Below are 115,343 nucleotides of genomic sequence, written 5' to 3'. Positions count from 1 at the left end.
ATTACAAGGTGAAACAGGAACATCTGTAGCGTTACATCCGATAACTGGTGAAGTGTTATCGCTAGTCAGTAGTCCAGCATATGATCCAAATGATTTTGTCTTAGGAATTTCCTCGCAAAAGTGGCAGGAGTTAAATGAAGACGAGGCAAAGCCATTCCTTAATCGTTTTACACAAACGTTCACACCTGGTTCAACAATCAAACCGATTACTGCTGCGATTGCGATTGATAACGGTCTAGATAAAACAGAAAAAAGAGTGATCAATGGCTTGTCTTGGGGTAAGGATACGACATGGGGAGGTTATCGTGTTAGTCGTGTTACCGATCCAAACCATGATGTAGATCTCAGGGATGCTCTTGTGTATTCAGATAACATTTATTTTGCACAGATCGCAATTGAGCTTGGAAAAGATAAACTTGAATCTGGCTTAAAAAACTTTGGCTTTGAGGAAAGAATTCCGTTTGAATACGGGATGGCGGTTTCGAAAGTAGCAAACGAGACGATCAACTCAGAAATTCAACTAGCAGATACTGGATATGGGCAAGGTGAATTGCAAATATCACCATTACACCTAGCGCTGTTATATACAGCTTTTGTAAATGAAGGAAGTATTCCAACGCCGACGTTATTCACTAATCGGACTGAAGTACTATGGAAAGAAAACTTAGTAGATGCTGAGAATGCCTCCTATATTTTGAGTGCGCTTTTAGATGTGATAGAAGATCCACAGGGAACAGCGACAAAAGCGAAGATTACTGGTCTGCCCTTAGCAGGGAAAACAGGGACGACAGAACACAAAATGTCTCAAAATGATGCCGGTAAAGAAACGGGCTGGTTTGTAGCGATGAATACAGATGCGCCTAAGCTTTTAGTCTTAATGATGATTGATGACGTTCAAGATCGTGGTGGTAGTGGGATGGTCGTACCAAAAGTTAAAAAAGTATTTTCGGAGACATTTCCAAGGTAACAACATAATGAAATAAGAAAGAAGCACCGCTTTGGGTGCTTCTTTCTTATTCTTTCAAAAATGTTACTGAAATCTCTTTCGTACCATTTTTGGTGGTAATTGGTAGTTATTTCTCGTATCTTATTATATAATTAGGTACAAAGTCTTTTATTACCATAGTTTAGTAGCGTAAGAATACATAATAAGGAAGCGGGAATTTTGAAAAGTAGAAACATCAAGTGTATTTTATATTATTGGCTGCCTCCGATTGTTTGGGCGGCTGCTATTTTTATGGCTTCATCACAACCATATGAGCAACAAGACTTAAGGCCGACGCTACTTGAGAACTTTGATTTAGAGTTCGTTGAAGAATTAGCAAGCGGTGTTAGGATTACCTACGCTGGTTCTGAAATTAGTATTGAGTCAAGTGGAGTAGAGGGGCTTGTCGAATTTTTCATTAGAAAAGCGGCTCATTTTTTTGTCTATTTCATCCTTGGTATTTTAATCTACCGACTACTGCATTTTCTAGGAATAAGGAAGTATATAATCAGCTTCTCGCTCCTTAGTGTTGTCGTTTATGCAGCGTCCGATGAGATCCATCAGTATTTTACTCCTAATCGAACAGCACTAGTAGAAGATGTTATTTTAGATAGTGTAGGTGGTTTAATAGGGATCTTACTGGTTCATTTCATATTTTACCGAAAAGTCAGGAGAGAACGATGAAAAAATTTATTTTTACAGTCATGATGATTTTTGTCTTTGTAGCTATGCTGTTGTATGGTAAATACGAGTATGATCAAAAGTTGAAAGCGACCTCTCAACTTGCTCAAGCAGAGATACAACAATATCAAGTGAAGCTTGAGGAAGAAAGAAAGCTTGAGGCAGAACAACAACGACAACGGGTAGAAAAGTTGGTAAGAAATCTACAAATGCCTTTAAAAGATAAGGTGATAGCTTCTCTAGAGAACAAGGAGCCCCTCCAAGTTGTTGCAATGGGTTCGCGCGCTTTGACAGGTGTAGACGATATTAGTCCGTGGCCCGAGCTTTTCCAAGATCTTGTTAATGACGCTTATGGTCAAAAGCTTTTTCAAGTAACAACGTTAGCTTATGGAACGTCAAATACGTTCGATATTGTTCCGAACAAAAAGCATATGGAGGCCGCACAACTAAAACCTGATATAATCATTCTTGAACCTTTTATTTGGAATAATAACGGTTTTGCGCGAATTGAGGATACGCTTTATCATATTGGTGTAATGGTTCGAGATCTAAAGCGTGAAAATGAAGATATGGCTATTTTTATTCAACCGCCTAATCCTATTTTTGGAGCTAGCTTTTATGGAGAACAAGTGGAGACGGTAAAGCAATACTGTCTGGAGAATAACTTGGTTTTCCATGATCATTGGCAAACCTGGCCAGACTTAAATGATGTGAAATTAAAACAATATTTACTTGCTGATGATAATATCCCTAATCAGGAAGGTCACAACCTTTGGGCTACTAGTCTTGTAAAAACATTTGCCGCTAACTAGTGAAAAACTACGAAGGTGTTAAAGGGATCACTTAGATCGTCTTGCCAAAACAGCCCCTTGTGCAGCTAAATAACAGCGCAGCGAGTGTTGCTACTACTAAATGGAGTTGGTTAGCTAACTTCAGAGTGTACTCTTCACATTCCGGTAATTCTACATTATACTAGAATTGAATATAGGTCAGGACATGGAGGTAACTATGCTATTAAAATGGTTAACGAGATTATTTCTTATTGCAGGCCTTAGTATTGTCGCTTATAGTGGCTATATGATTTGGGATGGTAACAAACAAGTATCCGATACGCTAACAGAAGCGAAAGATCTTGTTAGCGAACCAAGTACCCCTAGTAAATTTAATCCTAAATTAAATGATGTCATTGGCATAATTAGTATACCGAAATTAGATAAAGATCTTCCTATTTTAATTGGAACAGAGGATGAGCAATTAAATAGAGGAGTAGGGCACTATGTGGGCACAAAGTTTCCCGGTGAAAACGGACAAATTCTCTTGTCAGGACACAGGGATACAGTATTTAGAGGCTTAGGCGATCTCCTTCATGGTGACGAAATCAAATTAGATGTAGAGTATGGTTCTTTTTCATATGAAATCGTTAATACGTATATTGTTGATGCAGACGACACTTCAGTCATTGATTTTAATCTTGATGAAGAAGTTCTAGTTTTATCAACTTGCTATCCTTTTTCATATGTCGGTAATGCACCGCAGCGTTATATTATTGAAGCGAAACCAACTAAACAATAAATCTAAAAAACACCAATCTTTCTGAGTGTAACTGTCCGTATAAATGGGCGAGTTTCATAGAGGTTGGTGTTTTTTTGTTGCTAATGACTTTTAGATCACTTCCTAAGAATACAAGTACGGAAGAAAGGCGTTTTGCTATTCACGAATACGATCGATAAGTTCGAGAACCTCGCTTGCCTTTAAGTTGAATCTTAGCTTTGCTATCGCTCGTTTTCGCCAAGTTTTGACGGTATCGATAGAAACGTTGTATTGCTGGGCAATTTCCTTTGGACCTTTGCCATGCTCATAATATTCACTGAGCCAAATTCGTTCAGTTTTTGAGAGTAGTGGAAGCACTCGACTAAAAGGAAAACTTACTTCAATTTTGTAGTCGTGTGCTGGAATGTTTTCAAATATCTCTTGTTCGATAGTAAAATTACGCAGATAATACTTATGTTCAGCATTAATGTGATTAAGTAATTTCCCTCTAACATACATTTTGGCAAAGGCTGAAAACTGGCCTTTTTTTGAATTATACTGAGTTCTCGCCTCCCATAAAGCAATTAAGCTAATTTGGTAGAGTTCATCGTATAATTCAGGCCTTTGTAGTTGTTTAATCTGACTCTTAATTAATGGTGTAAATGTTTCAACTAGTTCCTCAAAGGATAGTAGATTAACATTCATTTTTTTGACAACTCCGGCGGAAAGCGCGCCTTCCAATATTCCGCGGTTGACTCTATTATCTTGATGATTAAGGTGATTGTCATATTAGCAAAAATGAAGTTATGTGTCTTAAAAAAGGCTAAACTTTAAGTTTCACTTGCTCAAATTTCAAGTTTGAGAGGTCAAACTTAAAGTTTGGTCTAATTTTCGTGTGGTACCTTCTCCAGAGGTGCCTGGCACCCTTTGTGGACAAACTTAGGTGAAATTCCACACCAGGAGGACACTTTTAAACCGTTTGATGACTAGGGGTTATTCTCTTGGTATAATCTAGGGGACTTATTAATGAGAAGGAGTGTCGGGATGCAACCTATCTTTTTACAGCCAATCTTTAAAGAACGAATTTGGGGTGGAACAAAGCTTCAGGAAGAGTTTGGCTTTGCCATTCCTTCTGATCAAACCGGAGAGTGTTGGGGAGTTTCAGCACATCCTAATGGTCAAAGTATCGTGAAATTAGGCTCTTATCAAGGATTGACATTAGGCGAGCTCTGGGAAAAAGAACGAGGGTTATTCGGAAACATTGATGGCAAAACATTTCCACTTTTGACAAAGATTTTAGATGCTAGAACTGACCTTTCTGTTCAAGTTCATCCGGATGATGAGTATGGCAAACAGTACGAAAATGGTGAGCTAGGAAAAACAGAATGCTGGTATGTGATTGATTGTGAGCAAGATGCTGAAATTATCTTTGGTCATCATGCCAAAACAAAGGAGCAATTTGTCGAGATGATCGAGTCAGGTCAATGGGGTCAACTTCTACGCAAGGTCAAAGTTTCTCCTGGTGACTTCTTCTATGTTCCAAGTGGAACGATCCATGCGATAGGAGCGGGTGTCTTAATCCTTGAAACACAACAAAGCTCGGACACGACATACCGTGTTTATGACTTTGATCGAGTCGATTCAGATGGCAATCAGAGGGAGTTGCATATTGATAGAGCAATCGCAGTCTCAACAATTCCACACGAAGATCATGTAGCGACTCCAAGGATCACCGACCTACCAGGTGCGTCTATAGTAAGTTTCGTAGAGGAACAGTATTTTTCAGTCTTTAAATGGGAGGTTCGTCAGTCTCTTACTACGAATGTAAAAGATAAATTTCTCATTTGTAGTGTCATTGAAGGTGGAGGCGATCTAAAAATCGGACCATCGACATCCTCGATTGTTAAAGGTGACCACTTTATCTTACCGGCTAATTTAGGTGATGTTATCATCGAAGGCGAAGTAAGTTTAATTGTATCGCATCCATAGGTGATTAACTTTTGGTGCCAGGCACCCGAGGTGTGTGACATCCTATTTACAGTTTTATGGGTGGGCTCACTGTCTTACTCTTGATGTCTTTTCTTTTTCCATATAGGGTCAGGTTCATAAGAATTATGAGGGGCCTTTCATAGGAAATAGTAAACGTTTCAAAGTAAACATATGGGATTGCTGATTAAAGGTTTTGCCTTTTTCTCGGCAAAGCTAGTGAAAGAACATTTAGATTAGTCGAATATAGCAATGGGGAGTAAATTTTAATCGATGTAACACCTGTAAAAGTTGGTAGTGACTATAAAATCCAAGATGTGATTGTTGTTCCAGCAGAGATGAAACACTTATTTAGAACGAACTAATCAAAAAAACTGTCTCAAAGGTAAAGTATCAGTAACTCATCTACTTTAGATTGTGTAGAAACAACACTGCTCTAAAGTAGTATGGCGAGGTGAGCTGCCGCTTATGGGACAGTTTTTTTTCGTATTATACAGTGGAATTGTCTTGTAAATTAACTTGGCTATAGGTTGTGTACGCGTTGAATTAATGTTATTCCATTGGTGTTAGACACAGCTGAAGATTACTATTAACGAATTCTTCACCGAAATATGAACATAAACACTAGGAGGCGACATTTAGGACAATTTAACTAATTTTGGAGTGATAATTCAATATAATTTATTATGGAGTTAATATTCACCCTAAAGAACTAATTCGGAATATTATTTCACTTATACCATAAACTGTGCTAAGATAACTACAAATCGAGCTAAGTTTAATAGTTTGGTAATTTTTTTCGAAGGAGGGTGTGTATCAATCTCACTTTTTGTAAGCGTTTTCTAAAGTTCTTGATCTTCAAAAATGATGATGTAGGAGGAATGACTTTTGGTTAATCGGAAATGTAAAAAAGTACTTAGTATCTTAATCATTTTTGTGATGATGCTAGGTTATTTACCAGCCAATTTTGTAGTTGCGAATACGGATGAGCAAGAAGAAAATGAGACGATTAAAGCTAATGTATATAACGCGGATGGTGAAACAATCGATTTTTCCCTAGAGATTGATTTAGTAAATCCAGAAACGCGAGATGCTGGAAAATATACGATGTATACATGGGAAAAAGGCTTATACACAAATACTGGGGGCTATGGAGTCGCAATTGCGATTGAAAACGGTGTAGTCACACAGGTCATCGATGGTCGAAATGTTGTTCAAGATAGCATGCTCATTCCTGGCGACGGCTATGTCCTTTATGCATGGGAGCCTTCAACAAGTGGAGACAACCCGAGAGCTGTGCTTAAAGATAATTTTCAGGTCGGAAAAAAAGTTAGTCTAGTTGGGTACGAGATTCCTATTCTTCCAGAAAAAGCAGTAGTCGCTAGTAATAATGAAGTGATTACGGTAAATACAGTCAACGAGCAACGGACGTCGGAAAACACGGTTGTTTATACACGTGATTATGGAGCAACAACAGGAACTGGTGACTGGGGCATTGAAGTTGTTGTCTCAAAAAACAAAGTCATTGAGATCGTTAATGGCATTAACCAGCAATTTAACAATGCGACAATACCAGTTGACGGCTATGTACTTTCAGTGAGAAATCCAGATTTACGAACGAAGTTATTAGCGAATTTTAAAGTTGGTGATGTAGTTCGTCTTCACGGTGTAACCATCCCTGAAGTGAAAGACGAAAAAGGTGTTCTTTTAGAAAATGGGATGTTTATTGAAGTCGGACAAATAAATGGAACAAGACCTGCAGGTACCGTTGTTCTTTATGATGCTAAGCAAGGGAGAACAACAGGAACTGGTGACTGGGGAGTTGAGGTAGTTGTTGCAAATGGCGTTGTGAAAGAAGTCATAAATGCCTTAACAAACAACGAAAGTCGTAAAAATAACGCTGAAATCCCGATTAACGGTTATGTTTTATCCGCTATTGATCCATCAGGTTCTACTGTCTTAAGAAACAAATTGGCTCAAAATTTTAAAGTAGGCGACAAAGTTGAGCTGTTAAACATTGAATTACCAAAGCCATATGGAGTTGTTGCTCCAAATAACAAGCGACTTTTATTATCAGGTGTGAATGCTAATCGTGACGCTGATACGTTAATTTTGTACACAGCTGCCTTTGGAATGACAACGAAAACAGGAAACTGGGGCGTTGAAGTAATCGTTCAAGATGGAGTTGTCACTGAAATTGTTAATGGTGCGACAAGTGAAGGGAATAAAAACAATTCCGCAATCCCGATTAACGGCTTTGTTTTATCTGCCCATGGAAATCAGCGAGCAGCTTTGACAGATAACTTCAAGGTCGGTGACGAAGTTATCGTCGAGGGAATTACGTTACCACCAAGTGTGGCAGCTATTTCTAATGGAGAGCATCGAGTCATTATTACTGATAATAACCGTAACCGTAATGCCGATGAACTAATTTTATACACTTCAGATTTTGGTCTTACAACAGGAACTGGCCCTTGGGGTGTTGAGGTAGTTATTGATGGTGGTGAAGTTGTCCAAGTCATCAACGGTCTTACAGGCGATAACAGCAATAACTCCGTCATTCCAATGAATGGCTATGTCCTATCTGCGATTGATCGTTCAGGTTCAATGGTGCTTCGAAATCAGTTGCTTAACCACTTTAAGGTTGGGGATAAAGTAGAATTAGAAGGTTTCGTTTATGATCCTCGCACCGAATTAACAAAGGTAGCGGATGCAATCGATCCAACTCGAGAATCAAATCCAGGTGGAGCCATTTATGACGGATTCCGTGGACCAGATCAACTGATTGTCTACACGCCACAGTATCCAAAAGCAACAACAGGAACCAATATTTACGGAACAGAAATTGTTGTCGTTGATGGGTATATCGTTGAAAAAGGTGGCTATAACAAAGAAATTCCAGAAAATGGTTTTGTTGTCTCAGGTCATGGTGTCGCAAGAGATTGGCTAAACCAAAATACAGTTGTTGGCGCAAAAATAGAATTTGATCGTCAGTCAAAAGAAGTGAAAATCATTGTTGATGGCGACGTTTACTTACGTATTGCAGAAATTGCCTATAAAGAAGCAGAGGCAAGCTTGGAGAACGCGATCAATGGATTTTTTGATATTGAAGAAGATATAGCACGACGAGCATTAGCGGTAGTAAAAGAAAAGCTAGATGATGCGAAGGTAGCAACAGATGAACTTTCTAGTATTAATCTAGCAAGAGAAGCAAACTTATTAGCACAAAAAGCGTATTACTTAACAATCGAGTCTGTTCCTGTTGAGGGCCGAGGTGTCTGGCACCGACCAACAGAGAAAACACTCGAACAGGTTCAAAAAACATTAGATAGCTTTGCTCGTGCAAATATTAACTTAGTATACTTAGAAGCTTTCTATCATGGCTATGTCATTTATCCTAGTGATGTCGCTGAGCAGCGCCCTGAATTTGCAGGGGGCGACATCTTACAAATGTTCATTGATGAAGCGAAAAAACGTGACATTGAGATTCATCTTTGGGTTGAAAATTTCTATGTCGGTCATACTTCATTTAATCCGAACTCACCCATTTTAGCGAAAAACCCTCACTGGGAAGCATTAAATAATAACTTAGAGCGTCCATCAACAAGGGAAGTTGGTTATATCTTTATGAATCCAGCCCATCCCGAGGTTCGCGATTTTTTATCAGAGTTATATAAAGAAATGGTGACGAATTACGATGTTGCAGGTATTCAGTTAGATTACATTCGATATCCTAATGGTGGTTTTGGTAACGATTATAGCTACGATGACTATAGCCGTAACGTATTTAAAGAACTATACGGAATGGATCCATTAGATATCCCTTCTCGTGACCATGAGATGAAGAAAAAATGGGATCTATGGCGCCAAAATAATATTACAACGTTTGTCGAACGTATTCATCAAGAAGTAAAAGAGATTAATTCAAAGATTACGTTATCGACAGCGATTTTCCCCCAAGTAAGTGATGCTATAAATGGAAAGATGCAGGATTGGCCGTTATGGGTTGAAGAAGGCTACTTAGATGTGATTGCTCCGATGGCCTATTACACGAGTCCACAGCAAGTGAAAGATGACGTAACCTTCATGCATAACCTAATGGATAACAAAACAGTTAATTATGCAGGGATCGCTCCGTATTTAAAGCTGTCACCGAAAGATATTGTGCAACAGGTCATTGGTGTTAGAGAAGCAGGAGCGCATGGCGTTGTCATGTTTGACTCAAAGAGCTTCTTTGATGACATGCTAAATGCACTTAGTGAAGGACCATTTAGCAAGCCAGCACTCGTTCCAGATGCTGATATTAAAAAATCGGTGGAACGGATGTTAGAAAATATCAACCATAAAATGGAACATATTTATTTACAAAAAGGCGGAATGACTACTGCTGAAAAAAGGGTTGTTGAAGTGCAGTTAGCAACAGTTTTAAGGAAGGCTGACTTTACAGCTGAAAAAGATGTTCAAAAAGTAGAAAAAACGATGGAGAACATCATGAAACGAATTGACAAACTCGTAAAAAATCAAGTAGTAGCAGAACGGATCTATGAAGACTTAGAGTATACGAAATATCTTGTGACGTATAAATTATGGAATGAGTTTGGGCTAGAGCCTACAGGACGGTAGTGATGTTAGCTAGTGGAACACAACAATGAACCGCTCGTTCTTTGTCACAGGAAAAGACGATTCCAAATTTTAGAGCTTTTAACGGACGCGAAAATTAGATAAAGTAGATTACTGAGTACCATTCCTTATTAGGTTGAAGGAATGGTACTCTCTTTTGGAGTTTTATTTCATCAATTAAAAAAATTTTGGAGAAACTATTCACAAAAGCACTTACATGTGTTAGTATTAGACTCATAGAAAGATAGCTTACTTGAAAGGAGCGTCTGTCTCCTTGGAACTTAAATTAACGAAATTCATACTTCAAAGCGAAATGTTGAATCGAGTACAGTCTTACTATTTATTAGAAAAGAAAGATCAGGGGCAAGATGTTGATTTACTATTTGTGCAAGATGGTGACGATTATTTGCAGCTTGGTCAGTTACAAGACGCTTTTCGGAAACTTAAGGATGAAAATAGGGGTGCCTTGATTTTAATTCCGCCAGGCACGTCGCTTGAGCGCTATCACTTTTATCATCCAAATGGTAACTCTCATCAAGCTTACCTATCATTCTTCTACGAAGAACTCATTCCACAAGTGGAAAAAATTTTTTCTGAGAAAAGAAAGCGTATTCACAAAATAGGACTTCTTGGTGACTCGCTTGCAGGTGCGGTAAATCTCGCGATTGCTGCCAAAAAGCCGAAGCGATGGACACATCTTTTACTTCAGTCAGCTGCGTTTTCAAACGAGAGTTATGAGCAAGTAAAGCAAGTATCGAATAATTGGAAGGTTTATCAAATGGTTGGTCAAAAAGAGGATGAATTTGTCTCGCCAATTACGGGTGAAGCATTGATGATCCTTACTAGAAATCGTTTGATGAAAGAAACCCTCGAAAACTTTGGAGCAACGATTACATATTTTGAACAACCAACAGATCATTTATGGGATGTATGGCGACAGGATTTACCTAGAGCCTTATCATATTTTTTTCAAAATTAAAAAGGGGAAGGATGAAACAATAATGTTAAAGACAAAGAAGTTTTTACTTGCTTGTGTAGTCATGATGTTAATGGTATTTGCAGCTGCTTGTAGTAGCAATGATGCCAACACAGAAAAAGAACCTGAACAAAACAATACGGAAGAACCAGCAAAAACAGATGAGGTTGCAGAAACAAAAGATCCAATTGAAATTGAGTTCTGGACAATGCAATTATCACCAACGTTTGATGATTATATTAATGGCGTAATCGCTGACTTTGAAGCGCAAAATGATCATATTAAAGTAAAGTGGGTTGACGTTCCTTGGGGCGACATGGAGACGAAAATTCTAGCATCTGTCGCTTCAAAAACAGCTCCAGACGTAGCGAACTTAAATCCACAGTTTGCGTCAAAGCTTGCTGAATTAGACGCACTTGTAAACATGGATGAAATGGTTCCAGCTGACATTCGTGCTCAATATTTCGAAGGTGTTTGGAATTCTAACAAGTTTGATGGTAAAACATTCGGTATTCCATGGTATTTATCTTCACAAGTAACAATGTACAACACAGCTATTTTTGAAGAAGCAGGCTTAGATACTGAAAAGCCTCCATTAACATTTGAAGAGTTAGCTGAAGTTGCGAAAACAATTAAAGAAAAAACGGGTAAGTTCGCGTTCTTCCCAGCGTTAGATGGAAGTCACTTCCTTGAGACATTAGTGATGAAAGGTGTAGACTTAACAAATGCTGACCAAACTCAAGCGGCATTTAATTCACCTGAAGGTATTGCGGCATTCCAATATTATGTTGACCTATACACAAATGGGTTAATCCCGCGTGAAGTATTAACAGAAGGTCATGGTAAAGCTGTTGATATGTATCAAGCAGGACAAATCGCGATTTTAGCATCTGGTCCGCAATTTTTAAACATTGTTGCTGAAAATGCACCAGATATTTTAGAAGCAACAAAAACGTCTACACAAATTACAGGTAAGACAAATAAGAAGAATACGGCTGCGATGAACTTAGTCGTACCAAAACAAAGTGAACATCAAGAAGCGGCTGTTCTATTCTCAATTTTTATCACAAATGCGGAGAACCAAGTTACGTTTGATAAAATTGTGCCAATCTTACCATCGATTGAAACAGCTTTGGACGATCCGTTCTTTAACGAGCTCCCTGCTGATCCAACACCAATTGACAAAGCGCGTTTAGTATCTGCTAGTCAATTACGTGATAGTGAAGTGTTAATTCCGCCAATGGCTAACTTTGAGGAGTTACGCACAGCTATGAACGAAGCGTTACACGGTGCGATGCTTGGACAATTGACAGCTGAAGAAGCGGTTAAACAAGCTGAGGAAAAGTGGAACAATATTTTATCGAAATAAAAAAAGAGTTGAATAGGAGAAAGGGGTTTTCTCCCTTTCTCCTTTCCTTTACAAAAGATGCTTAAATAGAAATGGTGGTGTTTTCGTTGAGAAGTGGGGATGATTTTTTTCGGAAAATAGAAGGTAAATTAATAGTTTCTTCGCAAGCGTTGAAAGATGAGCCCCTTTATGGACCGGAAATTATGGCTAAGATGGCTCGTGCTGCTGCAATTGGTGGAGCGGTTGCGATCCGTGCAAATGGCGCAAGTGATATCCGGGCAATCAAAAAGGAAGTTGACCTTCCGATCATTGGTTTGGTAAAAAGGGATTATCCAGATAGTGACGTTTATATTACAGCAACGAAAAAAGAAATTGATGAGTTACTGGCAGTTGGAGTATCGATGATAGCACTAGACGCAACATTTCAAACACGTCCTAATGGAGAAAGTTTAGAAACGCTTATTCGTTATCTAAAGGAAAAAGGACAGCGGATAATGGCTGATATTTCAACGCTTGAAGAAGGAAAGTTAGCTGCTCGAATAGGAGTAGATTGTGTTTCAACAACTTTATCAGGTTATACCTCGTACTCGAGACAACTTGATGAACCAGATTTTCAATTAATTGAAGAATTATCGCAACAAGTGAAGATCCCTGTCATTGCCGAGGGGAGAGTGTCAACACCTGAACAAGCGAAAAAAGCGTTGGAGTGTGGTGCTTACGCAGTTGTTGTTGGCTCAGCCATAACAAGACCACAACTGATAACGGAGAGTTTTGTTAAACAGATCGCAAAAATAGAAAGAAGGGTTTAGGATGTCTAATACGCAAGCACAATCAAATAGTAAATTAAGTGGGTTAATTAGTAGTTATTATCCGTCATTAACGAAATCCGAGCAAAAGGTCGCAAGCATTGTCCTTCAACAAATGGAGAAGGTCATTTACTACTCTGTCACTGATCTTGCTGATGCAGCAGAGGTTGGTGATGCAACTGTATTGCGCTTTTGCCGCAAAATTGGTTTGAAAGGCTATCAGGAATTTAAGTTGGCAATTGCTAAAGATTTGACCATAGTTTCTCAGGAAGAAGAGAACGGCAATGGCAAGCCTCAGAGCTTAACGATGTCAATTGCCCAATATACGAAAAATGCAATTGATGAAACAATCCATCTACTAGAAGAAGCGACATTACGAGAGACGATTACGATACTTGATCAAGCAAAGTCGATTCATTTCTTTGGGGTTGGAACATCAGGTATTACCGCTCTTGATGCAAAAAATCGCTTTTTACGAATTGGTCGCAGAACAGATGCGATTATTGATCCACATATTCAGGCGATGACAGCGGCAACGCTAGGACAAGGTGATGTTGTTGTCGGACTTAGTGTATCAGGTAGTACCAAGGATACAATTGATTCGCTTGAACTAGCAAAGGAAAACGGTGCAACAGTTGTTGCAATGACATTTTACGCACGTTCGCCAATTACGAAGACGGCAGATCTCGTCTTACTAAGTGGCGGCAAGGAATCCCCGCTAGAAGGTGGCTCATTAGCGGCTAAAATCTCGCAGTTGTTTATTATTGATATCTTATGTACAGGTCTTGCCTTAAAGGATAAAAACTACTCGCTTGATATGAAGCAAAAAACTGCTCAAGCGGTAGTCGGAAAGATTTACTAGTTGTGGTGCCAGGCACCAAACTTTACTTCGAGTGGTGCCTGGCACCACAACAGGAGGATCAATAGTATGAAGAAAGTAATTGGGATTGATGTCGGTGGTACGGGAGTCAAGGGAAGTCTTGTCCTTGAAAATGGCGAAGTCCTAAAGGCGTATAAAGTGGCCACAGATATAACATTAGGAAGGCAAGGGATTTTAACATCGATATTTGCAGTCGTTGATTATCTCATCGAGAGCGAAGAGATTATCGGAATTGGCATAGGGACCGCTGGAAGAGTCAATGTTACGACGGGCGAAGTCGTCTTTGCTACTGCTAACTTGCCAGGGTGGCAAGGGGTCAGCCTTAGCAATGTGCTAGCAGAACGCTATCAACATCCTTGTGTTGTCGAAAACGATGCGAATGCAGCTTTACTTGGTGAGCTATGGCAAGGGGCAGCAACAGATCCAGCTTTGACATCTGTTACGATGTTAACTCTTGGTACAGGTGTCGGTGGGGCGAACGCAATTGGTCGAAAAATCATCCATGGTGGCCATTTTCAAGGTGGAGAGTGGGGGCATGTTGTCTTTGTACCTGATGGTAGATCGTGTAATTGCGGGATGAATGGTTGTTTAGAGCAGTATTTATCGGGTACTGCGCTAGTCTCGATGACAAATGAAGCGACGGGAATGGAGTTCCAACATGGTCAAGACATCTTTGCAACTTATCAAGCTGGAAATGAGACAGTCGCAAAAATCGTAGATATTTATATTGACCATCTCGCTTTGGCCATCTATAACATCTCGATTACCCTTGATCCAAAGGCTGTCATCATCGGTGGTGGAGTCATTGATTCAAAAGCGATTTGGTGGCCGTTACTTATTGAAAAACTAGCAAACTATCAGGTGTTAATGAAGGTATTTCCTGCTCAGTTAGGAAACCGTGCTGGAATGTTAGGAGCTGCAAAGCTCGCGATCGATTATGTAAGAGAAGGAGGGAACTAAGATGCGAAGAGGTCCATTAACGCCATTCTTATTTTTACTACCTGGGTGTGTAATCTTAGGGGCATTTATTTTTTATCCAATGCTACAAGCCATTTGGTTGAGCTTTACTGACTATAATATGATCCAAGATGCCAACTTTATCGGCATTGATAACTATACGAAATTATTTAATGATGATTTGTTTTGGAAAGTTCTAGGTCAAACTTTTTTATATTTAATTTTCGTTGTTCCTGCCCTCGTCATCATTCCTATTTTCATCGCAATTTTAGTTAATCAACCGTTAAAAGGGATTTCATTTTTCCGCTCAGCCTATTACGTACCTGTTGTTACTTCAATGGTTGTTGTTGGGATTATGTGGAAGTGGGTTTATGCTGATACAGGAGTTTTAAATTACTTACTAGAATCTGCAGGAATTATTAATAGCCCTGTGTACTGGTTAACTTCGACCTCAACATCTATTTTTGCAGTCATGGCTGTGACGGTTTGGAAGGGACTTGGCTACTACATGGTCATTTATTTAGCAGGTCTTCAATCCATTCCATCACATTTATATGAAGCGGCAAAAATTGACGGTGCTAACAAGTGGAAACAAATCATCCATATCACCATTCCACTGTTAATGCCTTCAATTATGATTGTAACGATCATGTCTTCAATTTCTGCCATGAAGGTATTTGAAGAGATTTATGTCATGACAGGTGGGGGACCACTAAACAGCTCAAAAACTCTAGTGTTTTATATTTATCAAGAAGCTTTTGAGAAGTTGCAAATGGGTTATGCTAGTGCAGCTGGTGTTGTCCTGTTCCTCATTACGTTAGTTCTCTCGATCATTAACATAAAGTTCATGAGTAAAAAAGAAGATGCGGTGAAGGGGTGATACGATGATGAACATAGTTCAAACAGTAAACAAACAAAAAACAACGATACCCATCAAACCACGAAAAAAATGGAGTGGCAAAGAAATTTTCAAAAAGATTTGTATTTACACCGTTTTAATATTCATTACCTTCATTACGATTGGACCGTTTTTATGGCTGCTTTCGACATCGTTAAAATCAGGTAGCGAAAACATTTTTCAATATCCACCTGTATTTATCCCTGAAAATCCTACGTTAAGTAACTATACGGCAGTCATGGAGTTCTTTCCATTCTGGAAATATTTATTTAACAGTGTTGTAGTTTCAGTATTAACGGTACTTTTAAATATCCTATTTTGTTCATTGGCAGCCTATCCGTTGGCCAGAATGCAGTTCAAAGGAAAAAATATCGTCTTTATTTTAATCATTAGTACGATGATGATTCCATTCCAACTATTAATGATTCCAATCTATATTATGGCGTTAAACCTTGGCTTACAAAACACGTATGCAGGGCTAGTATTACCACATGCGACAACAGCGTTTGGAATTTTCCTGATGCGCCAAGCTTTCATTACCATACCTTACGAATTGGATGAATCAGCGCGGATGGATGGAGCAAGCTCATTTCGGATTTGGTGGCAAATTCTTATGCCACTAGTGAAACCAGCGACAGTTACGTTAGCGATTTTTACATTTATGATGGCGTGGGGAGATTTCTTATGGCCGCTAATCATCTTAAATGATACGAGTATGTACACGTTACCACTTGGGGTTAATGCGTTAGCAGGAAGCTTTACGTCAAACTGGCGTTACATTGCCGCTGGTTCAGTGCTTTCAGTGCTACCAATTATTATTTTCTTCATCTTTATGCAACGTTACTTTATTGATGGAGCGATGAAAGGGGCAGTCAAAGGATGACGAAAAAACGTTACACATGCCATGTCGTCTTTCAAACTCATTGGGACCGGGAGTGGTACTTCCCGTTTGAGGTGTTTCGTCATCGCTTAGTTCAAGTCATGAAACGGATTGTCACAGGCTTAGAAAAGGGCGAAATCAAACAGTTCGTTCTAGACGGGCAAATGGCAGCTTTAGAAGATTACTTAGAAGTCTGTGAGCCGAGTATGGCTCGGCGCGTCAAAAAACTGATTATTGATGAAAAAATTGTGATTGGACCGTGGTATGTGTTGGCTGATGAGTTTCTCGTTAGTGGGGAATCGCTCGTTCGAAATCTCGAGATTGGCTTAAAACAAACGAAACGATTTGGAAAATCACAAATGGTCGGCTATTTGCCAGACACTTTTGGTCATGTTAGTCAGATGCCGCAGTTATTGCAGGGGTTTGACATTGATAATGCTGTGCTCTGGCGCGGTTTAAAGTCTGAGCAGTCTGAGCTCTATTGGCAAGCACCAAATGGCTCAAAGGTATTCACTGTCTTTTTACCGGAAGGCTATTATCAGCCAGTGTTAGATAGTGAAAATCCTAATGAAGCAATTGCGAGCTATGTTGAAAAGGTGAAACCTTATGCAACAACGACGCAGCTACTGTTAACAAATGGGGGCGATCATTTAATGCCTCGTTATGGAGATAAAACCGGACAAATTAACGAGTTCAACGTTGACGATGTCGATTTTATCGAAAGTACGTATGAACAATTCATTCATGAGTTGCAGACTCATGCAACGAGCGACTTACCGACTCATTATGGAGAAATGCGTTCCAATGAGCATGCCTATATTTTACCGAACGTTCTTTCAACAAGAACTTATTTAAAAGAGCAAAACCAACGAATCGAAGACGAACTTACAGGTTATACAGAACCACTACTAGCATTATGTACGATTGGAACAGCTGATTATCCCGAGCGGTATTTAGAAGAGACATGGAAGCTCCTCATCAAAAACCACCCTCACGATAGTATTTGCGGCTGTAGTGTTGATGAGGTTCACCGTGAAATGGAAACGCGGACAATGAAGCTTGGGCAAAGGGTTGAGGCGCTACAAAACGAGGCGTTAACGACTGCCCTTGTTGTTGATCCTTCGGTAAGTGGTGAAGGTGCTTGGAAGCCGTTTGCTGATGACTCAACTTTTACTGTTTTTAATCCCCATCCAAGAAGTTTTAAGGGCTGGGTTAAGGGAACCATTTGGCTTGAAAGAGGGAAAGAAACAAGTTTTATCCTAAAGGATGTTCATGGAAAGTTATATGAACCAACGATTATCAACGTAACTGAATCGAGATATTTTGAATCGCCATTAGACGGTTTTCCAGAATTTCGCGACGCTACGTATGTCGAGCTTGCCTTTTATGTTGAGGGCCTAGCAGCTACTTCGTTAACATCATTTGAAGTTGTTAGTGGTGAGGCACTCCAGTTACAAAAGCAGCTGACAAACTCCATAGAAAATGAGTTTCTAGCCATTGAGCTTGAAAAAGATGGGACGTTAACGGTTACGAATAAGCTAACTGGTAAAACAGTGAGTGGGCTCCAACAGTTTTACAGCTCTTTAGATGCCGGAGATGAATATAATTATTCGCCACCTCTAAACGATGTTGTTACCTATGCGATATTAGTTGATGAGCCAGTTGTCGTGAAGAGTGAGCGAGTCGAGCAATTGAGCTACCAATTAGAGTTAGTGCTACCTAGTGGCTTAAATGAGGAACGAACCGGTGCTGTGGCTACCTATGTAAAAAATTGTATTGATGTAACCGTTACTTTATTTGCTGGAGAGCGCCAAGCCGAAGGGAAGCTGAACGTAACAAACAAAGCGAAAGATCAGCGGTTGCGTCTGAAGTACCCACTTGGAGCAGTCGTTGAGCAGACGTATAGTGACTCAGCGTTTGACATTGTTGAACGTCCTGCAGTGAAAAACGAACAGTTTGACGCAGCGAAGCAGAAGGAAGTCGCTGTCGTTGTTGAACCTGCACTATCGTTTATCCGTGCGAGTGATTTTGCCTTTTTCCACCGTGGCTTACAAGAGTATCAAGTTGTTGGCGGTGTTGAGCAAGATACACTTGAAGTTACTGTGCTTCGTAGTGTCGGCTGGCTCTCTAGAGATGATTTACGCACAAGAGGTGGCGGTGCTGGTCCCCATTTGGCAACGCCTGAGGGGCAATGTATTGGTAGGTATACCTTTGAGTTTGCGATTGGATATGTTGCAAGTGAGGATACGAACGCGAAGCTCGCCAGCAGGGCCCAAAAGTTTCGTCTACCGCCAAGAATATACCGTGGTAAAAATCAGTCCACTCAATATGAACGGATGATCGAGATTGATAATGAAACGCTGCAGTGGAGTGCAATGTATCGTAGTGGCAATGGAATTTTGTTAAGACTATGGAATCCTGCTGCTGACTGTCAGGAGTTCACCTTAAATAGTAGTCGTCATATTGCCGGTATTACGAAGGTGAAATTATCTGGTGAAGCGACATGCTGTGATGATACATTCAGCCTTGCACCGAAAGAGATTGCGACGTATATCATTGAGTTTCAGGAGGGGTTGAAAGCATGAACAAGAAACTAGCCCTTATTCCCGTAGATGCGAGACCTGTCACTCGTGAACTGCCAACACAAATCGCGGCGATAGCTGACTGGGAGGTTCTTGTGCCTGATAAAGATCAGTTAGGATTTTTAAAGGAACCAGGGAAGACTAGTGAACTAGCAACGTGGTTGTTAGCTGTTGCCGAGGAGGTTGATGGCTTTGTCATTTCAACGGATATGCTTGGCTATGGGGGTCTCGTTCCCTCACGAATTAATCAAGACAATGAAGCTGTTATAAGGGAACGTATCGAAATTTTACAAGAGCTTAATAGGAAGTTTCCTCATAAAAAAATCATGGCATTTAGTGCGACAATGCGAATTTCTAATAATTATGTAAATGAGGAAGAAAAGGAATATTGGAGTGAGTACGGTGAGGAGCTTTGGTCATATTCGTACCATTCTCATCGCTATGAAAAAACGAATTGTACTGATTCAAAGGATAAGGTTGCAGCGTTAGTCGCAGTCATTCCAAACTCAATTTTACAAGATTACAAGGCAACGCGTGAAAAGAATTTCAACGTCAATCTTTCCATGTTTGATTTGGTTGAGAGCGGTGTGATTGATGTTTTGATTTTCCCGCAAGATGATACGTCAGAATACGGGCTGAATATTCGTGAACAAGAAAGCTTAGTTCGTGAAGTAGCCAAACGTTCGTTGTTTTCGAAGGTATTTATTTACCCAGGCGCAGACGAAGTAGCTAGTGTTTTAATTGCGAGAATGATATATGCGCTTGAGAATGTTACGCCACCAGTCTTTTTCCCGGTATTTAGTGGTGAAAAAGGCGCTCTATCAACGGCAATGTATGAGGATCGCCCCCTTGTTGAATCGGTGAAGGGCCAAATCTATGCTTTTGGTAGCTATATATTAGAGAGTAGTGTTGATGCAGACATCGTTTTAGGTGTCAATGTACCTGGTAAGCGCCAGGGTGACCTTGCGTTGCAGAAATTTTTGGAAGAGGTTGATACTCAGGATCGAAATATAGGTGAGTGGATCCTTCGCTTACAGCATTACTTGAAGAAAGGGAAGGCCGTAGCTATTGCAGACGTTGCGTATGCAAACGGGGCAGATGGTGCGTTAATCCCAAGGTTACTAGAGTCAATGAATATCGGAGCGTTGTGCGGCTTTGCGGCGTGGAATACAGCCGGAAATACGCTAGGTACAGTCGTTGCCCAAGCTGCGATGGTGCATCTACAGCAGGTTAAGGGTGACGAGTTTCAATCAAGATTACTCGAACAGCTGACATTACGATTGCTAGATGATTATCTCTACCAAACGGTCGTCCGTCAAGAAGTGAGAACCGTCGTGAACGATCAAGATCCAGCACTAGCTTCAATAGTATCAGCGGTGTTTAACAAACGCGCAAATGAATTTCTACAGAAACTAGAAGTAAACTACGAAATTCACAATCTCTACCTACCATGGAACCGCACATTCGAAATCGGTATCGAATTAAAATAGGTGCCAGGCACCCTAGATAGACATTTTTGCCGAAATGTCCATCTAGGGTGGACAGTAATGCCATTTCCATAAGATGTACACGTAGGATGGAAATTAACGTGGATTTGTCTTTTTATGGTGCCTGGCACCAATAACTTGGCACTAATCAACTATATAGAGGGGGAGCATTATGACGAAGGTGATGAGGGCAGAGGTCATTGTCATTGGTGGTGGCATTGGTGGTTGTACTGCAGCATTAGCAGCCGCCAAGCTTGGTAGACATGTGATCATGACTGAGGAAACGAAATGGATTGGTGGTCAATTAACGAGCCAGGCTGTTCCGCCAGATGAGCATAAATGGATCGAACAATTTGGTTGTACGAGTACATATCGCGATTTTCGTGACCGGGTGAGAGCCTATTATCGTGACAATTATCCATTAAAGGAAGAAGCTAAAAATAATCCGATCTTAAATCCTGGCAATGGCTGGGTGAGTCGGATCGCCCACGAACCACGTGTCGCCCTGACTATTCTGTATGATATGCTTATGCCTTATCTAAGCAGCGGCAAAGTAGCAATCCTCCTAGAAACGAAACCAGTGGCGGCTTCGGTCGAAGATGATACCGTAAACAGCGTGACGGTGGAACGGTTTGATCGCCATGAGCGGATCACCCTTATCGGTCACTATTTTCTAGATGCAACAGAATGCGGTGATTTATTACCGCTAACGGGCGTTGAGTATGTGACAGGTGCCGAATCAAAGAGTGACACTGGAGAATATCATGCTCCTAATGAAGCTAATCCACAAGACATGCAGTCAATCACTCATGTGTTCGCTGTTGAGTATTTAGATGGCGAAGATCACACGATTGAAAAACCTGCGCAGTATGAATTTTGGAAAGCGTATCAAGCGCCGTTTTTACAACATAAGCAGTTAAGTTGGTATGCTCCTGATGCTGCGACAGGTGGTTCAAAGCCATTTGAAATGTTTCATCATGAAGATTTATGGGGGTTATGGGATTATCGTCGCATCATTGATCGTTCAATCTATGAAGATGGATTTTATGATGGTGATATTTCCTTAATTAACTGGCCACAAAATGACTATTGGTTAGGTTCAATCCTTGATGTCAGTGAAGAAGAACGGAAGAAGCATCTAGAAGGGGCAAAACAACTAAGCTTATCTGTTCTCTACTGGCTGCAAACAGAGGCACCTCGCCCTGATGGCGGTAAAGGGTATCCTGGTTTACGCCTGCGCCCAGATGTATTGGGGACCGAAGACGGCTTTGCGATGCATCCATACATTCGGGAATCGCGACGGATAAAGGCACTGTTTACGATCGTTGAGGAATATATCAATGCTGACGCCCGTGGTGCTCTAGGGATTAAGGAATACGATGATTCAGTCGGTGTCGGCTCTTATCACATCGATTTACACCCGACTACTGTTACGGGACAGTTTTTTTATACGAACAGTTATCCATTTGAAATTCCGTTAGGTAGTCTGATCCCAATTCGAGTGAAAAATCTACTCCCGGCTTGTAAAAATATTGGCGCAACCCATATTACCAACGGTTGTATTCGCGTCCATCCAGTAGAATGGAATATTGGAGAGTCAGTTGGCTATTTGGCAGGATTTTCGATCCAGAAAAATGTTTTACCACGCCAAGTGAGAGAAAATAAACAATTACTAAAAGAGTTCCAAAGCTTATTAGTAGAACAAGGGATTGAATTACACTGGGACCCATCAGTGAACGAATCGCTAATTGGGAAAGGGTGAAACGAATGAAAAAGCTCCTTTTGCGAAAAGCCAGTGTTTATGAGGAAACTTTACTAATAGAAAATGGAACGGTTGTCATTGAGGGTGAAAAAATAACGTTTGTTGGTTCTAACTATGATACCAATGAACCATATGAGGAAATCGTTCTTCCAGCTTCGTACAACATCATTCCTGGTATGATTGATATTCATATTCACGGAGCGGGTGGTGCGGACATGATGGATGCGACCCCTGAGTCTCTAGAAAAGATCGCTACGCTTTTACCTAGAGAAGGGACGACTAGTTTCTTGGCGACAACAATCACCCAGTCTGACGCCGCAATCGAAAAAGCGCTTGAAAATATTGCTTCCTACTCAAATAAAGATAATGCCGAGGTATTAGGTATTCATCTTGAGGGGCCATTTATTAATCAAGAGATGGCCGGAGCGCAACCGAAACAGTATATTTCAAGGATAGATTTGGAAAAATTTAAACGTTGGCAACGGCGTTCTGGTAATCAGATCAAACTGGTTACTTTTGCCCCGGAACTTGAAGGCAGCAGGGAGTTCGTCCAATTTTTAGCAGCCGAAGGTATTGTTGCCTCGGTTGGTCACTCTAATGCTGTCTTTACAGACGTGAAAGAGTTAACAGATATCGGTCTCACGCATGCGACCCATTTATTTAATCAAATGCGTGGGTTGCATCATCGTGAACCTGGAGTTGTTGGCGCTGCCTTTTTACTCGGAAATGTTACGGCGGAACTCATTGTTGATGGACTACATGTCTGTCAGGAAACTGTTCAACTTGCTTATCAAGTAATCGGAAAAGAACGATTAATATTAATAACTGATGCGATGCGCGCCAAAGGGATGGGAAACGGTGTCTTCGATCTAGGTGGTCAAGCAGTGAAAGTTTCTGCGGGAAAAGCAGTCTTAGAAGATGGCACACTCGCTGGTAGTGTTTTGAAAATGAACGATGCTCTGAAAAATATGATGAACTACACTGGCTGTTGTTTACGTGACATTACCGTAATGACCGCTGTAAATCCAGCCAAAAAAATAGATGTTTTCGATCGCAAAGGTAGTATAGCGGTTGGAAAAGATGCTGATTTGGTTGTTTTAAACGAAAGCAATGAAGTAGTGATGACGTTTTGTCGTGGCAAGCTTGTATGGTGCCAGGCAACAATGAATACAAATTAGGTGCCTGGCACCAATGAAAGTTCACTTTCGCCAATACGGATATAAATGTGTCCGACACACAAGCATCCAATCGAAGAAAGTGAACTTTCCTGTAGAGCCTATTTACAGGGTAGGCACAAATCAGTTTTCAAGGGGGATCTCCATGAAAATCAATATCGTGAAAAATATCGATGAATTAAGTTTACTTGCAGCGAGAAAGATCATTGAAAGAGTAAGAAAACAGCCGACAACAGTTCTAGGTCTTGCTACAGGTTCGACACCGCTTGGGACTTATTATAAACTAGTTCAAGATTATCGAGATAATAAAACGTCATATAAACATGTGACGACATTCAATCTTGATGAATATGTTGGCTTAACTTCTGCTGACCAAAATAGTTACAATTATTATATGAGAGAACACTTATTTAAGAGCATTAATATTAACCCGAATCAGACGTTCTTACCAAATGGGGTAGGGATTGATCCTGCTATAGAATGCGATAAGTATGAAGCCAAGATTAGCGAAAGTGGCGGTATCGATTTACAAATACTTGGATTAGGGGAGAATGGTCATATTGGTTTTAATGAGCCAGGCACTTCGTTTTCAAGTAGAACTCATGTTGTTTCATTAGCTGAATCAACGAGAGAAGCAAATTCCCGTTACTTTAATAGTTTATCAGATGTTCCAACGAAAGCGATCACCATGGGAATTGAAACGATTATGGAAGCCAGAGAGGTTCTCCTGCTTGTGTCTGGTGAAAGAAAAGCAAAGGTGCTTCGTGAAGTCCTAGAAGGGACAATTACTGAAAAAGTTCCAGCAACCGTATTAAGAAATCACTCGAATATTACCATTATTGCTGATGAAGCTGCTGTCAAATGTTTAACAAAACATTGTCAAATATCATCATAAGTCAATATCTTGAAAAAATTGCTTGATGAAAGGAAAGCGTCGTGTGCGTTCCTCAGGAGTGAGATGAATGCACTCCTTTTTTGACTTAGACAAAGAAAGGAATGGTAGCCATGTTTAAGCATACCATTGGTGTCGATTTAGGTGGTACAAATCTTCGTGTCGCCTTAGTTTCTGAAAGCGGTAGGATTATAAAAGAATTATCACGGAAAACTGAGGCAAATAAAGGTCCGGATTTTGTCCTTGCCAATTTGGTTGAAATGATTAAAACGACTCAAGGAGATAATGAAGTTGGGTCAATTGGAATTGGTTGTCCCGGTCCACTTGATCCTTATCATGGCGTGATCCTAAGCCCACCTAACTTGCCGGGTTGGGATGAGGTTCCTCTTGTCCAAATGCTTGAACAGCATTTTTCTGTTCCTATTGTTCTTGATAATGATGCCAATGCTGCAGCCCTTGCCGAAGCAAAATTAGGAGCTGGCGTGGGTCATCAAAGTGTGTACTATATTACATGGAGTACAGGAATTGGTGGTGGTTTTGTTATTGATGGGAAATTGTTCAAGGGTGCTCAAGGTTATGCCGGAGAAATCGGCAACATGATCATTCAGCCGAAGGGATACCAACACGCTAACCTAAATGCAGGTGCGTTAGAAGCAGTAGCAAGTGGAACTGCAATTGGCAGAATTGGGAAGCTTAAACTAGGAATTTCAGGTGGGGCAGAGGAAGTATTTCGGTTGGCCGAACAGGGACAGATAGAAGCTATTGCAATATTAGAAGAAGCTGTTGACTACTTAGCGATGGGAATGGCAAATATCGTTCATTGCATAAACCCTGAAGTTTTTATCTTAGGTGGTGGCGTGATGCAGTCGAAAGAGTTAGTCTTTGAGAAACTTCTCGATACAGTAAGAGGGTATGTTTACCCAACATTGCAAGACCAAATTCTAATAAAGCCTGCAGCCTTAGAAACAAAGGCTGGTATTATTGGGGCAGCTTTGCTTCGATAAATTTAATGCGTAAAATAGCCACCGTCTCTCGTAAGAAGATGGCTATTTTTATTTGTTCTGGATAATGAGGTCGGTCTACTTCAACAATCTTGAATAGCCCCAGATGGCATCATATTCTCCTAAGTAATGACCTAATCTTTTAAAGTTAGTTTGAATTTCTAGTGCGGTTTTTTCATTAATTATAGTTTCAGGAATAGTTAGATTTTCTTGTTCAGATGGTGGTAGATTTGGTTGCTTTTTTGGTGGTGGAGTAGTGGTATTGACTAATTTGGATGGAGGATTTCGTAACGTTTTGATTGTTTGAGCACCGACAAGTCCGTCTACAGTTAAGCCGTGCTCATGTTGGAACGTTAGAACAGCCAGCTCAGTAGCTTCATCAAAGCTGCCGCTATCACCAGGGCTATATCCAAGAATGGCAAGTGCGTTTTGTAAATCTATTACTTGTTCGCCATGGCTACCAAGCTGTAAAACTGTATGTCTACCTATTGTTGGTGCAGAACCCATCGTTGTTTCAATAATCTCATTACCATAAGTTTTGGCAATCGCGTCAAAGGAGCTTGTCGAAGTAGTGATGATAACCTGGGTGTTTTCTGCTACAATATCAAACAGCCAGATTACTTCATCATTATGCATGCGAATACAGCCTTTGCTCACATAATTTCCGATCGAAGCAGAGTTACTATTGCCATGAATCGCATAAGTAGTTCCCCATGTCCCTCGTGCGTTTAGGCCAAGCCAACGAGGTCCAAGTGGATTCGTTGGATCGCCTCCTGGAATATTATCTTTATAATAAGGCCTATTGACGATCTTATTGACAATCTTAAAGTTTCCTTCGGGTGTTAAAGTAGGGCTTTTTCCAGTTGCTACTTGAAATATCCGATTAAGCTGATTATTTTCATAATAGGCCAATTCGTTACTTGCTTTGTTAATAATAATGAATTGTCCTCCCTGTGCGGATGTTGATGCAGGAATTAAAAAAGAAAAGAAAAAGCATAAAATAAACGAATAGATTAATAGTCTCTTCATAATAAAACCTCCCGGCTGCTAAGCTGCTAGTTAATGTGTATTCTGTATAGCCTGTAATGGTTACGGTTAAAATCCGTCGATTTTTTAAAAAATAGCTTCAGCAATGTCTAGAATGGTCAGAGCCTCCTCCTTAGAGAATTGTTAGTATCTAATCCAATAGACGTCAAATAATGGAAAAAGTTACAAACAATTTTACTAGGTGCCTGGCACCTAATATGGACAAAAGACTAAAATGTTCACCCTACGTGTACAAAAACAAAGGTACCTGACAGAGTAGCTGATTTAGCGTTGTTGCATGTGGCAACTTACGGAATAGGTCTTCCTAAAATCGTTAGGCATGAAAAATAAGAGACATACATATATCATAAGGGAATCACTTCTTGTTATTAGTGAAGGAGGAAATCCCAGTGAAGGTAGTAGAGTATAGCGTTATTATTAATAAACCAGTTAATGAAGTCTTTTCTTTTATCGAGGATTTGAGGAACAGATCGAAGTGGGAACACGGTGTGATTGCAGTGGAAGTACTTTCGGGGAAATACGAGGAACGAGGCGCAGTAATTCAAATTACGAATCAAGTGTTAGGCAAAAAAATGGAGACCATTGCTGAGGTAGTGGAATATGAGGAAAACAAACGTGTCGTTTGTCGAGCCGAGAAGCCATTCATGCATGAAATTGCTAACATTTATGAGGATATGAATGGGAAAACGAAATTCACCCGCAGAGCCACTGCTAACGTAGATAGTCACAGCAGTTTAACAAAATTTACTTCAGCATTATTAGTCAAAAAGATAGAAAGTGTCTTTCAGAAAACCGTTCAAAATGCAAAAGTCGAAGTTGAAAAAGCTACATAACAAATTAATCAACAAAGAGAGGTTACCCTTAAAACAAAGTAACAGTCACCTCGGACGATTCGAGGCGAATAGAAAGTGAGATCTAACCGACGCTATGGACTTTTTACTAGATATAACTTTTTAGGTGTGTAATAGGTAGTGCTTCTCAGAAATAGTAATTGGGTTTTAATAAAAACTAAAAAACTTTAATACCTTTATCCTATTTTTTTATTTAATCGTTGTAGTATACTAATCATATGCAAAATCCGACATCAACCGACGATATTTGAGGTAAAGGAGTTAGGGAAATGCTTTTAGGTTTATTGCTTCAAAGAGAAACTTTAAAAAAAGCGTCTTATGCGACATGTCCAAGTTGCCTGAAAAAAAGTGAAGTAGATTTGTGGGATAAGCAAACTAGGGCGTTCCTTGGCGATGACATTCCTAGTATTAAGAATGCTAAAAAAACAAAGATCCCGTATCAATGTCCAGAGTGTTATTCTGGTCATTTGTCAAAGAGTATAAAAATAACTTAATTAAAAATGGAAGATATAACAGCTTAACCTATTACTATAAATTAAGATAATAGAAATAGGACAATAGAGAAGAGGTAGCCTTGTGCTGCCTTCTTCTTTTTTTATTCAGTTTTTTTAAGATGAAAGTTTCCTTCCTTGAATTTACCGTTAGTTGTTTATTTGATCGATCTTTTGGTGATGATAATTGTATATTTTCCCGAAGGAAGTTACTATATGACACAAATTGCATTGACCGACCTACTAAAAGTAATAAACTCATGGAGCTATACTGGCATCCAATCAAATTCAAAACTAATAGAGGAAGGAAATATATTTGTTGCTATTGATGGGACGGCTGTTGACGGTCATAAGTATATTGAGGATGCCATAAAAAGTGGAGCAATAGCTGTTGTTGGACAGAAGGATGTAAGAGGTCTTTCTGTACCATATTTCCAAGTTAGCGACACTCGTCTGGCGATTGGTTTATTGGCTGCTAATTTATATGAGTATCCGTCAACAAAGCATACAATTATTGCAATAACTGGTACAAATGGAAAAACAACGACAGCTTATTTAATTAGACATATTCTAGAGTATGCAGGTGAGAGTTGTTCATTATTTGGAACTGTTGAACACGCAATTAATGGCAAGAAAATTCCTGCCATAAACACAACACCTGACGCAAACTTGTTGCAAAGGTTACTATCTGAAAGTAATGATCGTTATGTTGTCATGGAGGCTTCCTCACATGGAATTGTCCAGCATCGGCTAGAAGGCACGAAAATCGACTATGGGTTATTTACAAATTTGAGCCATGATCATTTAGATTATCATGGGAATTTTGAGAATTACTTTCAAGCTAAAGCACAACTTTTTAATAAACTAAAAAATGATGGTGAAGCGATCATAGGTAGTTATACACCGTGGGGGCTTAAGTTAAAAAAACAATTGCGAGCACAGAGAAAAATTGTTTCAACTTTTGGTGAAAGAGACGAAGATGACCTCCACTTACTTTCAGTTGATAGTTCTAAAAGAACCAGTTTTCAAATAAGGGAAGGCTTTCGAAAAATTGAACTAAATGCACCACTTCCAGGTATACATAATATCTGGAATACAATGCAAGCCTACTTAGTATGTAGAAGAATTGGTTTAGAAACGCCTGAAATTGTCGAAGCATTGAGAACTTTTACTGGAGTGCCTGGACGGTTCGAACAATTTTCTTTTCCAAGGAGAGCAAAGTTTATTGTCGATTATGCTCATAGCCCCGATGCAATCGCACATAGTTTAACAACGTCAAGACATATGACAAAAGGAAGGCTTGTTCATATTTTTGGGTTTCGTGGAAAACGTGATCGCCAAAAAAGAGCAACAATGGTAGAGACATCAGCACAATTTAGTGATGAAGTCATCCTTACCTTAGATGATTTAAATGGCGAAGAATTAGAAGAGATGATAAAGGAAATGAATAGTATCATCTCAAAAGTCGGTCAAGGTAAAACGAAAGTGATCCTAGATCGAACAGAAGCCATCAAATATGCGTGGGAAACGACTAAATTTAGCGATACGGTGATCATAACAGGAAAAGGTCCAGAAAAATATAAACAGCGCTTTTTAATGCCGAGCAATTCTGATCAAGAAACGATATCTTACTTAGAACACTTAAATTAGAAAAAAGAACAAGAGCATCTTGCTTTTGTTCTTTTGAGCGTCAGTTCCAGATATTAAAAATCGCTTTCTACATATGCTAATAGATCTATCTCTATTTTTAAAAAAACTCACTTTGAAATAATTGACACTGTTTCAGTTTCAAGCACATCAATTTCCTGTTTGAAAGTAAACCAACCATATAAAAAGTGAATTGGGATGAACATTCTCGCGCGATGAAATTGCAAATCTTTGATCATTGGTAAACCAATGTCACTAGAAGCTTTTGCGTGCACTGTTGCTCGATTAATTTGTTCAAAAATTTGTCGGACAACGTCTTCTGTTATATATAAATCGTTATTAAATTCTATTAACGAATTTTCGGTACTTAGTTGTTCATTACCAATTGTTATTTTGAGAGTGCTTGGAAAAATTAAAAGTTTATCGAGATACTTTTTGTTATATTTCTCCCTTTCTGCAAAAGCTCGCTCAAACAACTTTCCGGCATCTAAATAGCGTTCGTTAGGTTGCCCATATAAAATTACCGAAATATAATCATAGCCATCTTTATTGGCAAAGCTTACTAACGTATATCTGGCTGGAGTTGTAAATCCTGTTTTCCCACCAGTAATCTCTGGCGTGTATAACGGACTATTTGGTTGAAGATGTTGATTGGTTGATTTCCAGTTTCTTATCGATTCCTCGCCATCTTCACGAGTGAAGGTAGCCCTATATCTAGCGGTACTAATGAGTGGGGTAAATCCGTTTATTTTTGTAGCTGCGTAACCTATTTTGGCCAAATCTTCTGCGGTTGTATATTGATCAGGATCATGGTAGCCATGAGGATTCGTAAATTGTGTGTTAGTTGCTCCTAATTCAATGGCTTTTTGATTCATTAACTCAACAAAAGCTTCTTCGGACCCGGCTATATGAACTGCTATGGCAACGGCCGCATCATTTCCAGACGGAAGCATTAATGCGTATAAAAGTTGTTCAAGAGTAAGCCTATCTCCTGGGCGGATGTGAGCTTTGGAACTGTCGTAAGGAATATTTTCAATCTCACTTGAGACGGTCACGTCTTCGTTTAGATCTCCCAGTTCTAAGGCAAGTAAAGCAGTCATGATTTTTGTTGTGCTAGCAGGGTAAAGACGCTCGCTACTATTCTTTGAAAACATAACACTACCTGTTGTTGTATCAACAATAATAGCTGCTTTAGCTTCGACTTCTTCCCAAAACGTGAGCGGTGGTAATTTTATTTCATTTATAAATAGCTTATCAAGTCCGTAAAGACTTTGTTTACGGAGCATAGGAGGTGTCGTTATTGAAAGTTGATCACCGCTTGTAATTACGTTACCTTGAAAAGAATGAACAATTTCCATAAGTGGAAAATAGCTTTTCCCCTCAAAACTGAGCATTGATTTTTGGGACACCTTTTCTTCGTTATTTATTTCAATCGAAAAGGAATTTGACTTGGCATAGATGGTTTCCGTTTCTAGCTTTTCTCCATAACTAATTCCAGTAGCCAAGAAAAAGTAGGCGAAGAAAAAGGCGAAACAGTTGATAAGATTTTTAATCACACTAGATGCCTCCTATAATGATCTCACTTTAGTTTAATACATAATATGAGGAAGAGGTAGAACATATTTTTAGAAAAATAAGGACATTTTTTGCTCAGCTTCGTTTATCGTTTTTTAACCTAGGATAATATGAAACTCTATTTTTGAGAAGCTATAGTAATCTTACTCTACAAAGAAATAGATAAGAAAATATTATAATTTATATAGTAGAAATCATGTCACATATTGTAAAATGGTAGTAGTATATGCTAAAGGTGGTAAGAAAATGAATCAAAAACCAAATGGAATAAAAACTGCTACCGTAACTGCATCAATTGCTACCGGAATAAGTTTGTTTATGTTATCGCCCCATGGAGTTGAAGCGGCACTTGGAGATCAACCATTAAAGCCTAATATGAGGCATCAGGATGTCAAAGAACTTCAAGATGTGTTGAAACAAAAGGGTTTTTTCACGTATCATACATCAACAGGTTTTTATGGAGAGATTACCAAAACGGCTGTTGAACAATTTCAACAGGCGAATAATCTACCGAAAACTGGAACTGCAGATCAAAAGACACTAGATTTATTAACCTCAAAAGCAACTAATCAAACTTCAAAAGCTACTAGTCAATCAACGAGTAGTCAAACCTTGAAAGTTGGCTCTAGGGGACAAGCTGTTACAAGTTTGCAAGATAGCCTAAGGGCAATTGGTGTTTTTCAACATAAGTCAACAGGCTATTTTGGATCAATAACAGAAACGGCGGTCAAACAAGTTCAGACTAGAAATGGGCTGAAAGTAACTGGAGTGGCTGATCAAGGAACATTGCAAGCGATTGAAAAAATGACCAATACTCAGCAGGAGCCAAGTAGGAGTGCAACAGTTTCAAAGACGTTGAAAATTGGTTCTAGCGGTCAAAGTGTTTCAGAGCTGCAAACGTTATTAAAAGAAGCAAGCCTTTTTAAGCATCATACGATTACTGGATACTTCGGCGAAATTACGGCAACAGGAGTCAGAGATTTTCAGAGACTAGTAAACATTAAAGTTACCGGACAAGCTGATGCGAGTACTGTGCAAGCATTGAGAGAACATGTGCGCAAGTTAAAGGAGACCCCAGCCACACAACCTCAACCTAGCCAAAATACGAGCGCTTTTTTACTGAAAGTTGGCGTGTCAAATGATTCGGTTCGAGACTTGCAACATCAACTAAAAGCACTAGGTTACTTTAATCATAATGTGACAGGTTATTTTGGCCCGATTACAGAAACAGCTGTAAAGAAGTTTCAAACCGATCAAAAGCTTATTGCAGATGGGCTTGTTACGACGGCGACAATACAAAAAATAGTCGAAGCCTCAACGAAAAACTTACTAGATGCTATTGTCTTGCCATCTGAATTAAACAGTCAATTTAACGTTATTAATCTTGTAGCAGACGCTTCACAAATGCTAGGCACCCCATACCTATGGGGCGGTACTACATCAGCAGGCTTTGATTGCAGTGGGTTTATTCAGTACATTTTTCAAAAAAGTTCGATTTCACTACCAAGAACAATTGCACAAATGTGGAATGTAGGTACAAACGTAACTGAGTTAAAAGTTGGTGATGTTGTCTTTTTTGAGACATATATGCCTGGACCATCTCATGCCGGTATATTTATTGGCAATAACCAATTTATTCATAGTGGATCATCTACAGGAGTGACAATTAGTAGTCTATCAAATAGCTATTGGAGCAGCAGATATTTAGGAAGTAAAAGATTGCATTAATTACAATCGACGAGGTGTCAATAGAGTTAGAGTGGGCACATGGAACCTTGCCATGTGCCCTTTATGTTCGGTCGGTTTTCCTGACGGGCACATCTAGCCCTTCTATGTTATAAAAGGATTGCTAGTTTGTTGAAAACATTATATAATTTTAAGAATGGAAACGATTGCACAAATTTATATCTATAACCATATGGAATTATTTCTTTTTTTTACAATGAAAGTGCAAGCGTTTACACCATCTAAAAGGAGTGTTTCAACAAGATGAAAAAGAGCATGAATAGGTTAGTAGTATTTTTAATGTTATTTTTAATGTTTTTTTCTTTAGGGAATTTTTCTTTCTACCCTACGGGAAATGCAGAAGAGGTCACGAGCGCCATTCCGGCAAACTCAGTACGAATATATTATGAACGAACAGATAATGACTTTGAAAACTTAGGTTTATGGATTTGGGATGATGTTGCAGAACCGTCGTCAAGTTGGCCGACAGATGCAATGCCATTTCAAGTTGGTCAGAAAGATCGATTTGGGGCTTATGTTGATGTCCCACTAGCTGCTGGAGCAAACAAAATTGGCTTTTTAGTAGTAGACCGTGAATCCGGGGAAAAAGATGGTGGTGATAAGTCTTATACAATTTTATCACCTGATATGAATGAGATAGGAATTAAGCAAGGCTCAGATGAGGTATTCCCATTAGGTGCTAATGGAAATATTCTTGCTGAAAATACAGTTCGCATTCATTACGTAAGAGGAGACGCTTCCTATGATGAGTGGGGTCTTTGGATTTGGGATGATGTAGCTAATCCTTCAGAAAATTGGCCGACTGGAGCCGTACCTTTCACTGAAGGTAGCCATGGCGCTTATGTCGATATTCAATTAAAAGAAGGTGCACAGAAAATTGGCTTCCTTGTTGTAAATCGCAATGATGGACAACAAACTGGAGACATGTCTTTTACAATGGTAGACGAATTTAAGCAGTTGTGGATTCGAGAAGGGGACGAAAAAGTGTATGTAACGCCAGATTGGCAGTCACCGATCGGTCTTTTATCAGGAGAATTAATCTCTGATCAAAAAATAACGGTTAAATTTACAAGCACGAGTGAACTAGATGAGGGACAATTGCAAGAGGATTTGACGGTTGTTAACAAGGATGATGAGGAAGTCTCGATTGCGAGTGTAAGTATTATTAATGATAGTACGGTTGAAATTAATGGCGAATTTGATCTAGAAAAACTGCCGTTCAAAGTGACATTTGAAGGGAAAACGATCACAGCTAATTCTGGCTGGAGATTAATTGACGAGCTTTACGGGTACGATGGTGAGCTAGGTGCAACGCTACATGCTGATGGCACGGCAACATTAAAGTTATGGTCACCAATGGCCGAGAGTATTAATGTGATTTTGTACGATAAAAATGATCAGTTTACGATTGTCAAAGATGATATCGAAATGAAAAAAGGTGATCGTGGTGTATGGGAGGTTACTCTTAACGAAGCGACAACTGGTGTCAGAAATGTTAGAGGGTATTACTATCACTACGAAATCGAACACGGTGGTGAAAAGAAGCTAGCTCTTGATCCATATGCAAAATCAATGGCTACATGGAATAACTTCGGTGAATACCCGATTGGTAAAGCGGCAATTGTAGATCCAGCAACAATTGGTCCTGAGTTAGACTTTGCAAAAATTGTTGGATTTGAAAAAAGAGAAGATGCGATTATCTATGAAATTCACGTACGTGATTTTACCTCAGATCCGAGCATTGAAGCTGAACTTTCTGCTCAGTTTGGGACATTTGCAGCGTTTACCGATAAATTAGATTATATTGCTGATTTAGGTGTAACACATGTTCAGCTTTTACCAGTCATGAGCTACTTCTGGGGAGATGAGTGGGCTAGCTCTGAAAGAATTTTAGACTACATTTCAACAGGGACGAACTACAACTGGGGTTACGACCCACATAGTTATTTTTCGCTTTCTGGAATGTACTCTGAAAATCCAGACGATCCAGAATTGAGAATCAAGGAATTTAAAACGTTAGTCAATGAAATTCATAAGCGTGGTATGGGCGTTGTTCTCGATGTTGTTTATAACCACACTGCTAGAGTCAATATTTTTGAAGATTTAGTTCCAAATTATTATCATTTCATGGATGCAGATGGTACGCCAAGAACGAGCTTTGGTGGTGGGCGTCTAGGGACGACTCATAAAATGGCACGAAGAGTACTAGTTGATTCAATAACCTATTGGGTGAATGAGTTTAAGGTTGACGGGTTCCGCTTTGATATGATGGGTGATCACGATGCAGAAAGTATTCAGGAAGCTTATGACAAAGCAAAGGAACTAAATCCAAACATTATTATGATCGGTGAAGGCTGGAGAACGTTTGTTGGTGATGAAGGTGAAAGAGATATTATGCCAGCTGACCAAGATTGGATGCAATACACCGAAAGTGTTGGTAGTTTCTCTGATGAATTTAGAAATGAATTAAAGTCTGGATTCGGTAGTGAAGGAGAGCCAAGATTTATCACGGGTGGACCACGAAATATCAAACAAATCTTTGATAACATTAAGGCACAACCGCATAATTTTGTGGCGACACATCCTGGTGATGTTGTTCCATACATCGAAGCACATGATAATTTAACGTTACATGATGTTATCGCGCAATCGATTAAGAAAGACCCAGAATTCCACGAACAAGAAATTCACGAACGAATTCGAATTGGAAATGCAATGGTGTTAACGGCGCAAGGTAAAGCATTTATCCATGCAGGGCAAGAGTTTGGTCGTACAAAACAGTTTAGAGCAGAAACAACTGAAGCACCTTATAAGTCTACGTATATGGAAGATGAAAATGGCGTACCGTTTACGTATCCATATTTCATTCACGATTCATACGACTCGTCAGATATCATTAATATGTTTGATTGGAACAAAGCGACAAATAAAGAGGAATATCCAATTCATAATCTTACGAGAGACTACACAACAGGACTTATTGAACTGAGAAAATCAACAGATGCGTTCCGACTTGGCAGCAAAGAATTAATTGATACTAATGTTACATTAATTAATGCTCCTGAGATCCAAGCTCAGGATTTAGTCATCGGTTATCGTAACGAAGCGACAAATGGTGATGCCTATTATGTATTTGTGAATGCTGATACTGAGGCAAGAGTCTTATCGTTAGATTTGGATTTAACTAGCGGGATTGTCATCGTAGATAAAGATGAAGCAGGAGTAACGCCAGTAGCAAATCCAACTGGTTTCGAGCTTTCAAGTGAGCAAATTACAATTGAGCCATTAACGACAATCGTAGTGAAAGTAGCTTCAGAGGATGGTGCGGCTGCACCAACGCCAGAAGCTCCAGAAAATAATAACTTGATGAACTGGTTGTTTGTAGTCTTGGCGGTTTTAGTAGCGGGAGCTATTACATTTTATGTAAAAAGAAAGAAAGCGTAAGGATGAGTATCGAGAAGAAACCACAATGGCAATTTTGCTTTTTGTGGTTTTTTTATTTTTTTAAGAAACGCTAAACTGCAGCAAAGTAAACTAGTTTAATCAAACGTTTAATTAATTTTAAAATAATATTATTTCCCCCCCTAAAAATTAAAAGCTAACCGTATAGATAAGCAAGGACGGAAAACAAGTCAAAGGCAAAGCCATTGAAAGGTGGTGACGCAAAGCTAAAGGGACTAAGGGTTAGCCTATGTCAGCCAGTTGCCAGTTGATAAAAAGTGAATAAGAGGTGACTTTTATGAGTCAAAAGGCAGTACATATTTTTCTAATGATTTCTTTTCTTTTACTAGTCGGCTGTGGTAAAGCTGCCGAAGGGGTAACTGAAGACAAAAGGTTAGGAACTGATTCTGACTTTTACGACAATCCAGATCAAGGAATACGCATTAAGGCAGCAGATGGTTGGGTCATTGAGAAAGTAACTGCTAAAGGTATTAAGGTAAAAAATGAAAAATTAGTAGCTATGATTTCAGTTATCCCAAAAGGCAAAACCGTTTCAGAAATTAAAAAAGAACTTCAAAAAGCGGCAGGCAATGTAACGGTTACCGGTGAAGGGTTAAATTTTATCTCGTGGCAATCAGAGCGACAGGAAAGTATTTATACAGGGGTTTGGATCGAAGAACAGTCAAATCGCCATGTAATTGTGACGATCATGACGCCAAACGAGTTGTACGAGGAGAACAAAGCAAAGATTGAGGCATTCCGAGAGAGCATCAAATTATACTAAATGGGATTAGGGAGAGATGAAGATGATGAAGAAAGTTGTATCAACTGCAATTTTAGTAAGTGGTTTAACAATGGGTGGGGTTACTTTTGCTGAAAAAGAGGTAGAAACAGAAATTCCAACAGTGGATGAAATTTCAGTTGACGAAGAAAATGCAGTTTTTGAAGAAGAGGTTAGTGAAGATTTAGACGTAAATGAGCTTGACTCAGATCTAAGTGAACTTACCCGCGATATGAAAGAGACTGAGGCCGAGTTAACAGAGGATATCGTTGATAGTGCAATTATACAAGACGAATTAATCGAATTAATTGAAATCGAACTAGAGAATGCTATTGAGGCTGGTAATGAGGAAGCTGTAGAAGAATTACTAGAGGACTATAATCTTCATTTAGAGGAAACGGAAAAAGTTCTTGAAGAAGCTGCAGAAGCAGGTGAGGAACTTGATGAACTAGAGGAAGTAATCACAGAAATTCGCTCAAAAAGAGGCCAAAATCTATTAGCGTTATTAGAACGAGAAGATCTTCCAGAGCAAGCGAAAGCAGGGATTAGAAAAGCGCTAGCAAATCAAGAAAGAGCTATGCAAAAAGCTGCTGAAGCTCGTCTGCGTGCAAGCCTAGAGGATGCTGAAGAAGAACTGAACGAAGAAGTTGAAGAGATTGAATTAGAAGAACCAGTTCAAGAAAACGAAGAGCAAATCGAAAAAGTGGAAAAAGAGTTCAATAAAGCGGAGCGAAAAAATCAAAAAGCTGAAGCTAAGGTAGAAAAAGCCCAGGCAAAGACTACACAAAAAGTAGAAAGAGCTTCTGCAAAGGCTGAGCAAAAAGCAGAAAAAGCACAAGAAAAGGCTACTAATAAGGCAGAAAGAACTTCTACAAAGGCTGAGAAAAAAGAAGGGAAAGCTGAAGCAAAGTCCGACACTAAATCAGAAAAAGCTTCTTCGGAAAAGAACCAAAGAGGTAACGGTAACGATAAAGGGAAACAAGGTGGAAGACCTTAATTTAACATAGAAGAGACTAACTCAAATGATTATTTACTTTAATGAATTTCAATTTTATATTATCGCCATTTAGATACTATATGTAGTTGCGTAAAGTCACTCGCAACTACATATAGTTTGATATGGCTCATTTTTGGTAAATATGAAATTCATTTACTTAAGGTGACTTTAAAAATAAGCTTGCTTAAGTATAAAGGTGAGGAAGTCTCTTCATCTTTTGGTAATATCCTGTAAATGTAAAAAAAGCTTGAAATTATTCCTTTATCAAATCATAGTAGAGAATGATGTAATATCGGTAAAGGAGGCGTGGGGAATGGAAAGTGTTAATGTAATTGAAGCGACTACTAATGCCCAAAGTGGCGATGAACTTGTCCGTGAACGATTAATTCGTCATTATAAGCCCTACGTACTCAATGCTGTTGGTCATATTTGTAAAAAATATGTCAGCTGGAGTGAAGAGGAATCTAGTATTGGTTTAATTGCATTAAATAAAGCGATCGATACGTATGATGCTTCGAAAGGACGAAGCTTTGTCAATTATGTTTATTTATTAATTAAAAGAGATCTCATTGATTTTTTTAGAAAAGAGCAGCATGAGAAGCACTATACATTTAATGAACATGATGAAGAAAATTTCCAGTCTCAATATGAAGTAGAGCATTCTTTGAAGAATTACGAAAAGGAATTGCAAGCCAATAGTCTAGTAGAAGAAATATTAGAGTTAAGTGAGGCGTTAAGTCGTTTCCAGATCAAATTTGAAGACCTTGAAAAGTTTTCTCCAAAACATAAAGACACGCGTGAACGCTTATTTGAGATTGCTGATGTATTCATTGAAGATGAGGATTTTATCGATCAGCTTCTTCATAAAAAAAAATTCCCTACAACGAGCTTCGTAAAGAAAACTGATTATAATGTAAAAACAATTGAGCGTCATCGTAAATATTTGATCACGTTAGTATTGCTAAAGCTAAACCCACAATGGACGCATTTACGTGGATTTATTCAAGGAGGTGGCAGTTGATGAGCAGGAAGAGCACGGAAGGAATAGTCGTTAAGGTAACTGAAGATGTGATTGTATTGCTTTGCCCAAATGGAACGTTTAAGAATGTAGAAAGATCCTCTCAAGCAGCACCACCACTTATGGGAGAACGATATATTCATGTGGAAAAATCTATTTCGTGGTTTAAATATATGTCAATGGCGGCAGTCATGTTTTTAGCTATCGTCGCTTATCTCTTTTTCCCGTTCCAAGAAGATAATTATTTATATGTAGTAGCAATTGACATTAACCCTAGTATTGAACTCCACTTAAATGAGCAGATGAAAGTTGTCAAAACGGTTAGTTACAACGAAGAGGGGGAAGAACTACTTTCTTCTATTAACAGTACTGGTTTGACTTTCAACGAAGCATTAGAGAAGATTATCGATTATTCCTTTGATGAGGGTTATCTTATAGATGGAAGTGGATTTGTAGAAACTGCAGTGATCTCACTAAAAGAAGAAAATCAGGATCACATCGCAGAAATTGAGCATGCGTTAATATCTAGTACGGAACTAGATATTGAAGTGAAGATTTCGCAAACTAATATTGAAACATATGACGAAGCCAAAACGTTGCACGTTTCGATTAACAAGTTAAACTATTTAAAAGAGCTTAAAAACGAAGGTTTAATTGAAAATGTAGCAGAAGCAAAAGGGAAAACAGTCTCAGAATTAAGAAAAATGAAAGATGAAGACAAGAAACCGAAAGCCCCTCGTGAGAATAATGGCAAAGGTGACATCAACAAGCGAGAGTCACAGGGAAGCAATAATAAAGATAACAATCAAAAATCGCAAGAAAAGAATAATAAAGGTGAACAAAAAAAACCAGAGACCAAGGAAAAAGGTCGTAAAGGTGACTTACCTTCTAATGCCAAGCCAAATCAAAACAATAAAGGTGGGGCTAGCAACAACGATAAGAAGCCCGCTCATGCAGAAAAACAGAATCGGAATAATGGCGGAAAAGGCAATCAAGGTAAGGGAAATAAACAGGAAACATCAGTTAATGTTCATCCGTACGTAAATAAAGGTGGAAATCCAGTAAAAGAACATCGAGGTACTATTCGCTCTCAGGAAAATGGACGGCCTATGGTTGAAAATAAAAAACCTCCTGTAAAGGGAGGAAAATAAGGTGCCAGGCACCAATGAAATCATTTCATTGGTGCCTGGCACCTTCATGTTTAATACAAAAACGGAAACAAGCGGAAGCGGTGGCGACACCAACTTTGATAAATTTCTCCGTATTTTTCGGATAGTATTTGTTCTTCTAATGACATTCGATAATGCAGTATACTTCCAAACACAGGGAAAACAATTAGTAGTGCAATGATATGCCCACATATAAACAAACATAATCCTAATGTAATTAGGAAGAGTCCGACATGAAATGGGTGTCTAGCAAAACGATAAGGACCATAACTAAGCAGTGGTCGATCCTTATGTTGATGTATAGTTCTCGTAAAGTAATGTCGCATGACATAGTAAGCCCAATAACGAATAAAAATCCCCATAATTAGTAAAACAATACTAATCGTTCTTAATAATAGGCTTTCCTCGCCAGTATAAAACCTTGAAAAAGTGATGCTAACAATGACACATAGTAGGAAGCTTGCTTGTAATAAAACAAGGCTCCCATCTCTATTAGTACGGTCCTCCTTCCTAAGTTGATCCTTAAATAAGATAAATTGAATAATCCAAAGTCCAACAACGATGCCAAAAATAATTATGTCCTTTTCCATATAGTTAATATGCTATTTTTATTAGGTTTTTATCCGCAATCGCTATGGCGATTATCTGAAAATTATTTGATTGGCCCATATTATGTGAAATATAAAATCAAGCGTGTTTGGCCATAAAAAAATACCTTACCGTTTTGGTAAAGTATCGTTTATAAATTATGTAATAAATGCGTTATGAAGAATGATATTTTGTGCCTCTAGTTGGTTTTAAGGTGATGTTTGCAATGTAAGGATATTCATTTTTATGAAACTTCTCAATTAGATGTAAGAAACCACTAATTAACTGTGACTCACTGTTTTGAAAGTCATCAAAAAGAGCTTCAATTTCCATTCGTAACGTACCTTGAAAATCAAAGTTTTGCTGAACAGCTTTAAGGGCTGAATTTTTGTCTTTACTGGAGGATAAAATGCTTAAAATCATTGAGGCATATATAGTACTATCCTTCATCTATCTGACGCTCCCTTTTAAATCGTTTCCCTGCTTGTCGCCCCTAGGCAGGCGCTCTGCACTTTTCTTAACACCTTTACTATTATAACAGTAAAAAAAGGGAATTGAACAAAATTTTACAAAAAATTATATATCTTTTCTAAATTGTCGAACAAAATTTGCTGTTACAGTATCTTCGATAAAAAAACTGTAAAGCTATAATGGATTTATGGATCCGGGGTCTATGTGCGTTCTTTTATCCGTAATAGAAAAGGACTTGCGTCGATGCAAGTCCTTTTCATTTTAAGAAAGTGTGTTATTTTGGTATGGGAATTGATTTGAATACCCAGAGAACTGTTGGTAAGCTTGAGTAAGTTTTTCCTGCTGGGCAGCTTCAAACGAATACCAACCTTTTTTAAACATTAAATTGAATAACTGACGTTGGCAATCCTGTGTTTCGTTAAAAATTTGATTTAAATCTTGGTATAAGCTATCATGGCTTGCTTCGTTCATAGCAACGCTATAAGAGCTAGTCATATACTTTTCTGTTGCAAGGCAATCATTAATGAAATCACGATCACTCATTTGTGGTGTTTCTGGTGTTTGTGTTTTTGGGTTTTCAATTTTCATATTTTGGTTGCTCATTGTTTTCTTCCCCCTTATTGCAATTGGCTTTGCGAAGGCTGGTTTGGATTTTGTAAGTGGCTAATAATTTTTTCGTAATGACGTTGGTGCATTTGGCCACATTGCTCAAGTGCCGTTTTGATTTCTGGGTCCATACATTGCTGCGCAAAAAAGTGTGCTTTTTTCATCGCCAATAAATTCCAGCTTAACATATCAGAAATATAAAACTGGTCTTTACCTGTCACGATTGTTGGTGGTTGCGACATAATACCTTGTTGCCCGCTTTGGTTTTGCTGCATTTGTTGTTGCATTTTGTATACCTCCTTATGGAAAATGAAAGACATGCTTTCGCTATATTGTTTGTCATTATAAAACGAACTATCCTACCTATATTTTGTTTAAATGGAGGAGGATAAAAAGAAAAATTCAAAATAAATTAAAGTTTTCTGAAGATTTATATTGCACAATTTTGTGAAATCTTTTATAGTTAAACTGTAAACAAGAATAGGATTTTTATGTTGCGCATTGATGTGCAAAATTTTTTCTTCAAAAAATGAATGAGTATTCATTCAAAGGAGAGAAGGAGGTACTTATGATCAGAAGAATCGGTAAAGTAGCTATTTTAGGATCAGGAGTCATGGGATCTGGAATTGCCGCCCATCTAGCGAACATTGGCATTCCAACACTTTTATTAGATATCGTCCCACGTGACCTAACAGAAGAGGAAAAACAAAGAGGGCTTACATTACAAGATATGCAAGTGCGTAACCGTTTAGCTCAAAACTCCATACAAAAATTACTTAAACAAAAACCTGCTCCACTCTCAGAAAAGGGACATATTCAGTTAATTGAAGCTGGGAATATGGAAGATGACATGAAGCGCCTTAGTGAAGTTGATTGGATCGTTGAAGTGGTCGTTGAGAACTTGGAAATTAAAAAGAAAGTTTTTGCCTTAGTTGACGAAAATCGTAAGGCAGGGAGTATCGTTAGCTCCAATACTTCAGGTATTTCTATAGAAGCAATGGCTGAGGGACGATCTGAAGATTTCCGTAAACACTTTCTAGGAACGCATTTCTTTAACCCACCAAGATACTTAAAGCTTCTTGAGGTTATTCGGACGAAAGAGACAAGTGATGAAGTCTTCCAATTTATGAAACAATTTGGTGAAGATGTGCTAGGGAAGGGTGTTGTTGAAGCAAAAGACACGCCAAACTTTATCGCCAACAGAATTGGAACTTATGGATTGTTAGTGACTGTCGCTGAGATGGTCAAAGGTGGTTATTCCGTCGGAGAAGTTGACTCTGTTACGGGCCCTGCGTTAGGAAGACCAAAAAGTGCGACGTTCCGTACTTTAGATGTTGTTGGTTTAGATACATTTTTACACGTAGCAATGAATGTCTACGACCAAGTAGAAGGCACCGAAAAAGCTGTCTTTGATCCGCCACAATTTATGCGTGATATGGCAGAAAAAGGTTGGCTCGGTAGTAAGTCAGGTCAAGGGTTTTTCTTAAAGAAAAAAGGGGAAAACGGCAGTGAAATTCTTGAACTTGATTACAACACAATGGAGTATGTAGCAAGTAAGAAAATGAAAGCGCCATCAGTTCAAGCGAGTAAGCAAGCAAAAGGTAAGAGTGAAAAATTAAAAGCTCTTGTATATGCCAAGGATCGCGCTGGTGAACTTGTTTGGAATATCTTAAAACCTGTACTTCTCTACTCTGCCGAAAAAGCAACAGAAATTGCCGATGATATTTTATCGATTGACCAAGCAATGAAGTGGGGGTTTGGCTGGGAATTAGGACCATTTGAAACTTGGGATGCGATTGGTGTAGCAAAATCAGTGGAGCGAATGGAAGCTGAAGGTGAGCAAGTACCTGTTTGGGTAAAAGAAATGCTTGAAAAGGGCCATAAATCGTTCTACGAAGGACGTAACCGTTTTTACAACAATGGCGAATACAAACAAGCAGCTGAAAATCCAAAGGTTATTCATATAAAAACCCTTAAAGAAAATAACAATGTCATTAAAAAGAACTCAGGTGCATCACTCATTGATATTGGTGATGGGGTAGCATGCTTAGAATTTACCTCACCGAATAATTCCATCGGTTTAGATGTTATGCAGATGATTAATTACTCTATAGAAGAAGTTGCAAAGAACTACAAAGGTCTCGTTATCAACAATCAAGGCAAGAACTTCTGCGTTGGCGCGAACTTAATGATGATTTTAATGGAAGCTCAAGATGATAATTTCTTTGAAATTGATTTAGTAGTTCGTCAGTTCCAACAAGCGATGGCGAATATCCGCTACTCACCAAAACCTGTTATTTCAGCTCCATTTGGGATGACACTTGGTGGTGGAACTGAAATTTGTTTACCGTCTGCTCGAATTCAGGCTTCTGCTGAAACGTATATGGGCTTAGTTGAAGTCGGTGTTGGTTTAATCCCTGGTGGTGGCGGAAATAAAGAGCTTTATTTAAGACTTTTAGAAGGCCTACCAGAAGGAGCACAAATTGACTTGCAGGCAATTGCTAATCGAACGTTTGAAACAATTGCCATGGCTAAAGTATCAACTTCTGCCCATGAAGCAGCGAAACTTGGTTTCATCCGTCCACAAGATGGAATTAGTATGAACGGAGATCACCTATTGCATGATGCGAAAGAACATGTCTTGCACTTATCAAACCAAGGCTACCAACCGCCACAACGAAAGAAAATTCCTGTCGTTGGTGAAAGTGGTTATGCAACGATGTTGTTAGGAGCAAAAACGATGCAGTTTGGTGGTTTGATTTCCGACCATGACCTAAAGATTGCCCAAAAGCTAGCCTTTACGATTGCTGGTGGAAGAGTTGCAAAAGGCACTCTTGTCGATGAGCAGTACTTACTAGATATCGAACGAGAAGCATTTTTAAGTCTTGTTGGTGAACCGAAAACGCAACAGCGGATGCAATATATGCTTACAAAAGGGAAACCGTTACGTAACTAAAGTACGAATCATAAAGGAGGGAAGATATCGTGAAAGAAGCAGTGATTGTTGCAGGTGCAAGAACACCTGTCGGAAAAGCAAAAAAAGGAACATTAGCGAGTGTTCGTCCAGATGATTTAGGGGCACTTACGGTAAGAGAAACTCTCCGTCGAGCTGGGAATTTTGATCCGAGTAAAATAGATGATGTCATATTCGGTTGTGCGATGCCTGAAGCAGAACAAGGGATGAATATGGCGAGAAATATTGCCGCTTTAGCTGGGGTGCCTGACACCGTTCCAGCGATTACAATTAACCGTTATTGTTCTTCAGGATTACAAAGTATTGCTTATGGTGCAGAGCGAATTATGCTAGGTCACGCTAGTGTGATCTTAGCTGGTGGTGCAGAAACGATGACGATGATTCCAATGGGTGGTCATGTCATTGCACCAAACCCAACATTAGTTGAAACGGCTCCAGAATATTATATGGGCATGGGCTTTACTGCTGAAGAAGTGGCTCGTAAGTATGAAATCAGCCGTCAAGATCAAGATGCCTTTGCAGTTGAAAGTCACCGTAAAGCTGCAAAAGCAATTGAAGAAGGAAAGTTTGATGATGAAATTGTTCCTGTCGAAGTAACGCTTCGCTCTGTAGGGGCTAACAATAAGCTAAAAGAAAAGAAAATTTTATTTGAAAAAGATGAAGGAGTTCGTCTTGATACAACTTTAGAAGGTCTCAGTAAATTACGCCCAGCGTTCCATCCAAAAGGAACGGTCACAGCAGGTAATGCGTCACAAATGAGCGATGGAGCAGCCTCTGTACTAGTCATGGATCGTGCGATGGCAGAAGCAGAAGGGTTAACCCCTTTAGTCAAATTTCGGTCATTTGCTGTAGCAGGTGTACCACCACAAATAATGGGGATCGGTCCTGTTGAGGCAATTCCAAAGGCACTAAAGCTAGCTGGGTTGGAGCTCTCTGACATTGGATTATTTGAACTAAACGAAGCATTTGCTTCGCAATCGTTACAGGTTATTCGTCACTTAAATCTCGATATCGATAAAGTCAACGTAAACGGTGGCGCGATTGCTCTAGGTCATCCACTAGGTTGTACAGGAACGAAATTAACGTTATCACTTATTCATGAAATGAAACGTCGCGGTGAGCAATTCGGGGTCGTAACGATGTGTATCGGTGGCGGTATGGGTGCAGCTGGCGTGTTTGAATTATTGTAAAGTTTAAAGTTCATGAGGGTTTCAGAGATTTTAGATAAGGTTTTCTTTAAGATCAATAGGAATTCTTTTAGATTAATAGGTTGATAGTTTAGGTTGTTTAGGAACTGGGGAATTTGGGTTTTGCTAATTCATAACCTTATGAGGACGCAAACCATTCTCCTCGGTCCTTTCTCAACTCACTTCTCTCAGCCTTCACTAAAAAAAGGGGGTTTTATCATGGAAACGGTTGATAAAGTAATTAAAGGTGGAAGCTTTTTATTAGATGATATTACTGCGGATAAGGTGTTCACTCCAGAAGACTTTACTGATGAACAAATTATGATCGCGAAAACGACGGAAGATTTTGTAGTCGAGCAAGTAGTTCCAGAAATTGAGTATATCGAAAAGCACGAATTTGATCGTTCTGTACGATTATTAAAGGAAGCGGGAGAACTCGGACTATTAGGCGCAGATGTTCCAGAAGAATACGGTGGCATCGGCTTAGACAAGATTAGTTCATCATTAATCACTGAGAAGTTTGCATTGTCTGGGTCATTCTCATTAAGCCATGGTGCACATGTTGGGATTGGTTCATTGCCGATCGTATTTTTCGGTAACGAAGAGCAGAAGAAGAAGTATTTACCTGGACTTGCAACAGGTGAGTTACTTGCCGCTTATGCACTAACTGAGCCGAGTTCCGGTTCTGATGCATTGAGTGCTAAGGCTACTGCGAAGTTGAATGAAGCAGGAACACACTATGTCTTAAATGGTGAAAAGCAATGGATTACAAACGCAGGTTTTGCTGATGTATTCGTTGTTTATGCAAAAATTGATGGCGAGCACTTCTCTGCCTTTATTGTTGAACGGGATTATGAAGGGGTATCAACTGGTCCAGAAGAAAAGAAAATGGGAATAAAAGGCTCATCTACACGTACATTAATTTTAGAGGATGCTTTAGTTCCTAAAGAAAACCTCCTTGGAGAAATCGGCAAAGGCCATGTTATCGCCTTTAATATTTTAAATGTTGGTCGTTATAAGCTTGGGGTAGGTTGTGTCGGTGGCGCAAAACGCGGGATTGAATTATCTGTAAAATATGCGAATGAGCGTAAGCAATTTAAACAACCAATTTCACAATTTACACTAATTCAAGAAAAGCTAGGCACAATGGCAGCTGTAACATATGCGGCTGAAAGTTCAATTTACCGAACAGGTGGCTTAATTGAGGATAGCTTTAACGCATTATCAGATGAACAACAAAAAGACGGAAAAGCGGTAGCAAAAGCAATTGCGGAATATGCGATTGAATGCTCACTTAATAAAGTATTCGGATCAGAAGCACTTGATTATGTAGCTGACGAAGGAGTTCAAATTCACGGTGGTAACGGCTTTATGGCTGAATACGAAATTGAGTCAGTATACCGTAATTCTCGTATTAACCGTATTTTTGAAGGGACAAATGAAATCAATCGCATGCTTGTACCAGCAACAATTTTACGTAAAGCGATGAAAGGTGAGCTACCATTCTTAGAGAAGGCTACATCATTACAAGAAGAACTAATGATGATGATGCCACAAGAAATTGGTGATGAGCCACTAGAACAAGAAAAATATTTAGTGTCAATGGCAAAGAAGGTATTCTTAATGATCGCTGGAACAGGTGCTCAAAAATACGGTCCAGAACTTCAAAAAGAACAAGAAATTCTTTCAAGAGTTGCCGATCTTGCAAATGAAGTATTCGCAATGGAATCAGCGGTTTTAAGAACTGAAAAAGCAATCAACAAAACTGGTGTTGACGCAAATCAACAAAAGCTATTAATGACACGCGTATATTGTCAAGAAGCGTTTAATCGCATTGAAGCGGTTGCCAAGGAATCATTAGTAACAATGGAAGAAGGCGATACATTACGCACAATGCTTTCAATTTTACGTAAACTAACACGTCATACACCAACAAATGTAGTAGCTCTAAAACGCCAAATTGCGCAAAGAATAATTGAAGCTGAGCGTTACGTTGTTTAATTAATTTCGCGTGTTTAAGTGTTACCTAGCAAATTATCTCTCTTTTTTATGTTAGCAAATTTGGGGCCATCGGTTCCAAAATTAATATCCTCCTTTCTAAAGAAAGGGCATTCTCCTCTCTACTGAAAAAGTCCCGTAATGGGGCTTTTTCACTTTATTGGAATTTCCTATACCCTTAGCGGTATATTTTTAGTTTGGATAGAAAATGTCATGTTTTGGCTAGTAATTGCCTATTTTTGGATAGTAAAAAAGAAATTTGGATAGTAAACCTCAAAGTTTGGATAGTAACATAACACAATTATCAAAAAAACAGCTTTTTTAACAGAAAAAGTGAGCTCACTAGTAGCAAAGTTAACAGTTGGAAAGAAGGGAAACAATTTTTTGAAGATGAATCACAACGACACTCGATCGAAAAGTATGTTCGCACGGGTATTTTCGAATACTATCCTAGAACACGGTGAACAATTTTCACAGAAAGAGGTGTCCGATGAAGAAAGATCGCGAAAATGAGATTGTTTATGACGGCCGCTTAGAGCTAGATGATACGTTCGCAAAAGAATTTGATGGAATTGACCAAGGAGTTCAAGATGGCATCCAGGAATCGTGGAGTTCTGGTTTAGTAGAAGAAAACATTGGTGAAAAACGAGCAGAAGATGTGAAAGATCGGTTCGATTCGTAGTATGATGGCTAAGGGGGATGGGCTAAAACCTATTCCCTCATACTAGGAAGGGGAGAAAGTAATGACTTTAAAAATCTATTTATATCCTAAATGTGGGACATGCCGCAATGCGAAAAAATGGTTAGAAACAAATGGTATTGATTTTGAAGAAATACATATTGTTGAAAATCCACCAGCAAAAGCAGAACTTAAAAGCTTGTATGAAAAAAGTAACTTGGAGTTAAAGAAATTTTTAAATACAAGTGGTCAAAAATACCGTGAATTAGGGATGAAAGACAAACTAAAAGTTGCCTCAGAAGATGAAATTTTAGAATTATTAAGTTCTGAAGGAATGCTCCTAAAGCGCCCTATTGTTTCTGACGGAGAAACGGTTACTGTAGGCTTTAAAGAAGAGTTATTTGCAGAAACTTGGAAGTAGAGGCGAGTTTTAAGTATAGCTGGATAACATAAGGCTGCGGATACCAAAACTGTAACTTTAAACTGAACACTAATATAGGTATAATAGTAATTGGAAAGTTTTTCTGCCATAATGGTCTATAAGTGAAAAATTGGAGGGATTTTAAGATGAGTTTACCAAAAGAATTAAAGTATTCTGAAGAGCATGAATGGGTAAAAGTAGAAGGCAATCAGGTACGTATTGGGATTACTGATTTTGCACAATCAGAATTAGGTGACATTGTATTCGTTGAGCTTCCTGAAGTTGGAGATGAAATTGAAGCTGATGAGCCATTTGGTAGCGTTGAATCAGTAAAAACGGTTTCTGAACTTTATGCACCTCTTAGTGGTAAAGTAGTTGCTGTTAATGAAGATCTAGATGATTCCCCAGAGCTTGTTAATGAATCACCATACGAAAAAGCTTGGATGATTACAATTGAGCTAAGTGACGAATCAGAATTAGACAAGCTTATGACAGCAGAAGAATACGAAGCGATGATTAAAGAAGACTAATATAATCAAAAAGACTCTCACCAAGTGGTGAGAGTCTTTTTTCGGCCAGAAGATTTGCTAGTCGGCGCTTAGCGGGGCGCTTCAGCATTTCGTTACGTCTAGCTTCAGTGCCCAGCCCCTCGAAGCAAATAACCTGCCAATATAAAAAGTGTAAAAACCACACTTTTTAATTGTCAGAACATTTGCTAGTCGTGGCTAAGCAGGGCACTTACGCTTTTGGGTTTAACACCAGCCCATGTCACAATCGTCAACGTATTTTTTTGTGTACTCGATTGTGTCGTTTTCATGTTTATATATTTTATCTTTGTCGAATTCGAAGCCTTCAGCCATTTCATAATGATTACCTTGATCGGTCATAATGATTTGCCCTACTTTTTTTTCGTCAAGAAAAAGCCCCATCTTCCTTCCATCCTCGAGCTTTCCTTGAACTTTTGAAGTGATATCAATTTTCTTCTCCACACAAATTCCTCCTCTACGTTTTATTTATAGGATACCCATTGAAACAAAAACGTTTATAGGTATTAATTGGGAGGATAATTATAAAAAAAATTAAGCGAAAATCCTTTCAATATTTCATTATATCGACTATTATATTTAGGGACGCGAAATATGTGTTAAGAGGGAGGTGACCACGTGGGGAATTTTATTGGAGGGTGGTCTACCCAATTTAAAGGATATAACAAAAACATTCGGCTATTTTTGTTGTCATCAATTCTTGGTCATATAGGTATGGGAATTTTTATGATTATTTATAATTATTACATACGTGAGCTAGGTTTTGATGAACAAGTAAATGGAAAAGTTATTGCAATGACGGCGACTGCACAAGCAATTATGCTTTTGCCGGCAGGGATTTTGAGTGATCGCTTCGGTCGGAAAAAAATCATTTTCTGGGGTGGTCTTCTTTCGGCAATAACCCTGTTATCTAGGTCATTATTTATTGATGAATCGGTGCTTTTAACAGCAGCCTTTTTGAGCGGTATTTTTATGGCATTTATACAGGTATCAACTATACCACTTCTTGCGGAAAACTCTAATGAAAAGCAAAGGGTTCATCTATTTAGCTTTAACTTTGCGATTATGATGGTAGCAAATGTTATTGGGAATATGTTGGGTGGCGGACTCAGTGACATTTTCCAAAATATCTTTTCTTTAGACGCGGTTACAAGCATTCGTATAACGTTGGTAGTTGGTTCGGTATTCTTCTTTGCTTCACTAGTGCCCCTAGTGAAAATCCATGAACAAAAGAAAACTGCAAAACAAATAAAGGAACGAAAATCATACGTAGAGCTGATAAAGACGAATAAAAAAGGTGTAAAGATCATTCTGTTTTTTGCGATTGCTCAAATCATTATTGGTTTTGGCTCGGGATTAGTCATTCCATATTTAAATCTATATTTTACGGATCGGTTTGAAGTTAGTAAATCATTAGTTGGACTTATTTTGTCTTTAGGTCAGGCGATGACAGCGGTAGCAATGCTTATTGGCCCAGCCGTTGTAGCGCGCTTTGGTGAAGTTCGTGCCGTCGTTATTCTACAGTTGGCATCGATTCCGTTTCTGCTACTGACAGCTTTTACTGAAAACTTAACTTTTGCTGTAGTAGGCTTTTTATTCCGTCAGGCTTTAATGAATGCGGGGAACCCAATCCAAATGTCGTTAATGATGCGTAGTGTCGATGATTCAATGAAGGGGCTGGCAAACTCCGTCGGGCAAATGGTGTTTAGTTTAGGTTGGGCAGTCATGGGGCCGGTTTCGACAGGGATTGTTATGTTATACGGCGCCTATTACGGATATGCAATTGTCTTCTCGATTACCGGTGCGCTGTACGTAGTTGCTTCTGTGTATTTCTTCTTCATTTTTAGAAATGTTGATCGGCCAAAGGTTGAAGAAGTCTCGATAACGACAAAACCAGCCGGATAACGGCATTCGTTACTGATATAGGTGCTAATCTAGAAGCGCAACCGATTTTACTAGTAACAAGGTTTTTTTCATGGCTGTAGCGAATACATTAATAAAGAAATAACCTTGGGGGTGTCATTTTACATGCAGTTTGAACGAGTTCTACAAGGGTTTCAGCAACGACTAAAAGAGGCGAGTCAATTACAGGCATATTTAAGGGAAAATCCTTTTGTGATTGCAATAGAGGTTAATTCTAATATCTATACTTTGCGATTATCATCCGACCACGAGGAGTTCAGCAAAAATAGTTATAGTGATGAGAAGGTAAATCTAACGATACAAGGGAATGAGGAAGTTATTGAAAGACTTCTAAAGGGATTAGACCGCCTCCAAAAACTTGAGAGGCAGAAGGAATTAACGGTACAAGGAAACTATTCTGCTATTTTAAAAGCAGAGACGATTTTTTATTTAAATAACGCTTTAGAAAGACCATAAAATACCAATAATATTTTTCAGAAAAATAAATTGACAGTCTTAAAACACCATGTTAAGATTTGTTCTATCGAAACAAATTTAATTATGAAAACTTAATACTCTTATCAAGAGAGGTGGAGGGACTGGCCCGATGAAACCCGGCAACCGCTAAGTATTTATACTTAGGAAGGTGCCAATTCCTGCAGAGCTAGAGGCTTTGGAAGATGAGATGGATGAACCTATCTATAAACCTTTCTGTGCTTCTGTGTGCAGAAAGGTTTTTTGTGTTACGGAGCCAGGCACCAACTAACATTTGAGGTGCCTGGCACCACAAAAAGACAAATAAGATTATAAATCCATTACAGGTGGAAAAATTGGATAACTCTACCGTAGCCTTTTAACGCGTTAACCTAAGTAAACACATAAGAATAATTAGATAAAGGGGTGATCCACGATGATAACGTTAAACTCTTTAAAGAAGGTATTTCAAACAAAAGATGGAGTCGTAACTGCTGTCGATAATATAAATTTAACAATTAACGAAGGTGAGATATACGGAATTATTGGTTATAGTGGTGCAGGGAAAAGTACTTTAATTCGAATGCTGAACATGTTAGAAAGACCCACTTCAGGAACGGTGGAGGTAGCGAGGAAAAATCTATCACAGCTTTCAAACAAACAACTTCGCCTAGCGCGTCAAGAAATAAGCATGATCTTTCAGCATTTTAACTTACTTTGGTCAAGGACAGTTCGTGAAAATATCTCTTTCCCCCTTGAAATAGCGGGCGTTCCGAAAGAGAAGCGTAAAGAAAGAGTAGAAGAATTAATAAAGTTGGTTGGTTTAGAAGGAAGAGGCGAATCGTATCCATCGCAGCTGAGTGGTGGTCAGAAACAACGTGTTGGTATTGCGAGGGCACTTGCTAATAATCCAAAAGTATTACTATGCGACGAAGCAACATCTGCACTAGATCCGAAAACGACAGACTCGATTTTAGAGCTTCTCGTTGATATTAACCGTAAATTAGGGTTAACGATTGTTTTAATCACTCATGAGATGCATGTTATCCGTAAGATTTGCCACCGTGTTGCAGTGATGGAAAATGGGAACATCGTTGAAGAAGGGCCAGTACTTGAAGTATTTCGTCAGCCTACTCAAGAGATGACAAAGGAATTTGTCAAGCAAGTCACTGAGCCTGAGGAAACGGTAGAAACGGTAAAACATCTTTTGGCAGAAACAAATACAGGAAAGATTGTACAGCTTACCTTTGTCGGTGGCGATGCAGAAAAACCGTTAATCACGCAAATGATCCGAGCGTTTGATATTGATATTAATATTCTGCAAGGGAAAATTTCGCATACTCAAAATGGCCCTTATGGAGCACTGTTCGTCCATATTGATGGTGACGACACAGAAGTCGAGCGAGCTATCGAATATGTCAAGGAGAAGCAAGTAAAAGTGGAGGTGATTAGTAATGGTTAATGAGTTACTTCCAAATGTGAAATGGTCATTAGTTTGGAATGCCACACAGCAAACATTATATATGACTGGAATATCAGTAGTTGCAACGTTATTTTTAGGAATTATCCTAGGACTGTTTCTTTATTTAACTGATAAAGGTAACCTTTGGGAAAATAAAATTATCCATGCGATTACGGCTGCTTTCGTAAATATATTCCGTTCAATACCTTTCATTATTCTAATAATATTATTAATTCCGTTTACGTTATTTGTAGTTGGTACATTCCTTGGAGCAAAAGCAGCTTTACCGGCGTTAATTATCGGAGCTGCACCGTTTTATGCAAGAATGGTTGAGATTGCTCTTCGCGAAATCGATAAGGGAGTGATTGAAGCTGCAGAGTCGATGGGAGCCACTCACTTACAAATCATTTTTAAAGTATTGATACCTGAATCACTACCAGCATTAATTTCAGGGATTACGGTAACTGCAATTGCACTTGTTTCATTTACCGCTATGGCAGGTTTCGTAGGTGCTGGTGGTCTTGGAGATTTAGCTTTCTTAGACGGTTTCCAAAGAAGTCGTAATGATGTAACACTTGTAGCAACAATCGTCATTTTAATCATCGTCTTTTTCATTCAATCAATCGGTGACTTTTTAAAACATGCAACAGACAAACGTTAATTAAATTCTTCTACTCATAAAGAAGAAAGTTAAAATATAAAAACAATTATTGAGAGGGGTACAATATATTATGAAAAAATTAGCAGGAATTTTAAGCGCAGCATTATTATCACTTACATTAGTTGCATGTGGCCAAGGAGAGCAACCAGTTGCAGAACCAAAAACAGGATATGAAGAAGCACCGACTGAAACGGCAGAAGCTACTGAGGAAGTTGTAAAACTAGTTATTGGAGCTTCTAACGTACCACACGCAGAAGTATTAGAAGCAGCAGCACCACTTTTAGTAGAAGAAGGAATTGAGATTGAAGTTGTTCGTTTCCAAGATTACGTTTTGCCAAACAAAGCACTAGCTAGTGAAGAACTTGATGCGAACTATTTCCAGCACATTCCATACTTAACAAAGCAAAATGATGAAAATGGTTACGGATTTGTCAATGCAGGTGGAATTCATATTGAGCCAATCGGTGTTTACTCGCAAAAATGGGCTAGCTTAGACGAACTTCCAGAAGGTGCTGAAATTATAATGAGTAGCGCTATACCTGACCATGGTCGTATTTTAGCAATGTTAGCAGACAAAGGCTTAATTACATTAGCTGAAGGTGTAGGAATCACGGCAACTTTAGAAGACATCACTGAAAACCCAAAGAACTTTAAGTTTAATGATCGTGTTGAAGCTTCTCTTTTACCGCAAGCATACTTGAATGGTGAAGGCGATGCAGTTTTAATCAATTCTAACTTTGCCCTAGGTGCTGGACTTTCTCCAGGGAAAGATGCTATTGCTTTAGAATCATCAGATGTTACAAACCCTTACGTGAACGTAATTGCTGTTCGTGGTGGCGACGAAAACCGTCCGGAAATTCAAAAGCTAGTTGAAGTATTACAATCAGAAACGATCCGTAACTTCATCCTAGAAACGTGGGGCGGCGACGTAGTGCCAGCAGCTAAATAATAATTTAGGGTGCAAGGCACCAACGAAAGTTCACTTTCAACAACACAGATGTAAATTAAGATTGGCAAGAGTTTTCTAATTAAAGAAAGTGAACTTTCCTGGTAATACTATTTACAGGGAATACACCTAAACAAAAGGAAGTTAGCCACATGGTTAACTTCCTTTTTATAACATTGCGATAATTGTCACAAACTTACTAATGACTTTGTGTTATGTTTGATATGAATAAGTTTTAGCTGAAAAGGTTAGAAAGGGGGTAAAATTATGCCTCAAGAAACACGCGAGAAGATATTACAAGCCGCCATTGATCTCATGAGCCTAAAAGGGTACTCAGCAACAACTACAAAAGAGATCGCGCAATTAGCTGGTGTTTCGGAAATGACATTGTTTAGAAAATACAGTAATAAACAGGAAATATTAGATTGTTTAATCGAAAAATATACTTCTTCATTCCGTTCCAAGAAGATATTTACTGAAAATAAATTAGAGTATGATCTTGAGATCGATCTTGCTAATGTAAGCCGTACTTATCAAACATTTATGAATGAAAATCGTAAGGTGGTCCGGTTAGCCTACAAAGAAAGTGGCACGCACGATGAGATTTCCGAAAGACTAACAGCGAACCCTCGACTAATGAGGTCGTTTCTAATTGACTATCTAACTGAAATGAAAAACAGAGATAAAATTATCGATGTTGATATTGAGGTTACAGTACTAAGTTTTATGACAATGAACCTAGGTTTCTTCTCTTCACAATTTATTTCCGTAAAAAAAGTTGCAGTCGTACCTGTAGAAACGTTTATTGAACATAGTGTTAAAGTTTTTGCTAGAGGTTTAAAAAAGTAACAATCTAGAATAAAATCATGCTGTCTCAGTCAGGTGCCAGGCACTAATTGAGGCAGTTTTTTTGATAGGTGCCTGGCACCTAAAAGTGAGGTACATAAAAATGGACCGATAATATGACATAATTCATTTCATCGATACTCATACTAAAAGTGTTAATCACTAAATAAAAAGGGGTAGGGTAACAATGGATGAAATGAATATGAATTCTTATGAATCAGCTTTACACGATTATAAATTAGGCTTAGGGCATTTTACAGAAAAAATGCCGAATATCGCAAGTAAGTTTAATGCATTTACTGAAGCGTGTTTTGCTGAAGGGAAGTTAAGTCAAAAAGAGAAGCAACTTATTGCTTTAGGGATTAGCATCTATTCTCAAGACGAGTATTGTATTATCTACCATACAAAGGGTTGTATTGACCAGGGGTGTTCTGAAGAAGAAATATTAGAAGCGATTGGAGTCACAGGTGCATTTGGCGGTGGAGCAGCGATGAGTCAAGCTGTAACTCTAGTTCAGGACTGTATCGAAGAATTTAATCAAACGTTTAATTAAAACTAAGTATTGAGTGAGGAGAACTAGAATTAATCTAGTTCTTTTTTTGTGCAAAAAAAGTAAATTCAGAAAAATTGTTCGTCAGATTACGACATGTCTCCTTGTCTAATGTAAGAAACAACTCACTAAAACATAGTTTAACATTTACTTATGGAGACTAAGTTTAGGCTTTCATAAGTGTAGTTATGAAGAATTTCCATAAAAAACAAGTTACGAATAGAACGTAAATAATGATTAATTATGTAAATTTTTATTTAAATTCAAGTGTTGACATTGTAAAAAAAAGGGAGTATTATGAGTCTTGAGAAGTTCACTGTACTACACTTAATAGTACACGCAATACAGAAAAAAAACGAGGAAAAATGAAACTAAATTCGAATTTAAAACGTCATATATATATTAGACTGAAAAAGAACAAAAGGAGCTATTTTTATGGTTAAAAAGTTTGCTGTAAATCATTATCCTTTATTATATTTACTATCAATCCCGCTGTTACACACGATTTATAATTATTTGAATACAAATCATACAGAGGCTACCAATATATTAACACCTGTTGATCACTACATCCCATTTGTACCTCAATTTATCATCCCGTACATCGGCTGGTATTTTTTTATGTTTATTTACTTATTTTATTTTTTTCAAAAAGATAGAAAAATATATTACGAGAGTCTTATTGTGATAAATTTTGGAATGATTGTCTGTTATTTGTTTTATTTCTTTTTTCAAACGACGGTACCAAGACCTACATTAGTAGGTGATCACTTTTTTATAAACTTGGTTCGCTTTATTTATACAAATGATCAACCGTACAATTGCTTTCCGAGTATTCACGTACTTACAACCTTTATTATTATGTATGGCATGTTTAAGAGTGGCATTCAAAGTTACATTAATCGGTATTTTATTTATATTTTTGGTTGGCTGATTATTTTATCAACTGTGTTTGTAAAGCAACATTCAATTATTGATGGAATAGCATCTATTATTCTAGTCCTGGTTAGCTTTGCAATTGTTAGTAAACTAGAACTAGCTGCATTTTTTATTATGAGGGAAAAAGCTCTAAAACCAGTATTATCATCATCAGATTATTAGGACCGTTAGTAAACAGTAGAAATGTCGAGTTATACTGCAAGATAATGATTTGAGATGGTGTGAGCTAAGATGAGTCGACCATGACCGTTTAAATTAGAGGAGAGCCCTTTTGTTGTATGTGATTTACCATGTTACGATTAAAACCGTAATAAAAATTGAAAGGGTTGATTTATTATCTCTCAGATTGAAACGGACCATACAAACGAAATGGAAAAGGCAATGCAACAATCTCATGGGATGGGATATGCGGAGTACAATCGTAAACTAGAGAACCGCTTACTTGTAGAGAAAAGAAGGGAAAAAGAACACCGGAAATCATTACAAATGGTCTCAACTATTATGACAAACTTAAAGCACTATTAAAATAATAAAGACTAACGTAAAAAGAGGGTGACTCAAACAAAGTGTCAGTCACCTCAAGTGCAATATATAGAATGTGGTTATGGATCCTCTGACTATATATCGTAATAACTTGAGGTGAGCAGGTACTAATGAGTCACCCTCATTTTCTTGTTTACAAATTTTCAGGGAATTGCCTTAAAAGGGTGGACTTTTCTCAATTAATGATTAATAATTGATTATTAGTTGAAGATACCTAATTGAGAATTCCACAGTGGGAAAATTAAGGGAAGATTTTTCCTTTAACTCGTACATGTTTTTTTACAAGATTAGGTAAACTAAGATTTGCAAACGCTTAAATATTTTGTGCAAATAGGTAAATACATAGGTTTTGAGGACTTTTTAAACATAAATGTATAAAAAGTATTAAAAAATAAGTCGTAAAGCTTGAAGTAGGTTTCTATTTGTTATAAGATTAGAATGAGAATAGATTGAGAATGAGCGATTATGATACATAATCGTAAATAAACAAATGTTTAATGGAGGGAAATTACGATGACTGCACCAAACTTAACAGTTAAAGACCTTAGTGTTGCTATTGATGGTAAAGAAATCTTAAAAGGGTTCAATATTGAGGTGAAGGGTGGCGAAATCCATGCCATCATGGGTCCGAACGGAACGGGGAAATCAACACTTGCTTCTGCTTTAATGGGACACCCTAAATATGAAGTAACAGATGGTGATGTTTCTTTTAATGGAAAAGATCTATTAGAAATGGAAGTTGACGAAAGAGCTCGTGAAGGTCTATTTTTAGCGATGCAATATCCTAGTGAAATTTCAGGGATTACAACTGCTGACTTTCTACGTTCAGCTATTAACTCAAAACGTGGCGAAGGAAACGAAATTTCATTAATGAAGTTCATTCGTCAATTAGATAAAAAGATGGAAATTCTAGAAATGGATGAAAAATATTCACAACGCTACTTAAATGAAGGTTTCTCTGGTGGAGAGAAAAAGCGTAATGAAATTCTTCAATTATTAATGACTGAACCTAAGATTGCGATTTTAGATGAAATTGATTCGGGTCTTGATATTGATGCGCTTAAGGTCGTAGCAAATGGTGTAAATGCAATGCGCTCACCTGAATTTGGTTGTTTAATCATCACTCACTACCAACGTCTATTAAATTACATTACTCCTGATTTTGTTCATGTTATGATGCAAGGTCGTATCGTTAAATCTGGTGGTCCAGAATTAGCAGCACGCTTAGAAGCAGAAGGATATGACTGGATTAAAGAGGAATTAGGCATTGAAGATGAAACTGTAGGACAAAAAGCATAAGCTGAGAAAACAAGTAATAACCAATCTTAATAGTTGATGTCTAGCTGCAGCGCCCAGCCCCTTGAGGTCAAATACCTATTCCATATTAGCTGCCTCTATGGTCCAGTAGGACCTCGTGGCAAAGCTGCATGTAGTTGCTCAAGAAGTAACTCATGTTGTGAACGAGGTCAGTAGCTTTTGTCGGGGCTAAGCAGGGAAAAAGTGAAGTGCTTTTTCCTAGGTCGCTTGCGCTTTTCGTATAGGAGGGAACAAAATGTCAGTGGATACGCAACTTCAATTTGATCGTGAATACGTAACCAAGTTCTCTAAAGACGCCAATGAGCCTGAATGGTTTCTAAATCAACGTCTTTCGTCTTTAGAGTTAGTTGGAACAAAGGAATTACCTAAACCTGATAAAACAAACATTGATAAATGGAACTTCAGTCAATTTATTCATACAGTAATGCCTGCAGGAGCTGAGCTTCCTGAAGAAATTAAAGGTCTTATTTCTGAAGAAGCAGATCAAAACGTTCTTGCTCAAAGAAATGGCCAACTAGCATTTTCTAAGTTGTCTGACTCGTTAAAAGAACAAGGTGTTATTTTTACAGATTTCCAGACAGCGGTAAAAGATCATAGTGATCTAGTACAAAAGTATTTTATGAAAGAAGCGGTTACTCAAGATGAAAATCGTTTAACTGCTATGCACGGTGCATTAGTTAATGCTGGGATATTTATTTATGTGCCTAAAAATGTAGATGTGCAAATTCCACTACAAGCAATTTATGCAATTAGTGGTGGAGCTGGGTTTTTCAATCACGTATTAATTGTAGCTGATGAAAACAGTACAGTAACCTATGTTGAAAATTATGTATCTGAAGATAATGAAACTGCTGTTGCGAACATCATTGCTGAAGTTTATGCGCTTCAAGGTGCAACTGTTTCGTTTGGAGCTGTTGATAACTTAGCATCTAGTGTAACGACTTATGTTGTACGTCGTGGTCATGCAGAGCGTGATGCAAAAATTCTATGGGCCTTAGGCCAATTAAATGACGGGAACACGGTTTCTGAAAACAAAACGTTCTTAGTCGGTGATGGTTCATTCACTGATAAAAAGACGGTAACAATCGGAACGGGTGAGCAACGTCAAAACTTTACTTCTCATGTTGTTCATTATGGAAAGCATTCAGAAGGGTTAATCCTAACTCACGGAGTTATGAAAGATAGCGCAAGCTCAATTTTTAATGGTATTTCAAAAATTGAGCATGGCGCATCAAAATCAAATGGTGTGCAAACAGAACGTGTCTTAATGTTAAGTGAAAAAGCACGTGGTGATGCAAATCCAATTCTTTTAATTGATGAGGACGACGTAACAGCAGGACACGCAGCTAGTGTCGGTCGTATCGATCCACTGCAAATGTTTTACTTAATGAGCCGTGGTATTCCGAAAAAAGAAGCAGAACGCCTTGTGATTCATGGTTTCTTAGCACCAGTTGTGAAGGAAATGCCAGTTGACGCTGTAAAAACGCGTTTAATCGAGGTAATAGAAAGGAAAGTAAACTAATGAATGTTCAAGAAGTCCGTAAAATGTTCCCGATCCTTGACCAACAAGTAAATGGAAATCCCCTTGTTTATCTTGATAGTGCTGCTACTTCGCAAAAACCGATTCAGGTTATTGAGAAGTTAAATGAATATTATCGAAAGTATAACTCGAACGTTCATCGTGGGGTTCATACCCTTGGGACTATGGCTACTGACGGTTATGAAGGTGCAAGGGATAAAGTTCGCAAATTTATTAATGCAAAGTCAACGGAAGAGATTATTTTTACAAGAGGGACGACGACAGCACTTAACCTTGTTGCGTCTAGCTACGGACGGGCAAATGTAGGCCCTGGTGATGAAATTGTGATTACTCCAATGGAACACCATTCAAACATCATTCCTTGGCAGCAAGTGGCTAGAGCGACTGGGGCAACCCTGAAATATATACCATTGCAACAAGACGGCACAATTGATTTAGCTGATGTAGAAAATACTGTAACAGCTAATACGAAAATTGTATCTGTTATGCAAGTTTCCAATGTTCTTGGAGCGATCAACCCAGTGAAAGAAATTGCTGCAATTGCTCATCGTAATGGTGCAATAATGGTAGTTGATGGGGCTCAAAGTTCACCTCATATGAAAATTGACGTCCAAGATTTAGACTGTGATTTCTTTGCCTTTTCTGCCCACAAAATGTGTGGTCCAACAGGAATCGGTGCTCTTTATGGGAAGAAAGCACTTTTAAATAAAATGGAACCAATTGAGTTTGGCGGTGAAATGATTGATTTTGTTGGACTTCAAGATTCTACTTGGAAAGAGCTTCCTTGGAAATTCGAAGGTGGTACCCCAATTATTGCGGGTGCAATTGGATTTGGAGCAGCAATTGATTTCCTACAGGAGATTGGATTAGATGAAATTGAGAAGCATGAGCATAAGCTTGCTCAATATGCTTTGAACCGTCTTAGTGAAGTTGGAGGAATTTCAGTATATGGTCCGAAAACTCGTGCAGGACTAGTGACATTTAATTGTGATGATGTACATCCTCATGATGTGGCAACCGTTCTTGATACTGAAGGAATTGCTGTGAGAGCAGGACATCATTGTGCGCAACCACTCATGAAATGGTTAGATGTATCGGCAACGGCTAGAGCAAGCTTTTACCTTTACAATACAGAAGAAGAGATCGATGCTTTTGTTAAAGCATTAATAAAAACAAAGGAGTACTTCGGCAATGTCTTCAGGTAATAATTTAGATTCCCTTTATCGCCAAGTGATCATGGATCACTATAAAAATCCTCGTAACAGAGGAGAAATTGAAGGGGATTCACTGACAGTCAATATGAATAACCCAACATGCGGTGACCGTATTCAGCTACAGATGAAGGTAGAAGATGGGAAAATTGCCGATGCGAAATTTGTAGGCGAAGGCTGTTCCATAAGTCTTTCATCTGCATCGATGATGACTCAAGCTGTAAAAGGTAAAACTGTTGAAGAGGCACTGACATTGTCTGATATCTTCTCCAATATCATGCAAGGTAAAGATTACGATGAAGATCAATTTGATCTTGGTGATATAGAAGCGCTTCAAGGTGTTTGTAAGTTCCCTGCCCGTATTAAATGTGCAACATTAGCTTGGAAAGCGATGGAAAAAGGCTTAAACACTGAGGAAGAAGAATAGAATTAAGAAATATAAATTCTTCATTCAAAATTAGTTAAGTTAAAGTTGAAATGCAAACGATTATTCCCTCAACATGAGTGAAGCATATTGTTGGCAAAAACTAAAGGAGGGTTTACAGTGGCGAAAAAAATGCCTGATATAGGTGAATATCAATATGGGTTTCATGATAAAGACGTATCCATTTTCCGTTCTGCAAAAGGCTTAACAAAGGAAATTGTTGAGGAAATCTCAAGAATGAAAAAAGAGCCAGAGTGGATGCTTGACTTCCGTCTTAAGTCATTAGAGCAATTCTATAAAATGCCAATGCCTTTATGGGGTGGCGATTTAGCAGACTTACACTTTGATGATATTACGTATTATGTTAAACCTTCAGAGAAATCCGAGAAGTCTTGGGATGAAGTACCCGAAGAAATTAAAAATACGTTTGATAAACTTGGAATTCCTGAAGCTGAACAAAAGTATTTAGCAGGGGTTTCAGCTCAGTACGAAAGTGAAGTTGTTTACCACAACATGCAACAAGACTTAACTGACTTAGGAGTAATCTTTAAAGATACAGATTCAGCACTACGTGAAGATGAAGAAATCTTTAGGAAGTACTTTGGAACAGTTATTCCTCCAGCGGATAACAAGTTTGCGGCATTAAACTCAGCAGTATGGTCTGGTGGATCTTTCATATACGTTCCAAAAGGCGTAAAATGTGAAACTCCACTTCAAGCCTACTTCCGAATTAATTCTGAGAATATGGGTCAGTTTGAAAGAACGTTGATTATCGCTGACGAAGATAGCTCAGTTCACTATGTTGAAGGCTGTACAGCGCCAGTTTATTCAACAAACTCACTTCATAGTGCTGTTGTTGAAATTATCATCAACAAAGATGCTTATTGCCGTTACACAACAATCCAAAACTGGGCACCAAACATCTTTAACTTAGTTACAAAGCGTGCCGTTGCTTATGAAAATGCAACAATGGAATGGGTTGATGGTAATATCGGTTCTAAGTTAACTATGAAATATCCTGCTGTTGTTATGAAAGGTGAGGGAGCGAAAGGTACAATCCTTTCAATCGCTATTGCTGGTAAAGGGCAGCACCAAGATGCAGGAGCAAAAGTTCATCACTTAGCACCTAACTGTTCATCGACGATCGTTTCTAAATCAATTTCAAAACATGGTGGTAAAGTAACGTATCGTGGAATTTGTCACTTTGGCCGCAAATCAGATGGCTCGAAGTCGAAAATTGAGTGTGATACATTAATTATGGATAACGAGTCAACATCTGATACAATTCCGTACAACGAAATCTTTAACAACAATATTACGCTCGAGCACGAAGCTACGGTTTCTAAAGTGTCAGAAGACCAATTATTCTATCTCATGAGCCGTGGAATTACAGAGCAAGAAGCTGTTGAAATGATCGTAATGGGCTTCATTGAGCCATTTACAAAAGAATTACCGATGGAATATGCAGTTGAAATGAACCGTCTCATCAAGTTCGAGATGGAAGGTTCTATCGGGTAATATATTTAAAGAGGTAACGAATTTAATCAATTCGTTACCTCTTTTCTGCTGAACTCCCAAATTAAATGTTCTCTTGCTTTAGAGTTTCTATAATATTTTCTTTACGCACTTTGGAAGTAGAGTAGAGCATTGCTGAACCAACGATTAAAAATACGGCTACAACAACAATGATAATATTTGTCCATGGTAGTTCGAAACGGTAGGTGAAGCTATGCATCATCGAGCGATACATAAGATACATAATTCCAATACTTATTGGCAATCCGTAAAGTAAAGACTTTATACCATAGAAGATACTTTCATAATTAATCATCTTCGTAAAAGACTTTGGTGTCATTCCAACAGATTTTAACATTGCAAACTCTCGTTTACGTAATGAAATACTTGTTGAGATCGTGTTTAGAATATTTGCAAGCGATATAGCAGTGATTAGGACAATAAACCCGTAAACAAAGACGGAAAGTAAGAGTAGCACTTGCTGGTCACTTTGTCGCGCTTGGTGATAGTTAAAAATATGCATGCCTCTCGTATCCATCTCCTCTAGTTGATACTGCGTTTCTAGCGGGTTCGTACTCTTTAAGAACAGGTAGTTGTAGTAATAAGGAGTTAAATCTTTTCGAATTAGCTTATTTACAGCGTCCTCAGATACGACCAAAATTAAATCGCTAATATTGATTAGATGTTCACCTGAAGGAAGTTGATTGGTAAAGCCAATCACTTCAATTTCATTGATGAATGTTGTTTCATTGTACTCCCCGTTTTCATGGTATAGCTCAATTTTTTCTCCGATATTAGCTTGCATTGATTTAGTCTCTATCGTTTTACCTTTATCGTAGTCGGTGTACGTAAGAGTATCTATTAAAATCCCTGTCACCTTATCAGAGGAAGTCAGTTTATCATAATCAACTCCAATTTCGTTTGTATAGGCCCTTAAATTATCCGCATCTAACGCTTGGACATTGGCATGATAACGAAACTTCCCATCATCAAGGATTCCCTTATTATTCAGAACATATTCTTTTAATACATCATTAATTTTACTTTCATCAATCCAAGTAGCAAATTGCAATTCTCTTACTCTTAAGTAATCGGTGACGCCCTCTAATGCTGTCATTGCTTCTAACGTTTGTAGTTGCTCGCCAGATAAATCTTCGCCAATATAAATTTGAATGTCAAAATCTCCCCTTCCTGAAGATAATCCAGCAGCTTTTTCTAGGCTAAACGTAAAGAAGGAGACAGTTAAAAATAAAACAATACTTACGACTAGTGAAAAGACGGTTACTCTATATTTTCGTTTATTTCGCTTTAGGTTTTTTAAGCCAATTTCTGCTTCAATACCAAAAATCATTCGAACTAACTTAGAAGTTTTTACAGTTTTTTTAGTCAGCATTACATCAGTTGTTTGGCGTATCGCATCAATTGCAGATATTCTCGACGCTTTTCTAGCCGGAAGGTAGGTGGATATAAAAATGGTAATGATTGATATGAAACAAGTAAAGAGTATCGAGCTAGGCGTAACAGTCACTCGTAGTTTTTCAGAAGTACCAAGGGCTTCTGCTAAAAAAGAATTAATGAAATAGAAGGTTATTCCGATTCCAACGACACCAGCTAAGATGCCTAAAGGAATACTAATTGCACCGATAACAGCACCTTCAAAAAACACAGAGTTTCTTTTTTGATGTTTTGTAGCTCCCACACTAGAAAGCATACCTAATTGACGAGAACGCTCAGAAACAGAGATAGCAAAAGCATTATAGATTAAAGCAACAGAACCGATGATAATGACAGCAATGATAATGGCTGATAAACTGAAGACTGTTGAACGAACGCCATCATTACTGATCACACCATAATATCGCAGTAAACTGTTATTATACCTAATAGATTCAAGCGATATATCGCTTTCTTTTGCAAGCTGTTCTGCGTTTGAGTAAATATCTCGGTTAACTTTTTTTAAAATGATAGAAGCATTGATACTTTCATCGGATTGGATGGCATTTTCATCTAAAAACGTAATTACTGTATAACCAGGTGCCGAGTAGGGTTCCCAGTTAGGACGTTTTATCGTTCCTACAATTGTATACGTTTCATTTGTTAGGTTTTTCAGTTTCTCATCCATCTCGCCATTTACTCTGGTTAAAGAGTAGGTCTGATTCATTCTTTCAGCTGAAGTACTAATTGATTTCCGCTCACCAACCGCTAATGTTATCTCTTGCCCAATGTCAAAAGTAACCTTTGCGTTGTTGGCAATTTCTTCAGAGATAACAATTTCTCGCTCATTTACTGGTAAACGCCCTTCACCAAGAGTGATCGGGAAGTTACTGAAACCAGATCTATCATATTGCTTAATGAACAAATATGGCTTGGATTGATTTTCACTTCCTTCTAGGAGGGCATAACCAAGGTCTCTAGATAAAATAATTTCTTTTATATTGTCATCTAACTTAATCTTTTCTAATTGCTGCGGGTTGATATCTAAATATTGCACATGCCATTCCCCATGGTCGGCAATCGATTGTCTTTGCAACAAATCTATAAAGGAGACGGCAAGGGTAGCTACTGCAGTGATCATAGCGACGGAAATAACGGTTCCAATGATGGTTACAAGTGTACGACGTTTATTTTCCTTAAGATGTCTTAAGGTAAGCTTTTGGATGATGTTCATACACGAATCACCTCATCTTTAGCAACCTTACCATCCTCAATAGAGATAATTCTATCCGCTTGTAGGGCAATGCGCTCATCATGGGTAATGACAATAAGTGTTTGTTGATAAGTCTTATTAAACATTTTTAATAAGGCGATAATTTCACTGCTGTTTTTGCTATCTAAGTTACCTGTTGGCTCATCTGCAAGCATAATGGCTGGGTTACTAATTAAGGCCCGACCTATAGAAACGCGTTGCTGCTGACCTCCGGAAAGTTGGTTTGGCAAATGACTTAATCGATTTTCTAAGCTCAAGCTTCTTACGATATCCTCAAAATGCTTTTGATCTACTTTTTGCTGATCTAACAGAAGCGGTAAAGTAATGTTTTCCTCTACAGTTAAGATAGGGATAAGGTTGTAAAATTGATAAATCAACCCGATTTGGCGGCGACGGAAGATCGCTAGTTGTGTTTCATTTAATGAATAGATGTCTGTGTTATCTACAAAAACCTTCCCATCTGTTGGCCGATCGACCCCACCCAATAAGTGAAGTAACGTCGATTTACCTGAACCAGAGGGTCCAATAATTGCAACAAATTCTCCTTTTTTCACTGTAAAGGTTACATTATCTAACGCTTTGACAGCCGTATCACCTTTTCCATAGATTTTAGACAGATTTTCAATTCTTAAAATTTCCATAAGATTTCCCTCCATTATTCTTGATGGTTTAAATTTATCTGCCTAAGGTGACTTTCTGGTGACTGCAAAGTGACAATTTTGTCATATAAGAAGAGAGGCTGCCCTAACTATGTTACACAACGTGGGATCCAACTAACTTAAACGTACAGAAATATCATAGGTCTATATTCGGTGTCTAGCGTTGTCTTCAGGAAAGTTCACTTTCTTCGATTGTCTGTTTTGTGTCGATCATCGTTACATCCGTGTTGGTGAAAGCGAACTTTTATTGGTATCTCAATCTTTGTTTTAGGAGAGCCTCTAATTGATCAGATAATTTGTTTGTAAAACTTTAGTTGAAATGTGGTACCTTGGCCAGACATACTGTCAACTTGAATGGTGCCATTTTGACTTGTAATAATCGAATGGGCCATTGCTAGTCCAATGCCAACACTCTCTTCATTGGCATTTTTTCCTTTATAAAAGCGCTTAAAGATGTATGGTAAATCCTCTTTCGCAATCCCTTTCCCATTATCTTTGATGACAACTTCAGTAAATAGGCTGTTTTCCGAAAAATGAATACGTATTGTTCCTTTATTTGGTGTGTGTTCTAAACAATTTTTAATAATATTAATTAATGCTTCTGAGGTCCAATTTAGGTCGCCTACAAAGGATACAGTCTCATTACCTTCCAATTCTAGTGTTTGTTCTTTTATATCGATTGGAATGAGAAGAGGGTGAACAGCCTTCTGAATAAGGTCTTTTACCAAAACTTTATCCTTTTTAAATTGAATAGTTCCGGCATCAATTTTTGACAGCTTTAATAAAGATGCCACGAGCCACTCGATTCGCTCTAGCTGCACCCTAATGTTACGGTTAAACTCTGACCGTTTATCTTCAGTTAATCTGGCGTCATTCAATAAATCAGACATGACAACCATCGAAGTGATTGGTGTTTTCAATTGATGAGAGATGTCACTTATCGCATTCGTAAGTTTGATTTTATCCTTTTGTAAAAGGTCACTATGCTCGGATAGTTTTAATGTCACCTTATAAATCTCATTTTTGAGGATACTCAGTTCACCTTCTCGGTTATCCCGAACATCAAGAGTGAAATCACCACTACTTATTTGTCGTAAATAGCTAGAAAGCCTATCAATGTCACGATATCTCCAATTTGTATAGACTACTGTAACGGCAATAAGTAGAAGATTTGTGATCGTGACAATTACAGCTGCCTGTACTGAGAAATAAGAAACGAGTAAAATGGAAAGGAGACTAATACCACTCATTGTTAATAAAAGCTTGTTAAATTCTTGATTGCGGAGCATGTTAATCACCAACCTTATAGCCTAACCCACGAACGGTTTTAATGATAGTTGGTTTTTGAGGATTATCTTCTAGCTTTTCTCGAAGTCTTTTAATATACACGGTTAGCGTATTGTCATTGACAAAATCACCTGCTACGTCCCAGATTCTTTCTAGTAATTGATTACGTGTGAGGACTTGGCCGACATGATTTGCAAAAATCAGTAGTAGTCGATATTCTAACGCAGTAACATAAATTTCGTTGCTGTTTTTATAAACTTTACCTTCTAAAGTATTAATTTGAATCGTTGATAGTTCAATAATTGTATTTGTATGAGCTTGTTTATTGTAACGGCGTAAAACAGATTTTATTCGAGAGAGAAGCTCTCTAATTCGAAATGGTTTTGTGATGTAATCATCTGCTCCCATATCAAGTCCCATTACTATGTTGACTTCTTCATCCATGGCCGTTAAAAAGATTACGGGAATGTCACTTTCCTTTTTTACAAGTTTACAAAGCTCATAGCCATTTCCATCAGGCAAAGACAGATCAAATAAACATAAGTCAATACTTGAAATCTCATTTTTTATTACTGCTTTTGCAGACTCTGCATTGTAACAAAGGACCGTTACATAGTTTTCTTGCTGAAAGGAGTATTCTAGACCAGATGCAATGGTTTTATCATCTTCTACAACGAGGATTTTCATGTTTTTTCACCCTAACATGTAAAATGCTAATTTAACTAATACTATAGTACATCAAATTTTTCGTAACAGATAGGGTGAAAGATTTATGAAGGTCAAGATTATTACGTGCAGAGCAAAAATTTAACTAGAAGTTTATTTTGTTAATTATTGACATATAACCATTATTGTTTGGTATAATATCTTTAAAAATAAAAAGTTGGGGAGCGAAGAAAAACTATTTTTACATGGGCACTTGAATAGTTTGGAGCTAATAGTGCAACCGACCTAAGAAACTATTTTTGGGAGGCATTGTACGATGAGTTTGTCTTTAAGATTTATTTCAGATGAAAAACTAATGTCTGCATATTCAAAAGCAAAAGAACTAAAGTTAGATTTTGAATTCATCAAATTTCTAGAAGATGAAATTAACCGAAGAAATCTAGCTGAAATCTTCCAAACAAGTCAGATAGGTATTCCTTTAAAAGAAATATGAATTAAATAAGAGGCTATCCCATACTAAGCATAGCCATTGGGATAGCCTCTTTTTTCCTTATTTAGAGATGGGAATAAATTAGATATGGTAATCTTTTTATCTCTGGTGGCCGACTTTGAATACCAACACCGGCTTTTGCAACAATAAACTTAGGATTTTCTAATTCAAACTTTTTACATATATCATGGAGGTTGGAATTCTCATCTTCGAATAACGTAATATTGTAAAATTCCCCCATAATCTGATCAAAGACGACGAACCAATAAAAAGTATTATTCCTATTAGGATTATACTTTTTAGTTGTTTCTGAATTACTTAAATCATTATCCATGAATGAATCCAAATCCTAAAGGTTTGATTTCTTCTTGTGCAGAAGTTTCCGTCGCTTGGGAAAAACCTAAAATTAAAGCTAAAGCTAACACCCCAACTAAAAGTCTTTTCATAATTTCCAGCTCCTTTTTTAAAGAGAATTGTTATATTATAATTAGATCATGGCATATGCTGAGGATTTGTGTAAATCAGTTCTAGGTAGGTTTGATTTCAAATTTCGTCATAAAATTCGCGTTTATGGCTCGTTCTTCACTATGATATACAAATATGCATAAATAGGGGGGCGGATGATTATGTATGTTGGTGATAAAATTAAAGAGCTACGGATGCACTACAATATTTACCAGGAAGAACTTGCAGAAGGAATTTGCACCCAAGCAACAATTAGCCGCATTGAAAAAAATGAAATAGTTCCAAATTCATACATACTTTATCAAATCGCCAAACGTCTTGGTGTTGATATGGACTATTTTTATGGTTCTGGAAGTTTACTGAAAATCGAATATGTTAAAAACGTTTACCAAGATTTGGAACGGTTAGTTAGAGAAAAAAACTATAAAGAAGTCTTGAGAATTGTAAAGTTAGAGAAAATTAATCCATTGTTTCGTAGAGATGAGCTAAAACAAATTTTATTATGGCGTGAAGGGATTAGTTATTTTTATCTTAATAATAACCAGGATAAGGCGTTTGAATTACTTGATGCAGCCCTTCAATTAACTCCAACTACGAAAAAAAATACTTCAGCAACTGAAATAGATATATTGGCAAGCATTGCGGCTATTCACGGTGAAATAAGACAGTATGCAAAAGCAGCGGAAATATATCATGATATATCAATTAAAATGAAGAAATCACCTGCAAATTATGATCCAAAGCTTGCGATCCGAATTGCGTATAATTCTGCTGTTATTGCCCATTTGCTATCTAATTATCAAGAGGCCATTAGGTTTTGTGATAAAACGATTCAACTATGTCTCTCTAATTTAACTTTTTATATTTTAGGTGAAACATATTTTCAAAAGGGTGAAAGTATATTGGCATTAACGAGTAATAAGCAGGAAACGCTTCTGTGGTTAGAGAAATCGCTTAACATATTTAGAATCATTAATAATGAGCACGCAGTAAAATACGTCCTCGATGAAATAAATAAATTAAATAGTTATTAAGAGCCTCAGGGCTTTTTTTAATTTACGTTAATGATTTTCGCAATAAAAAAGCTTGCTATCAATTACTAATATTATAGTACATTCTAAATTTTACATTTCAAAACTCATCATTCATAATTGACAGTATACTTAAAAGAAAGTTGGCTTTATTCATGGAATGGATTGTTTTATTGATTATTGGGCTTGTTGCTGGAACGTTGGGGAGTTTAATGGGGCTTGGTGGCGGAATTATTGTCGTTCCAGCCTTAATGATTCTTAGTAGCTACTTAGTTATTTTAGGGGACGTTACGCCACAAGTAGCAGTTGGTACATCGTTATTAATTATGATTTTTACCGGTCTTTCGTCAACGTTAACGTATTTAAAACAAAAAACAGTTGATTTACGAAGTGCCTTTATTTTTTTTGCTGGAAGTGGCCCCGGTGCATTGGTAGGTGTCTATTTTAACAGCGGTATTGATACAAAAATATTTCTAATTATCTTTGGAGCATTTATTATTTTTATATCCTTTGTATTAATGATCCGCAAACATTTAAAGCCCTTAAAATTAACGAAAACAGGGATTAAACGAGACTATCAAAATGAAGTCGGTGATACAATCGAATATGGTTACCACCCAGTATTAGCAATCTCAATTGCATTCATTGTAGGATTATGCTCGGGATTATTTGGGATTGGTGGAGGCTCAATTATGGTACCAGCGATGATTTTATTGTTTGGTTTCCCACCACACCGAGCGGTTGCAACTTCAATGTTTATGATCTTTTTATCGGCCATTTTAAGTTCGGTCAGTCATATTGCCCTTGGTAATGTGAATTGGTTATATGCCTTAGCACTAGTCCCTGGTGCTTGGTTTGGTGGTGTACTAGGAGCGACAATTAATCAACGAATTAAAAGTGATACAGTCGTAAACATTTTACGGATTTTCTTAGTGATTATCGGAATTAGACTAATTTTTCAAGGGTTATCTTAAGGGTAATAGTTAGAAGATTTAAGATTTGGTTGTAGAGAATAGCTTATCAATTTTATATTTTAAAAAGCGGTGATTCCTATGGAAACTTCAGAATTTCATATTTTTTATACGAATGATTTACATAGTCATTTAGAGCAATGGCCAAAAATTATTTCATTATTTAAGGAAAAACGGAATTTGTACGAAGAACGCGGAGAAGATGTTTTGCTTTTTGATATTGGTGACCATGCCGATCGCTTTCATCCACTTACAGAAGCGACACTTGGAAAAGCAAATGTCCAGTTAATGAATGAAGTTGGTTACGATAGTGCAACGATCGGAAATAACGAAGGCATCACAATATCAAAAGGGGCGTTATCAGAGTTATATGAAGAAGCGAATTTCCCAGTTTTAGTTGCTAATTTATTCGAAAAGAATGGAGAACGGCCGAATTGGCTTAAACCGTTTCATTTTGTCCAACTATCAAATGGGCTAACAGTCGGAATTATCGGATTAACGATTCCGTTTCGTCCCTTCTATGAAGCGTTAGGCTGGAAAGTAGAGGATCCTTTTGAGATCTTGCCTCCGCTAGTAAAGAAAGTAAGGGAGCAAGCTGATATTGTCATTTTTTTATCGCATTTGGGTTTGAATTTTGATGAGGTAGTTGCGGATCAAATTGAGGGGATTGATATTATATTAGGTGGGCATACTCATCATGTTTTAAATGATGGATTGATAATAAAAAATACGCTCATCCATCAAGCTGGGAAGTTTGGCAATTACGTCGGTCACCTTTCAATAACCGTTAATCATCAAGAGAGACGAATTGAAAATTTTAAGGCGCGTTGTTTAGCCGTAAACGAATACGCCCCTTGTGAGGCTACGGCAGCCAGGATTCAACGCCTATCATATCAGCATCAAGCAGTTTTGAATGAAGAGATAAGCTGGTTGAAGGACTCACTAACGATATCTTGGGAAAGGCCAAGTTCGTTCGCTGCGTTATTAGCTTCGGCGATAAGAGAGTGGTGTGATGGAGAACTAGGAATGGCTAATTCAGGACTCTTGCTTGAAGGCTTACGAAGTGGTCCGGTGACAAAAGGTGATTTACATCGCATATGTCCACATCCAATCAACCCGGCGAAAATAGAGTTGACAGGACAACAATTGAAAGAAATCATTCATCATGGGCTCTCAAAAGAGATGATCGATAAAAAAATTAGAGGTTTTGGCTTTCGGGGAGAAGTGATGGGGATTATGGTTTTTGATGGTGTCACATATGAAGAAAAGAAACTAAGTGATGGCCTCACCCATGCCTACAACATTAAAGTAAACGGTCAAACGATTGAACACGACCGCATCTATACTGTTGCAACGGTCGATTTGTTTACATTCGGACACATCTACCCGTCGATTGCATCTGCGAAAATTAAGACGTTTTATATGCCAGAATTATTGAGAGATTTATTGGCTTGGAAACTACGGAGGATGTAGGGGAAGCACTATGGAAATAATTTTTTTCGTTATTCACCTTTAGAATTGGGTCAGTAACTAGCTAGCCAAAAGGCACTTTTTTTAACGTTTTTCATACTTTGATAAAGAGGACAATAGACTAAAATGTTCTCAGTATTATTAGTAACTTTAATCTTGGAAAGTGGCCTACTTTGACTGTATGCGTTGATTCCTCACAATGGCTTAATAACCATTTTCGAGGAACCCGTATTAGGGAGTTGCTGCACATTTTCCGATAGGAGTGGAGTGTGGAAGATGCTTGAAATGTCGCCAATTTTGATTGAAGGTCATCAGTTTACTGCGGTACAGATGAAACTACCGAAAACTAATTTTATGGCGGTAACTAATGAAAAAGGTTATATCATGTGCGGTGCGTTAGACGTTGCCCTTTTTAACAGCAATCAAAAGCTTAGAGAACGAAAGATCATAGCTGCAAGAGCTGTTGGGGTTCGCACGATCGAACAACTAATAGATGCCCCTTTAGAGTCGGTGACGCTTGCTGCAGAGGAATTAGGCATAAAGGTTGGCATGACCGGTCGAGATGCGTTATTAAAAATGATATAATCTTATAAAAATGAGGCTGTCCAATTAGTGTCAGCGCACCTCAAAGAAATTTGAAGGTGACTGGCACCGATACTAAGACAGCCTCATTTTTCTAGGTAAAAAGCGCCAAATATTGATGAAATTAGACAAAATTCTACGAAATATAAAGATTCTTAGTTTTATTAGTTAACAATTCGTAGTATTATAAGTTATAACTAGTTTTTCGTTTCATCTTAGTAAAGCCACTGGGGCTTATTAATTAGTTAATTCTTAGAGTAGGGGAATACATATGAGACTAGTCACAACGAGATCATTAAAAGAAAATGACACTTTAAGCAAGCCAGTCTATCATGATAATGGAAATGTTCTAATCCAAGCTGGCATACCTCTATCTCAAAGAATTATAAATAGGCTTATAAAATTAGGAATAGGCTATGTTTATATTGAAGATGAAATGACAAAAAACATTAAGGTGCAAAATATTGTCTCTGATGAAACAAGAAAAGCGGCAATAACAACAATTAGAAAAGAGTTTGAAGAAATTGCTAATCATCAGATTATCGGCAACTCATTAAATACAGCTCATCTAAGCAAAAACTTCTCTAAAGTCGTTGAAAGCATTTTAGCAGATATAAAAAAAAGCGACGATGTTATTTCGATACTATCAGACGTCTATTGCTATGATTCCTATATCTTTACACATTCATTAAATGTAACGATTTATACAATTGGACTAGCGATGGAGCTAAAGTTTACTGAAAAGCAACTATTTGAAATTGGCTTAGGAGCTATTTTGCATGATGTAGGTAAAGTTTTGGTGCCAAAGGAAATTCTTGAGAAAAACGGTCGCTTAACAAATGAAGAATTTGACATAATTAAAGAACATTCAAGAGCGGGCTATGATATGCTCCGAAATGCGCCAAATATTTCGTTATTAACAGCCCATTGTGCATTTCAGCACCATGAACGGATTAATGGCTCGGGTTATCCTCAAGGTATTACTGGTGATAAAATTCATCTATATGCAAAAATATTAGCGATTGCTGATGTTTTTGATGCAGTAACTTCAAACCGTGTCTACCGAAAGGCAATGTTACCTCATGAAGCGTTAGAGATTTTATATGCTGGGGCGGGCACTTTATTTGATAAACAAATTGTTGAATTGTTTAGTAAAACAATTGCGATCTATCCGAATGGTCTAACAGTCTACTTAAGTGATGGCCGAAAAGGTGTCGTCTCTAGGCAAAATAAGTTTTGCGGGATGAGACCGTTCGTTCTCATATTTGAACATGCTGGAGCTAAAATTTCTCCATATGAAGTTGACTTGGCTAAAGAACATCATGTAACGATCATCGAGAATGAAACAAGACTGGCAGTCGAATAGGATCGTTTCGTATAAAGTGTGCAATTTTAAATTAGTGAAGGATCTTAGGAGCTTCACTAATTTTTTACTGTCTATGCTTTTTTATAGTTTCTAAGGTGAAAATCATGTAGAATTTAGAGTATTGTTACGAAACGTAGCTAGTACTATTATCAAGTAATTGAAAGCGAAAGGATGTTATTAATGGATCGTCAATATTTAGATTTATGTAAGCATATATTAGACAATGGTACAGAGAAAACAGATCGAACGGGGACAGGGACAATTAGTGTTTTTGGCTATCAAATGCGTACGGACTTAGCCGAAGGTTTCCCGCTCTTAACGACGAAAAAGCTCTCATTAAAGGCCATTATCCATGAACTTCTTTGGTTTTTAAAGGGAGATACGAATATAAAGTATTTGCAAGAAAATAACGTCCGAATTTGGAATGAGTGGGCTGATGAAAATGGCGATTTAGGACCGGTTTATGGGAAGCAATGGCGCTCATGGACAGGTGCTAATGGCAAAACTGTTGATCAAATTTCGAATGTGATTGAAGAGATTAAACGTAATCCTGACTCTAGACGACTAATCGTCAATGCTTGGAATGTCGCTGAAATTGAAGATATGGCGTTAGCACCTTGTCATTGTATGTTCCAGTTTTACGTGAACGAAGGAAAACTCTCGTGTCAGTTGTACCAAAGAAGTGCCGACGTCTTTTTAGGTGTCCCTTTTAATATCGCCTCGTATGCTTTGTTGACGTTGATGATTGCTCAAGTTTGTGATTTAGAGCCTGGGGAATTCATCCATTCATTTGGCGATGTTCATATCTACTCAAACCACTTAGAACAAGTTAAACTACAGCTGACCCGTGAGCCGAAAGCTTTGCCGAAAATGAAGCTAAATCCTAATGTGAAATCAGTGTTTGAGTTCACTTACGACGATTTTGAATTAGTTGGTTACGACGCTCATCCACATATTAAAGGAGAAGTTTCCGTATGATTTCTTTAATTGTCGCTACAGGCGAAAATCGGGTGATCGGCTTAAATAATCAAATGCCTTGGCATTTACCAGCGGACTTAGCTTATTTTAAAAAAACCACAACAGGTCATGCTGTTGTCATGGGAAGAAAGACATTTGAGTCAATTGGACGCCCACTCCCCAATCGAACAAATATTATTTTAACAAGAGATCAAGAGTTCCAAGCGGAAGGTTGCCAAGTCATTCATTCCCTAGAGGAAGCACTACAATATAGTCAACAAGAAGATCTGTTTATTATCGGTGGTGCCCAAATTTATGAACAATTTCTCCCACATGCAAGCCGAGTCTATCTTACATTTATTGATCAAAGCTTTACCGGTGATACGTTCTTTCGAGAGCTAAATGATCAGTGGCTTCTTGTCTCGAGCGAAAAACACGATCCTGATGAAAAGAATAAATATCGTTATGAGTTTCGAGTTTATGATAAAAAATAATATCGAGATATGTCATCTCCAATTTAAATTTCATTATTTTAGTTAAGAACCAGTCCTCCTTTGCATACATATGAAGTATGTGAAGGGGGATTTTTATATGTTAAAGCGAAGAAAATACAGACCACAAAAAGGTCCGCTTCCATTTCGATATGTACTATTAATTTCATTTCTAATTTTTTGTATAATGACCGCACAAGGATTTGTCATTGTCGAGAAAGGGATCCGACCAACGTTAATTTCAATTGCAAACACTGAAACGCAGCGAATTGCGACTCTTGCAATAAATGAGGCTGTAAGTAAAAAAATCCTTGAAAACTCTGATATGAATAATTTGATTGATCTCCAAAAGGACAATAATGGGAGGATCATATCCGCTAACTTTAATCCTTTAATCTTGGGTCGAGTATTACAAGAAACTACCTTGAACGTACAAAAATATTTGAATAAGGTTGCAAAAGGGGAAGTCGGAGATTTAGCCATTCCTGACGGGATAGAAGTTGATCAAGACTCCTATCATCAACACGGAATTATACATATGATTCCACTAGGCCAAGCAACACAAAATTCGTTACTTGCTCATCTAGGTCCAAAGGTACCTGTAAGATTAACGGCTATTGGTGACGTAAAATCACAGATTAAACAAGAGGCAAGTTCTGTTGGTATTAACAATGCGTGGATTAGCTTGTCGATTGAAATAACGGTAGACGTAAAGATTGTCATACCATTTGCTACAGAAACGAAAGAAGTGCAAACGTTAATTCCAGTTGGAATGATCTATATTCAAGGAGATGTACCACAATTTTTTCACGCCGGTGGCGAAGGTAGTGGAAGCATGCCAATGCCAGCAATTATTAATCAACAAGACTTAAACGATGCGATAAACAATAATTAACAGTTGCAAAACTTGTCGTACGATTGTTATAATAACTAAGTTAAAACCAACTAAATATAAGTAATACCTCATCTATAGGTGAGGTAGAGGCGCAAAACTTAAGAGTAAGTAGCTAGAGAATGACAACTGTGAAGGCTACCTGAAAGGAATTTTTGCCGAAGTGACTATTATCGTCGAAATAATTGTTGCTGGGTCTACACTTAATAAGTGTAGAACTGTCACAATCTTTTTCCCAAAATTGATTGTGGAGGACTACTAAACTTTTGTGAGGGATTATTGTTTACGTATAAAGGTAGCAATAGGTTTCTCTATTGCTGCCTTTTTGTGTTGAAAGCATCGGCTAAGTTCTATCGTTCCCCTCTTATACAAGCAGTGGATGACGGCGATGTGAAAGAAGTTAGCCATATTTTCATTCAGGATTGAGAACAGAAAATCGTGAATGAGCAGCAAAAGAAGTCTTCTAACATCGACATTCTTGAATGGGATTCAAGGTTGCTTTATGTTTTTTCTAGGGCTAGAAAACTAGCTACTACAATATTGATTTATGGAGGAAGAAAGATGGTAGAAACAATTTATAGTTTAATTCCACCGGTTTTAGCTTTGTTGATGGTTATAGTAACACGGAGAGTGTTACTATCACTCGGAGCCGGGATTGTTGTGGGCGCATTAATGCTTAATTTTAATAGTGGCGAGAATTTTATTAGTTTAACAGACAATGTTTTGATCAACAGTGTAAAACAAATTGCTGCGATCGTATTTGCGATTTTTATTGATGAAGGGGCGATTAATTCTTGGGAATTATACATCATCTTCTTCTTATTACTGCTTGGAATGATTGCTGCTTTAATTGCCGTAACAGGCGGAAGTCGTGCCTTTGGTGAGTGGGCAATGAGCCGTGTTAAAACAAGAGTTGGCGCGCAACTTGTTACAGTTCTACTTGGGATTATTATTTTTATTGATGACTATTTCAATAGTTTAACAGTTGGTAATGTCGGTCGCCCGTTGACAGATCGCCACCGTGTTTCGAGAGCGAAATTGGCGTATTTAGTGGACTCAACAGCAGCTCCAATGTGTGTCATTGCACCGGTCTCGAGCTGGGGTGCTTACATTATTACGATTATTGGGGGAATTTTAGTAACACACAGTGTTACGCAGTGGGAAGCGTTACAAGCATTCGTACTCATTGCTCCAATGAACTTTTATGCAATCTTTGCGATTTTAATGGTTGTAGCAGTTGTCTACTTTAAGCTTGATTTAGGCCAAATGCGTGTTCATGAACAACGCGCGATTGAAACAGGAGAAGTTGTCGACAAGAAGAAAGGACCAGTTCCAGGGGATCAAGGTGATGTTTCTACTGTCGTTGGAAAAGTTGGCGATTTAATTTGGCCAATCGTTACATTAATCGTGGCAACAGTGTTCTTTATGATTACAACAGGTATTCAAGGTACCGATGGTGATGCAACCATTTTAGCGATTTTTGAAAATACACATGTCGCTGCTGCTCTACTTTACGGTGGCTTAGTAAGTTTAGCTGTAACCTTAGTACTGAGCTTCTCAAGAAAGCTTGGATTAAATGATATAGGTTTAGGATTATGGGCTGGTATTAAATCCATGCTCCCTGCCATTTACATTCTTATTTTTGCTTGGACAATTATTACGATCATTAATGACCTGGGTACAGGTATTTATTTAGCAGAGGAAGTTGTTAAAAAGCTGAACATGAGCGTAGCCTATTTACCAGTTATCTTATTTATTATTGCTGGTTTTATGGCATTTTCAACAGGAACAAGCTGGGGAACATTTGGAATTATATTACCGATTGCTGGTGACATTGCAGCAGCAACTGATATTTCATTAATGCTACCAATTTTAGCAGCTGTTTTAGCAGGTTCAATCTTTGGTGATCACTGTTCACCAATTTCAGATACGACGATCCTATCGTCAACAGGGGCCGGAAGCCATCATATTGACCATGTGATGACACAGTTACCATATGCATTAATGATTGCTGGGGTTTCCATTGTTGGTTATCTTGTTCTTGGTTTAACAGGAAGTGCAATCATCGGTTTCTTAGCTGCAGCTGCAGCATTTGTTGGAGTGGTTTTCGTCCTGAAAAAAATAGTTCCTGCATTAAAAGGAGCATAAATCTAGAGACCGAAGTCCTTTAGAGGAAAGGAATTACTTCCTACGTGCAATTCCACAACAAAAATCGCATCGATTTCTAAACAGAAATTGATGCGATTTTTTTGTTGTGGGAAAATGGCTATTCTATAATTTTCCAGAACATTATTGGTAGCATTATTTCTTTTCTGCTATAGCGATTTTATGCGATAAAGCACGAAAGTGCAGCTGTATTTTTTAAAAAAATATATAATATTTTGAAAAAATAATCTTTGACAAAACGTATAGATAGTACTAAAATGAAAATTGAATAGTCTGAATATTAATACTAATATAATGTTATTCATTTATTCTAAGTTACATTAATAAAGTTGTAATTATCAGAATATACTTAATTATCTTTACAATATTTTAAAAAAGAAAGGTGGATTATTTATGGAAGGTCGTGAACAATGGGGGACAAGGGCTGGTTTTATTTTAGCAGCTGTTGGATCCGCAGTAGGGTTAGGGAACATTTGGCGTTTCCCATATGTAGCTTACGATAATGGTGGAGGGGCATTTTTTATTCCGTACTTATTTGCACTTTTAACTGCTGGTATTCCGCTCCTCATTATGGAATTTACTATGGGTCACAAGTATCGTGGTTCAGCACCACTATCGTATGCCCGCATGAATAAGAAATCAGAATGGATTGGTTGGTGGCAAGTAGCGATTGCTTTCGTCATTTCCACCTACTACGCCGTTATTATCGCTTGGGCAATGGCCTACACGTATTTTGCTGTTGGTCAAAAATGGGGAACGGAAACAAAGGCATTTTTATTTGGAGATTACTTAAATCTTGCTGATGCTCCAGGTCAAATAGGAAGTCTTGTTCCATCTGTTTTCATCCCACTAGTTTTAGTTTGGGTTGTCACATTGGGTGTACTATTTAAAGGAGTTAAAAAGGGAATTGAAGTAGCAAACCGAATTTTTATTCCTACGCTTGTAGTCATGTTTTTAATTATCGTTGTTCGTGCCCTTACATTAGAAGGTGCGGCGTTAGGATTAGAAACGTTCTTTAAACCTAACTGGAGTGAAATCATGTCTCCAGGTGTTTGGGTAGCAGCATACGGACAAATTTTCTTTAGTTTATCGATTGCCTTTGCGATTATGATTACGTACTCGAGTTACTTACCAAAGAAAGCGGATATTAACAATAATGCTTTTATTGCAGGCTTTAGTAATTCAAGTGTTGAGTTACTTGCAGGTTTTGGTATTTTCGCGGCACTAGGCTTTATGGCGACACAATCAGGTGTTGGTGTTGAGGAAGTAGCTGCTGGTGGGATTGGATTAGCGTTTGTTGTTTTTCCGCAAATCTTAAATACATTTCCGGGTTTTAATGGACTCTTTGGTGTCCTATTCTTTGGATCACTAGTCTTTGCAGGGTTATCATCACTAATTTCTATTGTTGAAACATTTGTTGCCGGCGTACAAGAGAAATTTAAAGTGTCACGTAGAAAAGCAGTGGTAATTGGTGGCGGATTATCAGCATTGATTTCGATCTTATTTGCTACTCAAGGAGGGCTATACTTCTTAGATGTAGCTGATTACTTTATTAACACATTTGGTATTGCTTTAGCTGGACTTGTGTCAGTCATTACGATTTCTTGGTTTGTGAAGAAACTAAAGCCATTCCAAGAACATGCGAATGCAACTTCGGACTTACGCACTGGACTATGGTGGCGTGTATGTTTAGGTGTTGTTACACCAATCGTATTAGGTTATATGTTTGTCATGAATTTAATTCAAAACATCAAAGTTAATTATGGGGATGGGGATTTCTCAACTTCATTTATACTTTACTCAGGATGGGCAGTTGCAATCGCAGCTTTAGTGCTTGGATTTGTTTTTGCAAGCTTAAAGTGGGGCGAAAAAGATTTAGAAGTACCAGCAGCTTACTCTGAAGATAAAGGAGTGAAAGCAAAATGAGTTTAAGTGCAGTTGTGATGATGATAGTCGGTATCGTAATCATCTGGGGGGGACTTGCAGCGAGCATTCTAAACGCTGTGAAAGTTTCTAAACAAAAATAGGGCTTAAATCTAGGTTCGTCATATCGTAGTATACTAACAGCTCGGAGAAAACTTTCTCCGAGCTTTTTTGCTTTAACTTTAGAATGTTTCCTTAAACAGTACACTCTATGTGATACTTCAACTTTTTTTCCTTTTAGCTTTATCTTTTTTCTCCCAATTTTTTAAGGATGGAAATGGGTCAAATGACCATTCGGTAAAGCCATTGTCGCGGTACATCCCGTAATGCAAATGCGGTGGGAATTTTCCGGAAGTACCTGGCTTTCCGTACCCAGAACTTCCTACGTAACCAATGACAGTGCCTGGCTCAACGACTTTTCCTTCCTCAATCCCTTTTTCAAATCCACTTAAATGAGCGAAGTAATGGTAAATATTATCGGTGTCACGTATGCCTACGCGCCAGCCGCCAAATTTGTTCCAGCCCTTTAATTCAACAATTCCATATGTCGTTGCTCTTACTGGTGTGCCATGACCGGCAAATAGATCTGTACCTTCATGCATTCTCCGTCCACCCCAGCCTCTAGCGTCACCCCATGTATTTTTATAACTATAGTTATAACGGGTAGGGAGCGGAAAGGCATTGCCGGTTAAGGCAATCGTATTGTACGTCTCATAGACCTTTGCGTGTCCCATAACGAGTTGCAACGATTTTTCACGGTGATAAAACTCCCAGATACCAACGCGAATGTTTTCTTCATCATAACCATAGGACTCTAAATGCTTAGCGAAGGTGTATAGGACATCCTCATCGTCATTTATGTTCGCTTCACCATCTCCGTTCCCATCTAAACCAACGCCACCGAACAAACTAATTGCAAGAGGGTTAGTATCTTTTGGATTTGGATTTAGTGGTCCAGCCCATTTCTCAGGTGAATAAAAGATCGCAATAGCGCCTTCTTCCCTCGGTAAATCCCTTCTTGCGCGTCTGATGCCACGTTCAAAGGAGTCGACAGCGGCTAAATAGTACCACGGAACATTTGTTACCGCCTCCACCTTTTGATATAAGTCCATCCGCTTTTCAAGTAGTTCTTCATAGCTAAGCTTCGCTTTCTCCTCAGCAAACGATATCGAGGGTGCTGAAGCTAGCGTAAATAAAATTGTAATAATCAAGATTAGCGAGCGTTTCATTTTAAGTAACTCCTTTCTAGCCTACCCATAAGTATAGTTTGTAGAAAATGGTGAGAAAAATATATGTTAATTAATACCAATGGTAGTGCAACAGCTTTGAGATTTCTCGATTTTCATGGTAAAGTTAGTTTAGTCAGTTTAGGGTGTACCGTGTTAAAACTTAGTTTTAGAGATTTACATATTCAAATTAAGAATCGTACACTCAAACCTCAAATGGGAGTGAAAACATTTTGGCAAAACAAGAAGAATATATTCGCAAGCCTGATTGGCTAAAAATTAAACTTAATACAAACGATTCATATACAGGCCTTAAGAAAATGATGCGCGAAGAAAAGCTTCATACAGTTTGTGAAGAAGCGAGATGTCCTAATATTCATGAATGTTGGGCAGAACGAAAAACTGCTACATTTATGATTCTAGGAGATATTTGTACAAGAGCATGCCGTTTTTGTGCTGTAAAAACTGGGTTACCTACCGAATTAGACTTGGGCGAGCCGGAACGAGTAGCCAAATCCGTCAAGACAATGGGTTTGAAGCATGTTGTCATAACAGCAGTTGCGAGAGATGATCTTAAAGATGGTGGTGCTAAAATATTTGCTGAAACCGTTCGAGCAATACGTCGGAAGAGCCCATTTTGTACAATTGAAGTATTACCATCGGATATGATGGGATCGATTGATAATCTAAAAATTCTAATGGATGCTAGGCCAAATATTTTAAATCACAATATTGAAACAGTGAAGCGCCTAACGCCTCGTGTTCGTGCAAGAGCAACGTATGAGCGCTCGCTAACTGTCTTGAAGAATGCAAAAGAACTGCACCCTAACATTCCTACGAAATCAAGCTTAATGATCGGGCTTGGAGAAACAAAGGAAGAAATCATTGAAACGATGGACGATCTTCGTGCTCATAATGTCGATATTTTAACAATTGGCCAATACTTACAGCCAACAAAAAATCATATAAAGCTTGAAAAGTATTGGACTCCAGAAGAATTTGCAGAACTAAAAGAAATTGCTATGACAAAAGGCTTTAGTCACTGTGAAAGTGGACCGTTAGTGAGATCTTCTTACCATGCAGATGAACAAGTGAACGAAGCGCAAGCTAGACAAGAAGCATTGAAAGTGGAAAAAGGGTTGTCTCATAGGTGACAGTTCACCTCGTGTAGGCGCGATATCTAGTATTAATGAACACTACATATCGTGCCTGAGGTGACTGTTACTTTGCTTTGGGACAACCCCTTTCACCCTTTTAAGTGGTGATAGAGTAAAAATTTACCGATTCATTTGGTTATAAGGTTTATTGTCTAAAGGTCTGTTCATATTTTGGCCGTAATAGTTACTTTCACTAGCGCTAATTCCTCTACCTTGTGGAGACTGGCGCATTTCTTCAATTGTATGCTCTAAGACACCATGAACATTTTCTGTTCTAGACGAGAGATTTCCAAACCGCTCAATGGTGGAGATCATTTCAGGTTTGTCAGAAACATAAATATCAAAAAAACTTGGCACGCAGCTGACTGCGGTTTGTCTCACTTGATCAGCAGTTAGATCACGATCTTCCGATGTCGTTTCATAAGCAATTAAGATATGTTGATCTGTAACTAATGTAGCAACATCTTCAACATCAGGAATAAGCACAGCTAATTTACTGATGGCATCTGCTAATAGTTCAGGGTCATAAACTGCAATAATTGGATTCGTACCGCCTCTTGGCAGCGCAGTTTCGCGTTGGTGACGAACATATCCAAAACGTTGAATCTCACGATAATCTTTATCAGGATTGATTACGTTAAAGTCACTTCTGTTTTTACTATTAAGGATTTCTACATTATCCTGAGCGATCGGTGATTCGTTTTGCATTAATGTTTGGCAACCAGTTATAGATATTAAACAAATAGTCATAACTAACAAAAACTTTTTCATGGACGTTACCTCCTAATTAGATACTGTTCAAAAGGGGAGACAAGAAAGGGTCGATCCACCGTCTATGTGACCAGACTTTTTGAACATCCTCTAGTAGTAGGATGACCAAATCTAACATCGTTACCATTAGAAATAATTGTTAGTTGAGCAAATAGAGGTTGAATTTTTCTTATTTATCAGGCAATATAGGAAAAGAGGTGACAGAAATGATTCGTGTACAAGGAGTAAGCTTTGAAGTTATTCAAGAACATCGAGATGCTTGGGATGAAGAAGCATTTAAAGCTAGATATAGTGATGTCTTAAATAAATATGATTACATCGTTGGTGATTGGGGCTATGGTCAACTGCGCCTCCGAGGTTTTTTTGAGGATAGCAATCGCAAGGCCACATATGATTCAAAAATTAGTACCTTTCCTGAGTACTTATTCGAATACTGTAACTTTGGTTGCCCTTATTTTATGTTGCGTCGCGTGAAGGAAGAACGAGGTAACGGGAAGAAAACAAAAGAACCAGAAAAAGACTTAATAACCGATTAAGCCATGAAAGCATGTTTCTGATGAGAAATATGCTTTTTGTTTTGGGGAAGAATGGAAATGACAATTAGATAATTTCATGCTGTTTTAGCTTCCAGCCAACAAAAGAATTAAAGGTTGTATATCTATTATTCATTGATTAATATGAATTATCTTAATTAAACGACTATTGGTTGAACGCTATTATTGAACCTAAAGCCGTGGTAATATATTCTTACTTGTTTCATAATAGGTTCTTTGTTTTACAGAGGTTTTATAGAACATTTAAAAGAGGAGAAGCACCGATGAAATTAACTACGTTATTAAAGACAACCACGGTTATTATTGCACTGCTATTTATATTAACAGGATGGACAATGTTTCAACTTTCAAAGAGTCTGGAAAAAGAAAAACATGCATTCAATTTGCAAACAGAGTTAACGATGCTGTCGATTGAACTTCAAGATTCCTCTGACTATTTAACGAATGAAGTGAGGGCTTATACACAGTTTGGTCTTAGCATTCATTATAATAATTATTGGAAAGAAGTAAATGAAACTAAGACTAGAGATAGGGTTGTTGCTAGATTTAATGAGTTACAAGTCCCAAATGAGTTAATTAGTTTGATCGAACTTGCGGCTGAAAACTCTAATGATTTAATTTTACTTGAAGAGCAAGCCATGGATTTAGTTGAAAAAGGCAATTTAGAGATGGCTAGAACTATTGTTTTTGGAGCTTCTTACGAGGTAGGTAAGCTGTTAATCGCTGAATCTATTGATGAATTTAATGAAAAATTAGAACAATGGACGAATTCAATTGTAAGCGAAGCGGAAAGAGATGTTAACTTTAGTTATTTTGTAATGATTACTTCATCAATTTTAGTATTCATTTCACTAGCTTTAGCATTTTTTTTCATTCATATAAAATTAATACCGCTCGGAAAACTTTCAAAAATGGCCGAACAAATCGCAAAAGGTGATTTGAATGTAAGTTCTTTAAAAGTTAAATCTAAAGATGAGGTTGCTCAATTGAGCCGATCATTCAATATAATGGCAGATAACTTAAGGAATTTAATTCAAACTGTGAAACAAGCAAGTGAGAATTTGGCTGCTTCTTCTGAGGAATTATTAGCAAGTGCAGAACAAACAAATGGTGCGACACAACAAGTTTGTACTTCAATCGATGAAATTGCAACTGGAGCAGATGTTCAGTTAAAACAAATTCAAGACAGTACAGTGGCTATTAATGAAGTTTCTAATGGAATACAAACAATCGCCAATGCTTCTTCAGCTGTTTCAAAAGCTTCTGAAGAAACAACCTATAAAGCTCAGCTAGGAGAAGGAAACATTACTCAAGCTGTTACGCAAATGAGAACGATTGAAAACAATGTAATAATAACGTCTAAATCAATCAAAGCTTTAGATGAACGCTCAAAAGAAATCGAAAAAATTGTCGTTGCCATTTCAGATATATCTAATCAAACGAATTTACTAGCACTAAATGCAGCGATCGAGGCAGCAAGAGCTGGTGAACATGGGAAAGGTTTTGCTGTTGTTGCAGATGAGGTAAGGAAATTAGCAGAGCAATCAAGTAAATCGGCAACTCAAATCACCGAATTAATTCAATCGATTCAATCTGACACATTAACAACAGTAGACCAAATGAATACAGTTTCTGAAGATGTATTGCATGGTGTTTCGATCATTGAAAATACCGGTCAAGCATTTAAAGAGATCCTGGATTCAGCACAAAGTTTAGCAAGTGTTGTTCAAGAGGTTACGTCAATTACTGAAGAGATTGCAGCAAGTACTGAACAAGTTGCCTCTTCTTTTGTTGACGTTAATTCAATTACTGAACAGGCAACTTCAAAAACACAAATGGTAGCAGGATTGGCCGAGGAACAGTCCGCTTCAATGGAAGAAATTACAGCTTCCGCTGAAACCTTAAGTAAGTTAGCTAGTGAATTAAGCGAAGAAATCGGCAAGTTTCGATTATAAAAAAAAGCGACTGAAATGATCAAATTTCAGTCGCTTTTTAACTAATCCTTAGAAGTATAAGTTGTTTCTTTTTTATTGGGGTCATCATGCGGTGGATGTGCTCCTGGGTCTTGCCGCGGTAACCCTTGATGGAGTGATTTGAATTCATAATTAAAGGCACTCATACTACGTTGGCCCTCTCGCCAAGGCGTTGTTTTCCCCAATTTTTTATTTACTGGTGAGCCATACGGCCCATCAGGAGTATCCTCTGGAATGACGTAGTTGTCTCCAATTTCCGCATTTGAAAAATCAGAATACTTATCTTTGTCGCTCAAAATTACCACCTCCTTACGTTAGCTTTCCGAAAAGAAGGGAATTATATGAACGAAAAATACGGTTTAACCAATAACCTCATATAGATAACTGCGAAGATCTTCAGCATCTTTTTCGTTTAAATTAAAGGCATGTTCAATGTAACCTGGCTCTTCAAGATCATCAGTACCGATAATTGCCAGTCGATTTGACTGCATATCAAGAACAATTTGTTTCCCGTAATAACGAGATGTTGACATAATTGCAATATCAAACCGTTGATTTTCTCCCATAAAACTAACGAAGCGAGTTTTCGTTTCTTCTGTTTCGTCATAGAGATAAAAACGTTCTGCCATGAATAATTCATCCTTTCCAATTGAATCTATTTGAAGTCATTTGTGTGATATCCAGCCGAATCCCTAGTTGTAATTAACTAAAGAACACCAATAGTGTTTATGCTTTCTTCATAGTATGATCATATCTTATTTTTTATCTATTTGAAAACAATTAGCGCTTACTATTGAGTAAGAGTGAAAAAAATCGCTATGAGCTGAAGTCTAATGATCTCGATAAATAAAAAAGGGGGCACATGATCATCGCCCCAAAAAAATTATTTTGTTATTCCATGACCAAATGCGGTTTATTGGATAGATGATGGTGAGCCTTAATGTAACGGACTGTTTTTGTCTTGGCACGCATGACAATAGAGTCTGTTTCAACTAGGTCTCCTCCTAAGAAACGAACTCCTTCGAGTAGCTCTCCGGTAGAAACGCCTGTCGCTGCGAAAATAGCATCATCACCTCGAACCAAGTCATCTAATTGTAAAATTTGCGTCGGATCTTCTAGACCCATTTTTTTACAACGTGCAACTTCTTCATCGTTCATAGGTACTAACCTTGCTTGCATGTCGCCACCAAGAGCTTTTAACGCAGCTGCTGAAATAACGCCTTCAGGTGCGCCACCAATTCCAATAAATAAATCAATTCCTGTATGTGGAAGTGCTGTAGCAATCGCTGCACCAACATCGCCATCACCAAACAGTTTTACACGAGCACCTTTTTGGCGGATACGCTCAATAATTTCATCATGACGTTCACGTTCTTGAATGATAACCGTCACATCGTGGACACGTTTGTTTGTCATTTTTGCAATAATATCAATTGTTTTTTCGATCGGATCGTCAAGACGGACAAGTCCTGCTGCCTTTGGACCAACTGCTATTTTCTCCATATACATATCTGGGGCATGTAGCAAACAGCCTTTATCAGCAATCGCTACAACAGCCATTGCATTAGGATGTCCCTTTGCGACAATGCTTGTCCCTTCTAATGGGTCTACAGCGATGTCCACCTCAGGTCCATTTCCATTTCCAAGGACTTCACCGATGTATAACATTGGTGCTTCATCAAGCTCCCCTTCGCCGATAACAACTGTTCCAGTCATGTTTACAGAATCGAACATTGCTCTCATCGCACTAGTTGCAGCATTATCTGCTTCATTTTTCTTGCCACGTCCCATCCATTGTGAGCAAGCTAATGCGGCTGCTTCTGTAACACGAACAATCTCTAATGCTAATTCACGTTCCACGTAGTAATTCCCCCATTATGTGTTTTTTTCTCCTTTAACATCATACCAAAATGATCATAAATATTAAACTGGTAATCATAAATACGTAAAATTCTTATAAATTGTCTGTTTGTGTTATACTAATTTAAAAAAGTGTAGGTGAGAAAGATGTATTTTGTTGATCGTAAAACGATTGAAGAAAAGCTTTCGATTATGGATGAATATCTACAATTTTATAATGGTAAAAAAGAATGGAATTCATTTGAAGACAAGCTATCTTTAGAGCGAGTTGTACATATCGTTATTGAAGCAATTATTGATGTAGGCAATAGTTTAATTGATGGTTTTATTATGAGGGACCCTGGCAGTTACGAAGATATTATTAACATTCTTCTTGATGAAAAAGTGATTGCGGAAAAGGACGCAGATAGCTTTAAAGAAGTTGTTTCGCTAAGGACAATGGTTGTTCGCGATTATACAAACATTGATCATGAGCATATGAAGCAAATTTTTACTGTTCATGCTGAATCATTAATGAATTTTGCTCCTTCTGTCTCTCAATACTTAAAAAATGAGTTAGGTCATGTAACGGCATTTATACCAGAGCAAAAATAACTAAAAAGTACTCCTTTAATCACTGTTATGGTAAATTCCACTTGAAATTATGTACATTTATAAACTTTTTAGTTGATTAATTTACTAATTGTTCATCATCTATTAAAATAAAGAAAAGGGTGGTGAAAAGATGGGAAACCAAGTTTCGACACGTGATCAGATTTTAAGTATGCTAAAAGTTAATAAGCAATTGACAGTTTCTGAAATGGCAAACCAACTTGATATTACAGAAATGGCTGTTCGCAGACATTTAAATACATTGGAACGAGATAATATAATTAGCACATCTTTAGTGCGACAGGCGATGGGACGCCCTACAAATGTCTATTATTTAACAAAAACAGGGCAAGAGATGTTTCCGAGAAACTACGCGACTTTAACTGTCGATTTATTACGCGATATTGAAGATATGAGCGGACAGGCAATGGTTGAACAATTATTTGAGCGAAGAAAAGAACGGATGAAGGAAAAGTATGGTTCTAGAATTACCGATCATAATTCTCTTGATGATAAAATTGCGGAATTGGCTCGTCTTCAAAATGAGCACGGTTATATGGTTGAGTGGGAAAAAGACAAAGAAGGTAACTATCTCTTCAAAGAATATAATTGCCCAATCTCTGAAATTGCCAAAGAGTATCCTGTAGCCTGTAAGTGTGAACTTTCCTTATTTCAAGAGCTTTTAGGAACAGACGAAGTTGATTGTGAAGTTTGTATGGCTGTAGATGCTGAACCGCATTGCTTCTACAAAATAAAACCGAAAAATCACTAAATTGTTAAAAGTCACTTCTAACCCGAGGTGGCTTTTTATGTTTAATTAGGTTAAAATTTGAAAAGCTTATCCAAAGTTAATCAAACGTTTAATTAAAAAGGAGGACTTCTACTACATGAAGCAATATGATGGATATTTAATAGATCTTGATGGAACGATGTACCGTGGCAAAGAGAAGATCGAAGAAGCGGTGGAGTTTGTCAAAGAGTTAGCTAAAAGAGAAATTCCTTACCTGTTTGTCACAAATAATTCGTCGAAAACATGTGCTCAAGTTGCTGAACATCTACTCGAAATGGGTATTCCAGCGACAGAAAAACATGTGTTTACTACGAGTATCGCAACGGCAAAGTTCATTGCAGACGAAAAACCAAATGCCTCAGTTTATATGATCGGTGAAGAAGGCTTAAAAGATGCATTGCAAAAACAAGGGTTTGAAATTAAAGGTGAAGATGTTGATTATGTTGTCGTAGGCATCGATCGTGAGATTACATACGAGAAATTGGCCAAAGCTTGTTTAGCTGTTCGTGCTGGAGCCAGATTTATTTCAACAAACGGTGATATTGCCTTACCTACAGAGAGAGGATTAATGCCAGGAAATGGATCGATTACATCTGTAGTTGCGGTATCAACGGAAGTAGCGCCAATTTTTATCGGTAAGCCGGAATCAATTATCGTTGACCAGGCACTTGAAGTCATTGGCACACTAAGAGAGAAAACAGTGATGGTCGGTGATAACTATAATACTGACATTTTAGCAGGGATAAATGCTAACATGGACACAATTATGGTCCACACGGGCGTAACTTCAAAAGAGCAACTTATTAGCTATGCAAAACAGCCGACTTTTTCGATTAATTCTTTAAGCGAGTGGAAGTTTTAGAAAATTACATTAAACCAATTGAAACAGCTTAACTGTAACTAGAAAAAATGAAATGGATGAGGGGGCTAGCATTTCCCTCATCCATTTTTTTCGCATATAATCCTTTAACAAACAAGACTTACGCTGTTTTTTATTACTCTACGTTTGCAGCTCGATGTGCCAAGCGACTTGAAGCTGCAGCAGCAATCGCACCGACGATATCATCTAAAAACGTATGGCACTGTTCGCCTTCTTTTTCGTTTAACTTTTCTAATATTCCAGGTTTTTGTTTATCGATATAGCCGTAATTCGTAAAGCCGATTGAACCATAAACGTTAACGATAGAAAGTGCGATAATTTCATCAACCCCATATAATCCTTCATCTCTTTGAATAATGTCTAATAGTGGCGGTTCAATTAAGTTTTTTTCAGCCAACATATCTAGTTGGATCCCAGTCAAAATCGCATTTTGAACTTCACGTTTGCCGAGAACTCTATCAACGTTTTCAATACAATCCTCCATCTTTAAATTTGTATGGTATTTTACTTGCAGAAAATAAACAAGATCTGCAATGTCATCTATTGTAACTCCTCGCTTTACTAACCAATCCCTAGCAGTTTTTTCTACGATATCCATCTCTTTTTTCATGGCAATCACCTAGTCCCTTTCTTTGCGATTAGTATATGCTTCTCATTATGTTGATGTTAAAACGTCTCTCATCTTCTAACATTGTTTGACTGCTTAAGCCCCTTTATTCAATCATATTTAAAACATTTGATTTAATGAGAAACATTTTGCCCAGATAAGTCATAGACTAACGAGTAGCACAGTATGTATACAGTAATAGTATTGGTGCACCTTGTGCACAGTTTAGGTGCCTGGCACCATAAAAAGACATTTTTAGTAATTTGTCCACCTACAGTGTACAGAAGCCGATGAGGGGTGACGGTTTTGTTTGAAAGAAATATTTTTGATGAATATAAGCTTTATTGTGAGCAACGATTTATGTTAGGTGATTATGAGGGGTTTACCGCGCAAGATAAACAATATTTTTTAGTTTCTGTTGATGAGATTGAAGACAACGAAATTACTGAGATGATAAAAATGGGAAATCATTTAACCGCAGTAGGGGATCACGAAATTGCAACCTTTGTGCCGACGGGTAATAATGCGCTAACAAGTTTTGTTGAGGGACAAAATAGAGTGCTTTTCCAGCTCCCGATGTATGTATCGCGCAGCAAAAAGCAAAAAGCCCTAGGTACTGAATTGGCACGGCATCACCAACGAGGCAAATCATATCCTCCTAGTCAAAAAAATGGCGGAGCTTGGTCTCAATATTGGACCAACCGTTTAACACAGTTAGAAAAGCTCTATGTGGATTTATCAAAAAATAAACAAAAACTTAGTTTCGATCAAGCGTTTATGGTTTCCTTTCCTTATTATCTAGGTAGAACTGAAAATGCAATTCAATATATAGTTGATAGTAACCTCGACTACCGGCAACAATTACAAATGGAACCTAAAACGATCTGCCATTATCAATTTTCAGCGAATTCGTGGCTAACGATTGATGATCGATCAGGTGCAGCGGTAAAAAGCCCGGTCGATTTTCTTTACGATTATCCTAGTAGAGATGTTGCGGAGTGGATAAGACAATTACTTAATCAAGAGGACGATCCTTATCGAAGGACTACAGAGTTCGTTAGAGAATATCAATCTGTAGAGCCGATATCGCCTTTAGGGTGGCGCTATATTTATGGTCGACTGCTATTTCCAATTGATTATTTCAAGATCATTGAAGGGTATTACCGAAGCGTTAACGATGAAGATGGCGATCACTACACAGATAAGCTTTTTGAACTATTCCAACAGGAAGTGAAAACAGAAGTTTTTTTGAGAGAGTTTCATCACAAAATATTGCCGAAGCATTGGCAGGCTAATGTTCCAAAAATCGATTGGCTAGAATCGACGAGACCGATAACTAGAAATAATCACCCTTCCTTCATTAGAAGGCAATGACAATTTATTTGTTCATTGCTTTTTTTGATTATTAATGTTGTTCTTTACTTAGCAAGGGAGGAACTAATGAAATTTTACTACGTAGTCCATTATTGTTTGAGATGAACATTCCCTATACGCTTTCTGGAATGCCCTTATGAAAAAAACATTTTTTTGATAAAATAGAAGTGTCAATGTGTTACAAAAGTATAGGGGATGAGGTTGGTTAAAGAATGAAAAAACCGTATGTTTTTATTACTAGAAGGCTCCCAGAAGAAACGCTAGGAAATCTGCAGGAATTCGCTGATGTTAGGATGTGGCCGTACGAGGAAGAACCGATTCCTCGCGAGACGCTTTTAAAAGAAGCAAAACGCGCTGATGGGCTTTTAACAATGCTCTCCGATAAAATTGATGCAGAACTACTTACGAATGCACCTCATTTAAAAGTAGTCGCAAATCTTGCAGTTGGCTATGATAATATCGATGTAGATAAGGCAACATCAAGAGGTATTGCAATTTGTAATACTCCTGATGTTCTTTCTGATACAACTGCCGATTTAACGTTTGCTTTACTAATGGCGACAGCAAGAAGGCTAATAGAATCAGCAGAATATGTAAAGGGCGGGCATTGGAAAAATTGGGGGCCGTTACTGTTAGCAGGAACTGATATTCATCATAAAACAATCGGCATAATTGGAATGGGACGGATCGGTCGCGCTGTTGCCAAACGCGCAACAGGATTTGAGATGGAAATTCTCTATCACAACCGTTCTCGTAACGAAGAAGTAGAACAAGAACTTGGAGCTGCCTATTGTAGCTTTGATGAAATTGTTGAAAGAAGTGATTTTTTAGTCTGTTTAGCACCGTTGACAGCTCAAACAAGAGGAATGTTTAACGAACAAGTCTTCAAAAAAATGAAGCCTAGCGCCATATTCGTAAATGCATCACGAGGTGATGTCGTTGATGAACAAGCCCTCTATCATGCCTTAACAAACGGTGAAATAAAAGCAGCAGGTTTAGATGTTTTCCAAAATGAGCCTATCGGCGCAGACCACCCGTTATTATCTTTACCGAATGTTGTGGCGATTCCTCATATTGGTAGTGCTAGTGTGGAAACAAGAATGGTTATGGCTGAACTCGCAGGGAGAAACATCGCAAATGTACTTACTGGCAATAAGCCTGAAGCAATCGTAAACGAAAAGGTTTTATCATAAAAAATGAACCGAATAGAGTGTTGTTACATAAACAGACTTAACGGCTCTGATGACTTGTTTTTGAAATTTGAAAAGCAAGAAAATATAAAGGTTGAGACATTTAGTTGCATAGGAAATTGCAATGTATGTTCAGATCATTTTCATTGTATTGTTAATGGAGTGCGTGTTGTTGCGAATACTGAACAGGAGCTTAACGAATTAATCCTGAACAATCTAATAAAATGATAAATTATAGGACAAGTATAAGAGTACTTGTCTTTTTTTATGTAAACGCTTTATCAATGTAAAACGAAAAACTATTTTAAAAAATCGGAAAATAGTCTTGTAAATCACCGTTTATCAGACTATAATGTCCATTATAGATAAACATATGTGCGTTTAAGGAGTACAAATTTTACTAGTATAAAAATACTAATAAATAGACGAGTAACGGGGAGTGATTACGTTGAACGGGAAAATTTCAATTGGATTATTAGGATTTGGCACTGTTGGTAGTGGAGTTGTTCAAATCATCGAAAACCATCAGCAAGAGCTACAGCATCAAGTCGGTGCTGAAGTTGTTGTTAGTAAAATCTTAGTCAAGGACGCATTAAAGCCGCGCGCCGTTGAAATCAATGAACAGCTTCTTACAGAAGATCCTGAGGATGTGATCGCTAATCCGCAGATTGATGTGATAGTCGAAGTAATGGGCGGAGTGAATGAAGCGAGAGAGTATATCATCCGTGCCCTAAGAAATAAAAAGCATGTTGTTACAGCGAATAAAGATTTAATGGCGATGTATGGAGCAGAGCTGTTAACAGTAGCATCGCAAAATGGCTGTGATTTGTTTTACGAAGCAAGCGTAGCCGGGGGTATTCCAATCATTCGTTCTTTAGTTGAAGGCCTGTCTTCTGATCGAATTACGAAAATGATTGGGATCGTTAACGGAACGACAAATTATATTTTAACGAAAATGAGCAATGAAGGCAGTTCATATGAGGATGTCCTTCAAGAAGCACAAGATTTAGGTTATGCTGAAAGTGATCCAACTGCTGATGTAGAAGGTCTTGATGCTGCGAGAAAGATGGCAATATTAAGCACGTTAGGTTTTTCGATGAACGTCGCCTTAGAAGATGTCTCTGTCCAAGGGATTTCCGCTGTTACAGAAGAAGATTTAGAATATGCCAAACAACTTGGTTATCGCATGAAGCTAGTTGGGATTGCCAAGCGTGATGAAGGTAAAGTTGAAATTAGTGTTCAACCAACATTGTTACCAAAAAATCATCCCCTAGCAGCTGTAAACGACGTATTTAATGCGGTTTACGTCTATGGTGAAGCGGTCGGTGAAACGATGTTTTACGGACCTGGTGCAGGTTCACTTCCAACAGCAACAGCAGTCGTTTCAGATATGATTACAGTGATGAAAAACATGCGACTAGGAGTGAATGGCCGAAGTGCATTGCCACCGTTACATGAAAAAAAATTAAAAACAGATGAAGAAATTGTTTCAAAATACTTTATGAGACTTCATGTTGAAGACAAAGCAGGTGCGTTTGCGGCAATTACAACACTTTTTTCAGAAAATAATGTTTCGTTTGAAAAGTTATTACAAATGCCGATTAAGCATAAAGATTTAGCAGAAGTGGTCATTGTAACCCATAAAACAAACAAAAAAACATATGAACTAATTCATAGTTGTTTAACAGATTTAGATGTTGTCAAAGATGTCATGAGCAGTTACCGAATTGAGGGGGTTAGCTACGATGAGTAGATGGAAAGGTCTTATTCAAGAATATAGAGAGTTCTTACCAGTAACAGAAAATACACCGCTCTTATCACTAAATGAGGGGAACACACCGCTAATAAGATTAGACACTCTTTCAGTGAAGTGGGGAGTCGACCTTTATGTAAAAGTAGAAGGAGCCAATCCAACAGGATCGTTTAAAGATCGAGGCATGGTGATGGCCGTTGCAAAAGCGAAAGAAGAAGGTAGTAAGACGATTATTTGTGCTTCCACGGGTAACACATCAGCAGCAGCTGCAGCATACGGCTCGCGGGCAGGGCTTCGCTCAATTATCGTCATACCAGAAGGAAAGATTGCCTTAGGGAAGCTTGCTCAAGCTGTCATGTATGGGGCTGAAATTTTTGAAATTAAAGGGAACTTTGACGATGCGTTATCAATCGTTCGTAAAATAAGTGAAGTAGAGCCGATCACACTAGTAAATTCGGTAAATCCATATCGTATAGAAGGCCAGAAAACAGCCGCGTTTGAGATTTGTGATGCTCTAGGTAAGGCACCGGATGTTTTGGCAATTCCTGTAGGGAATGCCGGTAATATTACTGCCTATTGGAAAGGTTTTAAGGAATACAATGAAAAGAAACAAACTGGTCTCCCCGAGATGCGTGGCTTTGAGGCTGAAGGTTCGGCAGCGATTGTTCGTAATGAAGTTATTGAAAATCCGGAAACAATTGCTACAGCCATTCGGATCGGAAACCCAGCTAGCTGGAAGCAAGCGGTAGATGCAGCGGAATCTTCAAATGGCGCGATCGATTATGTTACTGACGATGAGATTTTAGAAGCGTATCAATTACTCGCTAAAACAGAAGGCGTTTTTGCAGAGCCTGCTTCATGTGCTTCGCTTGCAGGATTAATGAAGCAATTAAAAAGTGGTGAAATTAAAAAAGGCGCCCAAGTTGTATGTGTACTAACAGGTAACGGCTTAAAAGATCCAACAACTGCAATGAGTACGATTGCCGTAAAACCAACAGTGTTACCAAACGACGAATCGGTATTCCTCGAGCAAATTCGAGGTGGTGTCTACCAGTGATCGATCAAAAAGTAAAGATTACCGTTCCAGCAAGTACTGCCAACTTAGGACCAGGCTTTGATTCAATTGGCCTAGCACTAAATCGGTATTTACAACTTGAAGTAACAAAGGCTAGTAAGTGGCTATTTTCCTTTGAAGGTCCTAATTTAGAGGGGCTATCGCCAGGAACTGATAATTTAATTTTTAAAGTAGCGCAAGAAGTAGCTACTAAATATCAGGTGACTCTCCCGCCCTGTCATGTAAAAGTAACGAGTGAAATTCCACTTGGAAAAGGAATGGGGAGCAGTGCTGCAGCTATTGTTGCTGCGATTGAACTTACGAATCAAATGGCGTCTCTCGATATGAGCGTGAAGGATAAAGTCAGGGAATCGAGTCTAATTGAAGGACATCCGGATAATGCTGCGGCATCAGTCTGTGGTGGACTTGTCATTGGTACCCACAGTGAAACAGAAACCTTTGTCATGCAGGGAGAACTGAATGATGTAGACGTGGTGATGATGGTGCCATCGCAACAGTTACTTACAAAGAAGGCACGAGGAGTTCTGCCAACTGAAATAGCTTTTTGTGAGGCAGTGTTGGCTAGTAGTGTAAGTAATGTTCTCGTTGGTGCGCTATTAACAAATAACTGGCCGCTTGCTGGTGATATGATGGTTCGAGATTTGTTTCACCAACCACATCGTGTAGCGCTTGTCCCAGGCTTACACAAAATCATCACAACGATTAAACAGTATGGTGCATACGGAGCAGCTCTAAGTGGTGCTGGGCCGACATTAATTGTCTTTGCACCATTTGGAAAAGCAAAACAAGTAATAGCAGAGCTTAAGAATGATTTTAGTGACTTTGAATATGATCAAGTAGAGGTCGACCATCAAGGTGTGAAGGTAGTTAAAGAAAACATTAAATGCAGAATATAGAATAAAAAAACCAGGCTCAAAAGTGGCCTGGTTTTTATCTTAGAATGATTGGCTCCAGCGCTCACCCAAATAAGGATAAGCATGTGGCTTCAATTTTCTAATTAAAATACTTGTTCGATTTCTTTAACGCCTGGTACTTCTTCAAGTAACGCTCTTTCGATACCAGCTTTTAAAGTAATTGTAGAACTTGGGCAAGTTCCACAAGCACCAGTTAAACGAACTTTAACGATACCGTCTTCGATGTCAACTAACTCAACATCTCCACCGTCACGTTGCAAGAATGGACGCAGTTTATTTAAAACTTCTTGAACTTGCTCTTTCATTTCAGCCATTTAAAACACTCCTTTCAGGTTCTTCTTCAATTATAATGTCCACAAATAAAAAAATCCATGAATCTGTTTAAGAATTTATAAAGTTAGTGGAAAAACGGAGTCGATTTCGTCGCAAATTGCAAAGCTGTGTCTCTATGAAAGCTTGCTGTACCTGGTAACCGGAGGCTAGTTAATGGTTTTCGCCGAAAATTGCAAGCTGTGTCATTATGAAAGCAGTAATTGTGTAAATCCTACTTTTGTATGGTACGATAAGAAAAATAATTTCCAGGAGGGATTTTTTTGAGTAATCCTGTAAAAATATATGTATATGGAGCAGAAGTGAAATGTGCCAGTTGTGTAAATCTACCGTCTGCGCTTGAAACGTTTGAGTGGATAGAAGCAGCTGTAAATCGTAAATATCCAAATAATCACTTTCAATTCATTTATGTTGATCTAAATGCACCGACAAACGAAGAAGAAAAGAAGATGGCTACTCACATTGTCGAAGAAGATTTGTTCTACCCCGTTGTTGTCGTAAATGAGGAGATTGTTGCAGAAGGAAACCCGAGGTTAGCTGATATTTACAAAGTATTAGATGAAATGTGATTGACTTAAAAATAAGGATTGGTTGAATAATGTATCTGTCTCAAATAATGCATAGTTGATTAATGTAATTGTTTCAAAAATAAGAGTTGGTTGAATAATGTAATTGTCTAAAATAATTAGTATTAGTTATTAATGGTATTTGTCTCAAAAATAAGGTTTAGTTGATGAATGAGACAGTTTGGATAGTAAATGATACAAATTGGCTAATAAAATGCGAATTTGGATAATAACCGATACAAATTGGATAGATAAACCCATGATTTGGATAGTAAATTCACAGGAACTCGAAATTAACCTAAAAATTCGCGCAGTAAAACTACAATATTTTTTAAAAAACGTGAATTCGTACAGTAAAACTCAACAAACTTGAAGCAAACACGTTAATTCATTCGCCGCAATCAAGAAAAGTTAAAACCGGCGAGTAAACCCGTAACTTTAAATAGTAAACTTGAAAATGAACGTGCACTTCGCAAGTCGCCAATACAAAAAGCTTGAGGCTGCCTCAAGCTTTAGCGATAAAATAGTTCATCCTGTATGATATTTATACATCCATAAGACACCGGTTTTTAGGACCCGAGGAACGCGTCCTAAAAGAGTTCGGTCGCCCATTACACCAAAGCCATGTTTTTTGCCTAGGGAACCGAGCACACCTTTAAGTTTTATTTTCGGCATTTTTTCTGGAAGTGGTTCATTATTGTGCATTTTTTCCATGATCATAACGATTTGTTCGCCTTGCGCTTCAGCTAGTTGAGCACTAGGTGCATGATCTAAGGCAGCACAATCACCAACGATAAAGACATCTTTATGCCCTTCAATATGGTGGTGTTTAGTAAGAATCGCGCGACCCATGGCATCTTTTTCGATTTTCAAATTTCGGACAACTTCGTTAGCTTGGATACCAGCTGTCCAAATGATTGCATCTGAATAAGTCGGTTGATTGTGGTTGAAGATAGTATTCTTTTCAAGTTTCGTTATATTCGCTTGATTTATTAATGTAACACCATGGTCAATAAGCCATTTTTGAACATATCGGTGAAGGCGTTCAGGGAACATTGAGAGAACCGTTTTTCCTCGGTCAAATAGAATGACTTTTATATCAGGTCTACTTTCTCTAAGCTCACTAGCTAACTCAACTCCACTTAAGCCGCCGCCGACAATCGATACCGTCCCACCAGGTTCGATGTCTTGGATTGTATGGTAAGCTACCCGAGCTTTTCTAATGCTTTGAATACTTAAGGAATGTTCCTCAGCACCAGGGATGCCGTGGTACTTATCTTCACATCCTAAACCAATAACTAGTTGATCAAAGGAAAGGGTTTCATCAGTATTTTTAAAGGAAACCTGTTTTTTATCTAAATTTATTGCTTGTACATCGCCATACTTTATATTAAGACGTTGATCAGTTGGAAATGTTACTCGCAAGTGCTGATCAGCCTCCGTACCAGCTGCTAATGCATAGTATTCAGTTTTCAAACAATGATATGGTACTTTGTCAACTAAGGTAAGTTTAAAATCTTGAAGTTTATTGCTTACTAACAGCTTTTGGATGATCCTCATACCACCATAGCCGCCACCTAACACAACGATATGTTTCATAGCACTATTCCCCTTTACGTTTCTATCCATGTTGTTAAACCATATATGGTAAATAATAAACATTGTAAACGTTTTAACAGTTCCATGAATTTCATAATTATTATTTTCGCTACTAAGTTCTAAAAGTAGTTCCATAAAACCATTGGCAACTACTTTTAGTTTGATATAGCTCGATTAAGGTAATTATGAAATTCATTTAGTTACTATAATAAAAATATAAAATGTCCACTTTAAATTTTAACAATTTTATGTCGATTTAACAACAAGTTTGTGACATATATATAGTGAATATATTATTTTAAAAAATTGACAACCGTTAAGTTAGATTGTAAATTTAATTTAGTAAGAGGTGAGAGTATGAGACCAATCATTGAATTTTGTGCGACTAACCTAGCAAGTGGCACCCATAAGGCGTTGGAAATCCTGGAAAAAGACCCGGATTTAGATATAGTAGAATACGGTTGTTTGAGTTTTTGTGGAAAATGCGCTGCCAGTCAATTTGCTTTAGTTAACGGTGAGGTTGTTACTGGTGAAACGAGTGAAGAACTAGTAAAAAAAATCTATAAATTCATCGACGAAAACTTAATTTTTTAACAAAAATAGGCGGTCCTAAAAGAGAAGTGTCCTTCACCCGAAGTGCTAAATATAGATATCTTTGATCTGTAATTAGTAATAGGATGGGTTGGTTATTCTCGGGGCGGCCTCTTTTTTTAATGCCTTGCTTCCTAAATAGATATTGGTGTTATAAAATAATGAGAACACTGTTAGTTAATTTTAAAAGGAGTGAAGGGATGATCCCGTTTGAAAATACTTGGCCGTATGAGCGGTCTGGAAAAGATATTTATATTGATACTTGCCCTTATTGTAAAGCTACTAATGTCCTAACAAATATGAAAAAGTATGATTTAGAAAGAGCGAAAGAACAAATTAAAACGTATCTCATCATGCCTTGCTGCCTAGAAAAAATGACAATTCTCGAAGCTGATGAAGATTACTTTTGGACAACTGAGCGTTTAAGAAAATAATGTTAGCGGGGGATTAGCTTGAAATTTACGAAAATGCATGGATTAGGGAACTGTTATATATATGTAAATATGTTTGAGGAAGTGCTTGAGGAAAGTGAGTTAGCTCCTTTAGCAATTAAAGTTGCTAATGTTTATACCGGGATTGGGTCTGATGGAATGATTTTAATTTGCCCATCTGAAAAAGCACCGATAAAAATGCGTGTATTCAATAATGATGGCTCGGAAGCGAAAAATTGTGGCAACGGCCTTCGTTGTGTTGCAAAGTACGCTTATGAAAACAAGCTTGTTACCGAAAAAAATTTTAAAATTGAAACATTAAGTGGTTTAGTGCAAGCACAAGTTCATGTTAATGATAATGACATGGTAGAACTTATTACAGTTGACATGGGAGAGCCGCGGCTTAATCGTCAAGACTTACCGATGCTTGGTGGACCGAACAGTCCAGTTATTAATGAACCGTTTCAGCTTGAGGAAGAAACGTACTTTATTACAGGAGTATCTATGGGGAACCCTCATGCGATCATTTTCGTTAATGATATTGATACTTCACCAGTAGAGACAGTCGGTCCGAAAATTGAAAAGCACGAGCAATTTCCGGAATGGGTGAATATTGAGTTTGTAGAAGTTGTTTCTGAAATCGAACTAAACTTCCGCGTTTGGGAGAGGGGTTCTGGAATAACTCAAGCATGCGGAACTGGTGCCTGTGCAGCAGTTGTAGCCGCGGTTTTAAATAACTACGCAAAACGGGGAACAGAGGTAACTGTCCACCTTCTAGGAGGAGACTTAATCATTAACTGGACGGAAGCCGGGAACCTTTTAATGACCGGACCTGCGGAAACGATATGTGTAGGAACTTATCGGAAATAGAAGTTAAACCAAGCTGTAGTTTTTAAACTCAGAATTAAATTGGAGAAGTCTTTTTCGTGCGCAGATAATCACCTCAATAGTGAAGACTTTTGCGCACAGATAACAGAACGACGTAATGAAGGTTTGCTAAAACGATTGGATCGTCAAAACGTCAAAAAAAACATTAAAAAAAGGCCATTGGCCTTTTTTTAATACTCTCTAATAATATTGTAAAACGTGTCGCGTTCAATTGGTTTTTTGTTGGCGCCTTTAATTAGGTGAACGAGCTCGTCCCTTGTTAAGCCCTGGGAGGTGATTGCACCTGCAGAGTGGGAAATTCGCTCTTCGATTAATGTCCCGTGAATGTCACTTGAGCCGAAGGTTAATGCCATTTGTGTTAATTGAACACCGATGTTAATCCAGTACGCTTTAATGTGGTCAAAATTATCTAACATTAGGCGACTGATGGCTAATGTTCGCATATCGTCAAAAGCAGATGTACGACGTTTTAGACTTGCACTAGCACTTTTTGGTTGAACTGCTAATGGAATAAACACCATAAATCCGTTTGTTCTGTCTTGGAGCTGACGAAGGCGGTCCATATGAATGAGACGCTCTTCTTGGGTTTCAATAGAACCGTATAGCATTGTCGCATGTGTTTTTAGTCCTAGGCCATGCGCGATTTCATGGGCCTCTAGCCATTGGTCAGTTGATGCTTTATCAGGGCTCATTTTTAAACGATAGCGTTCAGTCAGTATCTCGGCGCCACCACCAGGCATTGTATCAAGACCTGCTTTAATTAACTCTTTTAAGACTTCTTCCATTGATAAACCAGAAATACGCGAGAAGAATTCAATTTCTGCTCCTGTATAAGCTTTAATCGTACAGTTTGGATAGTGTTTTTTTAACGTGCGAATGGTATCTAAATAATAATCAAATGGGACTTGATCATTATGTCCACCAACTATATGGAATTCGCGAACATTATCGTTCCAGCGATGTTCAACGTAATGAAGAAGCTCGTCCATACTCATTGTATAAGCACCTTCTTCTCCTTCTTTACGTTTAAAGTGGCAAAAACTACAAGTAGCTTCACAAACGTTGGTTGGATTAATGTACATATTCTCAATGAAATAAACGTTATTACCATTTTTCTTTTCGTTAACCGAATTAGCAAGCTGGGCAACGGACAGAAGATCTGGTGTTTCAAAAAGGTATAGTCCATCTTCAATTGATAGACGTTGGCCACGTTGTACTTTTTCAGCAATTTCTTGCATTTTTTTATCTAAAGTTAAAATAGACAAAGTATATTCCTCCGTTCGTTAGGTACATTTCTTTCTCATAAGGCCAAAAGTATATATGTTATATGTGATTCGGAATAAGAAAACTACTACTCTATATTATCATTATCTTATTTCGGGTGTAAAATAATATTGCTGATAGTGTTCATAGAATAGTTATAGTTTTCCCAAAAATTGCAGAAAAAAGTAATTGTAAAATCTTTGTAAATTCGTTAAAATAAAGTTATTGTTTCGGACAGGCTGTACTAAATACCTAGGACAAGGGGTGTGTAGATGAATAGAGACGGGCAGCAAGAAATGTATTTGCAACAAATAGAAGAGCTCCGAGAAAAAATGATTTCTACTGCGCTCGAGTATGGAATGAATCACCCAAAAGTGTTGTGGTATAGTCAAAAGATTGATGAAAAACATAACTACATCCTAAAGGAAAAAGTATAAATTATAAAGTTAAGCACAAGAACTCGTTTTCTTGTGCTTTTTTCATTGAGTTTGTATACTATATATAGTATAAAGTTTCCTTTGAAATATTTTAGTGGTGGTGTCAGCACCAGTAGAAGTGAATTACACAACGTTGTATATAATAAACTACAGGGAGCTATTCCGATTGGCTAAACACAGTGGTATTAAGAACGAAAATTAAAGGAGGAATATAAATGCTTGTAATTTCAGAAGTGGCAGCAGAGAAAATTAAAGAAATGCTAGCTGAGCAACAAGAAGAAGGCCAAAAATTGTATTTGCGTGTTGGTGTTAAAGGTGGAGGCTGCAGTGGTCTTTCATATGGTATGGGTTTTGATGCAGATGTAAAAGAAGATGACATTCATGCGAATCATCATGGAGTAGAAGTAATTGTTGATCAAGAGAGCGCACCTATGTTAGATGGTGTTCAAATCGACTTTAAACAAAACATGATGGGCGGCGGCTTTACAATCGATAATCCGAATGCCATTGCAACATGTGGTTGTGGATCTTCATTTAAAACGAAAGATAATCAAGGTACACCAGAAGAGTGTTAAGTTTTTGACTAAGTGTTAAGATGGACAAATGTTTGTTCGGGGTTGTGAATTACGGCATGATTTTGAGTGTTTACAACCCTTAAAATCTGCAATAACAACCCTAATTAGGGTAAATCTGGGTTGTGAATTACGAGCCTTCTCGATAGTTAATGTGGTTAACATTACTATTTGAGGAGGCTTTTTTATGTCTTTAAACAAAAGAGTGAAACGAAAACCAGTAGGACGTATAACAGATGAAACAGAATATCCAAAACTAACAATGGAGCAAGCGATTGACCTAGTTGTTGCTGGAAAGAGTGCAGAAGGGTTAAGAGAGAGAACCTTGAGGGATTACAGAAAGGACTGGAGGTACTTTGTTACTTGGCTACAAAAGAATTATGAAGTAGAGACGGTAGATGAATTGACTCCGCAAATATTTAGGGATTACATTAACTATTTAAAATATGATGCACCTAAGTACGATGGACATAAATTTATTAAAAATGAGCATGGAACAGGATTATCAGATACAACAATTAATATTAGATTAAGGGTTTACCGAGCAATGTTTAATTTCTTGGAGCGAGAAGAATTGATCGCAGTAAATCCGATGTCAGGAGTTAGATTGTTGAAGCAAGATATTGATCTTACAAATTGCTTTACGGATGAAGAGGTAAAGGAAGTTTTAAAGCAACCACATCAACGTGATTTTGTTGGGTTTAGGGATTATGTAGCTATGATACTCTTATTAGATAGCGGTATTAGAGCAAATGAATTGCTTAGTCTACGTGCTGAAGATATTGATTTCCAAACAAGGTTCATTACTCTTACTGGAGAAAGAAATAAAAATAGAAAGCCACGTATTGTACCTATTTCAGCTCATACAGTTAAGTTACTATTGCAGTTAATTAGTGAGAACAAAAAACATTTCTCTACAAATAGAGTGTTTCTATCATCATATGGAGAACCACTCGGGCAAAACCATTTTAATAAACGGTTGAAATATTACGCAGATAAAGCTGAAATCAAGGGCAAGAAAGTAACTGCCCATGTTTACCGACATACATGGGCAAAGAATATGACGCTTAACGGCTGCGATAGCTTCACTTTACAAAAAATGGGTGGTTGGTCTGATATCAGAACTATGCGTAGGTATATTCAAATGGATACAGATGATCTTCGCAAAAGTCATGATATTTACTCACCTGTGATGAATTTGGTGAAGAAGAGAAAGAGTGAATAGTTGATACAAGATTTTAAAGTGGGAACGAATTTAGGTAACAAATTTATTATAAAATCCTTTGAGTATTTTGGAAGTGTAGAGGGGTGAAAGAGAGCAGTCACTAGTTGATGCTCTCTATTTTTTTAAGGTTTATTATATCGAAATACTTTTGTTCTAATCATAACTAAAAATACCTTTAAACTAAGTCTATTATTGCAATACTTTTGTTTAATTTTATGAATATTTTGACTAATTTATTTATTTTTAATATAATTATTTCAATCTTGTTAATGTAGAGTGGATTTGTGTACTAACATAAAAACATTACCTAGAGATACTGAAGAAACCTTAAGTAAATTCCTTAAAATTATCAAAAGTGGGTGATTGTATTTATGGCAATAATTGAAAATGATATTAAAATTACACTTAATGGTGTTAACGTTCGATATTTTGAAAGTCTAGGTTACAAAATTCCTAGGCAATTGAATAATCGAGGTAAGTTAATCATTCCGAAAGGTACTAATATTTTAGTGAAAGTTAAGGATTTGATGTCAGGTAGCAGTGTAAGGGTAACAAAGGTATGCGATATATGTGGTAAAAAAGCAACTAACCCAATGGCATATGGCTTAATTCTTAAGAGTAGAATGATTTCTGGTGGTAAAGATACATGTCAGACATGTGGAATTAAGAAAAAGCGGATGAATTACATTCTACAGGCAGATTGTCTGAGTGTTACACATCCTCATATCATGGATATGTTGGTCAATAAGGAAGATGCCTACAACAATACTTATGCTTCTAGGAATGAATTAGAGTTTAGGTGCAATGAATGCACCCATGTATTCTATAAAAAAGTCATAAATGTTACCAGATATGACAATGGATTATCTTGTCCATATTGTTCAGACGGAATTAGCTATCCAGAAAAGTTTATGAGTAGTTTATTACTGCAATTGGGAACTGAATTTGAACAGCAAAAGATGTTTAAGGGATGGTTTAAAAAAGGTGTTAAAAAATACTATGATTTCTATCTGGAGAAGTTAAAATGCATTATTGAGATTCATGGTAGACATCATTATGAAGAAACATTTGAAAGATTGGGTGGAAGAGTAAGAAGTCTAATAGAGGAACAAGAAAACGATAGAAATAAAAAAGCAAAAGCTATAGAAAAGGGAATAGACGAAGACCTGTATATAGTAATAGATGCTAGAGTGTCTAAAATAGACCACCTAAAAAATAGTATTCTAAATAGTGAAATTGGCAAGTTATTCGACCTGTCAAATGTTGACTGGAAAAAATGTCATAAAGGTGCTTGTAAATCACTTGTTAAAACTGTCAGTGATGAATGGCACAACGGTAATAGAAGTTCAAAACATATAGCGAAAAAATTGCATTTAGATAAATGTACAGTGATAAAATACCTCAAGCAAGGTTTTGAGATTGGTTGGTGCGACTACAACGTAAATAATGAACGAAATATAAGAGCAGTCGTTCAAATATCTCTAAAAGGAGAGTTTATTAAAGAGTTTGAAAGCATGGAGAAAGCTTGTAAGGAAGTTAGAATAGGCAAAGGTAATATGTCATTAGCGTGTACAGGCAAGTATAGGCATACAGGTGGATATAGATGGATGTATAAAGAAGTTTACGAAAATCTAACAGAGGATGATAAATTCAACCTTCGTATGACAGAGGTGAAACTTGTAAACCAGAAGAAAGAGGTTTATCAATTAGATGAAAACCTAAATATAATAAACATGTTTAAATCAATTGCAGAGGCGAGAAGACAAACTGGTGTAAAAAAAGTAGGAGAAGTTTGCAATGGAAAGCGAATGATTGCAGGTGGTTATAAGTGGATGTTTATAAATGAATACATAGAAAAACTTAGGGACAGATGTGAAAATTAATAAATATATTATTAGTACTCTAATTCACATGAACACGGTGTTAAAAACCTCGATACGAGACGGATAATTGCCCTAATTAAAGCAATGTTTATCGTATAAGTAGCGAAACAGATTGCTATTTTATTCGTCTAGTTCTAGAGCGTTCAAGGGTAATATTAAATAGTAATGTAAGGGAGAGGATAGTTGATTATAGCTATCTTCCTTTTTGTGGTAACTGATAACTATAGTCGATATAAGTAGCGAAATATTATATATAACGTTTTGGTTTATTTTTAGATTAAATAAAAAATTTAGTATATTGACTTACAAATGTAAGTCGTGGTATAAAATAATTAGACTTACATTTACTAGTCAAGAAGTGTATGAGTGGAGTGATTATTATTATTGGTCTCGAAAAGCTTGCTAAAACATTTGGTTTGAGCGTTAATCAGATAGCACAAGAACTCGGTATAGGTAGACAAACTGTCTATGATTGGTTCAAAGGAAAAAGAAAAATTCCTAAAGAGCGTATTAAACAATTGTCAAAAATTCCACAATTTACTCATGTAAATAAGGGTCTATTTCAAAAAGAAATAGATGAGGCAGATGGATTGGAAATTCAAACAGCTTACTTCCAACATCTATCAGCTAAACATTCGGAAGAGCTAGTGGATGATGAAGGGATTACTTTTACCTTAGACCCTTATTATCAAGATAGAATAGCAATAGAAGTACTTAAGGAAAGAGCAGCGGAAATGAAGCGGACAAAGGAATTATTACAGGATGATAGTTATATGGAGGAGTTAAATTCTTTTACTAATGAACATTACTTACTTGGTTTAGCTGCGTTAAATGATACATTTCAAGAGAATGATGCCACGAAGATAAAGTTGGCAACAGATTTCCTAAGAATGCTTAATTTTAACCACATGACAAATGAATTGCATATAGACATGAAAGAGTTGCTCCACAAACATGATACGTTAGCAAGGGAAGATGGATGGATGAAATTTATAGTAGATAATGAGAAGTAACATTACAATATTGCGAGAGAATGTTTAGGTAGCATTGATTTAAGTGGGGGAAATAAACAACTTATTGTGTTTCTCCATTAATAAAATAAGTTCTAAATAAAGGGGATTCGCTTCGCTCACTTCTACCGCCTCCCTATGGTCGTTGCTGGGACGTTCCCTGCGGTCACTTCGTCACCTAAAGGTGTCGCCCCTATCAAACTCAACAGTAAAAATAATAATGTATAAAGATGAAAATAGTGTGCATCTATTACCATAATATAAATGATCTATTAATTTATATTAAGATAAAACTTGCACACTATCGCAATGTCTTAATCACTAGTAAAAACATAAATAACTTATGTAAGGAGTGAGTAAAATGGCTGTCAACTACAGTCCTCTAATTGAAAGTAGGTAATAATATTGGAACAAAAAATTAAATTTACTACAGAAGAACTAGTAATGGAATTTGGAACAAAGGCTCAAAAGGCTAACTTCAAAAGGGATGGTAAACTTGGGTCAAGAACAAGGGAGTCAATTATTAAAACAGCCGAGCAGTATTATACTATAGAAATTGTGAGGCGAGGAAGAAATAACGTATACGTTTGTAAAAAGCGTATTGAGAAGGTTATGAAGAAAGATGGTCGTGTAAGAAGCGGTCGTGAACAAGTTGAACATAGAATTCCAATGGATATAATTGTAGCAACTCACTTAGAATTCGATATGACGGAAAATGCAAGTATGAGTTTAGGTAAATGGGCGGTTGAATTTGGAGTAATCACTAATCTTGAATACGACCTATTATGTTCTAGACACAACAGTAAGGTACGTCAAAAGCATATTGATGTAGCTATTGGAAACGGTATTATTGAAGATGACCAAACAAAGCTATTAGATGAGTTTACGCAGTACTGCCTTGAGATATATGGGCAACTCGTTAAGACACTTGAGCATATGAAGAAATGCGGTATTATCGTATTTTATGAAAACTGGAAAGGTTATGGTAACAAAGGTAAGATTAACATTTGCCCCGAAACAATGAAACGCATTCAGAGGTTAAGACGAGAATTAATGATGAAGCATAATGTTGTGGAATTCAATCTAACTGCACACTATAACGCTAGAAAGGTTAAAAACTTCAAGCGTGAATGGAATGAGGCACTTGCAGAAGTGAAGGACGAATTTAACAATGTCCTAGGCATTGAGTTATATTGGAAAGAGTACGCTCTTATATTGAAGGCTACAAGTAAAGCATTACAGCAATATCTTGAAACCTATTGTGTTGATGTTTTAGAAGCATATATGAAAAATAAAGACCTATTTATTAATGAAACTGAAGAAGATTATGTACTTAAACGTAAAGCAAATTTCATGAAGAAGGCTGAGAAACGCCACAAACAAAAACTTAAGGATTATGAGCAAAAGATTGAGTTTTGTAATAAAGAAGATGAAGAAATGATTAAATACTTCTACACACAGAAGGAACTTGAAGACATCATTGCAGGATATGACCTAGGCGTTAAGAGGTTGCACATACAGTACCTCTACTTGGAGCGGATGGGACAGTTATTCGATATGTATAATAAATGTCTATAAGAATTAATGAATTTTTGAAGGAGACTCTTTTAGAGGCTCTTTTCGTATAGACTGTTGCTATTTCATACTCCTAAAAGGTGCTAAATACTAGATTAGGAGGTGTTAAAAGCTGTGGAAAGACGTTTATGCTGACTTTGCGGATTTACCGAGCATTGAGCAAATAAAGTTATTTAATCGACTGAAAGAAGCGTTCTTCTCTCCGATGAAGATGAAATGATACATTCTTGTTTCTATTGGAGAAACAAAACTTTATCTGCTCTAAGTTCGTTAGGGTTTCAAGGTTTAAAAGGGATTGTAGAAAGTGATTAGACTTTCTTCAAGGACTCTTTATAGTTCGTAGAAAAGTATTGTTTAGTAAAGAACTCCACTTTTTATAACCTACAAGTAGTCCACTTAATAGCAATAGTGGAATAACATAATACGCACAATTATTAGCCCTTTAGCGCTTGATTTTTACTGGTGATGGGGTTTTAACAAAGTCTTTAATTATCCTTTAGAATTAAAAGGGAGAGCATTATTAATATATATGGTATAATTTACCTGTAGATTAATTTAAGTCTTAGATTGTTTTTTAATAGCTATATACAACTTATAACAATGAGAATAATGGAAACTATCAGTAATAGGGGGAGAAAGTAATGGCTATAACAATGAAGGATCGTTTAGGTTCTAGATCATTTGGACATGTCGCTACTTTGGCAAAATTATCAATTAGTGATATAGATATTGATATAGAGAAAAGCAGGGAACTAAAGAATACATTTAACATAATATTAGATCACTTTTCTAACAAGCCAATGCGTGGCGGATGTCATTTCTATTCTGCTGCCATGTATATATTATTAGAAGAACAAGATATAAACTCGCAATTAGTGATTGGAATGGTGAAAGATGAAGCATTTCCAGTAAGTTTTAGCCATTCTTGGCTAGAAATAGATGGGGAAGTTTTTGATATTGCTATTATGTTTCCTCATTATATGGATGGGCAACCTCCTGTATTTGCTAGCGTTGATTTAGATACAAGTGAAAAAACACTTAGAAGATATGGATTGGGTAAAAACCTTCGCAAAGATGATAAATCTGGTCTAAATGCATTAAATTTGAGTATTTCAGATTATTTAGATGGATATCCTCAAGGGAAGGATTTTCTTTGGAGGGAAATTCTTAGGATGGGAAAAAGAATATTCAAAGGTAAAACTATACAAGATTTAAGAGAAAAATATAATGATAAATCTAGAGTATTAAAATGAAGAAATATAGAGATTGGGTGAATAGAGTGCAGGAGTTTATTCTAGTTGAAAAAATTGATGAAGTTAAGGAAATGGTTTGTAAAAAGACAAGTTCCCTTCCTTATAGATGGCTTGCAAAAAAGTATGGAAAGTTCAAAGAAAACTCCGATATACATATTTTGAAAGGAGACGAACCTTTATCTCCTGTTGATTTAGGCGGTATATCTGAAGGGGTTAATCTATTTTAAATCCCCCCGCTAGAGCCTATTGAGAGGTTTCTTAAATTTTATTAGAAAGTTCAACTATAGTCACCCGATAATAATTTAAATAAGGAGTAAAAATCTATGCAACAAATAGTTGATGCAATTGTAGATTATGTGAATAAAGAAAATACAGATTTTGCAGTAATGTTAGATGGAAGCTGGGGTAGTGGTAAAACCTATTTCTGGGAGAATACGTTAAGACCAGCAATAGAAAAGCAAAAAAAAGGAGATAAGAATTTTAAAACAATTTATATTTCTTTATATGGTATCGAAAACCTCAATGATATAAGCAAAAGTATATTTTATGAAGTCTATTCTCCTACCAATGAAAAACTCAAGAAAATATCTCAATCAAAAGTTGGGAATGCCATTTCAGAAATGGGTAAAATGTTAATAAATGCGGGTAGTGGATTGGTAAATATGAATCTTCCAAACTCGGGGGATATAAATTACGATAAACTGTTTGATTTGGAAAATAAGATACTGTGCTTTGATGATTTAGAACGGGCAAATTTCGATATTTCTCAAATTTTAGGATATATAAATAACTTTGTAGAGCATGACCAAACTAAAGTCATAATACTTTGCAATGAGAAAGAAATTTCCAATAACTTAATTAGTAATAATTTAGAGTTAAAGACTCTTGTTTCAACTTATGTTCTAGATAAAGCTGGGAGATTTACCTCTAAAGAATCGTTACAGGAAGAGAATTTAAAAACTCAGAGTGATTTAATAAATCAAGGTATAACTGACATTTTTGATAGGAGTAATAATTATAAAAGAATTAAAGAAAAGTTAATAGGGAAATCATTGAGATATATAGCTGAATATAAATTAATAATTGAAAATATAGTAAAATCGCTTTCTGACAATAATACTTATAAAAGTTTCCTTAATGATAATTTAGAAATTGTATATAGAACGTTTATATTAAGCAATACTTATAATATTAGAATTTTAAAACAATCTCTATGGGATTTCGAAACAATATACCTTTCTTCTAATACCTTTTATCCAAATATAGACATTGGAATATTAAAAAGAATGCTAATTTTTAATATTGCTTTATCGCTTGAAATTAGATCTGGTAAATTAGTAAATCTTTTTGACGGTATAAATTCAAATGAAGAACTTCAGTCAAAACTAATTATGAATAAAATGACTAATGAAAATAAAACTTCTATTGAAGAGGAGTTTATAAATAGATATTTTCCTAAGAGTATTTATAATTTTACGATCTTTTTTAATTCAATTGATAAATTAGTCAGGGAAGGTATCCTTCATAAGGATGTTTTAAAACGTGAGCTTGATAGACTTATGCAAAACGATAATACACCTCCACATTACAAACTTATGAAGAGTTTTTGGGATTTAACTGATGAAGAATTTAATTCTGCACTACAATTAACGTATAACAATGTTATAAATGGGGATATTGCTTTCCAACACTATTTAAGATTGTTTATTGTTTTTAATCAAATAAGTAATATGGGGTTACTAAAAAAAAGTAGAGAAAATATAAAAAAGGATATTTTCCAAGGTTTGAAAAAAGCAGGTCAAAAGGGAAGATATTTTGAGGATATAAATATTACTTTTTTTAATATGGGAGACATTGAAGAAGATGAAGATATACGCCTTCTTAAACAGGAAATAGTAAAAATAAATCAAAATCTGCTAAATAAAGCAGAACAGGAAGCGGTAATTTTTCTAATAGAAGAAATTAATCGCAATCAAAGTGAAGGGCTTATAAGGTTACGAAAAGAATATATGTATAAGCCGTTTTTTTGTTATTGTAAGATAGATATATTCTATAGTGTAGTAGTCGCACGGTTATCAAATTCAAATCTCACAGTCCTTAGAAATTTTATCATTAACAGACATAAAACCTATGATGAAAAACTTATTAAAGATTTTTCTAACTTGCTAAAGTTAAAAAAATATATAGACCATAATATACAAAATAAAAAAGTAACGTTATCTTTAGCTTTACTTAATGAACTATCTACTACAATTGAAAAGGTAACAAATGATTTAGAAAATACAAAAACAACAACTTCTAAAAAACGTAGAGGAAAGTATAATCAAAGGAGAGGAAGATTCAATAAAATTAAAAAAAGAGTTAGAGATAGAAATAAGAGAAAATTTTAGTTGGAATTCTATTAAAAAGGACATTCTAGTATCCAAAGAGAAGAAGCGATTGTACTTGCTGAGATGACAAAAACCTTTGTACGTCTTGAAAGAAAGCTAGCTATGCCTCAAGTGAATAATATATAAGTTTGATTTACTTAAAATTTCATCAAAATAAATTAAAGGAGGATTTCTTAATTGAATTTCTCCTTTCTCTGTACAGGAGCGGGTTATTGAGCGTTGGGACTGAAATTTGAAAACATCATTACAAACTAAATAAAACTGTGATTTTATTAAGGGTAACTATCCCTAACCTCCCCGCTGGTTTAGTTCAAAGCTAAATGAAAAAAAGATGTAGTTCTAAGTGGAACGAAGTGTCATTTTTGTATTTGATAAATTAATTTTGAGCCACTTTTTAAGCGTTTGATCACATAAAAAATGAGCCACATAATTTCCAATTTCACTAACCTCTCTTATAGTAGAAAGTGACCAAACTACCTACATT

Annotated in this window: 107 protein-coding genes and 4 riboswitches (1 of these 111 running past the window's edge); of the genes, 85 read left to right on the top strand and 22 right to left on the bottom strand. The window is 37.5% G+C overall.

The genetic code is table 11. From position 1 onward, the window contains the following. From ACK4M9_RS14085 to ACK4M9_RS14070, 4 genes are all read left to right on the top strand, one after another. Positions 1 to 967: the 3' end of a penicillin-binding transpeptidase domain-containing protein gene (locus ACK4M9_RS14085; RefSeq protein WP_409851736.1), read on the top strand. Its footprint begins 1,109 nt before the window's first position; only the last 967 of its 2,076 coding nucleotides appear in the window; its start codon lies off the left edge, out of view; the stop codon is at positions 965 to 967. Between the two features lie 198 nt (positions 968 to 1,165). Then, complete coding sequence (locus tag ACK4M9_RS14080; protein WP_409851734.1) at positions 1,166 to 1,669, top strand: VanZ family protein; 504 nt, start codon at positions 1,166 to 1,168, stop codon at positions 1,667 to 1,669. Continuing rightward, positions 1,666 to 2,478 carry an SGNH/GDSL hydrolase family protein gene (locus ACK4M9_RS14075; RefSeq protein ID WP_409851731.1) on the top strand — a complete coding sequence of 271 codons (813 nt, stop codon included), beginning with the start codon at positions 1,666 to 1,668 and terminating at the stop codon, positions 2,476 to 2,478. Before ACK4M9_RS14080 ends, ACK4M9_RS14075 begins: the two co-directional genes overlap by 4 nt. A 196-nt stretch (positions 2,479 to 2,674) precedes the next feature. Continuing rightward, a complete protein-coding gene (locus ACK4M9_RS14070) occupies positions 2,675 to 3,238 on the top strand; it encodes a class D sortase (protein WP_409851728.1) in 564 nt (187 codons plus the stop codon). Between the two features lie 135 nt (positions 3,239 to 3,373). Here the strand turns inward: ACK4M9_RS14070 and ACK4M9_RS14065 are convergent, their stop codons facing one another. Continuing rightward, positions 3,374 to 3,901, bottom strand: a complete 528-nt coding sequence (locus ACK4M9_RS14065; protein WP_409851725.1) for a sigma-70 family RNA polymerase sigma factor — start codon at positions 3,899 to 3,901, stop codon at positions 3,374 to 3,376. A 339-nt stretch (positions 3,902 to 4,240) separates the two neighbouring features. Here ACK4M9_RS14065 and manA point away from each other — a divergent pair, with 339 nt between their 5' ends. The 15 genes from manA to ACK4M9_RS13985 all read left to right on the top strand — a co-directional run bounded on the left by manA (position 4,241) and on the right by ACK4M9_RS13985 (position 25,449). Then, the gene (gene manA / locus ACK4M9_RS14060; protein ID WP_409851723.1) at positions 4,241 to 5,185 is read left to right on the top strand and encodes a mannose-6-phosphate isomerase, class I; all 945 of its coding nucleotides are present in this window, start codon (positions 4,241 to 4,243) and stop codon (positions 5,183 to 5,185) included. An 885-nt stretch (positions 5,186 to 6,070) separates the two neighbouring features. Next, positions 6,071 to 9,805, top strand: a complete 3,735-nt coding sequence (locus ACK4M9_RS14050) for a glycoside hydrolase family 10-like protein (protein ID WP_486303943.1) — start codon at positions 6,071 to 6,073, stop codon at positions 9,803 to 9,805. Positions 9,806 to 10,076: 271 nt separating this feature from the next. Next, positions 10,077 to 10,781, top strand: a complete 705-nt coding sequence (locus ACK4M9_RS14045) for an alpha/beta hydrolase (protein WP_409851720.1) — start codon at positions 10,077 to 10,079, stop codon at positions 10,779 to 10,781. A 22-nt stretch (positions 10,782 to 10,803) separates the two neighbouring features. Next, complete coding sequence (locus tag ACK4M9_RS14040) at positions 10,804 to 12,147, top strand: ABC transporter substrate-binding protein (protein WP_409851718.1); 1,344 nt, start codon at positions 10,804 to 10,806, stop codon at positions 12,145 to 12,147. A gap of 86 nt (positions 12,148 to 12,233) precedes the next feature. Beyond that, positions 12,234 to 12,935: an N-acetylmannosamine-6-phosphate 2-epimerase gene (locus ACK4M9_RS14035; protein ID WP_409851715.1), complete on the top strand. Its 702-nt coding sequence runs from the start codon at positions 12,234 to 12,236 to the stop codon at positions 12,933 to 12,935. Position 12,936: 1 nt separating this feature from the next. Further along, the gene (locus ACK4M9_RS14030; protein ID WP_409851713.1) at positions 12,937 to 13,794 is read left to right on the top strand and encodes a MurR/RpiR family transcriptional regulator; all 858 of its coding nucleotides are present in this window, start codon (positions 12,937 to 12,939) and stop codon (positions 13,792 to 13,794) included. Positions 13,795 to 13,860: 66 nt separating this feature from the next. Then, positions 13,861 to 14,772, top strand: a complete 912-nt coding sequence (locus ACK4M9_RS14025) for an ROK family protein (protein ID WP_409851711.1) — start codon at positions 13,861 to 13,863, stop codon at positions 14,770 to 14,772. 1 nt (position 14,773) lies between these two features. Next, a complete protein-coding gene (locus tag ACK4M9_RS14020; RefSeq protein ID WP_409851709.1) occupies positions 14,774 to 15,649 on the top strand; it encodes a carbohydrate ABC transporter permease in 876 nt (291 codons plus the stop codon). Positions 15,650 to 15,653: 4 nt separating this feature from the next. Next, on the top strand, positions 15,654 to 16,550 hold the full coding sequence (locus ACK4M9_RS14015; RefSeq protein ID WP_409851706.1) for a carbohydrate ABC transporter permease: 897 nt from the start codon (positions 15,654 to 15,656) through the stop codon (positions 16,548 to 16,550). After that, a complete protein-coding gene (locus ACK4M9_RS14010) occupies positions 16,547 to 19,132 on the top strand; it encodes an alpha-mannosidase (RefSeq protein ID WP_409851704.1) in 2,586 nt (861 codons plus the stop codon). Before ACK4M9_RS14015 ends, ACK4M9_RS14010 begins: the two co-directional genes overlap by 4 nt. Continuing rightward, entirely contained in the window at positions 19,129 to 20,619 is a 1,491-nt protein-coding gene (locus tag ACK4M9_RS14005; RefSeq protein WP_409851701.1) for a DUF4127 family protein, read from the top strand. Before ACK4M9_RS14010 ends, ACK4M9_RS14005 begins: the two co-directional genes overlap by 4 nt. A gap of 169 nt (positions 20,620 to 20,788) precedes the next feature. Continuing rightward, positions 20,789 to 22,378, top strand: a complete 1,590-nt coding sequence (locus ACK4M9_RS14000) for an FAD-dependent oxidoreductase (RefSeq protein ID WP_409851698.1) — start codon at positions 20,789 to 20,791, stop codon at positions 22,376 to 22,378. 5 nt (positions 22,379 to 22,383) lie between these two features. Beyond that, positions 22,384 to 23,556, top strand: coding sequence for an N-acetylglucosamine-6-phosphate deacetylase (gene nagA / locus ACK4M9_RS13995; protein ID WP_409851695.1), 1,173 nt, complete (start codon positions 22,384 to 22,386; stop codon positions 23,554 to 23,556). A 142-nt stretch (positions 23,557 to 23,698) separates the two neighbouring features. Next, positions 23,699 to 24,448: a glucosamine-6-phosphate deaminase gene (nagB, locus tag ACK4M9_RS13990; RefSeq protein ID WP_409851692.1), complete on the top strand. Its 750-nt coding sequence runs from the start codon at positions 23,699 to 23,701 to the stop codon at positions 24,446 to 24,448. Positions 24,449 to 24,558: 110 nt separating this feature from the next. Then, positions 24,559 to 25,449 carry an ROK family protein gene (locus ACK4M9_RS13985; protein WP_409851689.1) on the top strand — a complete coding sequence of 297 codons (891 nt, stop codon included), beginning with the start codon at positions 24,559 to 24,561 and terminating at the stop codon, positions 25,447 to 25,449. A 75-nt stretch (positions 25,450 to 25,524) separates the two neighbouring features. On the opposite strand, the gene ACK4M9_RS13980 is transcribed toward ACK4M9_RS13985, so the two are convergent. Next, positions 25,525 to 26,475 carry a L,D-transpeptidase family protein gene (locus ACK4M9_RS13980; RefSeq protein ID WP_409851686.1) on the bottom strand — a complete coding sequence of 317 codons (951 nt, stop codon included), beginning with the start codon at positions 26,473 to 26,475 and terminating at the stop codon, positions 25,525 to 25,527. A gap of 407 nt (positions 26,476 to 26,882) precedes the next feature. On the opposite strand from ACK4M9_RS13980, the gene ACK4M9_RS13975 reads away from it, so the two are divergent. The 3 genes from ACK4M9_RS13975 (at position 26,883) to ACK4M9_RS13965 (ending at position 29,485) form a co-directional block, all read left to right on the top strand. After that, entirely contained in the window at positions 26,883 to 27,326 is a 444-nt protein-coding gene (locus tag ACK4M9_RS13975) for an SRPBCC family protein (RefSeq protein ID WP_409851683.1), read from the top strand. A 287-nt stretch (positions 27,327 to 27,613) separates the two neighbouring features. Then, positions 27,614 to 27,838 carry a hypothetical protein gene (locus tag ACK4M9_RS13970; RefSeq protein ID WP_409851681.1) on the top strand — a complete coding sequence of 75 codons (225 nt, stop codon included), beginning with the start codon at positions 27,614 to 27,616 and terminating at the stop codon, positions 27,836 to 27,838. Between the two features lie 213 nt (positions 27,839 to 28,051). After that, positions 28,052 to 29,485 carry a UDP-N-acetylmuramoyl-L-alanyl-D-glutamate--2,6-diaminopimelate ligase gene (locus tag ACK4M9_RS13965; RefSeq protein WP_409851679.1) on the top strand — a complete coding sequence of 478 codons (1,434 nt, stop codon included), beginning with the start codon at positions 28,052 to 28,054 and terminating at the stop codon, positions 29,483 to 29,485. Positions 29,486 to 29,592: 107 nt separating this feature from the next. Here ACK4M9_RS13965 and ACK4M9_RS13960 read toward each other — a convergent pair whose 3' ends face one another. Further along, complete coding sequence (locus ACK4M9_RS13960) at positions 29,593 to 31,038, bottom strand: D-alanyl-D-alanine carboxypeptidase family protein (protein ID WP_409851676.1); 1,446 nt, start codon at positions 31,036 to 31,038, stop codon at positions 29,593 to 29,595. Positions 31,039 to 31,303: 265 nt separating this feature from the next. Here ACK4M9_RS13960 and ACK4M9_RS13955 point away from each other — a divergent pair, with 265 nt between their 5' ends. From ACK4M9_RS13955 to ACK4M9_RS13930, 6 genes are all read left to right on the top strand, one after another. Further along, a complete protein-coding gene (locus tag ACK4M9_RS13955; RefSeq protein ID WP_409851674.1) occupies positions 31,304 to 32,785 on the top strand; it encodes a C40 family peptidase in 1,482 nt (493 codons plus the stop codon). A gap of 261 nt (positions 32,786 to 33,046) precedes the next feature. Beyond that, complete coding sequence (locus ACK4M9_RS13950) at positions 33,047 to 36,247, top strand: pullulanase (protein ID WP_409851671.1); 3,201 nt, start codon at positions 33,047 to 33,049, stop codon at positions 36,245 to 36,247. A 183-nt stretch (positions 36,248 to 36,430) separates the two neighbouring features. Continuing rightward, a riboswitch (cyclic di-GMP riboswitch) is annotated at positions 36,431 to 36,513 on the top strand. A gap of 29 nt (positions 36,514 to 36,542) precedes the next feature. Further along, on the top strand, positions 36,543 to 37,028 hold the full coding sequence (locus ACK4M9_RS13945) for a hypothetical protein (RefSeq protein WP_409851668.1): 486 nt from the start codon (positions 36,543 to 36,545) through the stop codon (positions 37,026 to 37,028). A gap of 22 nt (positions 37,029 to 37,050) precedes the next feature. Further along, on the top strand, positions 37,051 to 38,022 hold the full coding sequence (locus ACK4M9_RS13940; protein ID WP_409851665.1) for a coiled-coil domain-containing protein: 972 nt from the start codon (positions 37,051 to 37,053) through the stop codon (positions 38,020 to 38,022). Positions 38,023 to 38,335: 313 nt separating this feature from the next. After that, positions 38,336 to 39,043 carry an RNA polymerase sigma-I factor gene (gene sigI / locus ACK4M9_RS13935; protein WP_409851662.1) on the top strand — a complete coding sequence of 236 codons (708 nt, stop codon included), beginning with the start codon at positions 38,336 to 38,338 and terminating at the stop codon, positions 39,041 to 39,043. Then, positions 39,043 to 40,191 (top strand): anti-sigma-I factor RsgI family protein, encoded by a 1,149-nt coding sequence (locus tag ACK4M9_RS13930; RefSeq protein WP_409851659.1) that lies wholly within the window; start codon positions 39,043 to 39,045, stop codon positions 40,189 to 40,191. The genes sigI and ACK4M9_RS13930 overlap by 1 nt, the downstream gene beginning before the upstream one ends. Before the next feature lie 50 nt (positions 40,192 to 40,241). Here the strand turns inward: ACK4M9_RS13930 and ACK4M9_RS13925 are convergent, their stop codons facing one another. The 4 genes from ACK4M9_RS13925 to ACK4M9_RS13910 all read right to left on the bottom strand — a co-directional run bounded on the left by ACK4M9_RS13925 (position 40,242) and on the right by ACK4M9_RS13910 (position 42,161). Then, positions 40,242 to 40,799: a methyltransferase family protein gene (locus ACK4M9_RS13925; protein WP_409851656.1), complete on the bottom strand. Its 558-nt coding sequence runs from the start codon at positions 40,797 to 40,799 to the stop codon at positions 40,242 to 40,244. A gap of 172 nt (positions 40,800 to 40,971) precedes the next feature. Beyond that, on the bottom strand, positions 40,972 to 41,247 hold the full coding sequence (locus tag ACK4M9_RS13920; protein WP_409851653.1) for a hypothetical protein: 276 nt from the start codon (positions 41,245 to 41,247) through the stop codon (positions 40,972 to 40,974). Positions 41,248 to 41,529: 282 nt separating this feature from the next. Further along, on the bottom strand, positions 41,530 to 41,871 hold the full coding sequence (locus tag ACK4M9_RS13915) for a spore coat protein (protein WP_409851651.1): 342 nt from the start codon (positions 41,869 to 41,871) through the stop codon (positions 41,530 to 41,532). 14 nt (positions 41,872 to 41,885) lie between these two features. Then, positions 41,886 to 42,161: a hypothetical protein gene (locus ACK4M9_RS13910; protein WP_409851649.1), complete on the bottom strand. Its 276-nt coding sequence runs from the start codon at positions 42,159 to 42,161 to the stop codon at positions 41,886 to 41,888. A 281-nt stretch (positions 42,162 to 42,442) separates the two neighbouring features. On the opposite strand from ACK4M9_RS13910, the gene ACK4M9_RS13905 reads away from it, so the two are divergent. The 6 genes from ACK4M9_RS13905 (at position 42,443) to gcvH (ending at position 49,663) form a co-directional block, all read left to right on the top strand. After that, positions 42,443 to 44,830 carry a 3-hydroxyacyl-CoA dehydrogenase/enoyl-CoA hydratase family protein gene (locus ACK4M9_RS13905; protein ID WP_409851646.1) on the top strand — a complete coding sequence of 796 codons (2,388 nt, stop codon included), beginning with the start codon at positions 42,443 to 42,445 and terminating at the stop codon, positions 44,828 to 44,830. 29 nt (positions 44,831 to 44,859) lie between these two features. Further along, positions 44,860 to 46,038, top strand: coding sequence for an acetyl-CoA C-acetyltransferase (locus tag ACK4M9_RS13900; protein ID WP_409851643.1), 1,179 nt, complete (start codon positions 44,860 to 44,862; stop codon positions 46,036 to 46,038). 216 nt (positions 46,039 to 46,254) lie between these two features. Beyond that, positions 46,255 to 48,036 (top strand): acyl-CoA dehydrogenase family protein, encoded by a 1,782-nt coding sequence (locus ACK4M9_RS13895; RefSeq protein WP_409851640.1) that lies wholly within the window; start codon positions 46,255 to 46,257, stop codon positions 48,034 to 48,036. A 487-nt stretch (positions 48,037 to 48,523) separates the two neighbouring features. Further along, positions 48,524 to 48,715: a hypothetical protein gene (locus tag ACK4M9_RS13890; protein ID WP_409851637.1), complete on the top strand. Its 192-nt coding sequence runs from the start codon at positions 48,524 to 48,526 to the stop codon at positions 48,713 to 48,715. A 61-nt stretch (positions 48,716 to 48,776) separates the two neighbouring features. After that, positions 48,777 to 49,133, top strand: coding sequence for an arsenate reductase family protein (locus ACK4M9_RS13885; RefSeq protein ID WP_409851634.1), 357 nt, complete (start codon positions 48,777 to 48,779; stop codon positions 49,131 to 49,133). Positions 49,134 to 49,279: 146 nt separating this feature from the next. Then, positions 49,280 to 49,663, top strand: coding sequence for a glycine cleavage system protein GcvH (gene gcvH / locus ACK4M9_RS13880; RefSeq protein WP_409851632.1), 384 nt, complete (start codon positions 49,280 to 49,282; stop codon positions 49,661 to 49,663). A gap of 222 nt (positions 49,664 to 49,885) precedes the next feature. Here the strand turns inward: gcvH and ACK4M9_RS13875 are convergent, their stop codons facing one another. Next, positions 49,886 to 50,122 carry a YusG family protein gene (locus ACK4M9_RS13875; RefSeq protein WP_409851629.1) on the bottom strand — a complete coding sequence of 79 codons (237 nt, stop codon included), beginning with the start codon at positions 50,120 to 50,122 and terminating at the stop codon, positions 49,886 to 49,888. Between the two features lie 174 nt (positions 50,123 to 50,296). Between ACK4M9_RS13875 and ACK4M9_RS13870 the strand changes: the two genes are divergently transcribed. From ACK4M9_RS13870 to sufB, 14 genes are all read left to right on the top strand, one after another. Then, complete coding sequence (locus tag ACK4M9_RS13870; RefSeq protein WP_409851627.1) at positions 50,297 to 51,583, top strand: MFS transporter; 1,287 nt, start codon at positions 50,297 to 50,299, stop codon at positions 51,581 to 51,583. Between the two features lie 123 nt (positions 51,584 to 51,706). Next, positions 51,707 to 52,057: an SCP2 sterol-binding domain-containing protein gene (locus ACK4M9_RS13865; protein WP_409851625.1), complete on the top strand. Its 351-nt coding sequence runs from the start codon at positions 51,707 to 51,709 to the stop codon at positions 52,055 to 52,057. A 98-nt stretch (positions 52,058 to 52,155) separates the two neighbouring features. Further along, positions 52,156 to 52,267, top strand: a riboswitch (SAM riboswitch). Positions 52,268 to 52,490: 223 nt separating this feature from the next. Continuing rightward, complete coding sequence (locus tag ACK4M9_RS13860) at positions 52,491 to 53,516, top strand: methionine ABC transporter ATP-binding protein (protein ID WP_409851623.1); 1,026 nt, start codon at positions 52,491 to 52,493, stop codon at positions 53,514 to 53,516. Further along, positions 53,509 to 54,177, top strand: coding sequence for a methionine ABC transporter permease (locus ACK4M9_RS13855; protein ID WP_409851620.1), 669 nt, complete (start codon positions 53,509 to 53,511; stop codon positions 54,175 to 54,177). The genes ACK4M9_RS13860 and ACK4M9_RS13855 overlap by 8 nt, the downstream gene beginning before the upstream one ends. 70 nt (positions 54,178 to 54,247) lie before the next feature. Then, positions 54,248 to 55,126, top strand: a complete 879-nt coding sequence (locus ACK4M9_RS13850; protein WP_409851618.1) for a MetQ/NlpA family ABC transporter substrate-binding protein — start codon at positions 54,248 to 54,250, stop codon at positions 55,124 to 55,126. A gap of 264 nt (positions 55,127 to 55,390) precedes the next feature. After that, positions 55,391 to 55,972: a TetR/AcrR family transcriptional regulator gene (locus ACK4M9_RS13845; RefSeq protein ID WP_409851615.1), complete on the top strand. Its 582-nt coding sequence runs from the start codon at positions 55,391 to 55,393 to the stop codon at positions 55,970 to 55,972. Positions 55,973 to 56,156: 184 nt separating this feature from the next. Next, a complete protein-coding gene (locus tag ACK4M9_RS13840; protein ID WP_409851612.1) occupies positions 56,157 to 56,522 on the top strand; it encodes a carboxymuconolactone decarboxylase family protein in 366 nt (121 codons plus the stop codon). 432 nt (positions 56,523 to 56,954) lie between these two features. Continuing rightward, a complete protein-coding gene (locus ACK4M9_RS13835; RefSeq protein WP_409851609.1) occupies positions 56,955 to 57,620 on the top strand; it encodes a phosphatase PAP2 family protein in 666 nt (221 codons plus the stop codon). Between the two features lie 207 nt (positions 57,621 to 57,827). Then, positions 57,828 to 57,983, top strand: coding sequence for a YuzK family famiily protein (locus ACK4M9_RS13830; RefSeq protein WP_409851606.1), 156 nt, complete (start codon positions 57,828 to 57,830; stop codon positions 57,981 to 57,983). Positions 57,984 to 58,514: 531 nt separating this feature from the next. Continuing rightward, positions 58,515 to 59,300, top strand: coding sequence for a Fe-S cluster assembly ATPase SufC (gene sufC / locus ACK4M9_RS13825; RefSeq protein WP_409851604.1), 786 nt, complete (start codon positions 58,515 to 58,517; stop codon positions 59,298 to 59,300). Positions 59,301 to 59,553: 253 nt separating this feature from the next. Then, complete coding sequence (gene sufD / locus ACK4M9_RS13820; RefSeq protein WP_409851601.1) at positions 59,554 to 60,840, top strand: Fe-S cluster assembly protein SufD; 1,287 nt, start codon at positions 59,554 to 59,556, stop codon at positions 60,838 to 60,840. Continuing rightward, the gene (locus ACK4M9_RS13815) at positions 60,840 to 62,063 is read left to right on the top strand and encodes a cysteine desulfurase (protein WP_409851598.1); all 1,224 of its coding nucleotides are present in this window, start codon (positions 60,840 to 60,842) and stop codon (positions 62,061 to 62,063) included. The genes sufD and ACK4M9_RS13815 overlap by 1 nt, the downstream gene beginning before the upstream one ends. Then, the gene (gene sufU / locus ACK4M9_RS13810; RefSeq protein ID WP_409851596.1) at positions 62,050 to 62,496 is read left to right on the top strand and encodes a Fe-S cluster assembly sulfur transfer protein SufU; all 447 of its coding nucleotides are present in this window, start codon (positions 62,050 to 62,052) and stop codon (positions 62,494 to 62,496) included. Before ACK4M9_RS13815 ends, sufU begins: the two co-directional genes overlap by 14 nt. Before the next feature lie 117 nt (positions 62,497 to 62,613). Next, on the top strand, positions 62,614 to 64,011 hold the full coding sequence (gene sufB / locus ACK4M9_RS13805) for a Fe-S cluster assembly protein SufB (RefSeq protein ID WP_409851594.1): 1,398 nt from the start codon (positions 62,614 to 62,616) through the stop codon (positions 64,009 to 64,011). A gap of 61 nt (positions 64,012 to 64,072) precedes the next feature. Here sufB and ACK4M9_RS13800 read toward each other — a convergent pair whose 3' ends face one another. The 4 genes from ACK4M9_RS13800 to ACK4M9_RS13785 form a co-directional block, all read right to left on the bottom strand. Next, positions 64,073 to 66,676 carry an ABC transporter permease gene (locus tag ACK4M9_RS13800; protein ID WP_409851591.1) on the bottom strand — a complete coding sequence of 868 codons (2,604 nt, stop codon included), beginning with the start codon at positions 66,674 to 66,676 and terminating at the stop codon, positions 64,073 to 64,075. Continuing rightward, positions 66,673 to 67,356: an ABC transporter ATP-binding protein gene (locus ACK4M9_RS13795; protein WP_409851589.1), complete on the bottom strand. Its 684-nt coding sequence runs from the start codon at positions 67,354 to 67,356 to the stop codon at positions 66,673 to 66,675. The genes ACK4M9_RS13800 and ACK4M9_RS13795 overlap by 4 nt, the downstream gene beginning before the upstream one ends. Positions 67,357 to 67,661: 305 nt before the next feature. Further along, positions 67,662 to 68,663 carry a sensor histidine kinase gene (locus ACK4M9_RS13790; protein ID WP_409851587.1) on the bottom strand — a complete coding sequence of 334 codons (1,002 nt, stop codon included), beginning with the start codon at positions 68,661 to 68,663 and terminating at the stop codon, positions 67,662 to 67,664. A 1-nt stretch (position 68,664) separates the two neighbouring features. Then, on the bottom strand, positions 68,665 to 69,348 hold the full coding sequence (locus ACK4M9_RS13785; RefSeq protein WP_409851584.1) for a response regulator transcription factor: 684 nt from the start codon (positions 69,346 to 69,348) through the stop codon (positions 68,665 to 68,667). A 190-nt stretch (positions 69,349 to 69,538) separates the two neighbouring features. Next, positions 69,539 to 69,622, top strand: a riboswitch (cyclic di-GMP riboswitch). A 21-nt stretch (positions 69,623 to 69,643) separates the two neighbouring features. Here ACK4M9_RS13785 and sda point away from each other — a divergent pair. Beyond that, entirely contained in the window at positions 69,644 to 69,820 is a 177-nt protein-coding gene (gene sda, locus ACK4M9_RS13780; RefSeq protein WP_409851582.1) for a sporulation histidine kinase inhibitor Sda, read from the top strand. A 61-nt stretch (positions 69,821 to 69,881) separates the two neighbouring features. On the opposite strand, the gene ACK4M9_RS13775 is transcribed toward sda, so the two are convergent. Continuing rightward, positions 69,882 to 70,151, bottom strand: a complete 270-nt coding sequence (locus ACK4M9_RS13775; RefSeq protein ID WP_409851580.1) for a hypothetical protein — start codon at positions 70,149 to 70,151, stop codon at positions 69,882 to 69,884. 286 nt (positions 70,152 to 70,437) lie between these two features. Between ACK4M9_RS13775 and ACK4M9_RS13770 the strand changes: the two genes are divergently transcribed. The 11 genes from ACK4M9_RS13770 (at position 70,438) to ACK4M9_RS13720 (ending at position 82,235) form a co-directional block, all read left to right on the top strand. Continuing rightward, the gene (locus ACK4M9_RS13770; RefSeq protein WP_409851578.1) at positions 70,438 to 71,316 is read left to right on the top strand and encodes a helix-turn-helix domain-containing protein; all 879 of its coding nucleotides are present in this window, start codon (positions 70,438 to 70,440) and stop codon (positions 71,314 to 71,316) included. Positions 71,317 to 71,468: 152 nt separating this feature from the next. Beyond that, positions 71,469 to 72,287 (top strand): sulfite exporter TauE/SafE family protein, encoded by an 819-nt coding sequence (locus ACK4M9_RS13765; protein ID WP_409851576.1) that lies wholly within the window; start codon positions 71,469 to 71,471, stop codon positions 72,285 to 72,287. 78 nt (positions 72,288 to 72,365) lie between these two features. Beyond that, complete coding sequence (locus ACK4M9_RS13760) at positions 72,366 to 73,757, top strand: bifunctional metallophosphatase/5'-nucleotidase (protein WP_409851573.1); 1,392 nt, start codon at positions 72,366 to 72,368, stop codon at positions 73,755 to 73,757. A gap of 273 nt (positions 73,758 to 74,030) precedes the next feature. Further along, positions 74,031 to 74,339 (top strand): YunC family protein, encoded by a 309-nt coding sequence (locus ACK4M9_RS13755; protein WP_409851571.1) that lies wholly within the window; start codon positions 74,031 to 74,033, stop codon positions 74,337 to 74,339. 268 nt (positions 74,340 to 74,607) lie between these two features. Next, entirely contained in the window at positions 74,608 to 75,702 is a 1,095-nt protein-coding gene (locus tag ACK4M9_RS13750; RefSeq protein ID WP_409851569.1) for an HD-GYP domain-containing protein, read from the top strand. 180 nt (positions 75,703 to 75,882) lie between these two features. Then, on the top strand, positions 75,883 to 76,680 hold the full coding sequence (locus ACK4M9_RS13745) for a thymidylate synthase (protein WP_409851566.1): 798 nt from the start codon (positions 75,883 to 75,885) through the stop codon (positions 76,678 to 76,680). Beyond that, entirely contained in the window at positions 76,677 to 77,153 is a 477-nt protein-coding gene (gene folA / locus ACK4M9_RS13740; protein WP_409851563.1) for a type 3 dihydrofolate reductase, read from the top strand. Before ACK4M9_RS13745 ends, folA begins: the two co-directional genes overlap by 4 nt. Before the next feature lie 97 nt (positions 77,154 to 77,250). Next, a complete protein-coding gene (gene yunB / locus ACK4M9_RS13735) occupies positions 77,251 to 78,045 on the top strand; it encodes a sporulation protein YunB (RefSeq protein WP_409851560.1) in 795 nt (264 codons plus the stop codon). Between the two features lie 76 nt (positions 78,046 to 78,121). Continuing rightward, positions 78,122 to 78,308: riboswitch (Lysine riboswitch) on the top strand. Positions 78,309 to 78,603: 295 nt separating this feature from the next. Then, positions 78,604 to 80,190, top strand: a complete 1,587-nt coding sequence (locus ACK4M9_RS13730) for a Na+/H+ antiporter NhaC family protein (protein ID WP_409851558.1) — start codon at positions 78,604 to 78,606, stop codon at positions 80,188 to 80,190. 411 nt (positions 80,191 to 80,601) lie between these two features. After that, the gene (locus tag ACK4M9_RS13725; protein WP_409851556.1) at positions 80,602 to 82,134 is read left to right on the top strand and encodes a sodium-dependent transporter; all 1,533 of its coding nucleotides are present in this window, start codon (positions 80,602 to 80,604) and stop codon (positions 82,132 to 82,134) included. Next, complete coding sequence (locus ACK4M9_RS13720) at positions 82,131 to 82,235, top strand: methionine/alanine import family NSS transporter small subunit (protein ID WP_409851554.1); 105 nt, start codon at positions 82,131 to 82,133, stop codon at positions 82,233 to 82,235. Before ACK4M9_RS13725 ends, ACK4M9_RS13720 begins: the two co-directional genes overlap by 4 nt. Before the next feature lie 117 nt (positions 82,236 to 82,352). Here the strand turns inward: ACK4M9_RS13720 and ACK4M9_RS13715 are convergent, their stop codons facing one another. After that, positions 82,353 to 83,360 (bottom strand): M23 family metallopeptidase, encoded by a 1,008-nt coding sequence (locus ACK4M9_RS13715; protein ID WP_409851552.1) that lies wholly within the window; start codon positions 83,358 to 83,360, stop codon positions 82,353 to 82,355. A 230-nt stretch (positions 83,361 to 83,590) separates the two neighbouring features. Here ACK4M9_RS13715 and lipA point away from each other — a divergent pair, with 230 nt between their 5' ends. Further along, entirely contained in the window at positions 83,591 to 84,511 is a 921-nt protein-coding gene (lipA, locus tag ACK4M9_RS13710; protein ID WP_409851549.1) for a lipoyl synthase, read from the top strand. 123 nt (positions 84,512 to 84,634) lie between these two features. Here lipA and ACK4M9_RS13705 read toward each other — a convergent pair whose 3' ends face one another. Continuing rightward, positions 84,635 to 85,285 (bottom strand): YhcN/YlaJ family sporulation lipoprotein, encoded by a 651-nt coding sequence (locus tag ACK4M9_RS13705; protein ID WP_409851547.1) that lies wholly within the window; start codon positions 85,283 to 85,285, stop codon positions 84,635 to 84,637. A gap of 206 nt (positions 85,286 to 85,491) precedes the next feature. Here ACK4M9_RS13705 and ACK4M9_RS13700 point away from each other — a divergent pair, with 206 nt between their 5' ends. Further along, positions 85,492 to 85,821: a YutD family protein gene (locus ACK4M9_RS13700; protein ID WP_409851544.1), complete on the top strand. Its 330-nt coding sequence runs from the start codon at positions 85,492 to 85,494 to the stop codon at positions 85,819 to 85,821. 281 nt (positions 85,822 to 86,102) lie between these two features. Next, on the top strand, positions 86,103 to 87,794 hold the full coding sequence (locus ACK4M9_RS13695; RefSeq protein ID WP_409851542.1) for a methyl-accepting chemotaxis protein: 1,692 nt from the start codon (positions 86,103 to 86,105) through the stop codon (positions 87,792 to 87,794). 41 nt (positions 87,795 to 87,835) lie between these two features. On the opposite strand, the gene ACK4M9_RS13690 is transcribed toward ACK4M9_RS13695, so the two are convergent. The 3 genes from ACK4M9_RS13690 to glpX all read right to left on the bottom strand — a co-directional run bounded on the left by ACK4M9_RS13690 (position 87,836) and on the right by glpX (position 89,672). Then, the gene (locus ACK4M9_RS13690; RefSeq protein WP_409851539.1) at positions 87,836 to 88,108 is read right to left on the bottom strand and encodes a hypothetical protein; all 273 of its coding nucleotides are present in this window, start codon (positions 88,106 to 88,108) and stop codon (positions 87,836 to 87,838) included. A gap of 63 nt (positions 88,109 to 88,171) precedes the next feature. After that, the gene (locus ACK4M9_RS13685) at positions 88,172 to 88,441 is read right to left on the bottom strand and encodes a DUF3055 domain-containing protein (protein ID WP_409851536.1); all 270 of its coding nucleotides are present in this window, start codon (positions 88,439 to 88,441) and stop codon (positions 88,172 to 88,174) included. Between the two features lie 262 nt (positions 88,442 to 88,703). After that, a complete protein-coding gene (gene glpX / locus ACK4M9_RS13680; protein WP_409851534.1) occupies positions 88,704 to 89,672 on the bottom strand; it encodes a class II fructose-bisphosphatase in 969 nt (322 codons plus the stop codon). A 147-nt stretch (positions 89,673 to 89,819) separates the two neighbouring features. On the opposite strand from glpX, the gene hepT reads away from it, so the two are divergent. From hepT to ACK4M9_RS13665, 3 genes are all read left to right on the top strand, one after another. Then, on the top strand, positions 89,820 to 90,266 hold the full coding sequence (hepT, locus tag ACK4M9_RS13675) for a type VII toxin-antitoxin system HepT family RNase toxin (RefSeq protein WP_409851531.1): 447 nt from the start codon (positions 89,820 to 89,822) through the stop codon (positions 90,264 to 90,266). 130 nt (positions 90,267 to 90,396) lie between these two features. Beyond that, on the top strand, positions 90,397 to 91,035 hold the full coding sequence (locus ACK4M9_RS13670) for a helix-turn-helix transcriptional regulator (protein WP_409851528.1): 639 nt from the start codon (positions 90,397 to 90,399) through the stop codon (positions 91,033 to 91,035). A 115-nt stretch (positions 91,036 to 91,150) separates the two neighbouring features. Then, positions 91,151 to 91,915, top strand: coding sequence for a TIGR01457 family HAD-type hydrolase (locus ACK4M9_RS13665; RefSeq protein ID WP_409851525.1), 765 nt, complete (start codon positions 91,151 to 91,153; stop codon positions 91,913 to 91,915). Between the two features lie 133 nt (positions 91,916 to 92,048). Here the strand turns inward: ACK4M9_RS13665 and ACK4M9_RS13660 are convergent, their stop codons facing one another. Next, positions 92,049 to 92,543 (bottom strand): phosphatidylglycerophosphatase A family protein, encoded by a 495-nt coding sequence (locus ACK4M9_RS13660; RefSeq protein ID WP_409851522.1) that lies wholly within the window; start codon positions 92,541 to 92,543, stop codon positions 92,049 to 92,051. Positions 92,544 to 92,846: 303 nt separating this feature from the next. On the opposite strand from ACK4M9_RS13660, the gene yutH reads away from it, so the two are divergent. The 6 genes from yutH (at position 92,847) to thrB (ending at position 98,828) form a co-directional block, all read left to right on the top strand. Then, on the top strand, positions 92,847 to 93,914 hold the full coding sequence (gene yutH / locus ACK4M9_RS13655) for a spore coat putative kinase YutH (RefSeq protein ID WP_409851520.1): 1,068 nt from the start codon (positions 92,847 to 92,849) through the stop codon (positions 93,912 to 93,914). Between the two features lie 212 nt (positions 93,915 to 94,126). Next, a complete protein-coding gene (locus tag ACK4M9_RS13650; RefSeq protein WP_409851518.1) occupies positions 94,127 to 95,107 on the top strand; it encodes a 2-hydroxyacid dehydrogenase in 981 nt (326 codons plus the stop codon). A gap of 3 nt (positions 95,108 to 95,110) precedes the next feature. After that, positions 95,111 to 95,332 (top strand): DUF1450 domain-containing protein, encoded by a 222-nt coding sequence (locus ACK4M9_RS13645; RefSeq protein WP_409851516.1) that lies wholly within the window; start codon positions 95,111 to 95,113, stop codon positions 95,330 to 95,332. A gap of 220 nt (positions 95,333 to 95,552) precedes the next feature. Next, the gene (locus ACK4M9_RS13640) at positions 95,553 to 96,857 is read left to right on the top strand and encodes a homoserine dehydrogenase (RefSeq protein WP_409851514.1); all 1,305 of its coding nucleotides are present in this window, start codon (positions 95,553 to 95,555) and stop codon (positions 96,855 to 96,857) included. Beyond that, positions 96,850 to 97,914, top strand: coding sequence for a threonine synthase (gene thrC / locus ACK4M9_RS13635; protein ID WP_409851512.1), 1,065 nt, complete (start codon positions 96,850 to 96,852; stop codon positions 97,912 to 97,914). Before ACK4M9_RS13640 ends, thrC begins: the two co-directional genes overlap by 8 nt. Beyond that, the gene (gene thrB, locus ACK4M9_RS13630) at positions 97,911 to 98,828 is read left to right on the top strand and encodes a homoserine kinase (RefSeq protein ID WP_409851510.1); all 918 of its coding nucleotides are present in this window, start codon (positions 97,911 to 97,913) and stop codon (positions 98,826 to 98,828) included. The genes thrC and thrB overlap by 4 nt, the downstream gene beginning before the upstream one ends. 101 nt (positions 98,829 to 98,929) lie before the next feature. On the opposite strand, the gene ACK4M9_RS13625 is transcribed toward thrB, so the two are convergent. After that, on the bottom strand, positions 98,930 to 99,160 hold the full coding sequence (locus ACK4M9_RS13625; protein ID WP_409851508.1) for a NifU family protein: 231 nt from the start codon (positions 99,158 to 99,160) through the stop codon (positions 98,930 to 98,932). Between the two features lie 279 nt (positions 99,161 to 99,439). Here ACK4M9_RS13625 and ACK4M9_RS13620 point away from each other — a divergent pair, with 279 nt between their 5' ends. Then, entirely contained in the window at positions 99,440 to 99,745 is a 306-nt protein-coding gene (locus ACK4M9_RS13620; protein WP_409851505.1) for a YuzD family protein, read from the top strand. Positions 99,746 to 100,270: 525 nt separating this feature from the next. On the opposite strand, the gene ACK4M9_RS13615 is transcribed toward ACK4M9_RS13620, so the two are convergent. Then, entirely contained in the window at positions 100,271 to 101,341 is a 1,071-nt protein-coding gene (locus ACK4M9_RS13615) for an NAD(P)/FAD-dependent oxidoreductase (RefSeq protein ID WP_409851502.1), read from the bottom strand. Positions 101,342 to 101,698: 357 nt separating this feature from the next. Here ACK4M9_RS13615 and ACK4M9_RS13610 point away from each other — a divergent pair, with 357 nt between their 5' ends. The 3 genes from ACK4M9_RS13610 to dapF all read left to right on the top strand — a co-directional run bounded on the left by ACK4M9_RS13610 (position 101,699) and on the right by dapF (position 103,233). Then, entirely contained in the window at positions 101,699 to 101,935 is a 237-nt protein-coding gene (locus tag ACK4M9_RS13610; protein ID WP_409851499.1) for a YuzB family protein, read from the top strand. 197 nt (positions 101,936 to 102,132) lie between these two features. After that, positions 102,133 to 102,366: a hypothetical protein gene (locus ACK4M9_RS13605; RefSeq protein WP_409851497.1), complete on the top strand. Its 234-nt coding sequence runs from the start codon at positions 102,133 to 102,135 to the stop codon at positions 102,364 to 102,366. 33 nt (positions 102,367 to 102,399) lie between these two features. Next, a complete protein-coding gene (dapF, locus tag ACK4M9_RS13600) occupies positions 102,400 to 103,233 on the top strand; it encodes a diaminopimelate epimerase (RefSeq protein WP_409851853.1) in 834 nt (277 codons plus the stop codon). A 188-nt stretch (positions 103,234 to 103,421) separates the two neighbouring features. Here the strand turns inward: dapF and mqnE are convergent, their stop codons facing one another. Continuing rightward, positions 103,422 to 104,516 carry an aminofutalosine synthase MqnE gene (gene mqnE / locus ACK4M9_RS13595; RefSeq protein ID WP_409851495.1) on the bottom strand — a complete coding sequence of 365 codons (1,095 nt, stop codon included), beginning with the start codon at positions 104,514 to 104,516 and terminating at the stop codon, positions 103,422 to 103,424. Positions 104,517 to 104,786: 270 nt separating this feature from the next. On the opposite strand from mqnE, the gene ACK4M9_RS13590 reads away from it, so the two are divergent. The 9 genes from ACK4M9_RS13590 (at position 104,787) to ACK4M9_RS13550 (ending at position 114,859) form a co-directional block, all read left to right on the top strand. Then, entirely contained in the window at positions 104,787 to 104,951 is a 165-nt protein-coding gene (locus ACK4M9_RS13590; protein WP_409851492.1) for an aspartyl-phosphate phosphatase Spo0E family protein, read from the top strand. Positions 104,952 to 105,166: 215 nt separating this feature from the next. Beyond that, entirely contained in the window at positions 105,167 to 105,526 is a 360-nt protein-coding gene (locus ACK4M9_RS13585) for a HesB/IscA family protein (RefSeq protein ID WP_409851490.1), read from the top strand. Positions 105,527 to 105,710: 184 nt separating this feature from the next. Then, positions 105,711 to 106,748 (top strand): tyrosine-type recombinase/integrase, encoded by a 1,038-nt coding sequence (locus ACK4M9_RS13580; RefSeq protein ID WP_409851488.1) that lies wholly within the window; start codon positions 105,711 to 105,713, stop codon positions 106,746 to 106,748. 371 nt (positions 106,749 to 107,119) lie between these two features. After that, positions 107,120 to 108,631: a hypothetical protein gene (locus tag ACK4M9_RS13575; RefSeq protein ID WP_409851486.1), complete on the top strand. Its 1,512-nt coding sequence runs from the start codon at positions 107,120 to 107,122 to the stop codon at positions 108,629 to 108,631. A 362-nt stretch (positions 108,632 to 108,993) separates the two neighbouring features. After that, the gene (locus tag ACK4M9_RS13570; RefSeq protein ID WP_409851484.1) at positions 108,994 to 109,644 is read left to right on the top strand and encodes a helix-turn-helix domain-containing protein; all 651 of its coding nucleotides are present in this window, start codon (positions 108,994 to 108,996) and stop codon (positions 109,642 to 109,644) included. A 402-nt stretch (positions 109,645 to 110,046) separates the two neighbouring features. Continuing rightward, a complete protein-coding gene (locus tag ACK4M9_RS13565) occupies positions 110,047 to 111,219 on the top strand; it encodes a hypothetical protein (protein ID WP_409851481.1) in 1,173 nt (390 codons plus the stop codon). A 638-nt stretch (positions 111,220 to 111,857) separates the two neighbouring features. Continuing rightward, positions 111,858 to 112,469 (top strand): lasso peptide biosynthesis protein, encoded by a 612-nt coding sequence (locus ACK4M9_RS13560; RefSeq protein WP_409851479.1) that lies wholly within the window; start codon positions 111,858 to 111,860, stop codon positions 112,467 to 112,469. Next, the gene (locus tag ACK4M9_RS13555; RefSeq protein WP_409851477.1) at positions 112,466 to 112,696 is read left to right on the top strand and encodes a hypothetical protein; all 231 of its coding nucleotides are present in this window, start codon (positions 112,466 to 112,468) and stop codon (positions 112,694 to 112,696) included. Before ACK4M9_RS13560 ends, ACK4M9_RS13555 begins: the two co-directional genes overlap by 4 nt. Positions 112,697 to 112,792: 96 nt before the next feature. Then, on the top strand, positions 112,793 to 114,859 hold the full coding sequence (locus ACK4M9_RS13550) for a P-loop NTPase fold protein (protein WP_409851474.1): 2,067 nt from the start codon (positions 112,793 to 112,795) through the stop codon (positions 114,857 to 114,859). The last annotated feature ends 484 nt before the right edge of the window (positions 114,860 to 115,343 follow it).

Source organism: Anaerobacillus sp. (genome assembly GCF_046314235.1).
Lineage (GTDB): Bacteria > Bacillota > Bacilli > Bacillales > Anaerobacillaceae > Anaerobacillus.
This window is presented reverse-complemented; position numbering and strand designations above follow the sequence as displayed.

Excerpts from the sequence above, each read along its gene's own strand:
- ACK4M9_RS14075 (WP_409851731.1), top strand. The coding sequence starts at position 1,666 with ATGAAAAAATTTATTTTTACAGTCATGATGATTTTTGTCTTTGTAGCT.
- ACK4M9_RS14070 (WP_409851728.1), top strand. The coding sequence starts at position 2,675 with ATGCTATTAAAATGGTTAACGAGATTATTTCTTATTGCAGGCCTTAGT.
- ACK4M9_RS14065 (WP_409851725.1), bottom strand. The coding sequence starts at position 3,901 with ATGAATGTTAATCTACTATCCTTTGAGGAACTAGTTGAAACATTTACA.
- manA (WP_409851723.1), top strand. The coding sequence starts at position 4,241 with ATGCAACCTATCTTTTTACAGCCAATCTTTAAAGAACGAATTTGGGGT.
- ACK4M9_RS14040 (WP_409851718.1), top strand. The coding sequence starts at position 10,804 with ATGTTAAAGACAAAGAAGTTTTTACTTGCTTGTGTAGTCATGATGTTA.
- ACK4M9_RS14030 (WP_409851713.1), top strand. The coding sequence starts at position 12,937 with ATGTCTAATACGCAAGCACAATCAAATAGTAAATTAAGTGGGTTAATT.
- ACK4M9_RS14025 (WP_409851711.1), top strand. The coding sequence starts at position 13,861 with ATGAAGAAAGTAATTGGGATTGATGTCGGTGGTACGGGAGTCAAGGGA.
- ACK4M9_RS14020 (WP_409851709.1), top strand. The coding sequence starts at position 14,774 with ATGCGAAGAGGTCCATTAACGCCATTCTTATTTTTACTACCTGGGTGT.
- ACK4M9_RS14015 (WP_409851706.1), top strand. The coding sequence starts at position 15,654 with ATGATGAACATAGTTCAAACAGTAAACAAACAAAAAACAACGATACCC.
- ACK4M9_RS14010 (WP_409851704.1), top strand. The coding sequence starts at position 16,547 with ATGACGAAAAAACGTTACACATGCCATGTCGTCTTTCAAACTCATTGG.
- ACK4M9_RS14005 (WP_409851701.1), top strand. The coding sequence starts at position 19,129 with ATGAACAAGAAACTAGCCCTTATTCCCGTAGATGCGAGACCTGTCACT.
- ACK4M9_RS14000 (WP_409851698.1), top strand. The coding sequence starts at position 20,789 with ATGACGAAGGTGATGAGGGCAGAGGTCATTGTCATTGGTGGTGGCATT.
- nagA (WP_409851695.1), top strand. The coding sequence starts at position 22,384 with ATGAAAAAGCTCCTTTTGCGAAAAGCCAGTGTTTATGAGGAAACTTTA.
- nagB (WP_409851692.1), top strand. The coding sequence starts at position 23,699 with ATGAAAATCAATATCGTGAAAAATATCGATGAATTAAGTTTACTTGCA.
- ACK4M9_RS13985 (WP_409851689.1), top strand. The coding sequence starts at position 24,559 with ATGTTTAAGCATACCATTGGTGTCGATTTAGGTGGTACAAATCTTCGT.
- ACK4M9_RS13980 (WP_409851686.1), bottom strand. The coding sequence starts at position 26,475 with ATGAAGAGACTATTAATCTATTCGTTTATTTTATGCTTTTTCTTTTCT.
- ACK4M9_RS13970 (WP_409851681.1), top strand. The coding sequence starts at position 27,614 with ATGCTTTTAGGTTTATTGCTTCAAAGAGAAACTTTAAAAAAAGCGTCT.
- ACK4M9_RS13965 (WP_409851679.1), top strand. The coding sequence starts at position 28,052 with ATGACACAAATTGCATTGACCGACCTACTAAAAGTAATAAACTCATGG.
- ACK4M9_RS13955 (WP_409851674.1), top strand. The coding sequence starts at position 31,304 with ATGAATCAAAAACCAAATGGAATAAAAACTGCTACCGTAACTGCATCA.
- ACK4M9_RS13950 (WP_409851671.1), top strand. The coding sequence starts at position 33,047 with ATGAAAAAGAGCATGAATAGGTTAGTAGTATTTTTAATGTTATTTTTA.
- ACK4M9_RS13945 (WP_409851668.1), top strand. The coding sequence starts at position 36,543 with ATGAGTCAAAAGGCAGTACATATTTTTCTAATGATTTCTTTTCTTTTA.
- ACK4M9_RS13940 (WP_409851665.1), top strand. The coding sequence starts at position 37,051 with ATGATGAAGAAAGTTGTATCAACTGCAATTTTAGTAAGTGGTTTAACA.
- sigI (WP_409851662.1), top strand. The coding sequence starts at position 38,336 with ATGGAAAGTGTTAATGTAATTGAAGCGACTACTAATGCCCAAAGTGGC.
- ACK4M9_RS13930 (WP_409851659.1), top strand. The coding sequence starts at position 39,043 with ATGAGCAGGAAGAGCACGGAAGGAATAGTCGTTAAGGTAACTGAAGAT.
- ACK4M9_RS13925 (WP_409851656.1), bottom strand. The coding sequence starts at position 40,799 with ATGGAAAAGGACATAATTATTTTTGGCATCGTTGTTGGACTTTGGATT.
- ACK4M9_RS13920 (WP_409851653.1), bottom strand. The coding sequence starts at position 41,247 with ATGAAGGATAGTACTATATATGCCTCAATGATTTTAAGCATTTTATCC.
- ACK4M9_RS13915 (WP_409851651.1), bottom strand. The coding sequence starts at position 41,871 with ATGAGCAACCAAAATATGAAAATTGAAAACCCAAAAACACAAACACCA.
- ACK4M9_RS13910 (WP_409851649.1), bottom strand. The coding sequence starts at position 42,161 with ATGCAACAACAAATGCAGCAAAACCAAAGCGGGCAACAAGGTATTATG.
- ACK4M9_RS13905 (WP_409851646.1), top strand. The coding sequence starts at position 42,443 with ATGATCAGAAGAATCGGTAAAGTAGCTATTTTAGGATCAGGAGTCATG.
- ACK4M9_RS13895 (WP_409851640.1), top strand. The coding sequence starts at position 46,255 with ATGGAAACGGTTGATAAAGTAATTAAAGGTGGAAGCTTTTTATTAGAT.
- ACK4M9_RS13890 (WP_409851637.1), top strand. The coding sequence starts at position 48,524 with ATGAAGAAAGATCGCGAAAATGAGATTGTTTATGACGGCCGCTTAGAG.
- ACK4M9_RS13885 (WP_409851634.1), top strand. The coding sequence starts at position 48,777 with ATGACTTTAAAAATCTATTTATATCCTAAATGTGGGACATGCCGCAAT.
- gcvH (WP_409851632.1), top strand. The coding sequence starts at position 49,280 with ATGAGTTTACCAAAAGAATTAAAGTATTCTGAAGAGCATGAATGGGTA.
- ACK4M9_RS13865 (WP_409851625.1), top strand. The coding sequence starts at position 51,707 with ATGCAGTTTGAACGAGTTCTACAAGGGTTTCAGCAACGACTAAAAGAG.
- ACK4M9_RS13860 (WP_409851623.1), top strand. The coding sequence starts at position 52,491 with ATGATAACGTTAAACTCTTTAAAGAAGGTATTTCAAACAAAAGATGGA.
- ACK4M9_RS13855 (WP_409851620.1), top strand. The coding sequence starts at position 53,509 with ATGGTTAATGAGTTACTTCCAAATGTGAAATGGTCATTAGTTTGGAAT.
- ACK4M9_RS13850 (WP_409851618.1), top strand. The coding sequence starts at position 54,248 with ATGAAAAAATTAGCAGGAATTTTAAGCGCAGCATTATTATCACTTACA.
- ACK4M9_RS13845 (WP_409851615.1), top strand. The coding sequence starts at position 55,391 with ATGCCTCAAGAAACACGCGAGAAGATATTACAAGCCGCCATTGATCTC.
- ACK4M9_RS13840 (WP_409851612.1), top strand. The coding sequence starts at position 56,157 with ATGGATGAAATGAATATGAATTCTTATGAATCAGCTTTACACGATTAT.
- ACK4M9_RS13835 (WP_409851609.1), top strand. The coding sequence starts at position 56,955 with ATGGTTAAAAAGTTTGCTGTAAATCATTATCCTTTATTATATTTACTA.
- ACK4M9_RS13830 (WP_409851606.1), top strand. The coding sequence starts at position 57,828 with ATGGAAAAGGCAATGCAACAATCTCATGGGATGGGATATGCGGAGTAC.
- sufC (WP_409851604.1), top strand. The coding sequence starts at position 58,515 with ATGACTGCACCAAACTTAACAGTTAAAGACCTTAGTGTTGCTATTGAT.
- sufD (WP_409851601.1), top strand. The coding sequence starts at position 59,554 with ATGTCAGTGGATACGCAACTTCAATTTGATCGTGAATACGTAACCAAG.
- ACK4M9_RS13815 (WP_409851598.1), top strand. The coding sequence starts at position 60,840 with ATGAATGTTCAAGAAGTCCGTAAAATGTTCCCGATCCTTGACCAACAA.
- sufU (WP_409851596.1), top strand. The coding sequence starts at position 62,050 with ATGTCTTCAGGTAATAATTTAGATTCCCTTTATCGCCAAGTGATCATG.
- ACK4M9_RS13800 (WP_409851591.1), bottom strand. The coding sequence starts at position 66,676 with ATGAACATCATCCAAAAGCTTACCTTAAGACATCTTAAGGAAAATAAA.
- ACK4M9_RS13795 (WP_409851589.1), bottom strand. The coding sequence starts at position 67,356 with ATGGAAATTTTAAGAATTGAAAATCTGTCTAAAATCTATGGAAAAGGT.
- ACK4M9_RS13790 (WP_409851587.1), bottom strand. The coding sequence starts at position 68,663 with ATGCTCCGCAATCAAGAATTTAACAAGCTTTTATTAACAATGAGTGGT.
- ACK4M9_RS13785 (WP_409851584.1), bottom strand. The coding sequence starts at position 69,348 with ATGAAAATCCTCGTTGTAGAAGATGATAAAACCATTGCATCTGGTCTA.
- sda (WP_409851582.1), top strand. The coding sequence starts at position 69,644 with ATGAGTTTGTCTTTAAGATTTATTTCAGATGAAAAACTAATGTCTGCA.
- ACK4M9_RS13775 (WP_409851580.1), bottom strand. The coding sequence starts at position 70,151 with ATGGATAATGATTTAAGTAATTCAGAAACAACTAAAAAGTATAATCCT.
- ACK4M9_RS13770 (WP_409851578.1), top strand. The coding sequence starts at position 70,438 with ATGATTATGTATGTTGGTGATAAAATTAAAGAGCTACGGATGCACTAC.
- ACK4M9_RS13765 (WP_409851576.1), top strand. The coding sequence starts at position 71,469 with ATGGAATGGATTGTTTTATTGATTATTGGGCTTGTTGCTGGAACGTTG.
- ACK4M9_RS13760 (WP_409851573.1), top strand. The coding sequence starts at position 72,366 with ATGGAAACTTCAGAATTTCATATTTTTTATACGAATGATTTACATAGT.
- ACK4M9_RS13755 (WP_409851571.1), top strand. The coding sequence starts at position 74,031 with ATGCTTGAAATGTCGCCAATTTTGATTGAAGGTCATCAGTTTACTGCG.
- ACK4M9_RS13750 (WP_409851569.1), top strand. The coding sequence starts at position 74,608 with ATGAGACTAGTCACAACGAGATCATTAAAAGAAAATGACACTTTAAGC.
- ACK4M9_RS13745 (WP_409851566.1), top strand. The coding sequence starts at position 75,883 with ATGGATCGTCAATATTTAGATTTATGTAAGCATATATTAGACAATGGT.
- folA (WP_409851563.1), top strand. The coding sequence starts at position 76,677 with ATGATTTCTTTAATTGTCGCTACAGGCGAAAATCGGGTGATCGGCTTA.
- yunB (WP_409851560.1), top strand. The coding sequence starts at position 77,251 with ATGTTAAAGCGAAGAAAATACAGACCACAAAAAGGTCCGCTTCCATTT.
- ACK4M9_RS13730 (WP_409851558.1), top strand. The coding sequence starts at position 78,604 with ATGGTAGAAACAATTTATAGTTTAATTCCACCGGTTTTAGCTTTGTTG.
- ACK4M9_RS13725 (WP_409851556.1), top strand. The coding sequence starts at position 80,602 with ATGGAAGGTCGTGAACAATGGGGGACAAGGGCTGGTTTTATTTTAGCA.
- ACK4M9_RS13720 (WP_409851554.1), top strand. The coding sequence starts at position 82,131 with ATGAGTTTAAGTGCAGTTGTGATGATGATAGTCGGTATCGTAATCATC.
- ACK4M9_RS13715 (WP_409851552.1), bottom strand. The coding sequence starts at position 83,360 with ATGAAACGCTCGCTAATCTTGATTATTACAATTTTATTTACGCTAGCT.
- ACK4M9_RS13705 (WP_409851547.1), bottom strand. The coding sequence starts at position 85,285 with ATGAAAAAGTTTTTGTTAGTTATGACTATTTGTTTAATATCTATAACT.
- ACK4M9_RS13700 (WP_409851544.1), top strand. The coding sequence starts at position 85,492 with ATGATTCGTGTACAAGGAGTAAGCTTTGAAGTTATTCAAGAACATCGA.
- ACK4M9_RS13695 (WP_409851542.1), top strand. The coding sequence starts at position 86,103 with ATGAAATTAACTACGTTATTAAAGACAACCACGGTTATTATTGCACTG.
- ACK4M9_RS13685 (WP_409851536.1), bottom strand. The coding sequence starts at position 88,441 with ATGGCAGAACGTTTTTATCTCTATGACGAAACAGAAGAAACGAAAACT.
- hepT (WP_409851531.1), top strand. The coding sequence starts at position 89,820 with ATGTATTTTGTTGATCGTAAAACGATTGAAGAAAAGCTTTCGATTATG.
- ACK4M9_RS13670 (WP_409851528.1), top strand. The coding sequence starts at position 90,397 with ATGGGAAACCAAGTTTCGACACGTGATCAGATTTTAAGTATGCTAAAA.
- ACK4M9_RS13665 (WP_409851525.1), top strand. The coding sequence starts at position 91,151 with ATGAAGCAATATGATGGATATTTAATAGATCTTGATGGAACGATGTAC.
- ACK4M9_RS13660 (WP_409851522.1), bottom strand. The coding sequence starts at position 92,543 with ATGAAAAAAGAGATGGATATCGTAGAAAAAACTGCTAGGGATTGGTTA.
- ACK4M9_RS13650 (WP_409851518.1), top strand. The coding sequence starts at position 94,127 with ATGAAAAAACCGTATGTTTTTATTACTAGAAGGCTCCCAGAAGAAACG.
- ACK4M9_RS13645 (WP_409851516.1), top strand. The coding sequence starts at position 95,111 with ATGAACCGAATAGAGTGTTGTTACATAAACAGACTTAACGGCTCTGAT.
- thrC (WP_409851512.1), top strand. The coding sequence starts at position 96,850 with ATGAGTAGATGGAAAGGTCTTATTCAAGAATATAGAGAGTTCTTACCA.
- ACK4M9_RS13625 (WP_409851508.1), bottom strand. The coding sequence starts at position 99,160 with ATGGCTGAAATGAAAGAGCAAGTTCAAGAAGTTTTAAATAAACTGCGT.
- ACK4M9_RS13615 (WP_409851502.1), bottom strand. The coding sequence starts at position 101,341 with ATGAAACATATCGTTGTGTTAGGTGGCGGCTATGGTGGTATGAGGATC.
- ACK4M9_RS13610 (WP_409851499.1), top strand. The coding sequence starts at position 101,699 with ATGAGACCAATCATTGAATTTTGTGCGACTAACCTAGCAAGTGGCACC.
- ACK4M9_RS13605 (WP_409851497.1), top strand. The coding sequence starts at position 102,133 with ATGATCCCGTTTGAAAATACTTGGCCGTATGAGCGGTCTGGAAAAGAT.
- dapF (WP_409851853.1), top strand. The coding sequence starts at position 102,400 with ATGCATGGATTAGGGAACTGTTATATATATGTAAATATGTTTGAGGAA.
- ACK4M9_RS13590 (WP_409851492.1), top strand. The coding sequence starts at position 104,787 with ATGAATAGAGACGGGCAGCAAGAAATGTATTTGCAACAAATAGAAGAG.
- ACK4M9_RS13585 (WP_409851490.1), top strand. The coding sequence starts at position 105,167 with ATGCTTGTAATTTCAGAAGTGGCAGCAGAGAAAATTAAAGAAATGCTA.
- ACK4M9_RS13580 (WP_409851488.1), top strand. The coding sequence starts at position 105,711 with ATGTCTTTAAACAAAAGAGTGAAACGAAAACCAGTAGGACGTATAACA.
- ACK4M9_RS13575 (WP_409851486.1), top strand. The coding sequence starts at position 107,120 with ATGGCAATAATTGAAAATGATATTAAAATTACACTTAATGGTGTTAAC.
- ACK4M9_RS13570 (WP_409851484.1), top strand. The coding sequence starts at position 108,994 with ATGAGTGGAGTGATTATTATTATTGGTCTCGAAAAGCTTGCTAAAACA.
- ACK4M9_RS13560 (WP_409851479.1), top strand. The coding sequence starts at position 111,858 with ATGGCTATAACAATGAAGGATCGTTTAGGTTCTAGATCATTTGGACAT.
- ACK4M9_RS13555 (WP_409851477.1), top strand. The coding sequence starts at position 112,466 with ATGAAGAAATATAGAGATTGGGTGAATAGAGTGCAGGAGTTTATTCTA.
- ACK4M9_RS13550 (WP_409851474.1), top strand. The coding sequence starts at position 112,793 with ATGCAACAAATAGTTGATGCAATTGTAGATTATGTGAATAAAGAAAAT.